The organism is Patiriisocius sp., from assembly GCF_051252435.1.
Lineage (GTDB): Bacteria > Bacteroidota > Bacteroidia > Flavobacteriales > Flavobacteriaceae > Patiriisocius.
The window spans coordinates 173,015-288,357 of sequence record NZ_JBPOFW010000004.1; the positions used below are offsets into that span (position 1 = coordinate 173,015).

Annotated in this window: 121 protein-coding genes and 1 tRNA gene (2 of these 122 running past the window's edge); 52 read left to right on the top strand and 70 right to left on the bottom strand. The window is 36.8% G+C overall.

Translation table 11 applies throughout. The features are described 5' to 3' along the window. A protein-coding gene (locus tag ACSHW7_RS10370) for a valine--tRNA ligase (protein ID WP_435679283.1) crosses the window boundary here: on the bottom strand, positions 1-2,264 show its 5' portion. Its footprint begins 370 nt before the window's first position; the window shows 2,264 of its 2,634 coding nt (coding positions 1-2,264); its start codon is at positions 2,262-2,264; the stop codon falls past the left edge of the window. A gap of 126 nt (positions 2,265-2,390) precedes the next feature. On the opposite strand from ACSHW7_RS10370, the gene ACSHW7_RS10375 reads away from it, so the two are divergent. Next, complete coding sequence (locus ACSHW7_RS10375) at positions 2,391-2,783, top strand: DUF1573 domain-containing protein (protein ID WP_435679284.1); 393 nt, start codon at positions 2,391-2,393, stop codon at positions 2,781-2,783. Positions 2,784-2,873: 90 nt separating this feature from the next. On the opposite strand, the gene ACSHW7_RS10380 is transcribed toward ACSHW7_RS10375, so the two are convergent. The 3 genes from ACSHW7_RS10380 to ACSHW7_RS10390 all read right to left on the bottom strand — a co-directional run bounded on the left by ACSHW7_RS10380 (position 2,874) and on the right by ACSHW7_RS10390 (position 4,828). Then, positions 2,874-3,104 carry a hypothetical protein gene (locus ACSHW7_RS10380; protein WP_435679285.1) on the bottom strand — a complete coding sequence of 77 codons (231 nt, stop codon included), beginning with the start codon at positions 3,102-3,104 and terminating at the stop codon, positions 2,874-2,876. Between the two features lie 44 nt (positions 3,105-3,148). Next, positions 3,149-3,409 (bottom strand): hypothetical protein, encoded by a 261-nt coding sequence (locus ACSHW7_RS10385; protein ID WP_435679286.1) that lies wholly within the window; start codon positions 3,407-3,409, stop codon positions 3,149-3,151. A 165-nt stretch (positions 3,410-3,574) separates the two neighbouring features. Continuing rightward, a complete protein-coding gene (locus ACSHW7_RS10390) occupies positions 3,575-4,828 on the bottom strand; it encodes an aspartyl protease family protein (protein ID WP_435679287.1) in 1,254 nt (417 codons plus the stop codon). A gap of 198 nt (positions 4,829-5,026) precedes the next feature. Between ACSHW7_RS10390 and ACSHW7_RS10395 the strand changes: the two genes are divergently transcribed. The 5 genes from ACSHW7_RS10395 to ACSHW7_RS10415 all read left to right on the top strand — a co-directional run bounded on the left by ACSHW7_RS10395 (position 5,027) and on the right by ACSHW7_RS10415 (position 11,453). Then, positions 5,027-6,217, top strand: a complete 1,191-nt coding sequence (locus tag ACSHW7_RS10395; protein WP_435679288.1) for a pyridoxal phosphate-dependent aminotransferase — start codon at positions 5,027-5,029, stop codon at positions 6,215-6,217. Beyond that, positions 6,217-7,227, top strand: coding sequence for a UDP-N-acetylmuramate dehydrogenase (murB, locus tag ACSHW7_RS10400; protein WP_435679289.1), 1,011 nt, complete (start codon positions 6,217-6,219; stop codon positions 7,225-7,227). The genes ACSHW7_RS10395 and murB overlap by 1 nt, the downstream gene beginning before the upstream one ends. Before the next feature lie 209 nt (positions 7,228-7,436). Beyond that, positions 7,437-7,946, top strand: a complete 510-nt coding sequence (locus ACSHW7_RS10405; protein ID WP_435679290.1) for an RNA polymerase sigma factor — start codon at positions 7,437-7,439, stop codon at positions 7,944-7,946. A gap of 53 nt (positions 7,947-7,999) precedes the next feature. Next, positions 8,000-8,905, top strand: a complete 906-nt coding sequence (locus ACSHW7_RS10410) for a FecR family protein (RefSeq protein ID WP_435679291.1) — start codon at positions 8,000-8,002, stop codon at positions 8,903-8,905. Next, positions 8,874-11,453, top strand: coding sequence for a TonB-dependent receptor plug domain-containing protein (locus ACSHW7_RS10415; RefSeq protein WP_435679292.1), 2,580 nt, complete (start codon positions 8,874-8,876; stop codon positions 11,451-11,453). Before ACSHW7_RS10410 ends, ACSHW7_RS10415 begins: the two co-directional genes overlap by 32 nt. 35 nt (positions 11,454-11,488) lie before the next feature. On the opposite strand, the gene argS is transcribed toward ACSHW7_RS10415, so the two are convergent. After that, positions 11,489-13,261, bottom strand: a complete 1,773-nt coding sequence (gene argS, locus ACSHW7_RS10420; protein ID WP_435679293.1) for an arginine--tRNA ligase — start codon at positions 13,259-13,261, stop codon at positions 11,489-11,491. Between the two features lie 83 nt (positions 13,262-13,344). On the opposite strand from argS, the gene ACSHW7_RS10425 reads away from it, so the two are divergent. Next, positions 13,345-13,950 carry a DUF2652 domain-containing protein gene (locus ACSHW7_RS10425; RefSeq protein ID WP_435679294.1) on the top strand — a complete coding sequence of 202 codons (606 nt, stop codon included), beginning with the start codon at positions 13,345-13,347 and terminating at the stop codon, positions 13,948-13,950. A gap of 12 nt (positions 13,951-13,962) precedes the next feature. Then, positions 13,963-14,394 carry a hypothetical protein gene (locus ACSHW7_RS10430; protein ID WP_435679295.1) on the top strand — a complete coding sequence of 144 codons (432 nt, stop codon included), beginning with the start codon at positions 13,963-13,965 and terminating at the stop codon, positions 14,392-14,394. Positions 14,395-14,409: 15 nt separating this feature from the next. Here ACSHW7_RS10430 and ACSHW7_RS10435 read toward each other — a convergent pair whose 3' ends face one another. After that, positions 14,410-14,616 carry a hypothetical protein gene (locus tag ACSHW7_RS10435; protein ID WP_435679296.1) on the bottom strand — a complete coding sequence of 69 codons (207 nt, stop codon included), beginning with the start codon at positions 14,614-14,616 and terminating at the stop codon, positions 14,410-14,412. 138 nt (positions 14,617-14,754) lie between these two features. Between ACSHW7_RS10435 and ACSHW7_RS10440 the strand changes: the two genes are divergently transcribed. Continuing rightward, the gene (locus ACSHW7_RS10440; protein WP_435679297.1) at positions 14,755-16,179 is read left to right on the top strand and encodes an SDR family oxidoreductase; all 1,425 of its coding nucleotides are present in this window, start codon (positions 14,755-14,757) and stop codon (positions 16,177-16,179) included. A gap of 19 nt (positions 16,180-16,198) precedes the next feature. Here ACSHW7_RS10440 and ctlX read toward each other — a convergent pair whose 3' ends face one another. Next, complete coding sequence (ctlX, locus tag ACSHW7_RS10445; protein ID WP_435679298.1) at positions 16,199-17,140, bottom strand: citrulline utilization hydrolase CtlX; 942 nt, start codon at positions 17,138-17,140, stop codon at positions 16,199-16,201. 171 nt (positions 17,141-17,311) lie between these two features. On the opposite strand from ctlX, the gene ACSHW7_RS10450 reads away from it, so the two are divergent. The 5 genes from ACSHW7_RS10450 (at position 17,312) to ACSHW7_RS10470 (ending at position 20,928) form a co-directional block, all read left to right on the top strand. Then, positions 17,312-17,785: a DinB family protein gene (locus ACSHW7_RS10450; RefSeq protein ID WP_435679299.1), complete on the top strand. Its 474-nt coding sequence runs from the start codon at positions 17,312-17,314 to the stop codon at positions 17,783-17,785. A gap of 94 nt (positions 17,786-17,879) precedes the next feature. Continuing rightward, positions 17,880-18,323 carry a thioredoxin family protein gene (locus ACSHW7_RS10455; RefSeq protein ID WP_435679300.1) on the top strand — a complete coding sequence of 148 codons (444 nt, stop codon included), beginning with the start codon at positions 17,880-17,882 and terminating at the stop codon, positions 18,321-18,323. Between the two features lie 104 nt (positions 18,324-18,427). Next, on the top strand, positions 18,428-19,405 hold the full coding sequence (locus ACSHW7_RS10460; protein ID WP_435679301.1) for an FAD:protein FMN transferase: 978 nt from the start codon (positions 18,428-18,430) through the stop codon (positions 19,403-19,405). Between the two features lies 1 nt (position 19,406). Next, complete coding sequence (locus ACSHW7_RS10465; protein WP_435679302.1) at positions 19,407-19,628, top strand: DUF4266 domain-containing protein; 222 nt, start codon at positions 19,407-19,409, stop codon at positions 19,626-19,628. A gap of 91 nt (positions 19,629-19,719) precedes the next feature. Beyond that, entirely contained in the window at positions 19,720-20,928 is a 1,209-nt protein-coding gene (locus ACSHW7_RS10470; protein ID WP_435679524.1) for a DUF3570 domain-containing protein, read from the top strand. Positions 20,929-20,953: 25 nt separating this feature from the next. Here ACSHW7_RS10470 and ACSHW7_RS10475 read toward each other — a convergent pair whose 3' ends face one another. The 37 genes from ACSHW7_RS10475 to rpsL form a co-directional block, all read right to left on the bottom strand. Next, positions 20,954-21,868, bottom strand: coding sequence for a dimethylarginine dimethylaminohydrolase family protein (locus ACSHW7_RS10475; protein ID WP_435679303.1), 915 nt, complete (start codon positions 21,866-21,868; stop codon positions 20,954-20,956). A gap of 64 nt (positions 21,869-21,932) precedes the next feature. After that, positions 21,933-23,219, bottom strand: a complete 1,287-nt coding sequence (locus ACSHW7_RS10480) for a citrate synthase (RefSeq protein WP_435679304.1) — start codon at positions 23,217-23,219, stop codon at positions 21,933-21,935. Positions 23,220-23,419: 200 nt separating this feature from the next. Then, positions 23,420-24,706, bottom strand: coding sequence for a phosphopyruvate hydratase (gene eno / locus ACSHW7_RS10485; protein WP_435679305.1), 1,287 nt, complete (start codon positions 24,704-24,706; stop codon positions 23,420-23,422). A gap of 164 nt (positions 24,707-24,870) precedes the next feature. Beyond that, complete coding sequence (gene carA, locus ACSHW7_RS10490) at positions 24,871-25,992, bottom strand: glutamine-hydrolyzing carbamoyl-phosphate synthase small subunit (RefSeq protein WP_435679306.1); 1,122 nt, start codon at positions 25,990-25,992, stop codon at positions 24,871-24,873. 199 nt (positions 25,993-26,191) lie between these two features. Next, positions 26,192-27,163 carry a T9SS type A sorting domain-containing protein gene (locus ACSHW7_RS10495; protein ID WP_435679307.1) on the bottom strand — a complete coding sequence of 324 codons (972 nt, stop codon included), beginning with the start codon at positions 27,161-27,163 and terminating at the stop codon, positions 26,192-26,194. Between the two features lie 138 nt (positions 27,164-27,301). Further along, positions 27,302-27,775, bottom strand: a complete 474-nt coding sequence (gene rplQ, locus ACSHW7_RS10500) for a 50S ribosomal protein L17 (protein ID WP_435679308.1) — start codon at positions 27,773-27,775, stop codon at positions 27,302-27,304. A 144-nt stretch (positions 27,776-27,919) separates the two neighbouring features. Then, entirely contained in the window at positions 27,920-28,912 is a 993-nt protein-coding gene (locus ACSHW7_RS10505; protein ID WP_435679309.1) for a DNA-directed RNA polymerase subunit alpha, read from the bottom strand. A 94-nt stretch (positions 28,913-29,006) separates the two neighbouring features. Next, positions 29,007-29,612: a 30S ribosomal protein S4 gene (gene rpsD, locus ACSHW7_RS10510; RefSeq protein WP_435679310.1), complete on the bottom strand. Its 606-nt coding sequence runs from the start codon at positions 29,610-29,612 to the stop codon at positions 29,007-29,009. 194 nt (positions 29,613-29,806) lie between these two features. After that, entirely contained in the window at positions 29,807-30,211 is a 405-nt protein-coding gene (gene rpsK / locus ACSHW7_RS10515; RefSeq protein ID WP_435679311.1) for a 30S ribosomal protein S11, read from the bottom strand. An 8-nt stretch (positions 30,212-30,219) separates the two neighbouring features. Continuing rightward, positions 30,220-30,594 (bottom strand): 30S ribosomal protein S13, encoded by a 375-nt coding sequence (rpsM, locus tag ACSHW7_RS10520; protein WP_151893556.1) that lies wholly within the window; start codon positions 30,592-30,594, stop codon positions 30,220-30,222. Between the two features lie 2 nt (positions 30,595-30,596). Then, entirely contained in the window at positions 30,597-30,713 is a 117-nt protein-coding gene (ykgO, locus tag ACSHW7_RS10525) for a type B 50S ribosomal protein L36 (RefSeq protein ID WP_114676954.1), read from the bottom strand. Position 30,714: 1 nt separating this feature from the next. Then, the gene (infA, locus tag ACSHW7_RS10530) at positions 30,715-30,930 is read right to left on the bottom strand and encodes a translation initiation factor IF-1 (protein ID WP_151893555.1); all 216 of its coding nucleotides are present in this window, start codon (positions 30,928-30,930) and stop codon (positions 30,715-30,717) included. Between the two features lie 81 nt (positions 30,931-31,011). Then, positions 31,012-32,346: a preprotein translocase subunit SecY gene (gene secY / locus ACSHW7_RS10535; RefSeq protein WP_435679312.1), complete on the bottom strand. Its 1,335-nt coding sequence runs from the start codon at positions 32,344-32,346 to the stop codon at positions 31,012-31,014. A gap of 13 nt (positions 32,347-32,359) precedes the next feature. After that, entirely contained in the window at positions 32,360-32,812 is a 453-nt protein-coding gene (rplO, locus tag ACSHW7_RS10540) for a 50S ribosomal protein L15 (RefSeq protein WP_435679313.1), read from the bottom strand. A gap of 12 nt (positions 32,813-32,824) precedes the next feature. Next, positions 32,825-33,004: a 50S ribosomal protein L30 gene (gene rpmD / locus ACSHW7_RS10545; protein ID WP_435679314.1), complete on the bottom strand. Its 180-nt coding sequence runs from the start codon at positions 33,002-33,004 to the stop codon at positions 32,825-32,827. A 13-nt stretch (positions 33,005-33,017) separates the two neighbouring features. After that, positions 33,018-33,542, bottom strand: a complete 525-nt coding sequence (gene rpsE, locus ACSHW7_RS10550) for a 30S ribosomal protein S5 (RefSeq protein ID WP_151893551.1) — start codon at positions 33,540-33,542, stop codon at positions 33,018-33,020. Positions 33,543-33,547: 5 nt separating this feature from the next. Then, on the bottom strand, positions 33,548-33,904 hold the full coding sequence (gene rplR / locus ACSHW7_RS10555; RefSeq protein ID WP_151893550.1) for a 50S ribosomal protein L18: 357 nt from the start codon (positions 33,902-33,904) through the stop codon (positions 33,548-33,550). 11 nt (positions 33,905-33,915) lie between these two features. Next, positions 33,916-34,458, bottom strand: a complete 543-nt coding sequence (gene rplF / locus ACSHW7_RS10560) for a 50S ribosomal protein L6 (protein WP_435679315.1) — start codon at positions 34,456-34,458, stop codon at positions 33,916-33,918. A gap of 18 nt (positions 34,459-34,476) precedes the next feature. Next, positions 34,477-34,878 carry a 30S ribosomal protein S8 gene (gene rpsH, locus ACSHW7_RS10565; RefSeq protein WP_435679316.1) on the bottom strand — a complete coding sequence of 134 codons (402 nt, stop codon included), beginning with the start codon at positions 34,876-34,878 and terminating at the stop codon, positions 34,477-34,479. A 117-nt stretch (positions 34,879-34,995) separates the two neighbouring features. After that, the gene (gene rpsN, locus ACSHW7_RS10570; RefSeq protein ID WP_435679317.1) at positions 34,996-35,265 is read right to left on the bottom strand and encodes a 30S ribosomal protein S14; all 270 of its coding nucleotides are present in this window, start codon (positions 35,263-35,265) and stop codon (positions 34,996-34,998) included. A gap of 3 nt (positions 35,266-35,268) precedes the next feature. Beyond that, positions 35,269-35,820 (bottom strand): 50S ribosomal protein L5, encoded by a 552-nt coding sequence (gene rplE / locus ACSHW7_RS10575; protein WP_435679318.1) that lies wholly within the window; start codon positions 35,818-35,820, stop codon positions 35,269-35,271. Between the two features lie 2 nt (positions 35,821-35,822). Further along, positions 35,823-36,137: a 50S ribosomal protein L24 gene (rplX, locus tag ACSHW7_RS10580; RefSeq protein ID WP_435679319.1), complete on the bottom strand. Its 315-nt coding sequence runs from the start codon at positions 36,135-36,137 to the stop codon at positions 35,823-35,825. A gap of 14 nt (positions 36,138-36,151) precedes the next feature. Further along, entirely contained in the window at positions 36,152-36,520 is a 369-nt protein-coding gene (gene rplN / locus ACSHW7_RS10585) for a 50S ribosomal protein L14 (protein WP_151893544.1), read from the bottom strand. A gap of 3 nt (positions 36,521-36,523) precedes the next feature. Next, positions 36,524-36,787, bottom strand: coding sequence for a 30S ribosomal protein S17 (gene rpsQ, locus ACSHW7_RS10590; RefSeq protein ID WP_151675189.1), 264 nt, complete (start codon positions 36,785-36,787; stop codon positions 36,524-36,526). A gap of 15 nt (positions 36,788-36,802) precedes the next feature. Continuing rightward, a complete protein-coding gene (gene rpmC, locus ACSHW7_RS10595) occupies positions 36,803-36,994 on the bottom strand; it encodes a 50S ribosomal protein L29 (protein ID WP_435679320.1) in 192 nt (63 codons plus the stop codon). 12 nt (positions 36,995-37,006) lie between these two features. Beyond that, positions 37,007-37,426 (bottom strand): 50S ribosomal protein L16, encoded by a 420-nt coding sequence (gene rplP, locus ACSHW7_RS10600; RefSeq protein WP_435679321.1) that lies wholly within the window; start codon positions 37,424-37,426, stop codon positions 37,007-37,009. 20 nt (positions 37,427-37,446) lie between these two features. Then, complete coding sequence (gene rpsC, locus ACSHW7_RS10605) at positions 37,447-38,172, bottom strand: 30S ribosomal protein S3 (RefSeq protein ID WP_435679322.1); 726 nt, start codon at positions 38,170-38,172, stop codon at positions 37,447-37,449. A 4-nt stretch (positions 38,173-38,176) separates the two neighbouring features. After that, complete coding sequence (gene rplV, locus ACSHW7_RS10610; RefSeq protein ID WP_435679323.1) at positions 38,177-38,584, bottom strand: 50S ribosomal protein L22; 408 nt, start codon at positions 38,582-38,584, stop codon at positions 38,177-38,179. Between the two features lie 6 nt (positions 38,585-38,590). Further along, positions 38,591-38,869 (bottom strand): 30S ribosomal protein S19, encoded by a 279-nt coding sequence (gene rpsS / locus ACSHW7_RS10615; protein WP_435679324.1) that lies wholly within the window; start codon positions 38,867-38,869, stop codon positions 38,591-38,593. Between the two features lie 3 nt (positions 38,870-38,872). After that, positions 38,873-39,697: a 50S ribosomal protein L2 gene (rplB, locus tag ACSHW7_RS10620; protein WP_435679325.1), complete on the bottom strand. Its 825-nt coding sequence runs from the start codon at positions 39,695-39,697 to the stop codon at positions 38,873-38,875. A 20-nt stretch (positions 39,698-39,717) separates the two neighbouring features. Continuing rightward, complete coding sequence (gene rplW, locus ACSHW7_RS10625; protein WP_435679326.1) at positions 39,718-40,014, bottom strand: 50S ribosomal protein L23; 297 nt, start codon at positions 40,012-40,014, stop codon at positions 39,718-39,720. Between the two features lie 7 nt (positions 40,015-40,021). Next, positions 40,022-40,651: a 50S ribosomal protein L4 gene (gene rplD, locus ACSHW7_RS10630; protein ID WP_435679327.1), complete on the bottom strand. Its 630-nt coding sequence runs from the start codon at positions 40,649-40,651 to the stop codon at positions 40,022-40,024. Further along, positions 40,651-41,262: a 50S ribosomal protein L3 gene (gene rplC, locus ACSHW7_RS10635; protein ID WP_435679328.1), complete on the bottom strand. Its 612-nt coding sequence runs from the start codon at positions 41,260-41,262 to the stop codon at positions 40,651-40,653. The genes rplD and rplC overlap by 1 nt, the downstream gene beginning before the upstream one ends. A 279-nt stretch (positions 41,263-41,541) precedes the next feature. Next, the gene (gene rpsJ / locus ACSHW7_RS10640) at positions 41,542-41,847 is read right to left on the bottom strand and encodes a 30S ribosomal protein S10 (protein WP_010181931.1); all 306 of its coding nucleotides are present in this window, start codon (positions 41,845-41,847) and stop codon (positions 41,542-41,544) included. Positions 41,848-41,857: 10 nt separating this feature from the next. Continuing rightward, positions 41,858-43,987, bottom strand: coding sequence for an elongation factor G (fusA, locus tag ACSHW7_RS10645; RefSeq protein WP_435679329.1), 2,130 nt, complete (start codon positions 43,985-43,987; stop codon positions 41,858-41,860). A 3-nt stretch (positions 43,988-43,990) separates the two neighbouring features. Beyond that, entirely contained in the window at positions 43,991-44,467 is a 477-nt protein-coding gene (gene rpsG, locus ACSHW7_RS10650) for a 30S ribosomal protein S7 (RefSeq protein ID WP_435679330.1), read from the bottom strand. Between the two features lie 25 nt (positions 44,468-44,492). Continuing rightward, positions 44,493-44,867 carry a 30S ribosomal protein S12 gene (gene rpsL / locus ACSHW7_RS10655; RefSeq protein ID WP_151675177.1) on the bottom strand — a complete coding sequence of 125 codons (375 nt, stop codon included), beginning with the start codon at positions 44,865-44,867 and terminating at the stop codon, positions 44,493-44,495. Positions 44,868-45,125: 258 nt separating this feature from the next. Here rpsL and ACSHW7_RS10660 point away from each other — a divergent pair, with 258 nt between their 5' ends. From ACSHW7_RS10660 to rlmB, 5 genes are all read left to right on the top strand, one after another. Further along, positions 45,126-46,739, top strand: a complete 1,614-nt coding sequence (locus ACSHW7_RS10660) for a POTRA domain-containing protein (RefSeq protein ID WP_435679331.1) — start codon at positions 45,126-45,128, stop codon at positions 46,737-46,739. A 95-nt stretch (positions 46,740-46,834) separates the two neighbouring features. Next, the gene (locus ACSHW7_RS10665) at positions 46,835-50,128 is read left to right on the top strand and encodes a SusC/RagA family TonB-linked outer membrane protein (RefSeq protein WP_435679332.1); all 3,294 of its coding nucleotides are present in this window, start codon (positions 46,835-46,837) and stop codon (positions 50,126-50,128) included. A gap of 74 nt (positions 50,129-50,202) precedes the next feature. After that, positions 50,203-51,828 (top strand): SusD/RagB family nutrient-binding outer membrane lipoprotein, encoded by a 1,626-nt coding sequence (locus tag ACSHW7_RS10670; RefSeq protein ID WP_435679333.1) that lies wholly within the window; start codon positions 50,203-50,205, stop codon positions 51,826-51,828. A 19-nt stretch (positions 51,829-51,847) separates the two neighbouring features. Continuing rightward, positions 51,848-52,438: a hypothetical protein gene (locus ACSHW7_RS10675; protein WP_435679334.1), complete on the top strand. Its 591-nt coding sequence runs from the start codon at positions 51,848-51,850 to the stop codon at positions 52,436-52,438. Between the two features lie 64 nt (positions 52,439-52,502). Continuing rightward, positions 52,503-53,240 (top strand): 23S rRNA (guanosine(2251)-2'-O)-methyltransferase RlmB, encoded by a 738-nt coding sequence (rlmB, locus tag ACSHW7_RS10680; RefSeq protein WP_435679335.1) that lies wholly within the window; start codon positions 52,503-52,505, stop codon positions 53,238-53,240. A gap of 1 nt (position 53,241) precedes the next feature. On the opposite strand, the gene ACSHW7_RS10685 is transcribed toward rlmB, so the two are convergent. After that, the gene (locus ACSHW7_RS10685; RefSeq protein WP_435679336.1) at positions 53,242-54,036 is read right to left on the bottom strand and encodes a rhomboid family intramembrane serine protease; all 795 of its coding nucleotides are present in this window, start codon (positions 54,034-54,036) and stop codon (positions 53,242-53,244) included. Positions 54,037-54,125: 89 nt separating this feature from the next. On the opposite strand from ACSHW7_RS10685, the gene ACSHW7_RS10690 reads away from it, so the two are divergent. Then, entirely contained in the window at positions 54,126-55,418 is a 1,293-nt protein-coding gene (locus ACSHW7_RS10690) for a replication-associated recombination protein A (RefSeq protein ID WP_435679337.1), read from the top strand. Here ACSHW7_RS10690 and ACSHW7_RS10695 read toward each other — a convergent pair. The 6 genes from ACSHW7_RS10695 to radC form a co-directional block, all read right to left on the bottom strand. After that, positions 55,415-56,176 (bottom strand): hypothetical protein, encoded by a 762-nt coding sequence (locus ACSHW7_RS10695; RefSeq protein ID WP_435679338.1) that lies wholly within the window; start codon positions 56,174-56,176, stop codon positions 55,415-55,417. The genes ACSHW7_RS10690 and ACSHW7_RS10695 overlap by 4 nt on opposite strands. Continuing rightward, positions 56,173-57,585: a DUF5723 family protein gene (locus ACSHW7_RS10700; RefSeq protein WP_435679339.1), complete on the bottom strand. Its 1,413-nt coding sequence runs from the start codon at positions 57,583-57,585 to the stop codon at positions 56,173-56,175. The genes ACSHW7_RS10695 and ACSHW7_RS10700 overlap by 4 nt, the downstream gene beginning before the upstream one ends. A 10-nt stretch (positions 57,586-57,595) precedes the next feature. Further along, on the bottom strand, positions 57,596-58,144 hold the full coding sequence (locus ACSHW7_RS10705; RefSeq protein ID WP_435679340.1) for a hypothetical protein: 549 nt from the start codon (positions 58,142-58,144) through the stop codon (positions 57,596-57,598). Positions 58,145-58,194: 50 nt separating this feature from the next. After that, positions 58,195-58,881, bottom strand: a complete 687-nt coding sequence (locus ACSHW7_RS10710; protein WP_435679341.1) for a YjjG family noncanonical pyrimidine nucleotidase — start codon at positions 58,879-58,881, stop codon at positions 58,195-58,197. Continuing rightward, positions 58,871-60,166 (bottom strand): polysaccharide deacetylase family protein, encoded by a 1,296-nt coding sequence (locus ACSHW7_RS10715; RefSeq protein WP_435679342.1) that lies wholly within the window; start codon positions 60,164-60,166, stop codon positions 58,871-58,873. Before ACSHW7_RS10715 ends, ACSHW7_RS10710 begins: the two co-directional genes overlap by 11 nt. A 116-nt stretch (positions 60,167-60,282) precedes the next feature. Further along, entirely contained in the window at positions 60,283-60,981 is a 699-nt protein-coding gene (radC, locus tag ACSHW7_RS10720) for a RadC family protein (protein WP_435679343.1), read from the bottom strand. Positions 60,982-61,153: 172 nt separating this feature from the next. On the opposite strand from radC, the gene ACSHW7_RS10725 reads away from it, so the two are divergent. Both ACSHW7_RS10725 and ACSHW7_RS10730 read left to right on the top strand, forming a co-directional pair. Then, entirely contained in the window at positions 61,154-61,597 is a 444-nt protein-coding gene (locus tag ACSHW7_RS10725) for a DUF1569 domain-containing protein (RefSeq protein WP_435679344.1), read from the top strand. Positions 61,598-61,939: 342 nt separating this feature from the next. Continuing rightward, the gene (locus ACSHW7_RS10730) at positions 61,940-62,533 is read left to right on the top strand and encodes an FMN-binding negative transcriptional regulator (RefSeq protein ID WP_435679345.1); all 594 of its coding nucleotides are present in this window, start codon (positions 61,940-61,942) and stop codon (positions 62,531-62,533) included. A gap of 3 nt (positions 62,534-62,536) precedes the next feature. Here ACSHW7_RS10730 and ACSHW7_RS10735 read toward each other — a convergent pair whose 3' ends face one another. The 5 genes from ACSHW7_RS10735 to ACSHW7_RS10755 all read right to left on the bottom strand — a co-directional run bounded on the left by ACSHW7_RS10735 (position 62,537) and on the right by ACSHW7_RS10755 (position 67,563). Further along, positions 62,537-63,892, bottom strand: a complete 1,356-nt coding sequence (locus ACSHW7_RS10735; protein ID WP_435679346.1) for a UDP-N-acetylmuramate--L-alanine ligase — start codon at positions 63,890-63,892, stop codon at positions 62,537-62,539. A 102-nt stretch (positions 63,893-63,994) separates the two neighbouring features. Next, entirely contained in the window at positions 63,995-64,948 is a 954-nt protein-coding gene (locus tag ACSHW7_RS10740; protein ID WP_435679347.1) for a tetratricopeptide repeat protein, read from the bottom strand. Between the two features lie 69 nt (positions 64,949-65,017). Continuing rightward, positions 65,018-65,542 carry a DUF4136 domain-containing protein gene (locus ACSHW7_RS10745; protein WP_435679348.1) on the bottom strand — a complete coding sequence of 175 codons (525 nt, stop codon included), beginning with the start codon at positions 65,540-65,542 and terminating at the stop codon, positions 65,018-65,020. Between the two features lie 79 nt (positions 65,543-65,621). After that, positions 65,622-66,641: a GTPase ObgE gene (gene obgE / locus ACSHW7_RS10750; protein ID WP_435679349.1), complete on the bottom strand. Its 1,020-nt coding sequence runs from the start codon at positions 66,639-66,641 to the stop codon at positions 65,622-65,624. Positions 66,642-66,798: 157 nt separating this feature from the next. Next, positions 66,799-67,563 (bottom strand): adenylate kinase, encoded by a 765-nt coding sequence (locus ACSHW7_RS10755; RefSeq protein WP_435679350.1) that lies wholly within the window; start codon positions 67,561-67,563, stop codon positions 66,799-66,801. Between the two features lie 189 nt (positions 67,564-67,752). Here ACSHW7_RS10755 and ACSHW7_RS10760 point away from each other — a divergent pair, with 189 nt between their 5' ends. The 10 genes from ACSHW7_RS10760 (at position 67,753) to ACSHW7_RS10805 (ending at position 75,683) form a co-directional block, all read left to right on the top strand. Then, positions 67,753-68,910, top strand: coding sequence for a 5-(carboxyamino)imidazole ribonucleotide synthase (locus tag ACSHW7_RS10760; protein ID WP_435679351.1), 1,158 nt, complete (start codon positions 67,753-67,755; stop codon positions 68,908-68,910). 50 nt (positions 68,911-68,960) lie between these two features. Then, a complete protein-coding gene (purE, locus tag ACSHW7_RS10765) occupies positions 68,961-69,449 on the top strand; it encodes a 5-(carboxyamino)imidazole ribonucleotide mutase (RefSeq protein ID WP_435679352.1) in 489 nt (162 codons plus the stop codon). A 6-nt stretch (positions 69,450-69,455) separates the two neighbouring features. Further along, on the top strand, positions 69,456-71,474 hold the full coding sequence (locus ACSHW7_RS10770) for a M3 family metallopeptidase (protein WP_435679353.1): 2,019 nt from the start codon (positions 69,456-69,458) through the stop codon (positions 71,472-71,474). Positions 71,475-71,578: 104 nt separating this feature from the next. Next, positions 71,579-71,929, top strand: a complete 351-nt coding sequence (locus ACSHW7_RS10775; RefSeq protein ID WP_435679354.1) for an SseB family protein — start codon at positions 71,579-71,581, stop codon at positions 71,927-71,929. A 12-nt stretch (positions 71,930-71,941) separates the two neighbouring features. Further along, positions 71,942-72,385 carry a hypothetical protein gene (locus ACSHW7_RS10780; RefSeq protein ID WP_435679355.1) on the top strand — a complete coding sequence of 148 codons (444 nt, stop codon included), beginning with the start codon at positions 71,942-71,944 and terminating at the stop codon, positions 72,383-72,385. A gap of 96 nt (positions 72,386-72,481) precedes the next feature. Continuing rightward, entirely contained in the window at positions 72,482-72,985 is a 504-nt protein-coding gene (locus ACSHW7_RS10785; protein ID WP_435679356.1) for a GbsR/MarR family transcriptional regulator, read from the top strand. 96 nt (positions 72,986-73,081) lie between these two features. Next, entirely contained in the window at positions 73,082-73,411 is a 330-nt protein-coding gene (locus ACSHW7_RS10790; protein ID WP_435679357.1) for a hypothetical protein, read from the top strand. Next, entirely contained in the window at positions 73,401-74,324 is a 924-nt protein-coding gene (locus tag ACSHW7_RS10795) for a TIGR01777 family oxidoreductase (RefSeq protein ID WP_435679358.1), read from the top strand. Before ACSHW7_RS10790 ends, ACSHW7_RS10795 begins: the two co-directional genes overlap by 11 nt. A gap of 5 nt (positions 74,325-74,329) precedes the next feature. Continuing rightward, complete coding sequence (locus tag ACSHW7_RS10800) at positions 74,330-75,217, top strand: methyltransferase domain-containing protein (RefSeq protein WP_435679359.1); 888 nt, start codon at positions 74,330-74,332, stop codon at positions 75,215-75,217. 1 nt (position 75,218) lies between these two features. Next, entirely contained in the window at positions 75,219-75,683 is a 465-nt protein-coding gene (locus ACSHW7_RS10805; RefSeq protein ID WP_435679360.1) for an SRPBCC family protein, read from the top strand. Positions 75,684-75,716: 33 nt separating this feature from the next. Here the strand turns inward: ACSHW7_RS10805 and ACSHW7_RS10810 are convergent, their stop codons facing one another. Then, positions 75,717-77,162, bottom strand: coding sequence for a M20/M25/M40 family metallo-hydrolase (locus ACSHW7_RS10810; protein WP_435679361.1), 1,446 nt, complete (start codon positions 77,160-77,162; stop codon positions 75,717-75,719). A 144-nt stretch (positions 77,163-77,306) separates the two neighbouring features. On the opposite strand from ACSHW7_RS10810, the gene ACSHW7_RS10815 reads away from it, so the two are divergent. Continuing rightward, positions 77,307-77,861: a sigma-70 family RNA polymerase sigma factor gene (locus ACSHW7_RS10815; protein WP_435679362.1), complete on the top strand. Its 555-nt coding sequence runs from the start codon at positions 77,307-77,309 to the stop codon at positions 77,859-77,861. 230 nt (positions 77,862-78,091) lie between these two features. Here ACSHW7_RS10815 and ACSHW7_RS10820 read toward each other — a convergent pair whose 3' ends face one another. Next, positions 78,092-78,916 carry a hypothetical protein gene (locus tag ACSHW7_RS10820; RefSeq protein WP_435679363.1) on the bottom strand — a complete coding sequence of 275 codons (825 nt, stop codon included), beginning with the start codon at positions 78,914-78,916 and terminating at the stop codon, positions 78,092-78,094. Positions 78,917-79,126: 210 nt separating this feature from the next. Between ACSHW7_RS10820 and gcvP the strand changes: the two genes are divergently transcribed. The 8 genes from gcvP (at position 79,127) to ACSHW7_RS10860 (ending at position 88,812) form a co-directional block, all read left to right on the top strand. Then, entirely contained in the window at positions 79,127-81,976 is a 2,850-nt protein-coding gene (gene gcvP / locus ACSHW7_RS10825) for an aminomethyl-transferring glycine dehydrogenase (RefSeq protein WP_435679364.1), read from the top strand. Between the two features lie 229 nt (positions 81,977-82,205). After that, the gene (locus ACSHW7_RS10830; RefSeq protein ID WP_435679365.1) at positions 82,206-83,264 is read left to right on the top strand and encodes a 3-oxoacyl-ACP synthase III family protein; all 1,059 of its coding nucleotides are present in this window, start codon (positions 82,206-82,208) and stop codon (positions 83,262-83,264) included. Between the two features lie 9 nt (positions 83,265-83,273). Next, positions 83,274-84,245: a LamG-like jellyroll fold domain-containing protein gene (locus ACSHW7_RS10835; RefSeq protein WP_435679366.1), complete on the top strand. Its 972-nt coding sequence runs from the start codon at positions 83,274-83,276 to the stop codon at positions 84,243-84,245. 11 nt (positions 84,246-84,256) lie between these two features. Then, positions 84,257-85,150: an FkbM family methyltransferase gene (locus ACSHW7_RS10840; protein WP_435679367.1), complete on the top strand. Its 894-nt coding sequence runs from the start codon at positions 84,257-84,259 to the stop codon at positions 85,148-85,150. Beyond that, entirely contained in the window at positions 85,147-85,995 is an 849-nt protein-coding gene (locus tag ACSHW7_RS10845) for a glycosyltransferase (RefSeq protein ID WP_435679368.1), read from the top strand. The genes ACSHW7_RS10840 and ACSHW7_RS10845 overlap by 4 nt, the downstream gene beginning before the upstream one ends. Before the next feature lie 62 nt (positions 85,996-86,057). Beyond that, positions 86,058-87,233: an alkaline phosphatase gene (locus ACSHW7_RS10850; protein WP_435679369.1), complete on the top strand. Its 1,176-nt coding sequence runs from the start codon at positions 86,058-86,060 to the stop codon at positions 87,231-87,233. Positions 87,234-87,304: 71 nt separating this feature from the next. Continuing rightward, a complete protein-coding gene (locus ACSHW7_RS10855; protein ID WP_435679370.1) occupies positions 87,305-88,045 on the top strand; it encodes an MlaE family ABC transporter permease in 741 nt (246 codons plus the stop codon). Further along, positions 88,042-88,812 carry an ABC transporter ATP-binding protein gene (locus ACSHW7_RS10860; RefSeq protein ID WP_435679371.1) on the top strand — a complete coding sequence of 257 codons (771 nt, stop codon included), beginning with the start codon at positions 88,042-88,044 and terminating at the stop codon, positions 88,810-88,812. The genes ACSHW7_RS10855 and ACSHW7_RS10860 overlap by 4 nt, the downstream gene beginning before the upstream one ends. 95 nt (positions 88,813-88,907) lie before the next feature. Here the strand turns inward: ACSHW7_RS10860 and ACSHW7_RS10865 are convergent. The 3 genes from ACSHW7_RS10865 to gldJ all read right to left on the bottom strand — a co-directional run bounded on the left by ACSHW7_RS10865 (position 88,908) and on the right by gldJ (position 92,188). Beyond that, positions 88,908-88,982: transfer RNA gene (locus tag ACSHW7_RS10865), tRNA-Val, on the bottom strand. A gap of 165 nt (positions 88,983-89,147) precedes the next feature. Then, entirely contained in the window at positions 89,148-90,437 is a 1,290-nt protein-coding gene (locus ACSHW7_RS10870) for a UDP-N-acetylmuramoyl-tripeptide--D-alanyl-D-alanine ligase (RefSeq protein WP_435679372.1), read from the bottom strand. Positions 90,438-90,508: 71 nt separating this feature from the next. Beyond that, on the bottom strand, positions 90,509-92,188 hold the full coding sequence (gldJ, locus tag ACSHW7_RS10875) for a gliding motility lipoprotein GldJ (protein WP_435679373.1): 1,680 nt from the start codon (positions 92,186-92,188) through the stop codon (positions 90,509-90,511). Between the two features lie 215 nt (positions 92,189-92,403). On the opposite strand from gldJ, the gene porU reads away from it, so the two are divergent. From porU to ACSHW7_RS10920, 9 genes are all read left to right on the top strand, one after another. Continuing rightward, entirely contained in the window at positions 92,404-96,318 is a 3,915-nt protein-coding gene (porU, locus tag ACSHW7_RS10880) for a type IX secretion system sortase PorU (RefSeq protein WP_435679374.1), read from the top strand. A 34-nt stretch (positions 96,319-96,352) separates the two neighbouring features. Further along, complete coding sequence (gene porV / locus ACSHW7_RS10885) at positions 96,353-97,513, top strand: type IX secretion system outer membrane channel protein PorV (RefSeq protein ID WP_435679375.1); 1,161 nt, start codon at positions 96,353-96,355, stop codon at positions 97,511-97,513. 4 nt (positions 97,514-97,517) lie between these two features. Continuing rightward, on the top strand, positions 97,518-98,003 hold the full coding sequence (gene cdd, locus ACSHW7_RS10890; RefSeq protein ID WP_435679376.1) for a cytidine deaminase: 486 nt from the start codon (positions 97,518-97,520) through the stop codon (positions 98,001-98,003). Positions 98,004-98,151: 148 nt separating this feature from the next. Next, positions 98,152-99,150, top strand: a complete 999-nt coding sequence (pdhA, locus tag ACSHW7_RS10895; RefSeq protein WP_435679377.1) for a pyruvate dehydrogenase (acetyl-transferring) E1 component subunit alpha — start codon at positions 98,152-98,154, stop codon at positions 99,148-99,150. Between the two features lie 3 nt (positions 99,151-99,153). Continuing rightward, positions 99,154-100,857 (top strand): pyruvate dehydrogenase complex dihydrolipoamide acetyltransferase, encoded by a 1,704-nt coding sequence (locus tag ACSHW7_RS10900; RefSeq protein WP_435679378.1) that lies wholly within the window; start codon positions 99,154-99,156, stop codon positions 100,855-100,857. 144 nt (positions 100,858-101,001) lie between these two features. Then, entirely contained in the window at positions 101,002-101,685 is a 684-nt protein-coding gene (locus tag ACSHW7_RS10905) for an SDR family NAD(P)-dependent oxidoreductase (RefSeq protein WP_435679379.1), read from the top strand. 6 nt (positions 101,686-101,691) lie between these two features. Further along, the gene (locus tag ACSHW7_RS10910; protein WP_435679380.1) at positions 101,692-102,294 is read left to right on the top strand and encodes a SprT-like domain-containing protein; all 603 of its coding nucleotides are present in this window, start codon (positions 101,692-101,694) and stop codon (positions 102,292-102,294) included. A gap of 58 nt (positions 102,295-102,352) precedes the next feature. Next, positions 102,353-103,444, top strand: a complete 1,092-nt coding sequence (locus tag ACSHW7_RS10915; protein WP_435679381.1) for a mannose-1-phosphate guanylyltransferase — start codon at positions 102,353-102,355, stop codon at positions 103,442-103,444. Between the two features lie 2 nt (positions 103,445-103,446). After that, the gene (locus ACSHW7_RS10920; RefSeq protein WP_435679382.1) at positions 103,447-104,880 is read left to right on the top strand and encodes a DUF389 domain-containing protein; all 1,434 of its coding nucleotides are present in this window, start codon (positions 103,447-103,449) and stop codon (positions 104,878-104,880) included. Here the strand turns inward: ACSHW7_RS10920 and ACSHW7_RS10925 are convergent. The 8 genes from ACSHW7_RS10925 to ACSHW7_RS10960 all read right to left on the bottom strand — a co-directional run bounded on the left by ACSHW7_RS10925 (position 104,877) and on the right by ACSHW7_RS10960 (position 114,158). After that, positions 104,877-106,094: a bifunctional folylpolyglutamate synthase/dihydrofolate synthase gene (locus tag ACSHW7_RS10925; RefSeq protein WP_435679525.1), complete on the bottom strand. Its 1,218-nt coding sequence runs from the start codon at positions 106,092-106,094 to the stop codon at positions 104,877-104,879. The two genes, ACSHW7_RS10920 and ACSHW7_RS10925, sit on opposite strands and share 4 nt — an antisense overlap. 4 nt (positions 106,095-106,098) lie before the next feature. After that, the gene (locus ACSHW7_RS10930) at positions 106,099-108,621 is read right to left on the bottom strand and encodes a VPS10 domain-containing protein (RefSeq protein ID WP_435679383.1); all 2,523 of its coding nucleotides are present in this window, start codon (positions 108,619-108,621) and stop codon (positions 106,099-106,101) included. 64 nt (positions 108,622-108,685) lie between these two features. Continuing rightward, positions 108,686-109,378, bottom strand: coding sequence for a hypothetical protein (locus tag ACSHW7_RS10935; RefSeq protein WP_435679384.1), 693 nt, complete (start codon positions 109,376-109,378; stop codon positions 108,686-108,688). Positions 109,379-109,439: 61 nt separating this feature from the next. Beyond that, complete coding sequence (locus ACSHW7_RS10940) at positions 109,440-110,273, bottom strand: energy transducer TonB family protein (protein WP_435679385.1); 834 nt, start codon at positions 110,271-110,273, stop codon at positions 109,440-109,442. A 108-nt stretch (positions 110,274-110,381) separates the two neighbouring features. Then, on the bottom strand, positions 110,382-110,774 hold the full coding sequence (locus tag ACSHW7_RS10945) for an ExbD/TolR family protein (RefSeq protein ID WP_435679386.1): 393 nt from the start codon (positions 110,772-110,774) through the stop codon (positions 110,382-110,384). A gap of 1 nt (position 110,775) precedes the next feature. Next, a complete protein-coding gene (locus ACSHW7_RS10950; protein ID WP_435679387.1) occupies positions 110,776-111,474 on the bottom strand; it encodes a MotA/TolQ/ExbB proton channel family protein in 699 nt (232 codons plus the stop codon). A 46-nt stretch (positions 111,475-111,520) separates the two neighbouring features. Beyond that, the gene (gene nhaD / locus ACSHW7_RS10955; RefSeq protein ID WP_435679388.1) at positions 111,521-112,903 is read right to left on the bottom strand and encodes a sodium:proton antiporter NhaD; all 1,383 of its coding nucleotides are present in this window, start codon (positions 112,901-112,903) and stop codon (positions 111,521-111,523) included. A 28-nt stretch (positions 112,904-112,931) separates the two neighbouring features. Continuing rightward, on the bottom strand, positions 112,932-114,158 hold the full coding sequence (locus ACSHW7_RS10960) for a Glu/Leu/Phe/Val dehydrogenase dimerization domain-containing protein (RefSeq protein WP_435679389.1): 1,227 nt from the start codon (positions 114,156-114,158) through the stop codon (positions 112,932-112,934). A 376-nt stretch (positions 114,159-114,534) separates the two neighbouring features. Between ACSHW7_RS10960 and ACSHW7_RS10965 the strand changes: the two genes are divergently transcribed. Beyond that, on the top strand, positions 114,535-114,783 hold the full coding sequence (locus ACSHW7_RS10965) for a hypothetical protein (protein WP_435679390.1): 249 nt from the start codon (positions 114,535-114,537) through the stop codon (positions 114,781-114,783). A 124-nt stretch (positions 114,784-114,907) separates the two neighbouring features. Next, positions 114,908-115,234 carry a hypothetical protein gene (locus tag ACSHW7_RS10970; RefSeq protein ID WP_435679391.1) on the top strand — a complete coding sequence of 109 codons (327 nt, stop codon included), beginning with the start codon at positions 114,908-114,910 and terminating at the stop codon, positions 115,232-115,234. Between the two features lie 15 nt (positions 115,235-115,249). On the opposite strand, the gene ACSHW7_RS10975 is transcribed toward ACSHW7_RS10970, so the two are convergent. Continuing rightward, positions 115,250-115,343, bottom strand: partial view of a DUF2452 domain-containing protein gene (locus tag ACSHW7_RS10975; RefSeq protein ID WP_435679392.1) — the final stretch only. Its footprint extends 341 nt past the window's final position; only the last 94 of its 435 coding nucleotides appear in the window; its start codon lies off the right edge, out of view; the stop codon is at positions 115,250-115,252.

The following is a 115,343-nucleotide window of genomic DNA, read 5'->3' on the forward strand; positions in this document are numbered from 1 at the left end:
GCGTCTTTAAAAGCGATATTTTTCTCTTTCCGAACGGTACGAATTCTTGAAACTACCTCAGCGGCAAATTCAAAATTTTTGATTAGGTTTTCATTTATTGGTTCAGCTTTAGGCCAGGTGTTGATACACAAGGCTTCTTTTGGAGTTCGGTTTTTTATGTTGTGCCAAATTTCCTCAGTCAAGAAAGGCATAAATGGGTGTACAATTCTCAAATTATCTTCAAACAATGCCATTACTTCGTTGTAAGTTTTCGCATCAATTGGAGCTTGGTATGCTGGTTTAATAATTTCTAACAACCAACCACAAAACTCATCCATAATCAACTTATACGTTGTCATCAACGCATCACTAATACGGTATTTGCTGTAATGATCATCCATTTCAACAAGTGCTTTTTGCAACTTGCTCTTGTACCATTCAATTCCAATTCTAGAAGACTCCGGCTGCGGTATCGTCGCGTCAACTTCCCACATTTGTGTCAATGAAAAAGCACTCTGTAATTTTTTACTGAAACCTTTTCCTTGATTACAAAGAGCTTCGTCAAACATTAAATCGTTTCCAGCGGGTGCACTCAATAGCAACCCAACGCGAACCCCATCTGCACTGTAATCTTTAATAAGTTGTAGTGCGTCTGGAGAATTACCTAACGACTTACTCATTTTACGACGTTGCTTGTCGCGAACGAGTCCTGTTAAATACACATTTTTAAATGGTCGTTTCCCTGTATATTCATATCCAGCAATAATCATTCTAGCTACCCAGAAAAACAAAATATCGGGTCCTGTAACCAAATCGTTTGTTGGATAATAATAGTTGAACTCTTTGTTGTCTGGATTGTTCAACCCACCAAATACACTCATTGGCCATAGCCATGATGAAAACCAAGTATCAAGCGCATCTGCATCCTGACGTAAATCTTCGGTTGTCAAGGCGTTGTTTTTTGCTTTTGTTTTCGCCAGTTTTAAAGCTTCATGTATGGTTTCAGCTACCACGAAGTCCTCTTTTCCGTCGCCATAAAAGAACGCTGGAATTTGCTGCCCCCACCATAATTGTCGTGAAATATTCCAATCACGAATATTTGTCATCCAATGACGATAGGTGTTTTCAAACTTTTTAGGGTGCAATACAACATCGCCATCTTCCAAAACCGCTTTTATAGCTGGTTTTACAAGTTCTTCCATTTTTAAGAACCATTGATCGCTCAATCTAGGTTCGATAACCGCTTTTGTGCGCTCACTCGTCCCCACTTTATTCATGTGCTGCTCCGTTTTAATCAAAGCGCCATTTTGTTCTAATTCTTTTGCTACCTCCTTGCGTGCCACGAACCTATCTTTGCCTTCGTAGTGCAAGCCAAAGCTATTCAAACTCGCGTCATCATTAAAGATATCGATAACCTCTAGTTTGTGCTTGTCGCCTAGCATTTTATCATTTTCATCGTGGGCTGGAGTCACTTTTAAACAACCAGTTCCAAACTCAAGATCAACATATTCATCTTCAATGATAGGAATCACACGATTACAAATTGGAACAATTGCATTTTTACCTTTTAGATGAGTAAAACGTTCATCCGCAGGGTTGATACATATAGCGGTATCTCCAAATATGGTCTCGGGTCTTGTGGTTGCTATAGTTAAGACATCATCACTTCCTTCAATTTTATAATTAATAAAATAGAGATTTCCTTGCTGTTCTATGTGATTTACCTCTTCATCACTCAAAGTTGTCTTTGCTTCTGGATCCCAATTTACCATGCGGTAACCGCGGTAAATTAGTCCTTTATTATATAGGTCTACAAAACTTTTGATTACCTGTTGCGACATATCTGGATCGAGCGTGAATTTTGTTCGCTCCCAATCACAAGATGCCCCAAGTTTTTTTAATTGTTCAAGGATAACGCCACCGTATTCTTCGGTCCACTCCCAAGCATGTTTTAAAAACTCTTCACGAGTTAAATCTGCTTTGTCAATTCCCTGCTCTTTTAACTTCGCAACAACTTTTGCCTCGGTAGCAATGGATGCGTGGTCAGTACCTGGAACCCAGCACGCGTTAAAACCCTTTAAACGTGCTCGACGAATCAAAACATCTTGTATTGTATTGTTCAACATGTGACCCATGTGAAGTACTCCTGTTACATTTGGTGGTGGAATAACAATTGTATAAGGCTCTCTTTCGTCAACTTCACTATGAAAATAGTTATGCTTCATCCAGTAAGCATACCATTTATCCTCAATCTCTTCTGCATTATATGTTGTTCCTAAAGCCATTTTGGTATCATTTTTGAAATAAGATTGCAAAAGTAGGGATAAGTAAACGACTTTTAAAGTGAATAACTTATTTTGCAAAATATTGTAAAGTTACCTACATTAGCAATCAATTAAAAGATAAAAATTATGAAAAAATTAGTCTTAATAGCTGTAATAGCATTAGTAAGTTTTGCCGCAAATGCGCAAGCAAAAATCACTTTTAAAAGTGACACCGTAGATTACGGAGAAATCGCGAAAGGAAGTGATGGAGTTCGTGTTTTTGAATTTACAAATACAGGTGATGCACCTTTAATTGTAAGTGATGTAAAATCTAGCTGCGGCTGTACAGTACCTAAAAAGCCAGAAGGTCCAGTTGCTGCTGGTGCTTCAGGAAAAATTGAGGTTAAATACGACACAAACAGAGTAGGTCCTATTAGAAAGACCGTAACGGTTTACTCAAATGCTGACGAACCTATCAAAGCTCTTAAAATTAAAGGAGAGGTATTGAAGGACGCTAGCGTACTTGAAAAGACAAAATAAATCTTTAGGCATTCGCCGAAATTACAATATCAAAAAATCCCGAGTTATTTTTATATGTCTCGGGATTTTTATTTTGCCAAATTTTATAGTCTAATCCATCAACTTTAAATAACCACCATTCTCAAATTTGATGAATTCGATGCCTTTCTCTGGAGTGTACACAATTTGTTCCACGCCATGTGCATCATCGACTATACATGCATTAAATACATATACATTTTCAAATAAAAAACCGTTATATTCATAATCTGTAGTAAAAATCTCACTATCAAAATTTAAACAAACAAGCTTCAAATCTACCCCTCCGTTTTGTTTTGTCATATTTACTCTCAATAGCGAGTTTTCAAGAGACCCTATTGATGTTGCTACTGAAAGATTGATTGATTCAAAATTAGCTTATAATTTATAAATTCTGTAATATAACTGGGGCATTGATTATCTATACCATTTTCTTGAAAACCCTCAACTCTAGGATTAATTGTCGCTGTTACATTCGTACCACTCTCGTTTGTATATTGAGCCGTGATTGTATTATCCACTTGAATAAAATTTCGCCCTTCTTCTGTAAGCATATATGTCGCTAAATCATCATCATTGCACCCACAACTAAAGACGGTAATAATCAATGACAACACTATTTTTTTTTAATATCCAAAATATTGAAATAATTGATTAATCATTATTTTTTAAAATTTTTAAGAGACAAATCTATATCTATACAACATGGCTCCCTAACCAAAAATGTTAAATAAAAACAATACCTATCAAAAGTAGCACTATCCTTTAAAAACCTAGATAGATTTGGTTAATGTAAATTTTACCTCATTAAATAGACCATCTCTTTCAAATTCAATAGTAATCTTACGTCCTACTTTACTACTAAAAAGTGCTGTTAATTCATAAATTTTATATTTGTAGGCAAACTTGTCGTTTACTTTAACAATAGCATCTCCTTTTTGAAGTCCAGCTACTTGTGCGGGAGAACCCTCTCTCAAATCTGCCACTACAACTTTTGGTGCGGTAAACAACGAATAAATAGGGTCAATCATAACATTAACACTCCCTTTATTTCCACCGCTATTTGAATTTTGAATATTCATACTTTCACTACGAATATCCTGTAGTTCTTTAATCTGAACAGTCCCATCATATTCTAAGGTTAAACCACTCAAATTATAATTAAACGGTCGCTTAAATTGCGAATTTCTTTTGAGTTGCATTCGGTTATTTTGATAATCCATCACAACCGTAAAACGCTTTAAAATCTCACCTCCAATACTTCCCGCCCTATTTTTATACATACGCAACGAATCTTTTTTTGACACCTGCGGAAATGCAACAGTAACATCTATTAAATCAAAATCCCCAAGCGATAAACCATCAACCCGAGAGCGCTTTCCATAAATACTCCCGCTGATGCTCATCCCTAAAAAATCGTCAAAATAGTTCATCGGAAATGTCTCTATGTAATCATCTTCACCAAACAACCAAAGCGCATCGCTAGAACCTGAATCTATCAACAAAATAGATTCTTTTTCCAACGTAGCATTTAAAACATTCGCCTTTATATGAGGTTTACTCTTGAAAAATTCCAACTCAAATTCATCACATCTTCTACAATTTTTAAAGTTGAAATTTTCAGGATTATAAACTGTAATCCTTTTTGAATTGTAATTGGTTTTAACAACAAAGTTTTGATAAAAATCAGACCCAATGATACCGTGAATGGGAATACCCATTCGTTTTGAAAAATCAACCATTTCATTCAAAACAACATACACCGTATGCCTTTCGTCAATGGCATTACCAATTTTTATAATATTCCCACTGCTTTTAATAGCATCTATTTCAGTTTCATTTCCTAAACCCTTTATTTTAATTGGGACTACTCCTTTCAACGAAATCGAATCTGCCGCGGTAATACCAAAAAGAATGGTATTATTTACCCCCGTATCTAACAAGAAAGATAACTCCACGCCATTTAATGCTACAGGGACAACCACTAAATTATTGATCAATTGAAATTTAATTTTATCTTTCTTCAAGTTGTTATTTAGAGCAAATCCTTTTTGAGAAAAACAAAGAAAACCCTGAACTATAAAAATATAGCAGAGCAGAAATTTTAAATATTTGTAAAAGACGTGTTTCACATTTTCAAGGTAGAAAAAAAATGATAAAAACGATTTCCGAAGCACCCATTATTATTCAATAATTTTGCAACTTTGTTACAAACAAAATAAGACATGCCATCTATCTCAACAAAGGGTGCTAACATGCCCGAATCGCCCATTAGAAAACTTGTTTCCTTTGCCGAAAAAGCATACAAGGCCAACAAAAAAGTGTACCATTTAAACATTGGGCAACCCGATATTAAATCGCCACAAATTGCTATGGACGCAGTGGCATCGCACCATTTAGAGATTTTGGCATATACACGCTCCGAAGGTTCAGAACCTTACAGAGAAAAAATCGCAGCCTATTACCAGCGCAATAACATCATGGTAAATGCAGATGAGTTAATCGTAACCACCGGAGGAAGCGAAGCATTACTTTTCGCAATGGGAAGCATTGCAGATGTGGGCGACGAAATCATTATCCCAGAACCATTTTATGCAAATTATAACGGTTTTGCAACGGCGAGCGGGGTAACGATTGTTCCCGTAATTTCAAAAATTGAAGACAACTTTGCCTTGCCACCAATTTCAGAATTTGAAAAACTGATAACCCCTAGAACCAAGGCAATTTTGATTTGTAATCCAGGAAATCCCACCGGTTATCTCTACTCACAAGAAGAGATTGAAACACTTGCGAAAATTGTAAAAAAACACGACTTATTTTTGGTTGCAGACGAAGTGTACAGAGAATTTGCGTATGATAACTTGAAACACTTTTCAATTTTAGAAGCAAAGGGTATTGATGAAAACGCAATTATTATTGACTCCGTTTCCAAGCGTTATAGCATGTGCGGGGCGCGTATTGGGTGCTTGGTTTCAAAAAACAAAGAGGTGATGAAAACTGCATTAAAGTTTGCGCAGGCACGATTGAGTCCTCCCACTTTTGCACAGATTGCAAGTGAGGCAGCATTAGAAACGCCGCAAAGTTATTTTGACGACGTAATCACAGAATACAAAGGTAGACGCGACATACTTATTGAAAAACTAGAAGAAATTCCTGGCGTACAAGTGGGACATCCTAAAGGGGCTTTTTACTGTATTGCACAATTGCCAATAAAAAACAGTGATGCTTTTGCACAATGGTTACTTGAAGAATTTGACTTGGATGGAGAAACAATTATGGTAGCACCCGCAGCCGGATTTTATTCAAGTCCGGGAGTGGGATTAAACCAAATTAGAATCGCCTACGTGCTCAACAAAGAAAGCCTTATTAGATCTGTTGAAATTTTAAAGGCAGCACTTAAAGAATACAAAGATTAATGACTATTGAGCAAAATGTTTCTTTAAAAAATTACAACACTTTTGGTATTGAAAGTACTGCGGAATATTTTGTTTCGGTAACGTCTGTTGCGGAATTAAAAGAAGTGCTTCCTACGAATGAAAAGGAGCTTTTTATTCTTGGTGGTGGCAGCAATATGTTGTTGACAAAAGATATAAAAGGGCTCGTACTTCACCTCAACCTTAAAGGAATTGAAGTTCAAAAACAAAACAATGACCACGTTGAAATCACTTGTATGGCAGGTGAAAACTGGCACGAATTTGTTTTATATTGTATCGATAAAAATTATGGCGGATTAGAAAATCTGTCGCTCATTCCCGGTAACGTTGGCACTTCTCCCATTCAAAATATTGGAGCTTATGGCGTTGAATTAAAAGACACTTTTGTGCGTTGCAACGCAGTTGAAATTGCAACGGGAAAAGAACACACGTTTACAAATGCAGCGTGTGATTTTGGGTACCGAACTTCTATTTTTAAAACTTCGGAAAAGGGAAAGTTTATCATTACTAGCGTTACCTTTTCACTTACTACTAAAAATCACGACCATTCAGTTTCGTATGGAGCAATCAAAGACGAATTGGCAAAACAGCACATTTCAGCTGCTACCATAAAAGATATTAGCAATGCCGTAATAGCTATTCGAAAATCAAAATTGCCAGATCCAGCGGAGCTAGGAAATAGCGGAAGTTTTTTTAAAAATCCCGTCGTAGATGCCGAAACGTTTAGAAATTTTAAAATCAAATTTCCAGAAGCTCCTTATTATGAAGTGACAAATACCACATTTAAAATTCCAGCAGGTTGGCTCATTGAGCAAGCCGGATTTAAGGGAAAAAGATTTGGAGATGCAGGAGTTCATAAAAATCAAGCACTTGTTTTAGTGAACTACGGAAATGCAACAGGCAAAGAAATCTGGGATGTAGCGATGAAAATTCAAAAAAAGGTTCGAAAAGATTTTGGCATTTTCATTGAACCCGAGGTCAATATTTTTTGATTCAAACGTATTTGGATTTTCCACTAAAACGGAGTGATTTCTTAAAATTTGCGCAAGAAAAAACCCGTCCTCAAATTGAAAACGGGCTCCTCTTCATAGCACTCTTTTTGGAAGTTAACAATAACCTTCCACATATATAACAATCCAAATACCATTTTACCACCTTGCTAATTTGTTTATTTTTTGCCTAGTTTTACATCGCTATAAATATGGAAAAGAAAAACTCAATTTGTGACGAAAAGACCTATGAGGCGGTGTACAAGGAACATTCGCAATCATTGCGCAATTTCATGTTTTTTAAAACCAAGGACACAGCGTCCTCTTACGATTTGGTGCAAGAAGCATTTATTAAACTGTGGGACAACTGCGGAAAAGTGACTCCAGAAAAAGCCAAGTCGTTTCTTTTTACAGTAGCCAACAATCTGTTTTTAAACACAGTTGCGCACAAAAAAGTACGCTATACCTACGCAAATAGTGTTACCGAATCTTCGGACAAGCAAACACCCGAATTTTTATTAGAGGAAAAACAATTTGGTAAAAAATTACAAAACGCTTTAGATAATTTAACCGAAATTCAACGAACGGCATTTTTAATGAGCCGTGTTGAAGGAAAAAAATACCGAGAGATTGCCGAAATTTTGGACATTTCTCCAAAAGCCGCGGGAAAAAGAGTGCTTGATGCACTAGAAAATTTAAGGAACACAATTGAAAATATTTAACGCTTGAGGTGGTAATTTAAATCCTCAATTGTTATACCCATAGAGATAACAAAATGGAAAACAGCGACATACTCGAAAAATGGTTGAACGGTGACCTATCACCTAAAGAATTGGAAGCTTTTAATGCTAATCCAGACTTTGCCATATACCGCAAAATTGACCGCGAAGTACAAAAAATTGAGCTACCTTCTCACGACGTAGCCACAGGATTCAATGATTTACTGAAACGAAAAGGGACAGCCAAAAAAGAAGTAAAAGTTTTTAGACTTTCGAATATGCTGAAAATTGCTGCGATTTTAACGTTGTTAATAATGTCATATATATTTGTTTCAAATATTCCTTCCACCGTCACCGCGCCAATGGCAAAGACCGAACAGGTTTTTCTTCCAGATAATTCTAGAATTACATTAAATAATGATGCTTCCATTAGTTATAAAAAATACGGTTGGGCTTTTGACCGAAATGTAACTCTCGAAGGAGAAGCATTTTTTGAAGTCGCTAAAGGAAAGAAGTTTACAGTGACCACGCCACAAGGAATCGTTACTGTTTTAGGGACTAAATTTAATGTAAGCACAAAAAACAATACATTATCAGTAAGTTGTTTTGAAGGAAAAGTGAGTGCTACATCACGCGGAAAAACCGTAATCGTTAAAAAAGGAGATACATTTATTTTTAGTGATGAATCAATATCCAAGTATATTCTTTACACAGCACACCCCACGTGGGTTTTTAACGAAAGTAGCTTTACAGATGTTGATTTTATCAATGTTATCATGGCAATTGAAAACCAATATGGGATTACTATAAAAACCGAAAATATTAATGTAGATTTACGCTATACGGGTACTTTCACGCATACCAATCTTGAAGATGCACTCCGCACCGTGACGGTCCCTTTAAATCTTTCGTATCGAAAAGACTCAAAGAATGGCGTTACAATATATGACAGCAGAAAATAAGCTAGGCCGAAATTTATTTCACCTACTATTTTTGCTGTGTTTCATTGTACAGAGTAGCGCACAAACATATAACAAAATTGAATTTACCGAAGCGCTTTCAATTTTAGAAAATACGTTTAGCGTAAAATTTTCTTTCAACAGCGCACTTGCAAAACGATTGCAGGTTGAGCCTCCGTCCCTCAATCAAACGTTAGAAGTTACTTTAAACAAGTATTCCAGTGATTATCAAGTCACATTTCAGAATATAGACGAACGCTATATTGCCGTTACGTTTCCTGTTATGAATGTTTCTATATGTGCCACAATCATTGACACAAAGACAGGAACACCCGTTAAAAATACCACTATTTTTTCCACCACCTCACAATTTGAAGCTGATGAAGGCGGTACATTTTCAATTGCTGAAATAGAACAAACCGAAACCCTTCAAATATATAATGACGATATTTTTCTACTATCGATTTCAGTTTTAGAAATTTTAGAAAAGAATAAAGATTGTCCACCTATCTTCGTCTCAACAGATATAAATTATCTTTCCACCGTTACGCTACAAAGCTACCTTGTAAGGGGTATTTCGAAAAATACTGAAGGAAGCATTAAAATTAAAAACAGAGATTTTGAAATTCTTCCAAGTCTTGTAGAGCCTGATGTGCTTCAAATCGCACAAGCATTGCCTGGTGTTGAAAGCTATGACGAAACAGCTTCAAACATCAATGTACGCGGTGGAGCCACCGATGAGTTACTTATTTTATGGAATGATATACGCATGTATCAAACGGGGCACTTTTTTGGTCTCATTTCAGCATTTAATCCTAATTTGATTGACAATGTAATTATATATAAAAATGGTACGCATCCTCGCTATAATGAAGGTGTTTCTGGATTGTTGAACATGCAGTCTTTGAGCGATATTACAGAAGAAGTTGACGGAGGCGTGGGTGTAAATTTAAGTAGTGTAAACCTGTTTGCGAGAATGCCACTGTCTGAAAGCTTTGCGATTGATGTTTCGGGGCGGACTTCCATAAATAGCGGTGTGGGCAATCCTATCTACAAATCTTTTTTTCAGCGTACTTTTCAGAATACCGAAGTAACAAATTTGAGCACAAACACCTCTTTCGGAATTAGAAACACTAATCAAAATTTTAATTTCTACGATATTAGTATTGGTGCTATTTGGGATATTTCAAAAAAAGATAAATTGCGCTACAATTTTATGACCATCAATAACAAACTCGCTTTTACCGAACGTTTAATTGCCGTAGACAGCTCAACCGCTACTTTTAATGAATTACGACAACGGACGCTCGTAGGTGGTTTTGACTATGATAGAACTTGGAATTCAAAATTAAAAACACGAGTACTTTATAGCGCAAGTACTTATGTATTTGATGGAGAGAATAGAGAAAATGAATTCTTGACAGAGGCAACACAAAGAACTGAAGTAAGAGAAAGGCAAGCAAGATTTGACGCCACTTATAAAATAAATAGCACTCTAAATTTGCAAGGAGGATACCAATATACCGATACCGAAATAAGAAACAATCAAGTAACTGCAGGAAGTTCAATTCCAATTTCAAATGCGGTTAATAGCATTACGAATGCCTATTACCTCAACGGAATTTTAAATCTATTCAATAAAAAAACTGTTGTAACGCTTGGAGGACGTTTAACAAATTTCAGCAATCTTGAAAACCAAATTGAGCCAAGAATTAACATCAATCATCAACTGCAAAAACAGTGGAATATCTTTTTGGCTGCGGAAGAAAAAAGCCAGCACATTCTGCAATTTATCGCGAGAGAAAATCAATTGCTCGGCATTGAAAGCAAGCAATGGGCTATCGCAAATGGTGAGGATGTGCCGTTGCTAAAAAGCCAACAGATTTCGATGGGAACAGATTATACGATTAACGGATATACGTTGAGTGCAGAAGGTTTCTATAAAACAGTGGATGGTATCAACACTAAAAATTTAGGATTTAGAAATCAATTGCAAGACGCGAATGCTGTAGGGAGTTACAATGCTAAGGGAGTTGAAATTTCAGTAGCAAAGAGCACCGAGCGTTTTACTAGTTCGTTGAGCTATAGCTACCTTGACAATATGTATGAATTTAATGAGCTGAGTCCGAGAAATTTCCGAAGTAATTTTGACGTCACGCACACCGCCAGTTTTGCCGCGACTTATAAATGGCAAAACTTTAAATTGGCCGCGGGGGCTAATTATCATTCGGGACTTCCATTTACCACTCCCCTAAGTACGAATGCCATCATTGAAGTGGACGGTGAACCCCAAATTGAATACAACGCACCAAATAACGCAACGCTCGATCCTTATTTTAGAGCAAATGTTTCGGCGCTATATGATTTTAAAATAGATGAAACCTTTAGGGGAAAAGTGAATTTAGCACTGTTGAATATTTTTGACACCAAAAATGCCTTAGACTCTTATTTCGAAATTGCAACCGATGCCAACGGAAACAACATCATCAATAGAGTGGATCAATTTTCATTGGGCTTTACTCCTAATATTTCTTTTCAGTTGTTTTTTTGAAACCTTATTCAGATTCCATAAAATTTAAAACAGGATTACATTCTATTTGGAACGGTAATTCCCAATAAAGAAAAAGCAGTTTTTATAACATCGCCCACAGCCGAGCAAAGTGCAATTCTAAATTCTTTTTCAACCTCAGAAGTAGCTGCAAAAATGGGCACGTTTTGATAAAACGAATTAAACTCTTTTACCAAATCGTATGTGTAATTTGCAATTAACGCCGGACTATAATTTGATGCTGCTTGCTGAATGGTCTCAGGAAACAATTGAAGTGTTTTCAAAACATCTTTCTCTTTTGGCTCTAAAGCAATATTGCTGAAATCTGAAATTTTTTCAACTTCCGCTTTGCGTAAAATGGATTGAATTCTGGCATACGTATATTGAATAAAAGGCCCTGTGTTTCCTTGAAAATCTACACTCTCTTCTGGGTTAAAGAGAATTCGTTTTTTAGGATCTACTTTTAAGATGTAGTATTTTAAAGCTCCCAACCCTATGGTATTATAAAGCTCGGTTTTTTCTTCTTGACTGAAATCGTCTATCTTACCTAACTCTTCACTTATTTGGCCAGCAGTTTTTGCCATTGATGCAATCAAATCGTCTGCATCGACCACAGTACCTTCTCGACTTTTCATTTTTCCGCTAGGTAAATCTACCATACCATAACTCAAATGAAACAGATTTTCTGCCCACTTAAATCCTAACTTTTTAAGGATCAAAAACAGCACCTGAAAATGATAATCCTGTTCATTTCCCACGGTATAAATCATTCCGTTGATGTCTGGAAAATCCTTAACCCGCTGTATTGCCGTTCCTATATCTTGTGTCATATAAACAGCCGTCCCATCACTACGCAATACAATTTTTTCGTCAAGGCCTTCCTCTGTCAAATCACACCACACAGAACCATCTTCTTTCTGTTTAAAAACACCGCTCGCGAGTCCTTCTTTGATAAATTCTTTTCCTAGTAAATAAGTGTCACTTTCATAATAATTTTTATCAAAATCAACACCAATTGCCTCATAGGTTGCATCAAATCCATCATACACCCAGCCGTTCATTGTCTTCCACAAATTCACAACTTCTGCATCTCCAGCTTCCCACTGTTGAAGCATTTGCTGTGCTTCAATTAATAATGGAGCTTTTGCTTTTGCTTCTTCTTCGGTTTTCCCTTCGGAAATTTGCTGTGCTATTTCTTTTTTGTATTCTTTATCAAACTTTACGTAATAATTACCCACTAATTTATCTCCTTTTAAACCTGAAGATTGTGGAGTTTCTCCATTTCCGAAGCTTTTCCAAGCCAGCATACTTTTACAGATATGAATGCCTCGGTCATTGATTATTTGGGTTTTGTATACTTTTTTTCCAGCTGCTTTTAAAATTTCGGCAACGGAATAACCTAAAAGTACGTTTCGCACATGACCCAAGTGCAAGGGTTTGTTGGTGTTGGGCGACGCATACTCCACCATCATTGCATCTGCGGTAGTGGGTAGTGTTCCAAAGGTTGAGAAGTCAGTTACATTTCCGAAGAAATCCAAATAATATCCATCGCTCAATACAACGTTCAAAAATCCCTTTACCACATTAAATTTTGAAACCTCAGTTACATTGTCAACAAGGTATTGCCCAATAGTCTCCCCTATTTGCACAGGATTTCCCTTTACTGTTCGCAACATAGGAAAAATAACCACGGTAATATCTCCTTCAAAATCCTTGCGGGTTGCTTGAAATTCAACCGTTTCCAACGCTGCACCGTAACTTGCTTTAACAGCATCCTTAACTTTGGCAGATAGGGTTTCTTGTAATGACATAGTGTAAAAATTTGCGTGCAAAGATAGCCATTTTAACGCTTATTAAATTGTGGTGTTGTATCTTTAAGTTTCAAATTTAAAACATGGAATCAAGCCCAACTTTACTATGCATACCAGATATAAGTGGTTTTACCGAATATATGCGGAATGCAAATTTTGAAATCAGCTCACAAGTAATTCCTGCGCTGCTCAATGAGATTATCTACAGTAATGAATTAAATCTCAAAGTATCAGAGATTGAGGGCGATGCTGTTTTGTTTTTTCGTCGAGGAGAGCTCCCTAATCTGTCTGACCTCATCAATCAGTGTAAACTTTTTTATACGCAGTTTTATGAGCGAATGAATACACTATTTGAAAAATATAAACACGAAAATCTAGATGCAAATTTTCCGGAAATCTTAGGTCTTAAAATAGTCCTTCACTACGGAAAAGAAATAGGCATGGTACCTATTGGTACCCATATAAAATTGATGGGCGAAGATGTTATTACCGCACATAGACTCTTAAAAAACGATGTTCCCACAGATGAGTATTTGTTGATATCTGATGATTTATTGAGCCATTACAAAAAACAAAAAATTGAAGAAGAATTTGATTGGGCACAATTAAAATCTGGAGAACAAGAAATTGAACATTTGGGCACCTTAAAATACCATTATATCAATCTAAAACCCCTTTCCAAAAATTAAATTTAACTCCTTATGCTTTTAAACGTTTCCTATAATAATAAACAAGTTTCAAATAAAATTGATACTGAAGTGGGCAAACCATTTACGCTACGAGAACGTTTTAAAATGAATGGAATAGGTTCTACAAAGCTTATTATTACTGAAACGAGCATTCAAATATCAAATCTATTAATGTTGGACAATAACCGTAATCAATGCAATATTGAAATGCGCCCCAACGGAATTATCGTGGGATTTAGGTCACTTCTAGAAAGCTATGCGCTGGTAATCCCCTATTACAAATTAGTCCTCTATAAAGGCAAAGCCGAAGAATATTCAATTTACAAAGACAATTATTTTATCAAAATTGAAGCGCGTCCCAAAGATAAAAGCATCCATAAATTTATACAGAAAGTGATGGATGCCAAGGCTAAAAATACACCTACACGTGTGGATGACATGTAAGTAATACAAATACCGTTACCGTCTATTCTTTAAAAAAGCACCAGCCACAAGCGCTACAACTCCCAGCCCAATCATACCAAGTGTTTGGTTGCTCAAACCTTCTTTCGCACTCACTTCTAATGGACCAATATCCAAAACCTCTTGAGGTACAAAAGCATTGTAAAGTCCAAGTACAATGAGAACAACTCCAACAATCATTAAAACTGTTTTTAAAACTTTCATAAGGGTGATTTTACGGTTAGCCTAAAGATACAGTTTACCCCTAAATAACAATGAGGTTTTTATTTCTGAAATTTTAATTTAAATAAAGTTTAACTTCTGTTACATATTCACTGCGTATCTTTAAACAAAACTACTACTTTGAAAATACTGCTCACCGGTGCCAATGGATATATAGGAATGCGATTGCTTCCGCTTTTGCTAGAACAAGGACATCAAATTATTTGTTCGGTTAGAGATGCCAACAGATTATCTGTCAATAAAGAAATGCGCTCAAAAATTGAAGTCGTTGAAATTGATTTTTTAAACGAGCCCGATTTAAACATACTACCCAAAAATATTGACGCTGCGTATTATCTAATCCACAGCATGAGCAGCTCGACGGATGATTTTGATGAAATGGAAGCATTGTCCGTTAAAAATTTCAACACCTACCTTAATAACACCAATTGCAAACAAGTAATATATTTAGGCGGAATTGTAAATGAAGGAAACCTTTCAAAACATTTGTGGAGCCGTAAAAATGTGGAAGACATTTTATACGAAGGAAATGCAAAATTAACCGTACTACGCGCCGCCATCATTGTAGGAAGCGGTAGCGCCTCTTTTGAAATAATTAGAGATCTCTGCGAAAAACTGCCGGTTATGGTAACGCCGCGTTGGGTAAAAACAAGATGCCAACCTATTGCCATAAGAGATGTCCTAACATATTTAACTGGCGTATTAGGAAATGAGGCTTGCTATGATGACTCCTTTGACATTGGAGGACCCGATATTCTTTCGTATAAAGAAATGATGTTGCAATATTCTAAATTTAGAGAGATTAATCTCTCTATTGTAACGCTGCCATTTCTATCCCCAAAACTTTCATCGTACTGGTTATATTTTGTAACCTCAACATCTTATAAATTAGCACTCAACTTAGTAGATAGCATGAAGATTGAAGTCATCACCAAAGACACTCGACTTCAAGAAATGCTCAATGTAAAACCTATTTCGTATGTCAAAGCGATTGAGTTGGCATTTAAAAAAATCAAACAAAACCAAGTGGTTTCAAGTTGGAAGGACTCCATGGTAAGTGGACGTTTCCACAGCGATTTAAAAAAATATGTGGAAGTCCCTGATGAAGGTTGTGTAAAAGACAAGCAAAAAATAAAGCTTGAAAACCCGGAAAAAGCTTTAGAAAATATCTGGTCCATTGGTGGCGAAAAAGGATGGTATTATGCAAACTGGCTTTGGAAAATACGCGGCTATATGGATAAACTATTTGGTGGCGTTGGCTTGAGAAGGGGTCGCACACACTTGAATCAACTTTATGAAGGAGATTCATTAGATTTTTGGCGTGTTATTCTGGCCGATAAAGAAGAAAAACGATTGTTGCTCTTTGCTGAAATGAAAGTCCCCGGAGAAGCTTGGCTAGAATTTGAAATTGACGAACACAATGTGTTGCATCAAACCGCCACATTCAGACCTCGCGGGTTGTGGGGAAGATTGTATTGGTATTCAATGCTACCTTTCCACTACTTTATATTTGGTGGAATGATATCGAGGATTGCAGGAAAATAAACTTTATTTCGGTAAAATTTTAAACTACTTTTAAAGCTTTTGGAAGAAAAACTTCAGCCATCATGCAACGAGCGCTTCCACCCCCACACGTTTCAATAGTAGTTAAATCACTACTCAAAATTTTGCAGTGTTTTTGAATCGCTTTTACTTGGTCACTCGTTAAGCTTGTTCTTGCAGCCTCGCTCATCACCATATACTTATGGTCTTTCCCTTTAACTTGCAACATATTCCCAGCAAAATGGTGCATTTGCTCTTCGGTGATGGCGATGATTTCTTTTTTGGTTTCTTTTAAATGTTTGATGACATTTTTCTTTTCGTGTTTGTCATCAATTGTGTCAAGACAGATAATGGCAAAATTTTCAGCAAGTGCCATCATTACGTTTGTATGATAAATGGGCAATCGTTGTCCTTTTACGGTTTGGTTTGCCGTAAATATAACCGGGTCGCATTCAAAATCTTCACAAAATTCAATCACCAATTCCTCATCCGCGCGCGGCGAAATAGCACAATATACTTTACTTGCTACTCTATCCAAAAGCAAACTACCTGTTCCCTCTAAAAAATAACCTTCATCTTCAGCAACCGTGTAATCCATAAATCCCTCCACTAAAAAACCTTCGTTTTCTAGGCGAGTTATCACTTCTTCTCGTCTTTCTCTACGGCGGTTTTCAGCAAACATAGGATACAATGCAACAATTCCGTCTTTATGAAAACTTACCCAGTTATTAGGAAAAATTGAATCTGGGGTGTCCATTTTTAAATCGTCATTTTCAACGATTACATTCACTCCCACACCGCGCAACTTTTCAACAAATGCGTCAAACTCTGCTTGTGCTTTAGCATTGATTTCACTATTGCGCATTTCAAGGTCTTCTTGAAAATAATTATTCACGGCAGTTTCTTCGTTCATTCTAAACGCCACCGGGCGAATCATCAAGATGGTATCAGTAATTTGTGACATAGCAAAACCGCAAGTTGCAGTGAAATTTAAGGAATTAATTTTCGGCAAAAATACTTCTTTTTTACATGTAGATTGCTACAAATTTTTCAATGTTGATATGTTTCATTTTCGGTTCATTTCTGAAATCAAACTAACCCAAAAATGCTATATTTATTCCACCAAATTTAAACTATGAAACTTTCTCTAGCGTTAGCGAAACATTTTCAAGATGTAAATACGGGTGGTAATTGGACTTCGGTCAACCTCAAAGAAGTCTTGACCGGCGTGACTTGGGAACAGGCAACGCAAAAAGTAGCAAACCTCAACACCATGTACACACTCGTTTTTCACCTTAATTATTACGTTGAGCTGCAATTGCGCGTACTACGCGGCGGGCCTATTACTGGCGATGATAAGCAAAGTTTTGAGCATCCGCCCATGACCTCTCAAAAGCAATGGGAAGAATTTTTAACTAATGTATTCGGAAATGTTAGCGCCATGGCTACTGCTGTTGCTTCATTAAAAGACAAGCAGTTGGAAGAAAATTTTGCCAATACAGAAAAATACGGAAGCTACTACCGAAACATTCAAGGCCTGATTGAACACCATCATTATCATTTAGGGCAGATTGTTTTACTGAAGAAAATGATTGCTTCTGTAAATTGAATTTTTATATGGTACACAAATTGATTAATAATAAAGGCATAAATACAATATGCAACAACTTTAATAGTTAACCCTAATAATACAAACACCTAAAATGAAAACACTCTTAACAATACTCGCTCTCATCGCTTTCACTTTCACATCTTCTGCCCAAGAATGGCTGACAGATATGGACCAAGCACAAGCCATCGCAAAAAAAACAGATAAAGCAATTGTCCTCGTTTTTCAAGGTAGCGATTGGTGTGCGCCGTGCATTAGGCTGGACAAAGAAATTTTCCAGTCTGAAAGCTTTAAACTTTACGCCAAAGACCACTTTGTAATGGTCAAGGCAGACTTTCCAAGAAAAAAAGTGAACAAACTGAACGATGAACAAACAGCTCACAATGAAGCTCTTGCCGAAGAATACAACAAACGTGGCATTTTCCCACTCGTGGTTGTAATGGATCAGTTTGGAAAAGTCTTGGGCGAGAACGGCTATCACAAAACCTCTCCCAACAAGTATATTTTAGAGTTGGAAGCTTTTGCAAGCGAGAAATAGATTTAATAATTTAAAATCTGTTCAATTATTTTTTTGGTAAGAGGTTTCGACTGCACTCACCCAGATAATTCAACAAAATTAATTCTAAAACAAGCATTCATTTTTTGAAACCACTAATTTACATTCTCACATTTCTTTGCTTGACAAATGTCAATGCACAACAAATTTTTAAAAAATCACTTTCTTTAATGGGGAGTGATTTTGATATTACAGTGGTCGCTAACGATAAAGCTCAAGGAGACGAGTTTATCGATTTGGCTATCGCCGAAATTTCTAGAATTGAAAGACGTATTTCTTCATGGGACCCTAATTCAGAAACTTCAAGCGTCAATAGAAACGCAGGGATTACACCCGTTAAAATTTCCGAAGAACTTTTTAATCTTATTGAAAGGAGTATCAAAATCAGCACCATTACTGACGGAGCATTTGATATTACATATGCCTCGATGGACCGCATTTGGAAATTTGACGGCAGCATGAAAACAATGCCTTCCGAAGAAGATATCATGGCCTCAGTTTCAAAAGTGGGATACAAAAATATTGTTTTGGATAAAGACAATAGCACTGCATTTCTCAAAAACTCTGGTATGAAAATGGGGTTTGGTGCCATAGGAAAAGGCTACGCTGCAGACAAAGCAAAGGAGTTATTGCAAAAAAAAGGTGTTATTGCCGGAATCATCAACGCATCGGGCGATATGAATACATGGGGAAATCAGCCTAACGGCAAGCCTTGGCTAGTGGCGATTACAAATCCTATGAATAAAAATAAAGCGTTTGCACTTTTGCCCATAAAAGGAGCCGTGGTTACTAGTGGTAACTATGAAAAATACATTACTTTTAACAATACGCGTTATTCGCACATCATTGACCCACGAACGGGATATCCCGCAAGCGGTATTGTTAGTGCCACAGTTTTTGCACCACAAGCCGAACTTGCTGATGCGCTGGCAACTTCAATTTTTGTGATGGGACCAGAAATTGGAATGGACCGAATCTCACAATTAAAAGGAATTGAGTGTATTATCATTAAAGATGACGGAACAATTATTAGTTCAAAAGGAATTACTCTAAAAACAAATTAAAATGAAATCACTAGGTAGATTAGTAGTACTTGTAGTTATTTTTGGCTTCAGTTTTACGTCTTGTGTTGTTGTAAAAGAATACGAGAAAGTGAATATCAACGATCCAGATATGGCGTTGAGTGACAAACCAGTTATGCGTGCAGAAAGTACTGCACATTCTTATAGGGAAGCAGCCGTAGGCGCCAATGGTGGAAAGACCGGTGGTGGTTGTGGTTGTAATTAAAAGTAATTGAAGTCATTTTCTAATAGTTAAATCTTACATATTGAAAACAAAAATCTCCCTCGCTATCATTGCAATAGTTTGTATTACTACAATGAGTGCTCAAGATAGTATTCCATCCTATAAAAAACGTGTCCTTGAAACTACAGAAATTGACTTTTTAGCGAGCTACTATGCACAAGATGGAGACAATGCCGCAGTAACAGGAGGACGCGGTACTGAAGAGTTAACAGATGCTGTAGGTGGTTTTATTGTGTCTATTCCTTTAAACGATGATGACGTGCTAGCGATTGATGCGAGCGTTTCGGCATATACCTCGGCTTCTTCCAGTAATGTGGATGCTTTTGATGGTGATTTTGCAGATCCGTTTGTTGCTTCCTCTGGAGCTTCCGGTAGTGATTTATGGGCCAACGGAACTTTTAGTTACGCACATAGCAGTGATGACCGTAATAGTATTTGGGGAACTAAAGTTTCGGTGTCGTCTGAATATGATTATTTCTCGTTTGGTTTCGGCGGAAATTATACACGCCTTTTCAATGAAAAAAACACCGAAGTATCCATTAATGCAAATGTGTATCTCGATAAATGGAAAAGAATCTATCCGGAAGAATTACGCTTTGACATAGAAAATGTAACCGAATTTGAAGACCTTGACCCATTACTTACAGACAAACGGAATTCATATTCGCTGGGATTAGGCTTTTCACAAATCCTTTCAAAAAATGCGCAGGCATCCCTATCTTTAGACCTCGTGCAACAGGACGGATTACTTTCTACTCCTTTTCAACGTATCTATTTTGCTGACCGACCCGATATCTTTGCTGAAAATTTTCAGCTTGCTGATGATATTGAGCGATTGCCCGATAGCCGTTTTAAAATTGCCGTTGGTGGACGACTCAATTATTTCATCAATGAAATCTTTGTTCTCCGTTCCTATTATCGTTATTATACAGACGACTGGGGCGTTGATTCGCATACCGCGAGTCTTGAAATACCAATAAAAATTGCTTCAAAATTCACGGTGTATCCTTCGTATCGTTTTTACAATCAAACAGCATCCGACTATTTTTACGAGTACAACACTGCATTATCGACTGACGAGTTTTACACAAGCGACTACGATTTGTCAAAATATATAGCGCACCAATATGGTGTGGGCGTAACGTACACCGATATTTTTACAAAATTGCATATCGCAAAATTTGGATTAAAGAGTATTGACTTAAAATTCAATCAATACCAAAGAGACAGCGGGCTTCATTATTTTATGGTTGCCAGCGGATTTAAATTCGTTATGGATTAAAAGCTTCGGAAATTTAAAACCTACTCTAATCTCGTATCAACGGCATCGTAGTACAACGCAGCAAACCTTCTTGTTTTGAGATTTCGGCATAAGGCACTTCTTCAACAGTGAAACCTTCTGAACGCAACCAGGTGTTCAATCGCGTAAAGTTCTTTTCTGAAATAATGACATCTTCTGAAATGGAGAATATATTACTATTCATGTGGTACATTTCGCGTTTGTCTATGTGAAAGCAATTGTCATTTCCGAAGAAATCTACGAGCCATTGATATTCACTTTCTACAGTAAAGCCTTCCTTGTGAATGATACACTTTCCCTTCCCGATAGGTTGGAAACAACAATCCAAATGTAGCGCATTGTCCTCAGCAATTGTATTCGATTTATTGAGTGAAAAAGACTTTACTTTTTTGTGAGGAAACAAAGATTGTAAATGCTTTACCGCCTGCATATTTGTACGCGCTGTGATGTAACTTGGGTAGTCATCGCCATAATACGTGCCAACAAAAATATAATCCCCGTATGGCATTACATCGCCACCTTCAATATGGGCGTGCTCTGGGAATTCAATGATTTTAGTGGGGTCTATTTTTGATATTACATGATGGAGTGCATCAATTTCGCGTGATCTATCTTCGAGTATGTTTGCTTTGATAAATTTGTCCTCGATAACGAATGCGATATCTCGAGAAAATATTTGATTATAATCTTCAATAACCGTGGGGCGGTGAACTTTGACACCGTATTCTTCAAAAACAGCAGCGACAGATTCCATCTCTTTGACCATATCCTCTTCTTTAGGATAGGTACCTGCTTTTATATGCTCGGCACTTTTTGGGTCGTACGCATCTTTAAGTAAAGGCACGGGACCGTTACTTTTGGCTGTGCCTAAAACTACTTCGCGCAGTCTAGAAAATTCGTCGTTTACATTCAATTTTATCATAGTGACAAATATAAAAAAAGCACCTCAATTAGAGATGCTTTTAAAATTTCCGCTTTGCGAAATATTATCTTTTATCGACTGGTTTAAAAGGGCGATGCGTTTCGCCAGTATAAACTTGTCTTGGACGTCCTATTGGCTCTTTGTTAAGGCGCATTTCTCTCCATTGTGCAATCCAACCCGGCAAACGACCTAGGGCAAACATTGGTGTAAACATCTCAACTGGAATGCCCAATGCGCGATAAATGATACCTGAGTAGAAATCTACGTTAGGGTATAATTTTCTATCTACAAAGTAGCTATCTTCAAGTGCTTCTTTTTCAAGACCTTTTGCAATATCTAACACTGGATCATCAATACCTAAACTTGTTAAGACATCATCTGCTGCAACTTTAATGATTTTTGCACGTGGATCAAAGTTTTTATACACTCTGTGACCAAAGCCCATCAATCTAAAAGGATCATCCTTATCTTTTGCTTTCTCCATAAACTTATGCGTATCGCCACCATCTTCTTTGATGGCCTCAAGCATTTCAATTACCGCTTGATTTGCACCACCGTGAAGTGGTCCCCAAAGTGCTGCAATACCTGCCGAAATACTAACAAAAAGTCCTGCATGCGATGAGCCAACAATACGTACCGTAGATGTCGAGCAGTTTTGTTCATGATCTGCGTGTAAAATCAATAGCTTGTCTAGTGCTTCAACAACTTTTTTGTCAACCGAATATTCTCTATTAGGACGATGGAACATCATTTTGTGGAAGTTCTCTACATATCCTAAATTATTATTGCCGTAATCTAAAGGAAGTCCAGCACGCTTTCTGTGTGCCCAAGCCGTTAAAACTGGGAATTTACCCATTATCTTAACGATAGCATTGTACATTTCCTCTTCACTATCAACATTAACAGAAGATGGATTAAAAGCCACAAGTGCTGAAGTCAACGAAGATAAAACGCCCATAGGATGTGCCGACTTTGGAAAACCATCTAAGATTTTCTTTACGTCCTCATCAACATGAGATTGTTCTTTAATGTCTGCGTGAAATTTATCCAGCTGTGTTTTTGTTGGCAATTCACCAAAAATTAACAAATAAGCCACCTCAAGAAAATCTGCTTTCTCAGCAAGTTCCTCAATTGAATATCCTCTATATCGAAGAATTCCTTCTTCACCATTTAAGAAAGTAATTGCACTCTCACAAGAGCCTGTATTTTTGTAGCCAGGATCAATGGTGGTAACTCCTCCAGTGACACTCCTTAGGCTTTTAATATCAATTGCCGTTTCATTTTCAGTACCCGTAATTAAAGGGAATTCATATTTCTTGCCATCAATTTCTAATGTAGCGGTCTTTGCCATATATCTTTAACTTTTGTTTTTAATTTTTGCGAAATGCTAAATTACAAAATATCAAAGACTTTATTTAACATTTCGGCTTCCTGTAAGGTTAAATAAACCTTAATTTTATTTTCTATAGTTTCTGAAATTTTAATTCAGTAAAAAACAAAAAGACCATCTACATTAGGATGGTCTTTGAAATTAAAAGGTTTTATAAAAAACTAAACCTTAAATGCTTTCATTCCTGGGAAATAAGCAACATGACCCAATTGTTCTTCTATACGCAATAACTGATTGTATTTTGCCATACGATCACTTCGAGAAGCGGAACCAGTTTTAATCTGTCCGCAATTTAATGCTACAGCAAGATCAGCAATTGTATTATCCTCAGTCTCCCCGCTCCTGTGCGACATCACCGAAGTATAACCTGCATTGTGTGCCATAGTAACCGCAGCAATAGTTTCGGTCAACGTACCTATTTGATTTACTTTAATCAATATTGAATTTGCGGTTCCTTCTTTAATACCTCTTGACAAACGTTCAACATTGGTAACAAACAAATCATCACCTACTAATTGAACTTTATCCCCAATTTTTTTTGTTAAATAATTCCAACCTTCCCAGTCGTTTTCGTCCATTCCATCTTCAATGGAAATAATAGGGTATTTGCTAGCGAGTTCGGCAAGATAATCTGCTTGTTCTTTGCTTGTTCTTATCTTTCCTGTATCGCCTTCAAATTTTGAATAATCGTATTTTCCGTTCACGTAGAATTCTGCCGCCGCACAGTCTAGCGCTATCATAATTTCGTCACCAAAATTATATCCAGCATTTTCAACTGCTTTTTTAATCGTGTCCAGTGCATCCTCCGTTCCATCGAGTGTTGGAGCAAAGCCTCCTTCATCACCAACGGCTGTGCTCAAATTTCTGTCGTGCAGTACTTTTTTAAGGTTATGAAAAATTTCAGAACCCATTTTCATAGCTTCGGTAAAGTTTTTTGCTTTTACCGGCATTACCATAAATTCCTGAAAGGCAATAGGCGCATCACTGTGCGAACCTCCATTGATGATATTCATCATAGGCAACGGCAATGTTAATGCACTCACCCCTCCCACGTAACGGTATAAAGGCAACCCCAATTCGTTTGCCGCAGCTTTTGCACATGCCAATGAAACTCCTAAAATAGCATTCGCACCTAATTTCGACTTGTTTTTTGTCCCATCAAGGTCAATCATTATTTGATCAATCTCCGCTTGTTCAAATACTGAAACACCAAGCAATGTGCCCGCAATCTTTCCATTTACATTTTCAATGGCCTTTAAAACGCCCTTTCCCATATAATCTTTTCCTCCATCTCTCAACTCCACAGCCTCATGCTCTCCAGTTGATGCACCAGATGGAACCGCAGCACGACCCATATATCCAAGCTCCGTTATTACATCTACTTCAATAGTAGGATTTCCTCTTGAATCAAAAATTTGTCTCGCTATAATGTCAATAATACTGCTCATGGTATGTGGTTATATTTTATAAATAATTAAATGTATCTCTTTATCTCCAAATATATAGAAACATCAAGCATCGAGTGCACCAATTTTGATTAAGTTCCTTCTACAAATCGTTAAAAATAGGACAATTGATTTTTTTAATTTCTCTTCGGAAATATAGTATCCATTTAACTTGCTACTGCTGCTGTCTTTTTAATATTCTCTAAAAACTGATCAAACAAATAGGACGCATCGTGTGGTCCAGGACTCGCTTCTGGATGATATTGTACTGAGAAAATGGGTTTAGATTTCATTCTAATTCCTGCAGCAGTATGATCATTGAGATGTACGTGTGTAATCTCAACATCGTCATGGGCTTCTGCTTCTTCTCTATTAATTGCAAAACCGTGGTTCTGTGAAGTGATTTCTCCTTTTCCTGTCAATAAATTTTTGACGGGGTGATTAATCCCTCTGTGACCGTGATGCATTTTATATGTAGAAATTCCATTTGCCAAGGCAAGTACTTGATGCCCTAAACAAATGCCAAACAATGCCATTCCAATTTCCACAATTTTCTTTGTAGTTTCAATAGCTTCTTTTAAAGGTTCTGGATCACCTGGACCGTTCGACAAAAAGTATCCGTCCGGATTGAAGCTTTTCAAATCTTCAAATGTTGCATTGTATGGAAATACTTTGATATAACAATCTCTTTCAGCAAGATTTCGTAAAATGTTTTTCTTAATCCCTAGGTCTAATGCTGATATTTTAAATGTCGCATTTTCATTTCCGAAGAAATAAGGTTCCTTTGTAGAAACTTTACTCGCTAATTCTAGACCGTTCATATCTGGAACTTCGGCAAGTTGTTTTTTTAATCCTTCGATGTTATCAACTTCTGTTGAAATCACCGCATTCATGGCACCGTTATCTCTAATGTAGCTTACGAGCGCACGTGTATCTACGTCACTGATGGCGAGTAAATTATTTTGGTCCAAGAAATTTTCCAGCGAATCATCTGCCGAGTCACGAGAATAATGATAGCTAAAATTTCGGCATATAAGCCCAGCAATTTTTATTCCTTCACTTTCAATTTCCTCATTGTTGACACCGTAGTTCCCAATGTGAGCATTTGTGGTCACCATCAATTGCCCAAAATAAGATGGGTCTGTAAAAATTTCTTGATAGCCCGTCATTCCGGTGTTAAAACATACCTCGCCAAAGGAAGAACCTTCTTTTCCTCCCACGGCTTTACCGTGAAAAATGGTTCCATCTGCAAGTAAAATAAGCGCTTTCTTTCTTGTTTGGTATTTCATCCTTAATATGTATTTGATAAATAGGAAGATGGTATGCCCACAATACAACCTTCATTTGTTTTACAATTTAAAAATAGGCATTTCATAGTCTTAAAAAGTGTTTAGCAAAAATAATTGAATTCAATTTGTTACAATAATTCAGTTTTTAGAACTTTTAAACATTCCATAAAAAAAGAGAGCAATTGCTCTCTTTTTAGATTTATCTTTTAATAATCCTTTTTGTTGCCTTTCCAAGTTCTGAATGGATAGTTACAAAATAGATGCCTGATGGTATTTCTGAAATATTAATACTTTTAATAGCATCATCTAATTCAAGAACCTTTTGCCCTAAATTATTAGTGATTACCACAAGTTCAACATTACTATTTGTTTTTATAATAAAAGAATCTTCAACAGGATTTGGATACATAGCAAAATCTACTGTATTTAAATCTGTTGTTGCCAATATTCCTGGTTCAAAACGATATACTGTACCATCTGGAATGACACCATCTAAAGATGCTCCATCGCCATCACCTCCAGCTTCAACTATTACAACATCGGGGTTAGAAGTATTCCCAGTTAAAAAATAAGCATTATCCAATAATTCAAACTCATCAATATCAAGCGATGTAAACAGTCCAACATTAGGCCCTGTTTCTCCTTCAAAAGATTCATTTGGATTATTGATAGCACTAGACCCGTATCTATATTCAATAATATTCGTTCCTTCGTACAGCCACATTTGCATATTCATGAAATCGTTTAATGTGCTATCTTCAAAAAAACCAAGATTATTCCACTCAATTTTTAATACTCTGCTTCCAATAATGCCTTCCAATTTATAGGATAAGGGAGAGGTTGAACCATTAGCATCAAACCTGCTCACAATATCTTGGCCAATAGGAACAAAAACCGGCAATACTCCAGTATCTAGTGGTGAAGATGAAAGAACTCCACCTGCACTCCATTCTACAATATAAATAGTATTAAATGTATGTGTACTTATTGTAAAGTCAAATCCTATGGGAATTGTAAATTCATCATCATCCCAAAGATTGCCATTATTCAAGGAAGTACTTCCTGATAGATTGACATAAGGCTGATTAGAAACGCTAAAGTCATACGTTGATTGAGAAAAAGTATTCAATGTTACCATTAGCAATAACATTAAATTGAGATTTTTATTCATGTTTTTTACTTTGTTTTAATTGTTAAAATTTCCGCGCAAATAACAGAACATTTCTAATATTTTTCAGCTAAATAATTCATAAAAAAAGGGATAAACATTGAATGCTTATCCCTTTATATTTTATAAACGATTGCTCATTTATTCTTCTTCTTTTGTTGCTTTAGTTGCTACTGCTGGAGCTGTTGTTTTTGAACCTCCACGACGGCTACGGCGTGTTGTTTTCGTTTTGGTTGCTTTTCCTGCATTATAGATAGTGTTGTAATCTACAAGTTCTATCATTGCCATATCTGCGTTATCTCCAAGACGATTTCCAAGTTTAATGATACGTGTGTATCCTCCTGGACGATCTCCAACTTTTACCGCTACTTCTCTAAAAAGTTCGGTCACAGCATCTTTTTGTCTCATTTTTGCCATTACCAAACGACGATTGTGCGTTGTGTCTTCTTTAGACTTAGTAATTAATGGCTCAACAAAACCTTTAAGTGCTTTTGCTTTTGCAACAGTTGTATTAATTCTTTTGTGTTCAATTAGGGAACATGCCATATTCGCCAACATTGACTTTCTGTGCGCTGTTTTTCTTCCTAAGTGATTTACTTTTTTTCCGTGTCTCATGACATTTTTGTTGTCATCATCTTGCTACCATATTCAGAAATTTCCGAAGAGCAAATTATGATGGGTTAAATTTAATTATTAGTAAAGTTGAAAACTTTGGTGCGCGAAAATAAACAAAAGCTTCTAATCGCGCACTAAATTTATCTAGTCTTTATCTAATTTATATTTTGAAAGATCCATCCCGAAGTTCAGTCCTTTTACATTAACAAGCTCTTCAAGCTCAGTCAATGATTTTTTACCGAAATTTCTGAATTTCATCAAATCATTCTTATTGTAAGATACAAGGTCTCCCAGTGTATCAACTTCTGCAGCTTTCAAACAATTTAGTGCACGAACACTTAAGTCCATATCAACTAATTTAGTTTTAAGCAACTGGCGCATGTGCAATGACTCTTCATCATACGTTTCAGTTTGTGCAATCTCATCAGCCTCTAGAGTGATACGCTCGTCAGAGAATAACATAAAGTGGTGAATCAATGTTTTCGCAGCTTCAGTCAATGCATCTTTTGGGTGGATTGATCCGTCTGTCTGGATTTCAAAAACTAATTTTTCGTAATCTGTTTTCTGCTCAACACGAAAGTTTTCAATACTGTACTTTACGTTTTTGATAGGTGTATAGATAGAGTCAGTAAAAATTGTACCCATTGGGGCATTTGCTTTCTTGTTCTCTTCTGCAGGAACATATCCTCTACCTTTTTCTATTGTGATCTCAAGATTGAGATTCACTTTAGCATCCATATTACAAATTACTAAATCTGGATTCAATACCTGAAAACCAGAAATATATTTTTGGAAATCTCCAGCGGTCAATACATTTCCACCATTGATTGCAATAGTAACAGTTTCGTTATCTATCTCATCAATTTGTCTTTTGAAACGTACTTGCTTAAGGTTTAATATTATTTCGGTTACATCCTCAACTACTCCTGCAATCGTTGAAAATTCATGATCAACACCTTCAATTCTAATTGAAGTAATTGCAAATCCTTCTAGTGAAGAAAGTAACACGCGTCTTAATGCGTTACCAATGGTCAATCCATAACCAGGCTCTAAGGGACGAAATTCAAATTTCCCCTCAAAATCTGTGGAATTGATCATTATAACTTTATCAGGCTTCTGAAAATTGAATACTGCCATATTTTTCTTCGTTTTAATTGTTATTTAGTTGCGCGATTTAAAAGTTTGAAGAACACTAAAAATCCTTTGGCTAAATACCAATATGATTAAATTATTATTTAGAATATAATTCGACGATAAACTGTACGTTTATGTTTTCTGGAATCTGGATCAATTGTGGGATAGAAACATACGTTCCTTCCTTTTTATCAGTATTCCAAGTAATCCACTCATATACATTGCGTGAATTAGACAATGAAGTTTCAATAGCATCAAGAGATTTTGACTTCTCTCTAACGGCTACAACATCACCTGGCTTTAATTGATAAGAAGGGATATTTACCTTTTCACCATTTACAGTAATGTGACGGTGAGAAACAAGTTGTCTCGCAGCTGGACGGCTAGAAGCGATACCCATACGGTATACCACATTGTCTAAACGTGATTCAGCAATTTGAAGCAATACCTCACCCGTAATTCCAGGAGCAGCAGTTGCTTTCTTAAACATGTTTCTAAATTGTTTTTCTAAAATACCGTAGGTATATTTAGCTTTTTGCTTTTCAGCTAACTGAATTGCGTATTCAGATTTCTTTCCACGACGACGGTTATTACCGTGTTGCCCTGGAGGGTAGTTTCTTTTTTCGAAGGATTTATCCTCTCCGTAAATCGCTTCTCCAAATTTACGAGCGATTTTAGTTTTTGGACCAGTATATCTTGCCATTTCTAAGTGTTTTTGAAGTGAAACTAAATTAAGGTCTTACGTTAATCCTCTAGTTCCGTTAATCTTCAGTTGATATTTATTATTTATTTGAATTACGCTTCCGCGGAAATATTAAAAATTTTAAACCGTACACTATGGAACAGTAAAAAATAGAAAAATGACCCATCTGAAAAAACGGGTCAAATATGTTATTGTTAAACGCGACGTCTCTTTGCAGGACGACAACCGTTATGTGGCATTGGAGTTACATCGATAATTTCAGAAACTTCAATTCCTGAATTATGAATGCTACGAATAGCAGACTCTCTACCGTTACCCGGTCCTTTAACATATACTTTACACTTGCGCATTCCAGCTTCGTGTGCTACTTTCGCACAGTCTTCTGCCGCTAATTGCGCAGCATACGGAGTATTTTTCTTTGATCCTCTAAAACCCATTTTACCGGCTGATGACCATGAGATTACATCTCCACTTTTATTAGTTAACGAAACGATAATGTTGTTGAAGGAAGCAGTAATATGCGCTTCACCCACAGACTCCACATTAACTTTACGTTTTTTTGTGCTTTTAGCTTTTGGATTTGCCTTTGCCTTTGCCATATCTCTAGTTATTTAGTTGCTTTCTTCTTGTTAGCAACAGTTTTACGTTTTCCTTTTCTCGTTCTTGAGTTATTCTTAGTGCGTTGCCCTCTTAAAGGAAGACCAGCTCTGTGACGAATACCTCTGTAACATCCAATGTCCATCAAACGCTTGATGTTCAATTGTACTTCACTACGTAATTCACCTTCAATTTTGAAAGATCCAACTGCATCACGAATAGCACCGATTTCATCATCGTTCCATTCGTTTACTTTTTTGTCTTCACTTACTCCAGCTTTTTCCAGTATATTTTTAGCTCGGCTACTGCCAATACCAAAAATGTACGTTAACGCGATTACACCCCTCTTTTGTTTAGGAATATCTACACCTGCGATTCTTGCCATAATTATCCTTGTCTTTGTTTGAACCTAGGGTTCTTTTTATTAATTACATATAATCTACCTTTTCTACGTACAATTACGCAGTCGGCACTTCTTTTCTTAACTGATGCTCTAACTTTCATTTTAGTATCTGTATGTTATGCGAGCCTTTGATAAATCGTAAGGGCTCATTTCTAATTTTACTTTATCTCCTGGTAATAATTTTATATAGTGCATTCTCATTTTTCCTGAGATATGCGCTGTAACTATGTGACCGTTTTCTAACTCAACACGAAACATAGCATTTGATAATGCTTCTACGATGCTTCCGTCTTGTTCTATTGCGGGTTGTTTTGCCATTCTGAAATTTTAATTTTTATTATTAATATGATATTGCAATTGGCAATATTCATACCAACATTTCAAATATAGTTTTATTAGTTACGCTACTGCCTTTCTATTTTTACCACTCTTCATCAAACCATCATAATGACGATTTAATAGGTAAGAGTTTATTTGTTGCATTGTATCTATAGCTACACCCACCATAATCAACAGTGATGTACCTCCAAAGAACAATGCCCATCCTTGTTGTACTCCTAAAAACTTAACAACAATTGCAGGAAATATAGCAATCAATGCCAAGAAGATAGAACCCGGTAATGTTATTTGAGACATAATTCTGTCTAAATATTCAGCAGTTTCACCTCCTGGTTTAATACCCGGAATAAATCCACCACTACGTTTCAGGTCATCTGCCATTTTGTTCGTTGGCACCGTAATTGCAGTATAAAAATATGTAAATACTATAATCAATAGTGCAAATGTTACATTATACCATAATCCAAATATGTCACTATAAATAGCAAGCATAGATTGACCAAAGCTAGTATCCTTTATAAATCCAATACCTGCCAATGCACTTGGCACAAACATTATTGCTTGAGCAAAGATAATAGGCATTACCCCAGAAGCATTTAACTTCAATGGAATAAATTGACGTGCACCAAATATATTCTTTTCATATTCGCCTGTTGCCGTTCTACGAGCATACTGTACCGGAATCTTTCGAACCGCCATTACGAGTAATACTGAAAGTAGTATGATAACAAACCATATTACAAGCTCTATAAGAACTAACATTATAGAAGATGAAACAAGTTCTTGTGCAAATGACAATGGTAAAGTTGCTATAATACCAACCATAATAAGGATAGAAATACCATTACCAATACCTTTATCAGTAATTTTCTCTCCTAACCACATTGCGAAAACACAACCAGTTACAAGAATAATAGTAGATGAAACAAAGAACATTGGCGTCTTACCTAGAATGAATGCTGCCGAAGGAACCCCTAAAGCTTCAAGTCCAAATAAGTAACTAGGCGCCTGTATCAAACATATACCAATAGTTAGCCATCTTGTTATTTGATTTATTTTCTTTCTACCACTTTCTCCTTCTTTCTGTAATTTTTGAAGGTAAGGAACTGCAATCTGCATCAATTGAACCACAATGGAAGCAGAAATATAAGGCATAATACCTAATGCAAAAACAGAAGCATTTGCAAATGCACCTCCCGTAAAAGCATTTAATAAACCACCAATTCCTCCAGCGTCAAAATTTCCTGAGAATTCAGCGAGTTTAGAGGCGTCAATACCTGGCAATACTACTTGAGCACCAAAACGGTACACTAGCAATAGTCCCAACGTAACCATAATACGATTACGCAATTCCTCTATTTTCCAAACGTTTTTTAAGGTTTCAATAAATTTCATCCTTACAAAGAGATTACAATGTTACTACTTCACCACCAGCAGCTTCAATTGCTTTCTGAGCAGTACCCGTAAATTTGTGTGCTGTTACTTTTAATTTCGACTTCAACTCTCCTCTTCCTAAAATCTTCACCATTTCGTTTTTTCTAGCAAGACCTAACCCTACTAAAGTATCAAAATCAACAGTATCTTTAATTTTTTTATCGTCTACTAACTCTTGAAGAGTATCAAGATTAACACCTTGATATTCCTTACGGTTAATATTTGTAAAACCAAACTTTGGCACACGACGTTGCAAAGGCATCTGCCCTCCTTCAAATCCTATTTTCTTAGAATATCCAGAACGAGACTTTGCCCCTTTGTGACCACGTGTAGCAGTACCACCTTTACCAGAACCTTGTCCACGACCTACGCGCTTTCCTTGTCTTTTAACTGAACCTTCTGCAGGTTTTAAGTTACTTAAATCCATTTTTTAGATATCTTATTTAGTTTCAACAGAAACTAAGTGTTGTACTTTATTTACCATACCAAGAATATTTGGCGTGTCATCGTGCTCTACAGTCTGTCCTATTTTATTAAGACCCAATGCCTGAAGCGTTCTCTTTTGGTTTTGAGTACGATTAATCGCACTCTTTACCTTTGTTACTTTTATCTTTGCCATCTTAGTGTGTCGTTTATCCTTTAAACAATTTTTCCATAGAAATACCACGCTGTTTTGCAACAGTCTGAGCACTTCTCATTTGTAATAAAGCATCAAAAGTTGCTTTAACTACGTTGTGTGGGTTTGAGGAACCTTGTGACTTTGAAAGTACATCATGTATGCCAACTGCTTCAAGTACTGCACGTACAGCCCCACCAGCAATTACCCCTGTACCAGGAGCAGCAGGCAAAAGATTAACTCTTGCTCCACCATATTTCCCTTTTTGTTCGTGTGGTAATGTTGATTTATTCAAAGGGATACGAACTAAGTTTTTCTTTGCATCTTCAATTGCCTTTGCAATTGCACTTGCAACATCCTTAGATTTTCCTAATCCCTGTCCTACAACTCCGTTTTCATCACCTACAACAACAATAGCAGAAAAACCAAATGCTCTACCACCTTTTGTTACCTTAGTTACACGTTGTACACCTACCAAACGATCTTTTAAATCAAGTCCACCTGGCTTTACTAATTCTACGTTTTTATAATCTTGATACATACTTCTTAGAATTTTAGGCCACCTTCGCGCGCACCTTCTGCTAATGATTTAACTCTACCGTGATACAAATAACCACCTCTGTCAAAAGACACAGCTTCAACACCTGCCTTTGTTGCTCTTTCAGCGATTGCTTTACCCACTAATTTTGCTGCTTCAACTTTATTCACTTTTGAAGCATCTATATCTTTGTCTCTTGAGGACGCTGCAGTAATAGTCTTACCACTTACATCGTCAATCAATTGAGCATAAATTTCTTTGTTACTTCTAAAAACAGCTAAACGCGGGCGTTGCTCTGTTCCTGAAACCGTTTTACGTATTCTGTAACGCAAACGTTGTCTTCTATCGTTTTTTGATAATGCCATAACGTTATATCTTATGCAGATTTACCTGCTTTTCTTCTTAATTGTTCACCCACAAACTTAACTCCTTTTCCTTTGTATGGTTCTGGTCTACGGAAACCTCTGATTTTCGCAGCCACTTGACCAACAAGTTGTTTATCAAAAGAAGTTAGTTTTACGATAGGATTCTTTCCTTTTTCTGAAACCGTTTCCACCTTAACCTCTGGAGCGATATCCAAAACGATATTGTGTGAAAAACCTAATGCAAGATCTAATTTTTGACCTTGATTACTGGCTCTATAACCTACACCAACTAATTCTAGCTGTTTTGTCCATCCTTTAGAAACACCTTCAATCATATTGAAGATTAAAGATCTGTACAAACCGTGCTTAGCTCTGTGGTCTTTATGATCTGTTGAACGTTCAACGATTGCGTTGCCATCCTCTACCTTTATTGTAACATCAGAGTACTCTTGAGTTAGCTCTCCTAATTTCCCTTTCACCGTTATCACGTTGTCTTTTACATCAACTGTAACGTCTGCTGGAATTGCTACCGGGTTTTTACCTATTCTTGACATTTCTTCTTGTCTTTTATATTAATATACGTAACATAATACTTCACCACCTACATTTTGGCTTTGTGCTTGCTTTCCTGTCATAACTCCTGCTGAAGTAGATACAATAGCAATACCCAAACCATTTAAAATACGTGGCATCTCCTGAGAGCTCGCATACTTACGTAAACCTGGTTTACTTATTCTTTGAATTTTTTTGATAACTGGGTCTTTAGTAAGCTTATCATACTTAAGAGCGATTTTAATAACACCCTGGTGTCCTTTATCGTCCTCAAATTTGTAACTCAAAATATAACCCTGGTCAAAAAGGATTTTTGTAATCTCTTTTTTTAGATTAGAAGCTGGAACTTCGACCACGCGATGTCCTGCTTTTACTGCATTTCTAACTCTCGTTAGGTAATCTGCGATTACGTCTGTATTCATTTTTTTGAAGTTGCGGTAATGGTTTTCTTTTTTGAACCTTTTACCCTATTAATTTTTATTTGCGACACATCAACCAAGATATGCCATGGCGTTGATACGCCATTTTTTATAATTTAATTACCAAGATGCCTTACGCACTCCTGGAATCAAACCTTGATTTGCCATTTCACGAAACATTACACGTGAAATACCAAATGTTCTCATATATCCTTTAGGCCTTCCTGTTAATTTACAACGGTTATGAAGTCTTACTGGAGAAGCGTTCTTAGGTAGCTTTTGAAGACCTTCCCAATCACCAGCTTCTTTTAAAGCTTTACGCTTTGCAGCATACTTCTTTACTGTTGCCTGTCTCTTAACCTCACGGGCTTTCATTGATTCTTTAGCCATCTCTTAGTTCTTTTTAAAAGGTAAACCTAATTCAGTTAATAATGATTTTGCTTCTTTATCTGTTTCCGCAGAAGTTACAAAGGTAATATTAAGACCTTCAATTTTCTTTACTTTATCGATATCGATTTCAGGAAAAATAATTTGTTCTGTAACACCCAATGAATAATTACCTCTACCGTCAAAACCAGTAGCTTTTATACCGTTGAAATCACGTACACGTGGTAGAGCAGATGTAACAAGTCTATCTAAAAACTCATACATACGTTCACCTCTAAGTGTAACACGCGCTCCAATTGGCATACCCTTACGAAGCTTGAACGTAGCGATATCTTTCTTAGAAATCGTCGCAACCGCTCTTTGCCCAGTAATATTAGTTAACTCGTCAACTGAATAGTCAATTAATTTTTTATCGGCTACGGCAGCACCTACACCACGAGACACAACGATGCGCTCTAGTTTAGGAACCTGCATTACATTTTTGTAACCAAATTCGTCTGTAAGCGCAGAAATAACTCTACTCTTATATTCTTCTTTAAGTCTTGGTAAATATGCCATAACTATATTGCTTGATTCGATTGTTTAGAAAATCGTACTTTTTTACCGTCATCCATTCTATAACCCACTCGTGTAGCTTTTCCAGTTTTTGAATCAACTAACGATAAGTTTGAAATATGGATAAGAGCTTCTTTTTCAGTAATTCCACCTTGAGGATTAGCCGCACTTGGCTTCTCATGCTTCTTTACCATATTCACTCCCTCTACGATTGCTTTGTTTTTATCCTGAACAACGCGTAGAACTTTACCTTCAGAACCTTTATGGTCCCCAGCGGTAACTACTACCGTATCTCCAGTTTTAATTTTAAGCTTTCCCATTTTATTATTTCGTATTAAAGCACCTCTGGTGCCAATGATACTATTTTCATGAATTGTTTATCACGAAGTTCTCTTGCTACAGGTCCAAATACACGTGTACCTCTCATTTCACCTTGTGGGTTCAATAATACACAAGCATTGTCATCAAAGCGGATATAAGAACCATCTGCTCTTCTAACCTCTTTTACTGTACGTACAACAACTGCCGTTGAAACAGTTCCTTTCTTTACTTGTCCATTAGGTGTAGCATCTTTAACAGAAACTACAATCTTATCACCAATAGAAGCATATCTTCTTTTAGTTCCACCTAATACACGAATAGTAAGTACTTCTTTAGCACCTGTGTTGTCTGCGACTTTAAGTCTTGATTCTTGTTGTAACATATCTTACTTCGCTCTTTCAATGATTTCTACTAATCTCCAACATTTAGTTTTACTCATAGGTCGTGTTTCCATGATCTTAACAGTATCGCCTTCGTTGCAGTTATTTGTCTCGTCGTGTGCAACATACTTTTTCGTTTTCAAAACGAACTTTCCGTACATCGGGTGTTTTACTTTCTTTACTTCAGCAACAACAATAGACTTATCCATTTTATTACTTGTAACTACACCTACACGTTCTTTTCTTAAATTTCTTTTTAATTCTTCCATCTTTCAGCTTGGTACTTATTGTACTTCTCTTTTAGTTAGTTCAGTCGAAATTCTAGCTACAGTTCTTCTGTGAGTTCTAAGTAGAATAGGATTTTCTAACGGTGAAATGACGTGAGCCATTTTAAAATCTGAATACACTTTCTTAGCTTCTGCAAGTTTATTTTGCAAATCTGCTGTAGATGCTTCGTTTATCTCTGATTGTTTCATCTTGAATAAATTTTAAGCTTGAAAATCTCTTGACATTACAAACTTGGTTTTTACCGGAAGTTTTTGAGCCGCAAGACGCAATGCTTCTTTTGCAGTTTCCAATGGGACACCAGAAATTTCTAGTATCATTCTTCCTGGCTTCACAACAGCTGCCCAATATTCTACAGCACCTTTACCTTTACCCATACGAACCTCAAGAGGCTTCTTTGTGATAGGCTTATCTGGAAAGATCATGATCCATAAAGAACCTTCTCTTTTCATAAAACGTGTTGCCGCAATACGAGCTGCCTCGATTTGACGGGCTGTCAAGAAATTTGAATCTAAAGATTTTATTCCAAAAGTTCCATAAGCAAGTTGATTACCACGCCCAGCATTACCCTTCATGCGGCCCTTCTGTTGTTTACGAAACTTCGTTCTTTTAGGTTGTAACATTTTTCTTTGTCTTTAAAAAATTACTTTCTACGACGTGGCTTTGCGCCTCCTCGTCCTTTGTTATCACTTTTCCCTTTTTTGTTACCCGTAGATAAACCAACTAAAGGAGAAAGTTCTCTTTTTCCATATACTTCACCTTTCATGATCCATACTTTAACACCCAATCTACCATAAGTAGTGTGTGCCTCAACTAAAGCATAATCAATATCGGCTCTGAATGTTGATAAAGGAATACGACCATCCTTGTAAGATTCTGAACGAGCCATCTCTGCCCCATTCAAACGTCCCGAAATCTGAATCTTGATTCCTTCAGCATTCATACGCATTGCTGCAGTAATAGCCATTTTGATAGCACGACGGTATGAGATTCTATTCTCAATCTGTCTAGCTACACTAGCTCCTACAAGATGCGCATCAAGCTCTGGTCTCTTGATTTCATGGATGTTAATCTGTACTTCTTTACCAGTAATTTTTTTAAGCTCTTCTTTTAACTTATCTACTTCCTGACCACCTTTTCCGATAATGATACCAGGTCTTGCAGTAGTAATAGTAACGGTTACAAGTTTAAGCGTACGCTCAATAATTACTCTAGACACGCTTGCTTTAGATAAACGAGCATGAACATATTTTCTAATCTTGTCGTCTTCGGCTAATTTATCGCCGTAGTCATTACCTCCGTACCAGTTAGATTCCCATCCTCTGATAATCCCAAGGCGATTCCCGATTGGATTTGTCTTTTGTCCCATTTATTTAGCTTTGTGTGTTATCGTTTGCTGCTAATACCAGTGTTACGTGGTTAGAGCGTTTTCTAATTCTGTGTGCACGACCTTGAGGTGCTGGACGTAATCTCTTAAGCATAGTTCCTCCGTCTACACGAATTTCCTTTACAAAAAGATCTGCCTCTTCAATAGAACCTTCTTCGTTCTTAGCTTGCCAATTTGCCATTGCTGACAATAACAATTTTTCTAAACGACGTGAAGACTCTTTTGAGCTAAACTTCAAAATATTAAGTGCTTTTTCTACTTTCTCACCACGAATTAAATCCGCCATTAAACGCATTTTTCTTGGTGATGTAGGGCAATTATTCAATTTAGCAAAGTACTGTGTCTTCTTTACCTCTTTGATTTGCTCTGCTCTTTCTCTTTTACGAACTCCCATGGTCTATTATTTTTTTCCTTTATTTTTTGCACCTGAGTGACCACGGAATGATCTTGTAGGTGAAAATTCTCCTAGTTTATGTCCTACCATATTTTCAGTTACATATACCGGAACAAATTGTTTTCCATTATGCACTGCAATAGTTTGTCCTACAAAATCTGGAGTAATCATAGAGGCTCTTGACCACGTTTTGATTACAGTCTTCTTGTTAGAAGCCACATTTTGATCTACTTTCTTCTCCAATTTGAAGTGAACGTACGGTCCCTTTTTTAATGATCTTGCCATAGCTTATTTCTTTCTACGTTCGATTATATACTTGTTACTTTGCTTAGTTTTAGAACGAGTTCTAAATCCTTTTGCTGGGATACCGTTTCTAGAACGAGGATGCCCACCTGAAGACTTACCTTCACCACCACCCATTGGGTGATCAACTGGATTCATAACTACCGGTCTAGTACGTGGTCTTCTACCCAACCATCTTGATCTACCTGCTTTACCAGATACAAGTAATTGGTGGTCACTGTTAGAAACAGCACCTATAGTAGCCATACAAGTAACCAAAATCAAACGTGTTTCACCTGAAGGCAATTTAACAGTTGCATATCTACCATCACGTGCCATCAACTGAGCAAAAGCACCAGCGCTGCGCGCCAAAACCGCTCCTTGACCAGGACGTAATTCGATACAAGAAATAATTGTACCTAGAGGGATATTTGCTAAAGTCATAGCGTTTCCAATTTCAGGAGCAGTTAGCTCACCAGAAACGATATTTTGACCTACTTGAAGACCATTTTGTGCAATTACATAACGCTTTTCACCATCTTGGTAATTTAGCAATGCAATAAACGCAGTACGGTTAGGATCATATTCAATTGTCGCTACAGTTGCAGGAACTCCCGCTTTGTCGCGTTTGAAATCGATAATTCGATATTTCTTTTTGTGACCACCACCTATATAGCGCATGGTCATCTTTCCTTGACTGTTTCTACCACCAGACCTCTTGTTCGGAGCAAGTAATGACTTCTCCGGCTTATCAGTTGTAATGGCGTCAAAACCATTTACAACTCTAAAACGCTGACCTGGGGTGATAGGTTTTAATTTTCTTACTGACATTTTTGTCTAATTATACAGGATTAATCCTGAATGTTATTGTAAAAATCTATTTCATCACCTTCCGCCACCTGTACAATTGCTTTTTTGTAAGCATTTGTTTTACCAGTTTGAATACCCGTCTTTGTATAACGTGTACTTCTATCCGGGCGGACATTTAATGTACGAACTTTAAGAACAGAAACTTCATAAGTGGCTTCAACCGCTTTTTTGATTTCTACCTTGTTCGCCTTTGTATTTACTATAAAGCCGTAACGGTTATTTAATTCCGCATCAGCTGTAGCTTTTTCCGTAATTATAGGTTTAATTAAGATACTCATCTTGTTTCTATTTACTTAAGTTTGACTCAATTCCTTCCAAAGAACCTTCAAATAGCACTACACTATTTGCATTTAAAATTTTATAAGTACTTAAAGATGAGTTGCTTACCACTTCAGTACCTTTCAAATTTCGCGAAGACAAATATACATTATTATTTGGCTCTCCCAACACAAACAAAGATTTTTTGTCATTAAGACCTAAAGTCTTTAAAACTGACGTAAAATTCTTAGTCTTCGGAGTGTCAAAATTTAAATCTTCGATCACTACGATTGCCTTATCATTTGCCTTCATTGTAAGGGCAGATTTACGAGCTAATCGCTTTAGGTTCTTATTCAATTTAAAAGAGTAGTTTCTTGGTCTTGGACCAAACATTCTACCACCACCTTTAAACACACCAGACTTAATACTACCCGCACGAGCAGTACCAGTTCCTTTTTGTTTCTTTATCTTTCTAGTAGATCCTGAAATCTCTGCACGCTCTTTTGCTTTATGCGTTCCTTGACGTTGATTTGCCAAGTATTGCTTTACATCAAGATATACAGCATGATTATTAGGCTCAATACCAAACACATCTTTAGAAAGTTCAACCTTTCTACCTGTGTCTTTTCCATTAATATCTAATACAGCTACCTTCATTATTTCTGAATAGTTACATAAGCGTTTTTATGTCCAGGAATACTTCCTTTAACAACAAGTAAGTTCTTTTCAGCAACTACTTTTAAAACTCTTAAATTTTCAACTTTCACCTTTACATTTCCCATTTGACCAGCCATCTTCATTCCTTTGAATACTCTCGCAGGATAAGACGCTGCACCAATAGAACCCGGTGCTCTTAATCTGTTATGTTGACCGTGTGTCGCTTGACCCACACCACCAAAACCATGACGCTTTACAACCCCTTGAAAACCTTTACCTTTTGAAGTTGCCGCAATATCGACAAACTCACCTTCAATAAAGTGCTCAACGGTGATTGTATCACCTAATTTGTACTCCTCATCAAAACCTTTGAATTCAACGACTTTGCGTTTCACAGAAACACCTGCTTTTTTTGCATGCCCTTCAGCAGCTTTTGTAGCAGTCTTTTTGTCATCGAAACCTAGTTGAACGGCATTATAACCATCAACTTCTTCGGTTCTGACTTGGGTAACAACACAAGGACCGCACTCAATAACGGTACAAGGTATATTCTTACCTTTCTCGTCAAAGATGCTGGTCATCCCTATCTTTCTTCCAATTAACCCAGACATATTTATTTATTTATTTAAAATTATGAATTTAGAAAATGAATACTCGCGATTCACTCTTCGCCATTCGTTATGTTTACTACTAATTTCCATTTCTTCGGAAATATGATTTGATTAAAATTTTCGCATAAGCTAAAAACTTTTCAAAATCAAACGGGGCCAAAATAAATTCGACCCCGAATGTTACTTTGTTTTCCGTTTTTCCCTCGCACGCAGCTCAGGACATGTTTACTTCGACTTCGCTCAGCAACCAATAAAGGTCAATTCGCAGAAGTAAAGCACTTAAACCTTAATCTCTACTTCTACCCCACTTGGCAACTCTAACTTCATTAGAGCGTCAATTGTTTTCGAAGAAGAACTGTAGATATCCAATAATCTCTTGTAAGAGCTTAATTGAAACTGCTCTCTACTCTTCTTGTTTACGTGTGGTGAACGTAAAACTGTAAAGATTTTTTTATGTGTTGGCAATGGAATAGGACCAGTTACAACTGCTCCGGTACTCTTTACCGTCTTTACGATTTTCTCAGCAGATTTGTCTACTAAATTATGATCGTAAGATTTTAATTTAATTCTTATTTTTTGACTCATTGCTGAAATATTAATCGTTAGTTCCTCTTGCTGCTTTAATTACTTCTTCTGAAATATTAGAAGGAGTTTCAGCATAGTGTGAAAATTCCATTGTTGATGTTGCTCTACCTGATGACAATGTTCTTAATGTAGTTACATAACCAAACATTTCAGAAAGTGGCACTGTAGCTTTTACAGTTTTAGCTCCTGCACGGTCACCCATGTCACTTACTTGTCCACGTCTTCTATTTAAGTCACCTACTATATCACCCATGTTTTCTTCAGGAGTAATCACCTCAAGTTTCATGATTGGTTCAAGGATTACAGCACCTGCTGATTTTGCAACAGACTTAAAGCCCATTTTTGCTGCAAGTTCAAATGACAATGCATCACTATCCACAGGGTGGAAAGAACCATCCGTCAAAGTTACTTTCAAGCTATCCACCTCAAAACCTGCTAAAGGTCCATTAATCATGGCTTGTTTAAATCCTTTTTCAACTGAAGGGACAAATTCCTTAGGAACGTTACCACCTTTAATTTTATTTTCAAAAACAAGTCCTTCAACTGTTTCATCATCTACCGGTCCTAGTTCAAAAACAATATCAGCAAATTTACCACGTCCACCAGATTGTTTTTTGTAAACCTCTCTGTGTTGTGCAGTACGCGTAACAGCTTCTTTGTATTCTACTTGAGGCGCACCTTGATTTACTTCAACCTTGAACTCACGTCTTAAACGGTCTACAATAATATCTAAGTGAAGCTCACCCATTCCAGAAATAATAGTCTGTCCTGAAGCTTCATCTGTACGTACAGTAAATGTAGGGTCTTCTTCAGCAAGCTTTCCTAAAGCCATACCAAGTTTATCTACATCTGCCTTAGTTTTAGGCTCAACCGCGATACCAATTACTGGATCAGGGAAGTCCATAGATTCCAATACAATTGGGTGCTTTTCGTCACTCATTGTATCTCCAGTCTTAATATCCTTAAAACCTACTGCCGCTCCAATATCACCTGCCTCGATAAAATCGATAGCATTTTGTTTGTTAGAGTGCATTTGATAGATACGTGAAATACGCTCTTTTTTACCTGAACGATTGTTCAAGATATAAGAACCTGCATCTAAACGACCAGAATAAGCACGGAAAAAAGCAAGACGCCCCACGAAAGGGTCTGTTGCAATCTTAAATGCTAAAGCAGCAAAAGGCTCCTTTACATCTGGCTTACGTAATTCTTTCTTTTCTGTTTCAGGGTTAACACCCACAATACCTTCCTTGTCCATTGGAGAAGGCAAGTAACGGCAAACAGCATCAAGAAGAAACTGAACTCCTTTATTCTTAAATGCAGAACCACAAATCATAGGAATAATAGACATATCCATTACAGCAGCACGAAGCGCAGCGTGCACTTCATCTTCAGTAATAGAGTCTTCATCCTCCATATATTTTTCAAGAAGATTTTCATCATAAGCAGCAACTTCTTCAATAAGTTTACCTCTTAATAACTTTGCTTCCGCTTTCAATTCCTCTGGAATTTCGATAACATCAAACGTAGCTCCCTGTGTTTCATCATGCCAAACAATAGCACGGTTTTTCACTAAATCTACAATTCCTTTAAAGTCAATTTCGTCACCAATGTTCAAAACAATAGGCACCGCATTCGACCCTAACATATCTTTCACTTGTTGGCAAACGTTCATAAAATTAGCACCTTGACGGTCCATTTTATTCACGAAACCAATACGTGGCACTTTATAGTTATCGGCAAGTCTCCAGTTAGTTTCAGATTGTGGCTCAACACCATCCACTGCACTAAACAAGAAAACTAATCCATCTAGTACACGTAATGAACGATTTACCTCTACAGTAAAATCTACGTGACCAGGAGTATCAATAATATTAAAGTGATAATCTTGTGCATCTTCAGTGGGCTGAGCATTTTCCTTTGGAAAAACCCAAGTACAAGTTGTTGCAGCCGAAGTAATTGTAATACCTCTTTCCTGCTCTTGCTCCATCCAGTCCATTGTAGCAGCACCATCATGCACTTCACCAATTTTGTGACTTACACCTGTATAATATAAAATACGCTCTGTTGTAGTGGTCTTACCCGCATCAATGTGCGCAGCAATACCAATATTTCTAGTTAATCTTAAGTCTCTTGCCATTTTTTAGAATCTGAAATGTGAGAATGCTTTATTTGCTTCGGCCATTTTGTGCGTATCAGTACGCTTCTTAACAGCTGCTCCTTCTTCTTTAGCCGCAGCTAATATTTCTGAAGCCAACTTCTGAGCCATAGATTTTTCGTTACGTTTTCTTGAGTAACCTATCAACCACTTCATAGCAGTAGATATTTTACGGTCAGCACGTATTTGCATAGGTATTTGGAACGTTGCTCCACCCACTCTACGACTACGTACTTCAACGTGAGGCATTACATTTGAAAGGGCGTCCTTCCAAATCTCTAAACCTGTTTTTTCTTCGTCAGTTTTCTTTTCTTCTACAATGTCAATTGCATCGTAAAACACTTTGAACGCCACCGATTTTTTACCGTCCCACATCATGTTATTAACAAAACGTGTCACCAACTGGTCATTAAACCTTGGATCCGGCAAAAGCGGTCTTTTTTTGGCTGCTCTTTTTCTCATGTCTTCGTTTTAAATTTGTTTAAAATTACTTCTTAGGGCGCTTAGCTCCGTACTTAGATCTACGTTGTGTTCTTCCATCAACACCAGCGGTGTCTAAGGCTCCACGAACAATGTGGTATCTAACTCCAGGCAAATCTTTCACCCTTCCACCTCTAACCAATACTATCGAGTGCTCTTGTAAATTGTGTCCTTCACCACCAATGTATGCGTTTACTTCTTTTCCATTTGTTAAACGAACACGCGCTACTTTACGCATTGCTGAGTTCGGTTTTTTAGGAGTAGTAGTATATACACGCGTACAAACACCGCGGCGTTGCGGGCACGAATCCAATGCAGCCGATTTTGACTTCTTGGTTATTTTGGTCCTTCCTTTTCGTACTAATTGTGAAATAGTTGGCATAAAAATCCTTGTTATACTTAATTTATAATAAAATTCCCTCTTATTAGGGCGTGCAAAAATATAACAATTTATTGAAACCTCAAATGTTAGTGAATTAAATTTCTACCTTTTTTATTAATTTCATTTTCAGATATTAAAACACGGGGAACATCGTTAGCTTTACAACACAAAATAAAAGCGTTTTTGAGATTACTTTTTTACATTTTTATATACCTTAATATATATACTGCATTCACCTGCTTTTTATCAGCTCAGGAATTGGAATTGAAAATCTCTTCGGAAATTTCAATCTCTGAAACCTTAAGAGATTCATTAAACTTTGAAAACAAGCACAAAAATTACAAATCCATTTCAGACGAAGCTAAGAGCGTCTATAGCAAGCTACAAAGATTTGGATATATTGAAAGCAGGCTTGACACCATCCAAAGAATAAACGATTCAGTTTTTAACGCGCAGTTTTTCTTCGGAAATAAATATGAGATGATTACCGTTTTTTATGACCCGGCACGTTTCAGAAAACAAGACATTAAATCAATCAGCAATTTCAGCAATGAGACTTATTTTACAATCCCTATTTCTGAAGTAGAAAAAGCGCTCTCAAATTTAAATGCAAACCAAGCCGAAAACGGAAATGCGTTTGCCAGATTGAAGTTAACAGATTTTAAAAATGACAACGGTGAACTTTCGGCAAGACTGAATTCGGAAAGCGGACAAAAAAGAACTATTGACAGCATTGCAATAAAAGGGTACGACAAGTTTCCGAAGTCATTTATAAAATATTATGCAGGCATAAAAAAAGGTAAACCTTTTGACCAGAAAAAATTAGTAGAACAAAATGATGCATTGAGTAGTTTGGGATTCGTGAATACGCTAAAAGCACCCGAAGCACTTTTTAGAAAAGACAGCACGGTCGTGTATTTCTATCTTGAAAAAAGAAAATTTAACAATTTTGACGGAATCTTGGGATTTGCGACAAACGAAGAAACGAACAATATTGAATTTAACGGCTATCTTAATTTAGAATTGAACAACAATCTAAATTACGGAGAACAACTTTTGTTTAATTACAAAGCCGACGGAAATGACCAAAGAAATTTCAGAATTAAAACTACATTCCCTTACATCGCTAAAACTCCGTTGGGCGTTTCGCTTGAATTAAAAATCTTTAGGAGAGATACAACTTTTTCGAACACTGCCCAATCTGCAAATATTAGCTACCAGCTCAATCCAAGGACAAATGTGACGGCGGGCTATTCCGGAAGGACCTCCAGCAATCTTCTTGGCGATATCTCAATGGGCATTGAAGACTACGAAGCCAAATATGTGACCGCAGGCCTAAATTACATGAAACCTCAACGAAGTTTATTATTCCCGTTAAAATCCAACCTCGCGATTTCACTTGCTCAGGGAAACAGAACCACAGATACAGCTAAAGAAAATCAAACCATTACAGAAAACGACATTTCGCATATTTTGAGTTTGAATGAAAACAATTCGGTATTTATAAGGAACACAACAAGTATTTTGTTTAGCGAAACTTATTTGACAAACGAATTATTTAGGTTTGGAGGAATACAAAGCATAAGAGGTTTTACAGAAAACAGTATTGATGCTACCCTATTTTCAGTCCTAAATACAGAATACCGTTATTTATTAAACACAACCTCATACATTCATTCAATTATTGACGTGGGATATTTTGAAAATGAGGTGATACAACAAAAAGAAAAACTTTATAGCTTTGGACTAGGTCTCGGAGTATCAACAAAAGCGGGAATACTCAACCTGAATATCGCAAATGGAAATCTTGACAATCAAGACTTTAAATTTGCAAATACAAAAATACATGTGAGTCTCACTTCGCGTTTCTGATAAAACGGGGGTTTATCGGTGACAGCACTTTTAAAAAAAACCAAAATTTAAGTTTAAAAAGTTGTGTAATTAACTTTTTATTGTGATTTTTGGCATTGGCTAATTCAAATAATTATAACATGAAAACAAAGTTTAGTGGAATTTTAACGCTATTGCTAGCGTTAGTGGTGCAACTCTCGTTCGCACAAGAAAAAACAATCTCCGGAACGGTAACTGATAATTCAGGCTTACCATTACCAGGGGTTAACATTATCGTAAAAGGTACGACCAATGGAACACAATCAGATTTTGATGGAAATTATTCCATCTCAGCACCTGTGGGTCAGACACTCGTATTTAGTTATGTAGGTTTCAATACGACACAGCGCGCAATTACTGCTGCCTCTAGTCGCGTCAACGTTACAATGGAAGAAGGGGAAACCTTGAACGAAGTAATCGTAACGGGGTATGGAGGTATTACTAAAGAAAGAAAATCTCTCGGTTATGCAGTTACGACTCTTGAGGCTGAATCTATTGAAAACAAACCAGAATCTGATGTTGTACGTTCATTGAACGGTAAGGTAGCTGGAGTTCAAATTGTTGGTAACAGTGGGGCTACTGGTTCAGGTACGAATTTTGTTATTCGTGGTAAAAGTTCGATTAACGGTTCAAACCAACCATTATTTATTGTTGATGGTGTTCCATTTGACGGAGGCACGAATGAGCAAACTGGTTTTGCAGGTGGTAACACTGTAACTAGTAGCCGTTTCTTAGATCTTGACCCAAATAACGTCGAGAGTGTTCAGATTCTTAAAGGTTTAAGTGCGTCTGTACTTTACGGTCAACAAGGTCGTAATGGTGTTGTTATTATAACTACCAAAAATGGAAGTTCAAAGGAATTAAATAAGAAATTTGAAGTGACGGTTTCTTCTTCTGTTTATCAAACTGAAATATCTAATTTGGCTGATTATCAAAATGACTATGGACAAGGTTCTGACAATGGAACTAATCCAGGTTTTGTTGGTAACTGGGGAGCTCGTTTTGACACAAATACTATGATTGCTCACCCTTACGCAAATTTAGGTGATATATTTCCTGAATTTGATGGTCTTGAAATTCCATATCAAGCTGCTCCAGATAATGTTAAAGATTTCTTTAGAACTGGTTTAGGACAAGGGATGTCGGTAAACGTTGCTGGGTCTCCAGGAAACGAAGGAAACACTCGATACAATATAAATTTTGGTTATACTAGCGAGGATGGTTATATTAGAAATAATGGACTTACTCGTTATAACATAGGTTTAGGTGGTTCTACAAAGCTTTCAAATAAATTTACATTTGACGGGACTGCGAATTTTAGTAATACAAGAGTAAATACTCCTCCCATTGCTGCAAATAATGCCGCAGGCGCTCTTTCAATCTTCACAAGGACATTATTCATTCCTAGAAACTTAGATTTATCAAATTTACCTTTCCAAAATCCGGCGACAGGAGCAAGTGTTTACTATAGAGATGACCAGGAAAACCCCTATTGGTTATTGAATAATGCTGGTGTAGAACAAGATACGAAGCGTTTCTTTGGTAAGTTATCGGCAGGTTATGCCATATCTGATAACATTAGTGTAAACTATAGATTTGGATTGGATACTTATACTGAATTTCAAGAATTCCGAGTTAATCGAGGAGCAGTTACTGCGCCTTATGATCTTGGCTATCTAAGAACTACCGAAGGAAATAACTTTATATATGACCACAACTTAAATTTTGGTTTTAATAACATTGAATTAACTGATAAATTCAGCTTTACAACTCAGTTAGGTTTCAATGCACGTAGAGATACTTATGAGCAGTTTGGTATAACAAGTACCGATCAGGTCGTTTTTGATTTTTTCAACCACAGAAACTTTAATTCACAGACATCAAATGATCCAGTTGCTGGAAATTTAGACCGTAGAAATGAATCTAACATTATAGGTGCATATGGTGAATTAGCTTTCGATTATGACGGTTATTTATTCTTAACGTTATCCGGGCGTAATGATTGGGCGTCAACTCTTGAGCAAGATAATAGATCTTTATTTTACCCTGGTGCCTCGATAGCCTTCGTTCCTACTTCTATAGACGGTGTAGGAAGCGCTTCTGGTCTTGGTTACTTGAAATTACGTGCCGGTTATGGTACCTCTGCAAGATTCCCAGGTCCATATAATACTCGTCCTATATTAACGGCATTAACGAATGTAATTCAACCTGGCGCGTTTGCAGATGGATCTACAATTACAACAAATTCTCAGCCTTCAACGCAAGCTAACCCTGATTTACAACCAGAACTTCAAAAGGAATTTGAACTTGGTTTAGAGTCGGAATTGTTTAACAAAAGGATAGGTCTAGATGCTACTGTTTATAAAAGAACAATTGAAGACCAAATTGTTTTTCGACCACTAGCTCAATCTTCTGGGTTTAGCTTTATTCAAGACAATATTGCGGAGACTCAAATTCAAGGTTTAGAAATTGGACTAAACTTTACATTATTAAGAAGTGAGAACTTTACATGGGATGTAAGAAATAATTTTACAGCCTTTGAAAATGAAGTTATTGACTTAGGAGGAATACCTTCTTTTGCATACGTTGGTTTTACAAACCTAGGTAACTTTGCTTCTGAAGGAGAGCCATTAGGAGTTATTAAGGGAGGTTATGCAGCTCGTTATGATCCCAATAACATTACCGAAGACAATCCGTTAGGAATTGGCGTAGAAGGAGTGTTATTGATTAATCCTGAAACTGGTAAAATTCTTGATTCAGAAGTCGAGTTACCTCTACCTACCGAAACTATTGCTGATCCAAATCCAGATTGGAATGTATCTACAATTAACACGCTCACATACAAACAACTTTCACTTTCTGCTCAACTAGAATATACTCATGGCGGTGAAATTTATTCACAAACTGCTTCACAATATTATAGACGTGGAGTAACTACAGTTAACGTTGATAATCGTGAAGGTACATACGTAATACCTGGTATTCTTGCTAATCCTACAACTGGAGAAGCGTTGTTAGACTCAAATGGGGATTTTATAGAAAACAACATTCAAATTGGCGCTAATGATGTTTATTTCACCAACCTAGTTGACCCTTCTGGTCAAGGAGTTTATGATGCATCACATATGCGTTTAAGAGAGGCTTCTTTAACTTATTCATTAAGTGAAAAAACCTTAGAAAAAACTCCATTTGGAAATGTTTCTTTTTCACTTTCAGGTCAAAACTTGTATGTAAAGGCATTTAATATTCCTGACGCCTTCAATATTGACCCAGAAGCTTTGAGTACTGGTACAGGTAATGGACAAGGTTTAGAGTTTCAAACTGGACCAACCAATAAGCGTTATTCATTTAGTGTTAAAGCAACATTTTAAAAAAAATTATACTCAACAGGTGGTAATTTAACCTGCCGCCTGTTATAGTAGTATAAATCAAAATATATAACATTATGAAAAAATTATTTAAAATATCATTCATTTCTGCCATGGTCTTGTTTTTTACAGGATGTGAAACTATAGAATTAGAATTACTAGAAGATCCTAACAATTTAAATGTTGAGTCTGCTGACCCTAACTTTGTTTTAAACGGGATTCAAAACAATTTCAGAAGTATCATGCAGGGTTTAAACGGACCAAGTATGGAAATAGTGCGCATGATACATATGCGTGAATCATATAACAATTCTGTAGATATCAATACTCTGAATACTGCTGCTGGAGAATATGCCACCTCATATAGAATGTTCGCTAATATAGATTTATTAGAGGATATTGTTTCTGTATCAGAAGACGATTTATCTAATCACTTAGCTATAGCTCAGATTCTTGAGGCCTATACATATATTACACTCGTTGACTATTTAGGCAGAGTTCCTTTTTCTGAAGCAAATATGCCAGCAGAATTCCCTACGCCGAATCTAGACGAAGGGGCAGATATTTATGCGGCTCAGTTAGAGTTATTAGATATTGCAATCAGTACTTTGCAGTCAAGCGGTGATGCTTTAGTTCCTACCGATTTGTTTTATTCAGATTTCTCATCTGATAACTGGATCGCAGTTGCAAACACCTTGAAACTTAAAGCTTATCTAAATACTGGTGATGCTGCAGGGATTACTAGTGTAGCGTCTCAAAATATCATTGATACAGTTGAAGAAGATTTCGATTATGACTATGGTACGATTGTTAATACTGACACAGACAGTAGACATCCATTTTTCCAAACAGATTATCTTCAAACCGCAAATACTTATATGAGTAATCAATTTTATGATTTTCTAAATGCAGGTGATGCGGAAGCTCCGTTTGTGGAGACAGGCATAGCAGACCCTCGTTTACGTTATTACATCTACAGACAAAGAGATGAAGAACCAAGTGGTTCAAACTTACCTTGTCTTGGACAAGCGCGTTATGATTATTGCTATGTAGGTAACAAATATTGGGGAAGAGATCACGCTGACGATGAAGGTCTTCCTAATGATGGTGCGAGAAAAAGTACATACGGACTTTATCCTGGTGGAGGAGCATTTGATAGAGAAACTTTTGAAAGAGCAAGAGATGTAAGTGAGTCTTTACAAGGAGCAGGCATATTACCTCTGTATTTATCAAGTTATACACATTTTGCATTAGCAGAAGCTAGTCTTACGTTGAATACTGGAGGTAGTGCAATCGATTTATTAGAATTAGGTATCCGACGCAGTATGACTAAGGTACTTAATTTTGGAAATGTATCTACAACGAATCCAGACAGTGGTACAAACTATGCGGCAACAACGGCAGACGTTAACGATTATGTTGCAAGAGTAAGAGCTGAATTTAATGCGGCTAATAATGAAGGGAAACTTGCTGTAGTTGCTAGAGAATGGTTTTTAGCAGCATGGGGAAGTGGTACTGAGCCTTACAATACATATAGAAGAACTGGATTACCTGACTTACAGTCTCCAATTGGACCAGCTGGTGCATTCCCTAGAGTATTTAGATATTCTGCCGATGCTTTACAAAATAATCCAAATATTCAGCAACAAGATGTTACAAACCAAGTATTTTGGGATAATAATCCTGCTGGTTTCATTGACTAATCATTAAATAAATATAATTATGAAAAATATAAATAGATTATTTTCACTTGCTTTTGCTATTGCGATTACGTCAATAACATTTTTGAGTTGTGAAGATGAAGACAAAGCCCGTATTCCTGAACTTGGTAACGGTGGTTTCGTAAAATTTGTAACTGCACCAGAATTAAATGCGGGTGCTGATCCTTCAACAGCTATTTTTATAGCTTCTGTAGAAGACCCCAATGAAAATGTTGCTACATATGATATTCGTGTAGCAGCAAATTTTACTGGAGCTACCGAGGATACAATAAGTTTTAGATCAACAACTACTTTTCCTTTTGATGTAGGTTTTACCGCAGCAGATATGGCTACATTATTCAGTGTACCAGTAAGTACTTTCGAAGAAGGTGATAGTTTCGAATTTTTCGGAACTGTTACTACAGTTGATGGATTAGTATATGATGGTACTGAGTCTGGAGCAACTACACCTACTGGAGTATTCCCAAATTCTGACGAAGATGGATATCCTGGAGAATGGAATGGAGGAATGACTGACGGACAAGTTTTAGGCGCACCAACTTTATTACAAGCCTTCAACTGGGAAGTAACTTTTGATGATCCAATAGAATAAATAATATTTATTTTTAATTTATAAACCATCCTGTTTATTCAGGATGGTTTTTTACTTTTATATAATGAAGAAAGAAGAACTTATATTTGGAATTTACCCTATTATCGAAGCGATTAGAGCTAATCAATTTATCGATAAAGTATATGTTCAAAAAGGACTTAATAATCCAAAAATAGATACTATAGTTTCTGACCTTGAGAAAACAGACACTACGATATCAATCGTTCCTTTTGAAAAAATGGATAAGCTATGTCGTAGCAATCACCAGGGCATTATAGCTATCACTTCTCCAGTATCATTTCATAGCATTGATAGCGTTGTTGAAAAAGCGCTTGCAAGTGAAAAAACACCTTTATTTATAGTGCTTGATCAAATTAGCGATGTACGCAACTTTGGGGCAATTTTAAGGACTGCTGAATGCACAGGAGTAGATGCTGTTATTATTCAGAAAAAAGGAGGAGCACCCGTAAGCGGTGATACTGTAAAAACATCTGCTGGTGCCATTTTTAACGTTCCCATTTGTAAAGTGGATCACATTAAAGATGCTATCTATTATCTTCAAGGTAGCGGCATAAAAACAGTCGCTGCTACCGAAAAGACTTACAACATTTTATACAATGTTGATTTCAAAGTTCCAACCGCAATTATAATGGGGTCAGAGGGTACTGGTGTATCCAAATCTGTTTTGAGTATTGTAGATGAAAAAGCAGCTCTACCGCTTTTAGGAAAAATTAATTCCCTCAATGTTTCGGTTGCATCAGGAGCGTTTCTTTATGAAGTAGTACGACAACGAAGTATGTAAATTATTCAGATTCTTCAGATTGATGCAGTCTATCAATAATAACATATCTAATCTTCACTTGAGTTTCTTCTAAACTACTAGTAGAACCTAAATATCTTCCGTATTCTAATGGTTCTTCAATCAATGGCTCAGGTTTCTTTTCTATGAAATTTCCGAAGTCATCAAACTGTCGCATAAATGGGTCATTTTCGGGATTATAATCGTCTCGCTCCCATTCAAATTTCTTTTTTTCTACAAATTGTCCTCTAAAAACAAAAGCAAAAATTAACCCAACAATAAAACCTGATAAATGCCCTTCCCAAGAGATAACGGGGTCTACTGGAAACACGTACCACAATAAACTACCATAAATAAACACCACAGCAAAAGACAGCGCTGTCAATTGATAGTTTTTAGAAATAATACCTTTGAAAAATAAAAAAGACGCTAAAAGATAAACGATACCACTTGCTCCAATATGATTTGCTGGCCTACCTATTATCCAAGTTAATAATCCAGTTAAAACGAGTCCTAGTATCAATACACGCCAACGAATAGAGCGATAAAAATAAAACAGCGCGCTCGTAAGCACGAGCATAGGAATTGAATTGTTAAAGAGGTGCTTTAGGCTTCCGTGGATAAATGGACTAAAAAGTATTCCACGCAAGCCCTCTAGACGGCCGGGTCTAACTCCCAGATAATTAAAATCTAATTGAAATCTAATTTCCATCCAAAAAACAACCCACATAATAAAAACCAGCATTAGTGGATATAGCACTACTTCTGGTGTAAAAAATAATTTGTTTTGTTTGGACATAAAATATGTACTTCAAAAAATTAACCCAATTGTAAATTAATGATAAATTGTCAGTCAAACGATAGGTTTATTATTGTAATTTTATAACTATGAGCACTCCCCTAGCAGAAAGAATTCGCCCCAAAACGTTAGAAGATTATCTAAGCCAACATCATCTCATTGGTGAAAATGGCGCATTGACTGCGCAATTAAAAAGTGGTATTTTACCCTCAATGATTTTTTGGGGGCCTCCCGGAACCGGTAAAACAACATTAGCAACTATTATTGCTACACAAAGCGACCGACCTTTTTATCAATTAAGTGCTGTTGATAGTGGAGTTGCCGCCGTAAGGGAAGTTATAGAGAAAGCAAAAAAAGCAGATACACTCTTTACAACAAAAAATCCCATTTTATTTATTGACGAGATTCATAGATTCAGTAAATCACAACAAGATTCTTTGTTGGGCGCTGTTGAAAAAGGCCTCGTTACCTTAATAGGCGCTACTACCGAAAATCCAAGTTTCGAAGTAATCCCTGCCCTATTGTCTAGAAGTCAGGTGTACGTCCTCAAACCGTTTACAAGGCAAGACCTTGAAGATTTACTCCAAAGAGCCTTAAATATTGATGAAAAGCTTTCAAAATATAATGTTGAACTTAAGGAAACCGAAGCACTTATAAGGATTTCAGGAGGCGATGCGCGAAAACTTTTAAATGCACTAGAACTAGTTATTATTTCTGAAATTTCCATAGAAAATGACACTAATCCTGTAATAATCACCAACGATTTGGTCTTAAAAAAGATTCAAAAAAATACGGTGTTATATGACAAAACTGGTGAACAACATTATGACATCGTTTCGGCATTTATTAAATCCATTCGTGGGAGTGACCCAAACGCGGCAGTTTATTGGCTTGCGCGAATGATTGAAGGCGGTGAAGATGTTAAATTTATAGCGAGAAGATTACTCATTTTAGCTTCCGAAGATATCGGGATGGCTAATCCAAACGCACTCTTATTGGCCAATAGCACATTTCAAGCGGTGACAAGTATTGGGTATCCCGAGTCACGGATTATCTTGGGTCAATGCACTATTTATCTTGCTACTTCTGCCAAGAGTAATGCTTCGTACATGGCCATCAACAATGCACAGCGACTTGTGAAACAAACGGGCGATTTATCGGTGCCACTTTCTATTAGAAACGCACCCACTAAGTTGATGAAAGAACTTGGATATGGCCAAAACTACGCGTATGCACATAATTATGAAGGCAATTTTGTAGCACACGAATTTATGCCAAAGGAAATAGAAAAGACAACGTTATACGTTCCAGGAAATAACCCGAAGGAAAATCAGTTAAAAAATCACTTAAAAAATATGTGGAAAGACAAGTATGCTTTTTAATTCTGAAATTTTAATTTCATTAAATTTTCGTCTTTATAAATTACCATATCGGAATTAGACTTGAATTCCACCGGATAATTTTTACCAGCAATAGAACAAACGTATGATTCATTTTCTTTAAAGATTTCGCCAATGACCAAGAGTCCGTTTTCTGCCAATTCAGACTCTTGAAACAACGTAAACCCTTCATTATTTTTCTTTAGCAAATAGGTTGAATCATTCAAAGAATATTGATTAAAAGTTCTTTGAGGTACTACCCCAACACCTTTTGAAATCGTTTCAGCTTGCATCTCGCCATTTTCATTTTCGGAAACACTTTCTGGATTTATAACCAATTCTTTTTGTTTGAAATTAAGTTTCTCAATACTTTCAAATGCTTTTCGTAGTGCATCTTGATAGGTCTTTCTATATTCTTTGTATTTACTTCTGCCGGGAGCTCCTTCAAACACAACATTGCCTTTACAATCTTTCAAAATTACTGTAATTGACGTGCGCGTAATATTACTTTCTTCAAGAATTTCTGCTTGCAAACCATCGCAATTATTTACATCAGGCAATTCACTTTGATAAAACGCATTAAATCCATTTTTATCAAATAAAAATTTCGTCATTGAATTTAATTGAAACTGGTCTTTTTCAGCCAAAAATTGAAATGTTTCTGGAACAACAACATAACTATAGTCACTCAATTGTGACTGTGCCTTCATCTGACTGGAAGCTAAAACAGAAACCACTAAAACTAACAATAACTTTTTCATTCTTGATCTACAATTACATTAAAACCTAACTGTAAAGATACACTTTTTGCTTTCGCAATATTTCCATAGTCTAGTAGATTATCTGCAGCAACATAAAAATTAATATTTCCCAAATTAAGCGAAACTCCCAATCCAATATTCTTCGCAGAATAACTATCAACAGTATACGTCGCCTTTGTGGAAAGCCAATTACCAAAGCGTTTTCTATAAAAAATGGTCCCTGCCATTTGCGGGCCTTTAGGCCTAAAAATGTTGTAATATTGTATACCAACCGCTTCGGTTGTAGTTCTTTTACCTCCCATATTGCGACAATCACAATCACCAGAGGAACTGATAGTCCGCCCAAAATTATACGTCAATCCCGCATTTATTTTCGCCGGACGAAACTGTGAATAGCTATTATTTAAAGTATCAATTGGTATTTCTCGCTCAACTTCATCTTCTAGATCACTATAATATGGGAACGTGGTTTGGCCATCAACAATCTCAGGAAAAATCAATTCAATACCATCCAGTGTGTAATTACCGCTAGCCCTATAATTCTCAGTATCTCTTCGATGAAAAATGGCACCTAAATCAAGAACAGAAGCTGTAGCTTCAATTTTATCTGTGACTGCGTATGTTACGCCAGCATCAATTCCCACCCCTAAATTTCCACCAAAAAACGCCCCGCCTAGCAAAGCATTTGTCCTTTCACCATTTGTCTCTGCGTCCCTCAATGAAGCATATCCAGAAGTTTCAACTTGTAAATCAAGATTACTAATCGTATGCTCATAAACGTTAGGTGTGCCCTCACCTTGCGTGGTAGTAAATGTGCCTCCGTTATTTGTGCTTCGGAAACTTAACATGCTTGAATACACCTTCAGCCGAAGACCCACCGTCAATTTTTTATTCAATTTCTTATTAATTCCGAAGTGATACACAGTCAATAAATCCCCTTGTAAATTAATATCCCCAAAATCAAATTCATACCCCAGATAATCCCTATTTCCCTCCCAAGCCAAAATGGCGAAATCCTTCGGAAAATAGGCAATGACATCTAACTCTTGATAAATTCCACCAGAAAAATAGGTGTCATTTTTTGAGCGCCAACCAAAATTAAACAACTCCAGTTGTTGACTTACGGTAAAAAAATCTTTGTTATCCAATTCAAAAATTTTCTCTCTAATCTTATCATTGATATCTCTACCATCTTCGCCAAAAATATCAAAAACCGAAACTCCAGAAGACCCAGCATTTATGTGTATTTGAGATAAAAACGGAATTCCATAATGATACTCCGCCTCCACACTTGTCCCTGGATTGAGTAACAATGATTGTGCAGGGTTTTCCCACTCATACAAAACCTGTTTGTTTTGTGCAACGCAAATAGTTAGTCCTGAGACTATGTAGAAAAAAAGAATTTTCATCGTAGTCTTGTTAATCAATTTGTAAAAAATAAGTAACCTTAGATTGTAAATTGAGGTTGCCGCTCAATGTTGCAGATGATGACGGAATTGTTACTGCAACCACTACTCTATTGGCCATTGTGAGTTGGGTAATTTCTTCTCCTTCAACAATGGTTTCAAAAATAGTAGTTTGTGGCTGCCCGGCTGTTCCTTGCGCTACGCTAGTTTCTGCGGAATATGTAATTTCGTTTGTTTCTGAAATGAACTCAAATTCCACTTGAAAATCTCTAGGAATTTCGTTCTCAAATTTGAAATAAAACTCGGCACGTTGCAGTGCGTCACTAAAATCCTGTCCATCTAAAAACTCTAAAGCCGTGGTATCTCTAACGGTAAGTATTTGAGTATTCGCTACCGAATCATAAAATTGGCTCGCAGCAACATCAAAATATATTAAGTTTAATTCAACAACAGGAGTAAGCTCAATATCTTTTGATTGTTCAAAATCTGTATCGCGAACACACGAAGTAAAAATTGCTAGAATTAAAGAAACAATAAGAATGGGAATTTTGTAAGTAGGCATACGTTGGGGGTATATGTAACAAACGCCTCATTCCCAATGTTTAGTATAACTTAAAGATACTTTTTGATTTCCAGTAAGGTATCAACAGCTTTATAAGTAGTGGGTATCACTTCATTTCGGTAATTATAAAAAATGGTATCCATGCCCACGCTTTCGGCACCTAAAATATCGGCTTCAAAAGTATCTCCTATCATTATAGAAGTTTCTGGTTTTGCGTTTGTTTTTTCCAATGCGGTATGAAAAACGATAGGATTAGGCTTCTTAACACCCACTTCCTCAGAGGATGTCACCGTTTTAAAATATGGTGCAAGCTTACTGCGCTCCATTTTAATGTTTTGAACCTCAGCAAAACCATTAGTAATTATGTGTAGTGAATATTTATTTTTCAAATATTCTAACAAATCAATAGCACCATCAAAAAGATGATTGTTTCCAGGCAACTCCTCAATATAACCATCTGAAAGCAAATCAATAATTTCCAGTTCGTATGCCAAATTAAGTTTTGAAAACGTATCCTGTAACCTTCCTCTTCGCAGTACTTCTTTCGTCACGCGTTCTTCTCTATATTCTTTCCAATATGCAAAATTGATTGGCTCATAGACTTTCATAAAATCGACTACCGGAATTTCAATTTTATGTGTGTTGAAAACTCGTTGAAATGCCAAGGCAGAATTTCGGTCGAAGTCCCATAATGTGTGGTCCAGGTCGAAAAAAACATCGGTAATCTTATTTTTCATAGCTTGGTATCGTTTCAGAAAGTAGCGTGCGCCACACTTTGTTATTGGGGTCGATGGAAAAATCGTGATTTGAAAAAATCATTGAAAATGTACCGTCAACACTACGTACAGTTTCGAGCAATGATTTGACGGTATCACTAATATCGTTTGGAGACATGCGACTAAACCCCCTGCTCGTACAAGAAACTGGGTAGATTATTAAAGGTGTTCTAATCTCGTAATCCAAATCATAAAATAAAAATGGCGTACACGTTCCCGCTCTAAACCCTACTACATTCTCATACACCATCGTGTAATCTTTTTCAATTTCAAGCTCAACGAGATTTCTGTAAATATCGGGTAAGTTGACAACGAAATGTAAATTGAGCGAACCTAATAAGTTTCGGTTAGTAATATGCTCTAATTTATTCTTTTCGGTTTTTAAAATTTCAGGATTTCTAAGTGCCTTTTCTGAAATCAACAAACCCACTTGATGATAATCTGCCACCAATTTTATAAGTGTTTTAAATCGGTTTCTATGCGTGTTTATGCTTTCCTCAAACGAACTCGCCTCTCCCAATAAAAAAAATATACAGAGTTTTAATCTATTATTTTTGGTGACATTTACTAGCCATTTAAATGTATCATAAGGGTCTCTTCGAAATCCAAAAATCACTCGTGTTCGATTTAAAATCGCATTAAACCTCAAGCCAACTAAGTCTTTAAAATAGGCAATCAAACTACGGTATGCACCTTTTTGCACATAGGCATAAGGCGCCTGAGCGTTTACTATAACACTTGTTTTTAATTTTTTCTTCGGAAATTTTAAATCATTAAAAGTTTCGTTTAAAATCATTTTAAATTTATGAGCCCAAACATCGATAACGGGAGTTTTTAAAAAGCCATTTTTAAAAGCTAAAGATTCGCTTGCGGGATATCTACCCAGTGCATCTTTAACGTGTGGCTGATATTCCTCGTAGCGCGAAAGCAGGTAAAAGGAAGCCGCAAATAGATCAAAAGGCATAGCGCTTTTATCATTTGTAAAAAAAAAGCCCGAGATTCCTTCCCACTTTTTAACAGAAACGTCCACACTTTCAATTCCCATTTGAGTGAGCAATCCATGGCTCTGAAAAAAAAGCTCATTACCCAATGCTTGCTTTCCGTAAGAAATTTTTGCACCTGTATGACTTATAAACGTTTCAATTTCGGTTGTGAATTTCACTTCAATGCCAAGAATACGCGTACAAATATGCTTGAAAGCATAAGTAACACGTGGGGTAACTTTTTGAGTGAAAATTAAAAGCATAGTGATTTTTTCGGTAACATTTCTGCAGGCTAAAAATACGATTTTAAATATTGCTCCCCAGTAAAATTAAACAGCAACCTGTGCAATTCACTAAAATTTCCGAATTGAAATAGCATTTAAAGGATACCCTCATCGGCAAAACTGAAATAGGATTTCTCTGTGACGATAACGTGGTCGAGTACTTTGATATCCAGACTCTCGCCCGCTTTTACAAGTTTTTGTGTCAACTGTTTGTCTGCATGACTGGGTTTGAGCGTGCCACTGGGGTGATTGTGGACCAAAATCAATCCCACAGCACCCAATTGAAGTGCGTTTTTAAAAGCCAATCGTACGTCAACCAAAGTCCCAGTAATACCGCCTTTGCTAAGCTGAACCTTTTGCAGCACCTTATTTGAATTGTCCATATAAACAATCCAAAACTCCTCGTGTGGCAGGTCGCCCAGCACGGGTTGCATCAATTCGAAGACAGATTTGCTGCTCGTCACTTTTTGTTTTTCGAGCGCCTCGCCAGCCCTTCTGCGCCTTCCCAACTCCATTGCGGCGACGATAGAAATTGCTTTTGCCTCCCCTATTCCCTTAAACTCCATGAGTTGTGCAACGGTACATTTACCTAAATCATTCAAATTATTTTCGGCCTTGGAGAGGATGCGCTGGCTCAAAGAGACCGCGCTCTCGTTACGACTGCCGCTACCAATCAATATGGCAATCAACTCTGCATCGCTCAGCGCAGCTTTGCCTTTATTAAGCAATTTTTCACGCGGGCGGTCGTCTTCGTTCCATTGTTTTATGGAAAATGGAGTGGAGTAAAGTGTCAAAAATTTACGTTTTGAATACTATAAAAACGGGGAGATTTAAAGATAAAAATTTTATTTAAAAAGGGCTGAAATATATTGGATTTCAGTAAAATAGTATAACAGACATTTTTTAGATATTGCTCTTTTCTGAAATTTTAGATACATTTAAACATCTTAACAAACAACCAATATCATGAAATCAATATTTACAGATGAAGGTTTTTCTGAAATTAAGAACAGGCTTGACAATCTAAAGGAAGACGCTCCACGCCAATGGGGAAAAATGACCTCAGCGCAAATGGTGCATCACTGTCAATTTCCGCTCAATATTATTCTTGAAAAAGAGAAAACCGATATGAAACCCAACTGGTTCGTCGCATTACTTTTTAAAAAATCTATGTACAACGACAAACCTTGGAGAAAAGGGTTGCCAACGGCTCCAGATTTTAAGGTAACTGAAGACAAAGATTTTGATAAAGAGAAAGCAAAACTGAGTTCGCTTGTTGAAGAATTAGGCTCCATTAGAGATAAAGAAGAATGGATGCCACACCCCGTTTTTGGAAACTTTACCAAAGAACAATGGGGTAAAATGCAGTATAAACATTTGGACCATCATTTGAGACAGTTTGGGGTTTGATGAAAAAGTACCCCTAGCCCCCAAAGGGGGAATGTTGAATTAGATATATTATTTCCCATTGACGGGGTGGTAGTTTTAAAAAAGTGTACCTTTTTCTGGACACCTTTTTTAAAACGTTGCGCTTCACGTATCGCAAACATTTGGACCATCATTTGAGACAGTTTGGGGTTTGAAAAATTATTGGAGATTGTTGAATTTTTTTTGAGGTGAAAATATCCAATTTTGAACTGCAAAAAATTGAATCATAAAATTTATCTTCGGACTTTAAAAATGAAATTTGGTATTCATTATTTTTTACTTCTCAAATCAAAAATCTCCAATCACTAATCGTTGATTATATACATGTACCCACCGCCACACCATCAAGAAACCGATATTCAAAAAATGATTGCTGTTATCAAGCAATTTCCTTTGGGTATGCTGGTTTCGGCAAAGTATGAGAAGCCTTTTGTCACTCACATTCCTATAATTTATAATGATACGACTGGAAAATTAGTGGCGCATATTGATAAGTTTAATCCCCAAATAGCAACGCTAAAAGATGGTGCAGAGGTAACAGTTGTATTCAAAGGTCCCGATTGTTATATTTCTCCTTCGATTTATACTACGACACAATTGTCCACTTGGAATTATATTATCGTGCATGTTACAGGTACAATAACCTTAATCAATGACCCCAATAAAGCAAAAGAGACCATGATTGCCATGACTAATTTTTTAGAGCAACCGGAGCAAGCATATAGGTTAGAAAAGGAAAACCCAAGAATGGAAGCTGCCGTAAAATACATACAGGCATTTGACATTGAAATAACAAACTGGGAAGGAAAATTTAAACTCTCACAAGATAAAAATGCTCAAGACCAAGAAAACGCAAAACAACAACTCATAAAAGAATCCCGCGATGGTGATGCGGGATTTATTCTTGATATGTATTAGTAATCATTTTATATACTCCTTCACCTCATCGAAGTCTAGCCCGCCGTAATTACCGCTACTCATTAACAATAAGGCAGTATTTTTAAAATCTTGTGTGAAAAGGTAGGTTTTAAAGTCGGCTGGGTTGGTGAATACTACCAAGTCATCTCTATCAAAGGCCTCGGTGATTTGTGAGTCTTTTACTTCGGCAAGATTTTTTAATAAAACGGCGTGCGGAGAATAGAAAACTACGGCTTTATCTGCTGCGTCGAGTGCGCCTTTGTATTCTTTTAAAAATTCTGGATTGAGGCTGCTGTAAGTATGCAATTCTAGGCAGGCTACTAATTTTTTATCTGGATACTGATTTTTTACCGCTTGGGTTGTCGCCCTTACTTTACTGGGAGAGTGTGCAAAATCCTTAAATGCAATTGCGGTTGCGCTCTCTGCGATTTTCTCCAAACGTTTGCTCGCACCTTTAAAAGTGGCAATGGCTTCGTAAAAGTCTTCTTGCTGAACCCCCATTAATTGGCAAATCCATCGCGCACCTTCGAGGTTATTGAGATTGTGTTTTCCAAAAATTTCAATAGGCATCGGGCCGTCTTCGGTTTCTAGTAATGTCTCTCCATCTTCAACAGTATATTCAGGTGTTTTGTACGGGTATTTCTTGATTTGGCTTTCGGTTTCTTCCACTACCCTTTTCACCTCAGCATCTTCTTCATTGTATATTATTGCTCCCCCGTTAGTGATTTCGGTTAAAAAAATCTCGAACTGTTCTACATAATTTTCATAGGTAGGAAATACATTGATGTGGTCCCACGCGATGCCGCTCAATAGTGCGATATTGGGTTTATATAAATGAAATTTAGGCCGTCTATCTATGGGCGACGATAAATACTCATCGCCTTCGAGTATCATAAAATCATTTTCCTCGGTCAAATGTACCATCGTGTCAAAACCCTCCAACTGCGCGCCCACCATATAATCAACCTCTTTATGATGATAATGCATTACATGCAAAATCATAGAAGTAATGGTCGTTTTTCCGTGTGAACCCCCAATGACAACGCGGGTTTTATTTTTAGACTGCTCGTATAAAAATTCAGGATAGCTGTAAATTGTCAATCCCAGTTCTTTTGCTTTTGCTAATTCTGGATTGTCTTTTTTGGCATGCATTCCTAAAATAACAGCATCAATATCTTCGGAAATTTTCTCCGGAAACCAACCAAATTCCTCCGGCAACAATCCCTTTGCTTCCAATCTGGCTTTTGACGGATTGAAAATTTCGTCATCACTTCCAGTAACTTGATATCCTTTATTATGTAATGCCAAAGCAAGATTGTGCATGGCGCTGCCACCAATGGCAATGAAATGTACTCGCATAGAAATGCCGTAAACACGGTAATTTTATTGATTAATTCGATGAAGTATAAAGATACAATCTTTGCTATCGAAATTGAAATTGAAGTTTGAAAATTTTAATTCTTACAGCGCTTGAATAAACTGCTTTTCCTCTAAAGCCTCTTTAAAATCTGGACGATTTTTTAAAGCTTTATCAATCCAAACAAGTGCCGTTTGCTTTTTGCCTTGATTTTTATAAATCTGGGCCATCCTGTAATATGCCCAGTCTTTGGGCACACCATCTTTAACACTATAGTTTTCAATATAGGCCAGTAGACAGTCAATACCCAATTCAGCATCCAAATTATATTGCGCTGCAATTTTCCCAATTTGATAATTTAAAGTGTTTCTTTTATGAATCTTCAACGACTTGTTTGCAGTCTCAATGGCCTCTTTTGGCTGATTGTTTTTCTCGTAATGGTTGGCAAGTTTCTCGTAGGTATGTGGCGAACCACCAATCTCAATCGCTTTTTTGTACAAACGCTCCGCATCTTTTGGTCGGTCGTTATATTCGGCAATGTAGCCGTTGGCCAAATACCCATCCACGGGAGAAATAGCTTTTAATTGATCTGCATATTTAATCGCCTTTTCCTCGCTTCCGCCAATGATACTTGGCAATTGAATATAAAATTCTACCAATGCCCAGCGTACTTCTACATGCTTTGGATCCAATTGTGCCGCCGTCTCAAAAGCCTCTTTAATATCCCCAATATACATCGCAGCTCTCAAGCGGTTTATTGAAAGCGCCTTCATTCCCATCGCGCCGCCATACTTAAATTGATAATTTGCATTGTTCTCATCTTCCTCAACTAACGCCTCGTAAAAATCAATCGCAGTGTCCCAATCCTTGGCATAACCCGCAACATCGCCCAAGTATTCCCGCGTTCTCTTATCGCCTGGATGCTCCTTTAAATAAGACTCAAATAAAGGTTTTGCTTTTCTGAAATTTTCAGCATTGTAGTATTGTACCGCTGTTTCAAACGAGGTTTGACCTAGAAGAGTTAATGGAAGAAATAAAAGTAAGAATGCGATTTTCATATTTGGTACATTTCCGAAGTAAAAATAAGGATTAAAATAACTTTAATAAGAAACTTTTTAGCGTTTAAATCACTTGCTCTTAGGTGGAAATTTTGAAAGAATTTTGCGCACCATTAGATTATAAAACCCCTCTTTTTGTTCGGGAGTTGCATTCTCCTTGAGCAATCCAGAAGCCGAACCTTCCCAAACCAAAGGTTGATTTGTGGTAGCCTCTCTAAACATAATTGTGAGTACGTGTTCCATTTTTTTAGCACCTACTGGAATACCAACACCGCCGCCAATGCCAATGCCTCCTCCACCTGAGCCAACACCAATACCTATGGTTGAACGTTGTTGCGCGGGCAGTTTATCCACAAAAAAATCTACAAAAAACCGATTGTAATCTGTGCGTTGCCATGTTTTAGCAGACAAAACACTATCGATAGATGTCTCTATCCTTTTCGTATCGAAGGGGTTTACCTTGCTATCTTTTTCGGTATAAAATTGAAATGTTTGTTGCGTGGAGAAATCGGTTTCTTTATCATAATCGACCACCACGGAAGCACCGCAGGAAATCAATAAAAAGCAACCGAAAATAAAGGATACTAGTTTCATATTATTTTTTTCTTCCGATGCGCAAAAACTGAACCACTCACTCCAATGTCTTATTCTTTAACATAACAATATCTGCTTTTTAAGACTCGTGAACAGAAGTTCCATTCAACATACTCCAGAGCTTGTCTTTCAATTCCATCAACCCCAATTGCGCCACAGAGCTAAAAAATAAATAAGGAATCCCCTTAAAATCTTTGTCCAGTTCTATTTTCATTTCGGCTTTGAGTTCTTCGTCCAGCATATCGCTTTTTGAGATTGCGACTAACTTATCTTTATCCAGCAATTCTGGATTGTAACGTTTTAATTCGTCTAGCAGAATGTCATATTGTTTTCTAATATCTGGCGCATCCGCAGGGATTAAAAATAATAGTGTTGAGTTACGCTCAATATGGCGCAAAAAGTAATGGCCCAATCCTTTTCCTTCGGCAGCTCCTTCAATAATCCCGGGAATATCTGCCATCACAAAAGTGCGGTGGTCTCTATACTCTACGATACCTAAATTGGGTTTCAACGTAGTAAATTCGTAGTTGGCAATTTTCGGCTTTGCCGCAGTAATTACTGACAATAGTGTAGATTTTCCAGCGTTGGGAAAACCAACCAATCCCACGTCTGCCAACACCTTCATTTCTAGTGTAAAGTTTCCTTCCTCACCTTCCATTCCGGGTTGTGCATATCTTGGCGTTTGGTTTGTCGAACTTTTAAAATGGTTATTCCCACGGCCACCTTTTCCCCCTTTCGCAATAACGAGTTCTTCGCCATGCTCCATGAGTTCTTTCATCTTTTCGCCCGTCTCTGAATTTATAACAAGCGTGCCTAAAGGTACTTGTATATAAATATCTTCACCATCCGCGCCGGTACTGGTTTGTTTGCTTCCGTGCTCACCGTGACCTGCTCTGTAGTGACGTTTGAACTTGAGGTGGTGCAACGTCCACATATTACTGTTGGCAACCAGAACTATATGACCTCCACGACCCCCATCACCTCCATCGGGACCACCTTTAGGGATATACTTTTCACGACGCAAGTGCGCGCTCCCCTGTCCACCTTTACCAGATTCGACATGGATTTTTACGTAGTCTACAAAATTGCCTTCAGTCATATTCATTTCCCACAGAAGTGGGAATATTATTTATTGTTTCTATTATTTAAATGTAGGTATCGACTGCCAGCCCGAAAAAAATTTCTATTCTGGCGAGCGCTCAACTAGACATCAAAAAACTAGCTCCACTCCCTCGGAGGGGCTGGGGGAGGCTTTTTTACAACCTATCAATCACAGCACTCAAACGCGCAGTAATTTCTTTTACACTACCTACACCATCAACGCCAAAGTATTTATCTTCTTTTTGATAGTATTCTTTTAAAACATCGGTTTTACGGTAGTATTCTGCAATGCGTTCTCTAATTACTTCTTCGTTGGCATCGTCTGCTCTCCCGCTCGATTTTCCTCTTTCAAGAAGTCTTTTTACGAGTACTTCATCATCAACTTCAAGAGCAACCATAGCATCAACTTCGGTTTCTTTTTCGGTTAAAAATTCGGTCAATACTTTTGCTTGTTCTTTGGTACGTGGATAACCGTCAAAAATAAATCCGTTAGGCTTTTCCTCAAGTCTTCTGGTAACCTCAGCTTTCAACATATCGTTTGTTACGCTGTCTGGTACGAGGTGGCCTTTTTCGGTATAGGTTTTTGCCAATTTACCAAGCTCGGTGCCATTTTTCATGTTGTAGCGAAACATATCACCCGTTGAAAGGTGTATCAAATTATACGTCTCTTTCAACACATCTGCCTGTGTTCCTTTCCCCGCTCCAGGAGGGCCGAATAATACAATATTTGTCATATCAATTTTTCCGTCTCTTCGAGCGGAATATCTTTTTAATTCAACTTCTTTTTTAGGTTCTTCGGAAATTCTAGTTACAGAATCCTTCAGTATATTTTTAAACTCTTTGTCTTTGTCATCCTTTGATGTACAAGAATGCTTCATTTTATTAAAATTTCCGAAGAAATTATGCGTCCAATTCCACATAACAACAAATGTTCCAATTAGTATAAAATAATTGTATTGTTTAAATACGGCGCAAAGATACCGCTTTTTAAAGAAATAAGAACTTGATTCAACCCATCAAAAACGTACTAATGACTCCCTAAATTTTCCATCCATTTCAAACTTCGATTTCGGTTTCATTTTCGATTTCAAACAATGTATCTTTGCGACATGGCAAATTATTTTTCTTCAAATTTCACTCTCGGAATTCTAGGCGGCGGGCAACTGGGCAAAATGATGCTCTACGAAACGCGAAAGTTTGACATCAAAACACACGTTCTCGACCCAAGCAACGAGGCACCTTGCAGAATTTCTTGCGACTCTTTTGAGCAAGGCGATTTGATGGATTATCAAACGGTTGTCAACTTCGGAAAAAAAGTGGACGTACTCACTTTTGAAATTGAAAGCGTTAATATTGAAGCGCTTGAAACCCTCGAAAAAGAAGGGATTAAGGTATTTCCTTCTTCTGAAACGTTACGGAACATTCAAAATAAAGGCGTGCAAAAGCAATTTTATGTAGACCATAAAATTCCCACTTCGCCATTTCAAAGATTTGCAGATAAATTTGAATTGACCGAAGCCATCGTTCGCAAAGATGTTTCCTTTCCTTTTGTTTGGAAAAGCTGCACGGGCGGTTACGACGGAAAAGGAGTTGCGGTAATTCGCACCGAAGAAGACGTCATCCCATTGCCCGAAGTGGAATGTATCGCGGAGGATTTAGTTCCTTTTAAAAATGAGTTGGCTGTCATTGTTGCCCGCAATCCTCAGGGAGAAGTAAAAACGTATCCGGTTGTCGAAATGGAATTTCATCCCGAAGCCAATCAAGTAGAATACGTTATCTGCCCCGCAAGAATTACAGAAGAAGTTGCAACAAAAGCAAGAGCTGTCGCCGCTAAAGTTTCCGAAGCATTTAAACATGTAGGCCTATTAGCGGTAGAACTTTTTCAAACCGAAAATGATGACATTATTGTAAACGAGGTGGCACCAAGACCACATAATAGCGGTCATTATAGTATTGAGGCAAGTTACACAAACCAATTTGAGCAACACATAAGAGCCATCCTAGATTTACCTTTGGGAAAAACCGATAGCAAAGCTGCTGGAATTATGGTGAATTTAACTGGAGCAGCAGGTCACACAGGCGATGTTTATTATGAAAATATCGAAAAAATAATGGCGATGGATGGCGTAACACCTCACATCTACGGCAAAAAACAAACGCGCCCTTTTCGAAAAATGGGTCACGTAACTATAGTAAATGAAAATATAGAGGAAGCGAGAAAAGTTGCAGAGGTTGTGAAGGATAGTATTAAAGTGATAAGTAGATAATTGAGTACTAATTAAAGAGATTTCCGCTTTCGCGGAAATGACAAAAGCTTATGAAAGTAGCAATCATTATGGGCAGCACCAGCGATATGCCAGTTATGCAAGACGCCATTGACATTTTAAGAGGATTTGATATCGAGATTGAAGTTGATATCGTTTCGGCACATAGAACGCCAGAAAAACTATTCGATTTTAGTAAAAACGCACATACGCGTGGTATTAAAGTAATCATTGCGGGTGCAGGCGGAGCAGCACATTTACCAGGCATGGTAGCCTCTTTGTCACCCCTTCCAGTAATCGGCGTTCCTGTAAAATCGAGCAACTCAATCGATGGATGGGACAGCGTTCTCTCCATTTTACAAATGCCCGGCGGCGTTCCTGTGGCAACTGTCGCGCTCAATGGTGCTAAAAACGCAGGAATACTTGCAGCTCAAATTATTAGTACGGCAGATAAATGCGTGCTCGATAAAGTAATTGCCTACAAAGAAGGATTAAAAATGAAAGTAGAAGAAGGCGCTAAAAAAGTAAGAGAGGACAATTAAGATTTTATGAAAAACCCATTATTAGAGAAATTCAACACTGCACCGTTTTCAAAAATTGAGAATGAACATTATCTACCTGCAATCAAAAAGTTGATTGCTTTGACAAATGCTGAAATTTCTGAAATTACAAATAATACAGACGAACCAACATTTACAAATACCGTTGAAGCATTAGAAAATACTGGCCTCCAACTTGACAGAGCCACCAGCATTTTTTTCAACTTGAATAGCGCCGAAACTAATGACGAAATTCAGAAAATCGCTCAGGAAGTATCTCCACTTTTAACCGAATTCTCAAACGACCTTTTGTTAAATGAAAAATTGTTCGCACGTGTAAAAACTGTTTTTGAAAGCCGAAATGAATTGGATTTAAATACGGAGCAAACAACACTACTCGAAAAGCAATACAAAGGATTTGCAAGAAACGGAGCCAACCTTTCCGAAGAGAAAAAAATACAACTTCGTAAAATTGACGCTGATCTTTCTAAACTCTCACTCACATTTGGAGAAAATGTACTCGCAGCTACAAACGCCTATCATTTGCACCTAACAAACGAAGAGGATTTGGCCGGATTACCTGATGGAGAAAAAGAGGCCGCAGCACAGGTTGCAAAGGAAAAAGAATTGGAAGGTTGGGTAATTACTTTAGATTATCCCAGCTATATTCCATTTATGAAATATGCCGAAAACCGTGAGCTTCGCAAAGAATTATCGTTGGCTTTTGGAGCACGTGCATTTACAAAAGGAGTTAACAACAATGAGGAAAATGTGCTGAAAATTGTCAACTTAAGACATCAAAGAGCACAGCTTTTAGGCTATAAAAGTCACGCGCATTTTGTACTCGAAGAACGCATGGCAAAAACACCACAAACGGTGTTAGACTTTTCAAACGAACTACTTCAAAAAGCAAAACCTGCGGCTAAAAAAGAGTTTGATGAGCTGGAAGCTTTCGCAAAAAAACAAGACGGTATTGACCAATTACAAAAATGGGACAGTGCTTTTTATGCCGAAAAGTTAAAACAACAAAAGTTCAGTTTGGACGACGAAAAACTGAAACCCTATTTTAAATTAGAAAACGTAATAAATGGCGTATTCACTGTAGCCGAAAAGCTATACGGACTCCAATTTGAAGTAGATGCTGCAATCGACAAATATCATCCAGATGTAAAAACATATCGTGTAACCGATACTGATGGAGCTTTGGTTTCAATATTTTACGCCGACTTTCACCCTCGCCCTGGAAAGCGTGGAGGTGCTTGGATGACGAGTTATAAACCGCAACAAAAATTCCATGGAATTAACGACAGACCACATGTTTCAATCGTTTGTAATTTTACAAAACCAACAGCTAGCAAACCTTCGCTTTTAACGTTTAATGAAGTTACCACATTGTTTCACGAGTTTGGCCATGCCTTACACGGGATGCTTGCAAATACAACGTATAAAGGGTTGAGCGGCACAAGTGTTCATTGGGATTTCGTAGAATTACCAAGTCAGATTTTAGAAAATTGGTGTTATGAAAAAGAAACGTTAGAGTTATTTGCAAAGCATTATCAAACTGGGGCAATCATTCCTATGGAGTTGGTTAAAAAAATCAAAGAAAGCGCTACGTTTCATGAAGGAATGCAAACGTTGCGTCAATTGAGTTTTGGATTATTGGATATGCAATGGCATAATGGCGACCCATCAAATATTAAAGATGTAAAGGCTTTTGAAGAAGAAGCTTTTAAAGAAACGTCACTCTATCCAGACACTCCCGAAACTTGTATGAGCACAGCATTTTCACACATATTTCAAGGTGGCTATTCAGCGGGATATTACAGTTACAAATGGGCCGAAGTACTTGATGCGGATGCCTTTGCTTATTTTAAAGAACAAGGGATTTTCAATAAAAAGGTTGCGGATAAATTTAAAAACTTTGTGCTTTCGCAAGGAGGAACGCAGGATCCCATGGAATTGTATATTAAATTTAGAGGAAAAAAGCCAAATCCAGAAGCGTTATTGGAACGAGCAGGATTAATTTAGAACTTTTATTAATGATAGTTGTCTAGCTGAGCGTCCGCAAGAATGAAAATTTCTTTCGAGCCGGCAGTCGAAACCATTATTGAAATAACAGGATTGAATTCAAAATGAAAAACACTAAAGAAATATTCAGGGAAAAAGTCATCATCCTATTATCAAAGGAGACGGATGTAAAATCGAATACGCTCGAAATTCAAGATTTTGTGGAGGCAGGAAGACTGTTTATTCCTGTATTTACTTCGAAAGAAAAGCTTTCGGCATCGACCCAAAATGCAGAACATCCTTTTCCGAAATACAAAGTGGATGGACTATTTTTAATCTCTATGTTAAATGGCACCGAAGTTTTAAGAGTAAATCCCAGTTTGGCAGATGAAGCTTCTTTTATCGTTTCAGATTTAAAAAAACATTTCAAAGAAGATATTGAAAAGTTAAATGCGGAAATGAATTCCAAAAAATAAATTTATGTAGTCATGAAAAAATCACTTCTCCTTTTAATGATTATTGCAGCGTTTTCATGTAATCAAAAAAATACTCAAAAGGATAATGAAATTAATATTTCCGAAGAAGTTACTACGCAAAAAACAACCGCTAACACTTTAGAAAATTCTGAAGTTCTTGAAAAACTGCAAGGAACTTGGACTAACAATCTGGATTATTTAAGCACGCTCACTTTTGAAGGAAATTCTGTCATAAACGCCTATCAAGATACGCTGAGCATTAGAAAAGTAGAGTTTGTTTTAGGGAATAGTTGTCTCAATGCACCTGCAGTTGCTGAAGAAGATAAAAAAGATTTGTACATCACCACTAAGGGAAAACCGAGCGAATGTTATCTTATTAAAGAATTGAACGATTCCATTCTAAAAATGACATTTGTGGATGGAAATATTGATTTGATTTTTAATAGGAAAAAGTAACTCTAAAATTTAGTTGTCAATATCTAAATATTTCCAAACAAGAAAATAAACTTTCAATAATTATTGAAAGTTTAAAATTTAATATATATTTGCTGTATGAATTACAAAGAAGCAAAAGATAAATTTATAAGTTCGTGGGGAGCACTTGGTGCTTTATGGGGAATCAATAAAGCAATGGCTCAAATACATGCGCTATTGTTTATCTCTCCAGAGCCATTATCCATGGAAGACATCATGGAAGATTTGGCTATCTCGAGAGGAAATGCAAGTACTAATTTACGCGGACTTATTGATTGGGGAATTATCCACAAAGTGAATATTGCGGGAGAGCGTAAGGAGTATTTTGGATGTGAAAAAGATGTCATCGAATTGTCCCGTATCATTGCAAAGGAACGCAGCAGGAGAGAATTACAACCCACGATTAAAATATTAAAAGAGGTATCTTCTATCGAGGATGATGGCTCAAAAAAAACACAAGAACTAATAAAGCAAACCAAAGCTATGTATGACATGGCTGATACGGCAGATACGATGTTAAATCGTATTGTAAAACAGGAACAAAATTGGATGACAAAAACGCTGGTTAAGTTTCTAAAGTAAGAAAGAATAAGGGTAATAAATAGTCTAGAGAGAAAGGGAATAAATTTCCCTTTTAATTGAATAAAATGTTTCAATATTTACTGAAAGTTTTAAAATATGAAAAATATAAATCAAATCATTTCTACTAATTGGTGGCTAATAGCCCTAACAATTCCTCTCTACTTTGTAATGATTGGAATACTTTTTCATCTCGTTTTAGGGATTTTTCAAGTTAGTGTTTTCTTATATATACTATTTGAAAAAATTAAATTCACACCAAATTTAAATACCCTATTGACGATTTATGTTATACTAACAATAATTACTATATCAGTGATGCTCTTTTATCAAAATGCTTTTTTTTATGCATGGATTAGCGCTTCTATCCTGCCATTCTATTTTACCGGAATTCTATATCAATTAAAAAAACAATACGATGAAAACTAAAACAAACAGCATCATTATCGCAGGAGGAACGGGATATTTAGGACAGGTACTTATTGACTATTTTAAAAATAAAACCGAACACATCTATATTCTTTCAAGAAACATAAAAGAAGACTACGAGAACGTAACTCATCTTCTCTGGGACGCAAAAAATTTAGGCGATTGGATAAATGTTTTTGAAAATGCAAATGTACTTATAAACTTAACAGGCAAATCTGTTGATTGTCGCTACAACGCAAAAAACAAAAACCTGATTTTATCATCAAGGGTAGACTCAACAAACGTGTTGGGCAAAGCGATTGAACAATGTGAAAACCCACCGAGAATCTGGCTCAATTCATCAACCGCGACCATCTATAGGCATTCGTTAGAAAAACAAATGGATGAAGTTAGCGGCGAACTTGGTGATGGATTTTCAGTGAACGTTGCCAAAGCTTGGGAACAGATTTTCTTTGGTTTTAAATTAAGGAAAACAAGACAAGTTGCAATGCGTACTTCAATCGTTTTTGGAAATTGTGGTGGCGCTTTTGAACCAATTAAAACATTGGTGAAAATTGGAATGGGTGGAAAACAAGGACCCGGTAATCAAAAGGTAAGTTTTATTCATGAGGTGGATTTCGCTAGAAGTATTGAATTTATAATCGCTAATGAAATTATTGAAGGTGTCATTAATATCGTTTCCCCTACCCCGACAACTAACAAAGAGCTAATGCAAACCCTAAGAAAACAACTTAACGTCCCATTTGGAATCCCAATGCCAAAAATGTTATTAGAAATAGGTGCTGTTATTATTAAAACCGAAACGGAACTTATATTGAAAAGCCGGAATGTCATTCCAACAAAACTACATAACTATGGTTTCAAATTTAAGTTCCCAACGCTTTCTCAAACGATATCTAACCTTGTAAATTAAGTAGTATGGAATCAATGACTATCACCAACAATTACAAAGAAGAAACAAAAACAAATGCTTCCCGTCAAGACATTATTAGTTTTTATGATGAAGCTACCGAAGATTACAGTTTTTGGAGCAAAGACCTTAACATGCATTTTGGCTATTTCAAATTAGGAAAAACAAACCCATTTAAGAGAGATGCTATGTTAAACGAGCTGAACAATCAACTTTACAACAGACTTGAACTTAATAAAGCTCAAAACATAGTTGCAGATTTAGGTTGTGGCATGGGCGGTACCATACGCCATTTTTTGATAAAAAACCCGCAACTCAATATGATGGGAGTAACACTTTCCACTTTTCAAGTAACCGAAGGCAACAAACTATTGAAAGATAAAAAAGGCGTTATTTTACAAGAAAATTATTGTGACACATCCATTGCTACAAATTCTATGGACGGTGCGGTTGCAGTGGAAAGTTTTTGCCATTCGGGTCATAGCATTGAAGCACTTGAGGAAGCTTTTAGGATTTTAAAACCCGGAGCTAAATTTATTTTATCTGACGCATTTCTGAAAAAAGACCCAGAAAATCTTTGTTTTGGCAGTGCTTATAGCTATAAGAATCTATGTAAAGGCTGGAGTTTAGATGGACTTGGAATAATTGATATAGTTGAACAAATTTTAAAAAAAATTGGTTTTGAAGATGTGAAAGTTGAAGATATCTCTTTTAGAAGCGCACCTTCTGTCTTGCATGTTCCCTTTGCGATAACTGGATTTTTGATCAAGAATATATTTCAGAATAAAAAAATCAAACCGCAAAGTTGGAATAATTTAAAAGCATCCTTCTATGCATTGCTATCGGGCTTGCACATGCGGGATTTTAGATATTATATAATTACAGCTACCAAATAAAATGACAACAATCAAACTCGTTACAGAAATAAATGCTCCAATAAACCTAGTTTTTGACCTGTCACGTGATATTGATTTCCATATGGAATCTGCATCTCATACTAAGGAAAAAGCAATTCGTGGAGTGACCCACGGACTCATTGGCCACGATGAAACAGTCACTTGGCGCGGTAAACATTTTGGGATATTTCTTCAACATACAAGTAAAATAATCACGTTTGAACGACCCCATAAATTCACCGATGTGATGATTAAAGGACATTTTAAATACTTTTGTCACGAACATTTTTTTGAGGAAAGGGAAGGGATTACAATAATGACCGATGTTTTGAAATACAAAACACCTTTCGGTCTATTCGGAAATTTATTTGATTCTTTCCTTCTAAAATCACACCTTACTAAATTCCTAAAACAACGCAACCGTTCGCTTAAAATTTCAGCAGAAAAAAACGCCCTTTGCAAATAACAAAGAGCGCTTCTTTAAAAATCTTTAAAATATTTATTTAACAATCACCTTTTTTGAAACTGCTCCTCTACCATCAATCACGAAGGTTGCGATGTATAGACCAGATGCATAGTTAGTTGTATTGATAGTGCCTTGAGCGGCATTAATTTCTTGAGTGGAAACAAGTTTACCACTTATGTCGTACACATTAATTGCGGAAAAGACTTGGGTGGTCGCAGCAATATTATAGCTTATGGCTCCGTTACCGCTAAAAACATTTACAGCATTAATGGTAGCTTCATCAAGCCCTAAAGCTCCGTCACTTTTTGAAGCTTCAATCAAAAACTCTGCACATAATTTTGCAAACTTAGTTGCATGCGTAGCAGTTCCTGTTATACTATAAATATCATTTGGCGTGTGTATATTTGGATTATGAGCTCCAAAGTTTGCTTCAAATGGAAATGATGCCATATATCCTTCTGCAGTCCAACTAGCATGATCTGAACAACCATAATTACAAAGTGAAGTTCCATAAGAAATTTCATGCTCACCAGTTGCATTGTAATGATCTAGAAGACTCATTAAATAATTGTTTAAAGTAGCATTTGTAAAGTCTGTAATGAAAGAAATATCATTGGCAGAACCATTAAAGTTGGTCATATCAAATTGAACTACCGCACCCACGTCAATATTATTTATTGAATATTCTTCAGCAATTTCAGAAGATCCTACAAGACCTATTTCTTCAGCAGCATACGCCATTATTTCAATGGTTCTTTTAGGATAAAAGCCAATTTCAAACAAACTTCTTGTTGCTTCAGTTATTGTCGCAATACCTGAGGCATCGTCATCAGCGCCTGGTGCGTTGGTTTGAGCTTGAGATGATGTTGAATCAAGATGTCCTCCTACGATTACAAATTCATCTGGAGTTTCGGTCCCTTCAATAGTCATAATCACAGACGGCATGTTCGTATTTACGTGATTAAACAAACGCACACTTACATCAGTACGATTAAATGAAGCCGCCATCGTTTCCCATTTTACTTTAAGATCGGCCGCTGCTTGGGCTCCACTCGCCGTACTGTGATGGCGCGTACCATAATCCTCCAGTTCCATAATATGATTTTCAATATTTGTTGTGTTTATAACACCAATTGCTTGGTTTACTATCGCATCCTCCGTAATAGTAAAATCAATCACGCTTCTCGTTGAAGCTTGATTATTATGCAAACTCTCTAAAACAGCAGTTTCACTTGCTTTATAAATATAACCTGGTCCGTGAACAAGCACTCTGTCATGTAATTCGTGAACGGCAAATTCTGTCATATAAACAGCTGCCTCATTACCCTTCGTAGCAAGGATTGTAACTTGAGTTGGAAAATCATTTCTTAATTCTTCGGCATCATGTAATGCCATTTTTGCATAAAATCTTTCCGTTTGTAATTGCTGTGCATTTAAAGAACAAACGCAAAGCAATAAAAGGAGAACTATCTTTTTCATAAGTAATATTTTTTATCAAAGTTACCCTTTTATTCGCACCCTTTTGAAATTTAAATTGTTAAATCAACTCCGTTTATCTCATATTAAACTAATAATGCGCTAAGTTGATTTAACTTTATTATTTTTGATATTTTCCAATAAAAAATGGGTAAACATAAAATTGATGCAACCAAATGGGTAGATCGCTACAGTGACTACCTGTACAACTATACCATTGTTCGCGTCAATGACCACGAAGTTGCTCAGGATTTAATTTCTGAAACATTCTTCGCAGGGTTAAAGAGTGCTGCTAATTTTAAGGGAGAAGCTAGCGAACGTACATGGCTCATCTCCATTTTAAAGCGAAAAATAATTGATCACTATCGCAAAAAGAACAGCAAAAAAGGCAAAGCTGAAATCCGCATGCAATACAATGACACAGACAGCGAAGGCGATTGGCTGGAAGAAAGAGTAATCGACCCTTTTGACAAAACCGCTGAGGATGACATGGAAAACACTGAGTTGGGAATGGCAATTCACGAATGTCTTGACGGCATCAATGAAAAACAAGCTGCGATTTTCAAATTAAAAACGATAGAAAATTTCGATACAGAGGCAATCTGTAATGAGTATAATATTACTCCGTCTAACCTGTGGGTAATTATTCACAGAGCACGAACTGCAATGGCAAAGTGCTTAGAAAAAAATTGGTTAAAATAAGTAAATAAGGTATGAGTATATTTTTAAAATGTGAAGAAGCAAATCACACCTGTGATAAAAATCAATACAAAGAAGCAACATTTATGCAGTTGGTAAAGCTTAACTTCCATTTAATTTATTGCAGGGCGTGTCAAAAATACACCGCTCGAAATACGAAGTTGACAAAGTTTTTAAATAAAAATACGATTAAAACAATGCCTCGTGAACAAAAGGCTATTTTGCACGAACGTTTAAGACAGCAAATGTCCAAATAACAATAGCAACATAAAATAAACAATCGGGATACTCTCCACAAAAAAGGAGGCAAAGTATCTCGATTGTTTGGTTTTAGCTCTCACTAGTGCAATACCAATTAAAAGCAGAACAAGTACCAAACTATACAAATGAGCTTCGGAAATTTCATCCTCAAAGCCCTCTAAAATCAATACAATAGTCAGTAAAAAAATACCAATCCCCTTCGTTTTTTTTATTCCAAATTGCTGCGGAAATGTGCGCAAATTGACCGAATCGTAAGCAACATCCCTAATATCAAATGGAAAAACCAAGACCACGACCATCAAAAATCGATGAATAAAACTCAACCAGCAATCGGTTGTAAATTCCATTCCAGTTGCAATCATTGGAAGAAAAACCGTTACTCCCGCCCAGACTAATGCAACTATAAAAATCTTTAGTCCTCCCAACATCCTTAAATTTGTTTTTGCAAAAACGGGAACCGCATATAGCAATGTAATCAATCCCAAAATCCCAGAAAAAACTAGCACTTCAGCAGTTAAATGAAAGGCTGTGTAACAAAAGAGAAGAAAGCAGAATACTGAAAATACTTGAATGGTTTTCAAATAGTTGGCAAGACTGCGATGGTGAAGTCCAGCAATTTCGGCATATTTAACAAAATTATATCCCGTAATAGTCCCTGAAAAGACAAAAAGAAGCACATACGGCGACACTGCAAAATCAAATTCAATAGCCGTTACTCCCACAAATGAAACCACGGCCAAAGCCACGTGAATACTGCTACTTATATAAAATTCAAAAAGCTTTTTTAAAAACCCCATGGCATAAAAATAGTCAAAGTGTTAGTAACCTTCATTTTTAGTTGAAAAGTTTCATTTCACTAGAGCACAAAGACCCTAAAATTAAAGAGGAAAGCATTATTTTTGTAATCACTTTTTCAGAAAGAGATTTGCCTTATTTTAAAAGCTAACATTTCCGAAGAAAACAAACATATTTATTCAATTAACAGTATCCGAAAAAAACGGAATTCTATGAATACAGATTCTTTCGCACTTAGACATATTGGCCCACGTGAGGCAGATGTAAAATCCATGCTCAAAACCGTTGGCGCAGATTCCATTGACCAGCTTATTTTTGAGACCATCCCCAAAGACATTCGACTAGAAAAATCTTTGAGTTTAGATACGGCGATGAGCGAACAAGAATATTTGGAGCACATCACGGAGCTTTCTACAAAAAATCAAGTGTTTAAATCATACATAGGGTTAGGATACAATCAAGGAATTTTACCTCCAGTTATTCAAAGAAATATTCTTGAAAACCCAGGTTGGTACACAGCATACACGCCTTATCAAGCAGAAATAGCACAAGGAAGACTAGAAGCGTTGTTAAATTTCCAAACAATGATTACCGATTTGACGGGAATGGAACTTGCCAATGCATCGTTGCTAGATGAAAGTACTGCTGCTGCTGAAGCCATGGCACTTTTGTTTGCTGTTAGAGAGCGTGACCAAAAGAAAAACAACGTAAACAAATTTTTTGTTTCAGAAGAAATCCTTCCACAAACATTATCACTTTTAGAAACGCGCTCAACACCAATTGGTATTGAGCTGGTTGTTGGAAATCATGAGGAGTTTGATTTTTCAGATGGTTTTTTTGGAATTATGCTTCAATATCCAGGACGTAGCGGAAAAGTGCACGACTTTACAGATTATGTTAAAAAGGCTAATGATTGCCAAATCAAAGTGGCGGTAGCTGCTGATATTCTGAGCCTTGTAAAACTAGAAGCTCCAGGAACTTTTGGTGCAGATGTAGTTGTAGGAACAACACAACGTTTTGGAATTCCGTTAGGTTATGGAGGTCCTCACGCGGCATACTTTGCAACAAAAGAGGCATACAAACGTAATATTCCTGGAAGAATTATTGGTGTCACAAAAGATACTAACGGTAACCGTGCATTGCGTATGGCACTGCAAACGAGAGAGCAGCATATTAAAAGAGATAAAGCGACAAGTAATATTTGTACAGCTCAAGTTTTATTGGCTGTAATGGCTGGAATGTACGGCGTATATCACGGACCAGAAGGTTTAAAATACATAGCAAACAAAGTGCACAATACAGCTGCGACACTTGCCGATGCTCTGGAAAGACTTGGATATTATCAAGCAAACGAAACCTATTTTGACACTATCGCAATCAAAACCGATATTTCAAAAATCAATTTTAGAGCAGAAGCTGAAGGAATAAACTTCTATTACAAAGACGAGGAAACGGTTTCAATTTCAATAAACGAAACAACAACGATTTACGACATCAATAAAATAATTGGTGTTTTCGCTGAAGCTGCAAGTAAAGACCGTTTTTATATTTCAGAATTAATTGAAGGAAACGCCATCCCAAAACGCGTAGCAAGAAAAACTGAATTCCTTCAAAACGAAGTTTTCAACACATACCACAGTGAAACTGAATTAATGCGTTATATCAAAAGATTAGAGCGTAAAGATTTGGCATTAAATCACTCGATGATATCATTAGGAAGTTGCACAATGAAACTGAATGCAGCTGCTGAAATGTTACCACTAAGTGACCCTATGTGGGGAAATATACATCCATTTGCTCCCGTTGAGCAAGCGGGAGGATACCAATTTATGCTCAAAAAACTTGAAGAGCAATTAACTGAAATTACAGGATTTGCTGGAACTTCTTTGCAACCCAATAGTGGTGCTCAAGGAGAATATGCAGGTTTAATGGTAATAAGAGCTTATCACGAATCTCGTGGAGACGCTAACCGAAATATTTGTTTGATACCATCATCTGCTCACGGAACAAATCCTGCCAGTGCAGTAATGGCAGGAATGAAAGTTGTTGTAACAAAAGCAAATGAAGATGGAAATATTGACGTAGATGATTTGAGAGCAAAAGCAGAAGAACACAAAGAAAATCTTGCGGCATTAATGGTAACATATCCATCAACGCACGGTGTATATGAAAGTGCCATTAAAGAAATTACAAGTCTCATCCATGAAAATGGCGGACAAGTATATATGGATGGCGCGAACATGAATGCGCAAGTTGCATTGACAAATCCTGGCGCTATTGGTGCAGATGTTTGTCACTTAAACTTGCACAAAACATTTGCAATCCCTCACGGAGGTGGTGGACCAGGCGTAGGACCTATTTGTGTGGCTGAGCAATTAGTGCCATTCTTACCCACAAACCCAATTATAGAAACAGGTGGTGAACTTGGAATTACAGCAATATCTGCAGCTCCTTGGGGAAGCGCTTTAGCTTGTTTAATTAGCTATGCATATATATGCATGCTTGGAGAGGAAGGATTAAGAAAATCTACTCAATTTGCAATATTGAATGCCAACTATATTAAAGAAAGATTAGACGGTCATTATAGCGTTTTATATGCTGGAGAACAAGGAAGAGCAGCGCACGAAATGATTATCGATTGCCGTCCTTTCAAAGAAAAAGGCGTTGAGGTGGTTGACATCGCAAAGCGTTTAATGGACTATGGCTTTCACGCCCCTACGGTTTCGTTTCCAGTAGCAGGAACCATGATGATTGAACCTACTGAGAGTGAGAGCAAACAAGAACTCGACAGATTTTGTGACGCGATGATTTCTATTAGAAATGAAATCAAAGCAACAAACAAAGACGATGAAAATAACGTATTGAAAAATGCGCCACATACCCAGGCGATGTTGACCAGTGATACCTGGGAATTTCCATATACGAGACAACAGGCAGCGTTTCCTTTAGAATATGTGAACGATAATAAATTTTGGCCATCAGTGCGTCGTGTTGATGATGCTTACGGAGACCGAAATTTAATTTGTACCTGTGCTCCTATTGAGGAATATATGGATGCATAATTAATTTATAAACTATATTTTAATTACTTCGGAAATTTTAAACAAAACACAAATGTTCTATACCGAAGCAATGTTATAAGATTATCAAATCCTTATTTTATATAATTTAAAATGAGGATTTTGTAATTTTAATAGATAAAAATACCAATAACCCAATCTAGACCTTTTAAGCAGATTTTACAGTAATAGTTGCTTACTTTTAAGTAGATTTGGAAAAATTTTAAGTACTATGGGTGTTACCATCACAGGCATAGGAAGTCATATTCCCCAAGGTGTTGCTTCCAACTCAAATTTTGAAAACAGTAAATTCTTTAACGAGGATGGGTCAAAATTTGGGCAAGAGAATACCGTTATCATTGAAAAATTTAAAGCAATAACAGGCATTGCTGAACGACGTTACGTAAACAAAAAATTTTCAACATCAGACATTGCAGCCATTGCAGCTAAAGAAGCGATTGAAAATGCAGGAATTGACGCAGAAACCATCGATTATATCATCGTTGCCCACAATTATGGTGACGTAAAACACAACACTTCCCAGAGTGATACTGTTCCAAGTATTGCCTCTAGAGTAAAACATATTTTAAAAATCAAAAACCCAGCATGTGTTGGGTACGACATGCTCTTTGGCTGCCCAGGTTGGATAGAGTCTATGATTCAAGCAAACGCATTTATCAAGGCCGGTATCGCAAAAAGATGCCTCGTTATTGGTGCCGAAACGCTCTCCAGAGTCATTGACCCACATGACAGAGATTCTATGATTTATAGTGATGGCGCCGGTGCTGCGATTGTTGAATATGTGGATGGCGATGGTGGAATCCTAACCCACAACAGCGCTACCTATGCTTATGAGGAGGCAAATTTTATTTACTTTGGAGAAAGCAACAATCAAGAAGTAAGCGATGCTCGTAAGTATATTAAAATGTATGGTCGTCGCATTTACAATTTCGCATTGACCAATGTGCCAGAGGCAATGAAAAAATGTCTTGACGCGAGTGGATATGATATTAAAGACCTCAAAAAGGTATTGATACATCAAGCAAATGAAAAAATGGATGAGGCAATCCTAATTAGATTTTATGAACTTTATGGTATGAAAATGCCAAAGGGAATTATGCCAATGACCATAAATAAACTTGGAAATTCAAGCGTTGCGACCGTCCCTACTTTATTCGATTTAATCACAAAAGGAAAACTTGAAGGCCACAGCATCAACAAAGGCGACATTATCATGTTTGCAAGTGTGGGCGCAGGAATGAACATTAATGCAATGGTTTATAAATCTTAATAGAAAAATATGAAAAATATATACATAATAATTTTGATGTTAATCACATTAAATGGAATCAGTCAAATTGACGAAAATCTACTACTACATTACAAATTTAATGGTAATGCTTTAGATCAAACTGCAAATGGCCATGACGGAATAGAAAATGGTGTTTCCTATGTAGAGGACAGAAATGGTAATGCTAATAAAGCGGTTTATTTTGATGGAATTAATGATTTTATCGATTTTCCAAATACCTCAACATTGAAACCTCAACTACCTGTTTCATTTTCATTTTGGGTTAAATATGATAGCTTTGACCACGAAGACAGAGCTTTGTTCAACACTTCTTTTGAAAATGACCGTAGTTCAGGAATTTATTTTAACACACAAATATCTTCAGGAAAGTATGCTGTAAATTATGGTGATGGATCTCCATTTTACAATCCAACCGCAAGAAGAAGTTTTGTGTCAGAAACCGCAATAGAGAATACTGAGTGGCATCATGTAGTAGCCGTAGTAAGCGGCCCCTTGAACATGAAAATATATGTAGATTGTATAGATTTAGGAGGAACTTATTCTGGACAAGGAGATCAACTATTTTATTCATTAACTGCGGGTAGTTTAGGTAGAAATGATAGAGATTTAAATGCCGACCCCCTTTATTTTAAGGGTGCCATTGATGATTTCAGATATTATAATAAAGCTATTGACTTAAATGATGCAATGATATTATGTGACCCTTTATTATCGACAGAAAATTCAGAAACCTCTACAATATTAACTTTATATCCAAATCCTGCCCAAAATGAATTACAAATAATTTCTGACTCAAAAGACTTTGAGTCTATAAACATATATGATAGCTTAGGAAATTTAGTTTTAAAAACAACATTCTCAAATAAAATATCTGTAGAGTCATTTAAAAATGGATTTTATTTTGTTATTTTCAATGGTACTAGAAAGAACGAAATCAAAAAACTTATCATTAAGAAATAATTTAAGTGTTGTTGAAATATGTATTCTATAGAATTATATATCAAAAAAAAATTAACTATTTTTTAAGATATCTCATTTATAAATTTTTTAAAAAAAATAAAAAATTACAAATCCCAATTTCTGGTATCTTTTCAATTAAAACTAATAATGGAAATATAAAAATTAAGACAAACCAGACAAGCTATATCGCGAAATTACTCTATTATAACGGTTATAAAGAATTTGAATACTCGGTGATTTTCGAAGAAATTATTAAATCATGTACTGTTTTTTTAGACATTGGAGCTAATTTTGGCTACTACTCTCTTTTAGCTCATGCTTCTAATTCAAAAATTAAAACATTAGCATTTGAGCCAGCAACAGGTCCAAAACATTATCTAAATGAAAATATAAATCTAAACAATGCAGATACAATTATTCCAATTGAAAAAGCACTATCAAATTCAAATGGAATAATTGACTTTTTTGAAGTATGCAATTCAAAATATCCATGGATTAGACATAATTTATCTGGAGAACACAATGCAGGGAGTAAAAAAAATTCAAGAAATTTCATAAAAAAAACTGTTAATGCCGTAACATTAAATCAATTTGCAATTGATGAAAATTTAAGTCAGCTAGACATAATTAAAATTGATACTGAAGGTACAGAAATAGATATACTCAAAGGTGGAATTACAACATTAAAAAAATTTAAGCCTATTGTAATTTGCGAAACTCTTTTCAATAATACTGAAGATGATTTAGAAAGTATATTTAAATCATTAGGCTATGATTTTTACAACCACTCACCAGAAGGTTTATTCAAAGTTTTAACTATTTCAAGAAAAGTTGATAACGGTATTCGAAACTGTTTTTTTGTACATCCATCTAAAAAACACTTAATCGAATCTTTTATTTTTTGAAATTCGTCATCATCATACCCGTCTATAACGAGGAAGCATTTTTAGGACAAATGTTACAATCACTTGTTATACAGACAAAAATTCCAGATTTGGTTGTAATAGTAAACGATAATTCGACCGACGGAACTCAAGATATCATTGACAAATTCACGTCAAAATATCCATTTATTAAAGGCATTATGAATGCTTCGGAAGCTAAACATCTTCCCGGAAGCAAAGTGGTCAATGCGTTTTACAAAGGGTTTGATTCACTAACGGAAGATTTCTATTTCATCGGAAAATTTGATGCCGATATCGTATTACCAAAAAACTATTTCGAAAAGACATTGCAGCTCTTTTCCGAAGATAATAAAATAGGCATTGCCGGTGGAAATCTTTTTATCCATCAAAATGAAGAATGGGTTTTTGAATCTATTTCAGAAAAAAAGAAAGTCCGAGGACCCATAAAGTTATATCGTCGCGCGTGTTTTGAACAGATTGGCGGACTCAAAAAGTCCATAGGTTGGGACACCGTTGACGGTTTGCTTGCCGCCTATCACGGCTGGAAGATAAAAACCGACACATCGTTACACGTAAAACACCTGAAACCCACTGGCGCATCTTACACCAAAGAGGCACCCCAAAAACAGGGGGAGGCATTTTATCGCATGCGATACGGCAAGACCCTCACAAGGATTGCTTCATTGAAATTAGCATTGAATAAAGGTGATTTTGGTTCCTATTTTGACTGTATGAGGGGTTTCAAAAATGCTAAAAAAATGAAGATCCCTTTTATAGTGACGAAAGAAGAAGGTAATTTTATCAGGGAGTTGCGCTGGGAGGGCATCAAAGCTAAAATTCTATAACATCAAGTTAACAATCCCTACTTTTATTAGTCGTAATTTTGTGGGATTAAAAATTACAAGCTATGCACATACATCGTTTTCTTATTGTTCTTTTAAGCCTATTTATTTTTTCTGGCTGCGGAAATTTAGAATTGGCAAGCATCGACAGTCCATTAAACACAAGTACTGGTTCAAAAATTTCAAATTTCCGAAGTGATACGAATGATGCTATAATTTCTTCCGGAACAGAAATTTCCGACGATGAAGAACCTTTAAATATCATTTTATTGATTGGAGACGGGATGGGTTTGAGTCAAGTTTCTGCGAGTCATTATTACGGGACGGGTGCTTCAAATTTTGACCGTTTCAATACCATTGGACTCATTAAAACTTCTGCTTCAAGCGACCTTGTTACAGATTCGGCCGCGAGTGCCACCGCTTATTCCACTGGAGTCCAAACATACAATGGAGCCATCGGGGTAAATAAAGATACCATTACCGCAAAAACCATTGTAGAATATGCTATGGAAAAAGGAATGAGTACGGGTTTGATCGCAACCTCTTCCATTATGCATGCTACGCCTGCAAGTTTTTATGCGCATACAGCCTCAAGACAATCATACGAAGAAATTGCTACATTTATGCCCAACTCTGGCATTGACTTTTTTGCTGGCGGAGGTCAACTTTTTTGTTCAGAAAGAAAAGACGGACGTAATATTTATGAAGAATTAAGAGCAAAAAATTACGAAGTAACCACAGACACGCTACCTGATGTTATTTCAAATAAAAAACAAGCAATTATTCTTGCTCCAGATGGTATGCCACGTATGCTAGACGGTCGCGGAGATTTTTTAGCCCGAGCAACAAATCTTGCTTTAAAAAAATTATCAACGAATAAAAAAGGCTTCTTTTTGATGATTGAAGGCTCACAAATTGATTGGGGAGGTCACAGTAATGAAGCACCTTATTTGATTTCAGAACTTATTGATTTTGAAAAGACAATTGGAGTGGCTCTGGATTTTGCCAAGCTTGACAAAAACACATTAGTTATTGTTACCGCAGATCATGAAACTGGTGGTTTTACACTTGCTGCAAAAAAGGGAGATTATAATACAATTGAGCCAAGCTTTTCAACCTATAATCACTCTGCGACAATGGTGCCCGTATTTTCTCAAGGCCCGGGCGAAAAAGATTTTGCGGGTATTTATCAAAATACCGTATTATTTAAAAAAATGATGAAAGCGTTAAAGCTCAATTAGTCTTGTTAACGTACTGCTAATTGCGAGAAGCAGTCATATTAATTTATTACTTTTAGCCCGAGCAATTACTTATGGGATATTTAGAAGATATTGGATCATACTTTTTAATGCTAAAACGCACCTTTGGTAGTTTTACCAAAGCTGGCGTTTTACGCGAATTGATTTTTAAAGAAATAGATGATTTAATTATTGGGTCTTTAGGAATCGTAGGATTTATTGGTTTTTTTGTGGGTGGTGTAATTACACTTCAAACGGCACTTAATTTAACCAATCCATTAATACCAAAAACACTCATTGGGTTTGCAACGAGGCAATCCATTATTCTTGAGTTTGCACCTACATTTATTTCAATTATCATGGCTGGAAAAGTAGGTTCTTTTATTACTTCCAGCATTGGTTCTATGCGAGTAACAGAACAAATTGATGCATTAGAAGTTATGGGAATCAACTCCCTCAATTATTTAGTATTTCCTAAAATCATTGCGATGCTCACCTACCCTTTTCTTATTGCTATTGCTATGTTTTTAGGAATTTTTGGAGGACTACTTGCAGGTGTTTATGGGGGTTTTGTTTCCATGGACGAATTTGTACAGGGAATACAACAAGATTTCATACCATTCCACTTGGCCTACGCTTTTATTAAAACTTTTGTGTTTGCATTTATACTTGCAACAGTTCCTTCTTGGCATGGATACTACATGAAAGGTGGCGCACTCGAAGTAGGTAAAGCGAGCACAAAAAGCTTTGTGTGGACCAGTGTACTTATTATTCTAGCAAATTATATCATCACTCAATTATTGTTAAGCGCATGATTAAGGTAGACAACATAAAAAAGAGGTTTGGTGATGAAGAAATTTTGAAAGGGATTACCACCACTTTTGAAAAAGGAAAGACAAATCTCATTATTGGTCAAAGTGGTAGTGGAAAATCTGTAATGCTCAAATGCCTTATAGGTCTTTTTAAGCCAGAACAAGGCCGTATTTACTATGATGACAATGCCATTCAAGATATGGATGAAGAGCAGCAACGCGTGCTTAGAGAAGAAATAGGGATGCTTTTTCAAGGTGGTGCTCTTTTTGATTCTATGACTATTGAAGAAAATGTGATGTTCCCATTGCGAATGTTTACAAAACAAAAAAAATCTGAAATGCTCGAACGCGTGAATGAAGTTTTGAGCAGGGTAGAATTAGACGGTGTAAATAAAAAATATCCCGCCGAAATTTCTGGGGGAATGCAAAAACGTGTGTCCATCGCACGCGCCATTGTAAATAAACCAAAATATCTTTTTTGTGACGAACCAAATTCTGGTTTAGACCCAAAAACAGCTACTGTAATTGATAACCTTATTCAAAAAATAACGCACGAGAATGACATTACAACAATCGTTGTAACGCATGATATGAACTCAGTAATGGAAATTGGTGAACGCATCAACTTCCTTAAAAATGGAGTTTTAGTTTGGAAAGGTACTCAAGAGGACATTTTTAAAACAGATAACAAAGATGTTACAGATTTTGTGTATTCATCAGATCTATTCAAGCAGATAAGAGATGTGCAGAATAAGTCTAACGATGTGTAAATACTTATTTTATTAAAAATAGTTCGTCAAAAACCGCAAATAGAATAAAATAAAAAAACCCGATACAAAAATATGTATCGGGTTTTTTGGTGCTGTGGGCGCAGAGGGATTCGAACCCCCGACCCCTTGGGTGTAAACCAAGTGCTCTGAACCAACTGAGCTATGCGCCCTAACTTTGTTAGCGGTTGCAAATATAAACTTGTTTTTAGATATGGCAAACAAATATTTATAAAAAATTTAAATTTTACGCATCTACTAAATTCATTAGTCAAAGTTATATTCTCATTGAATTTTCTTTCAGCTTTGACGAATAAAATTCGCAACATGCAACTCACTTATAATAAATCTAATATACGCTCTAGCGCCATTCCTCTTGAGCCTTTTATCAAAATTGAAGCCTCTTTTATAGATTGAGATTTCATATTCTCTGATAATTTCTGAAATGAGCTAAACTGTATTATTTTTTGAGATTCAGTTTCAATAGTGCTGAAATTTTCTCCAACCAAAACAATTGAGTCAATTGATAGTCCGGCTGCTAAATTTGCTATGTATTGATGTTCTTTTTTTGCTTCGGCACCAAGTTCAAACATATCTCCTAAGATTGCCACCTTTCTCTTTTCCGAAGTAGTTAAAGCAAAGGTTTTTAATGCAGCTTCCATACTTGAGGGGTTGGCATTGTAAGCATCTAAGACAATACTCTTTCCATTCTTTTCAATAATCTGAGATCTATTATTTGCAGGTACATAGTGCTCGATTGCCTCCTTAATTTTTGATACTGGAATATTGAAATATTTACCCATGGTTGCGGCTGCGCAAATATTTGAAAAATTGTATTGTCCCACTAAATTAGAAGTGATGACCGAACCTTCTACCTCTATTTTCACAAAAGGATTTGCTTCAATGAATTTAATATTATAGTAATTTTTGTCCTCCTGACTAAATCCGAATTTATCAATATAATTATTTAAAAGTTTGATTTGTAATTTGTCGTCAGCGTTCAAGAATATGTACTGTTTGTTCTTTTTTAAATAGTCATACATTTCGCTTTTACCCTTTATCACCCCCTCAACGCTTCCAAAACCTTCTAGATGTGCTTTCCCAAAGTTTGTTATGTATCCAAAATTCGGCTTTGCTATTTCACATAGTCTTTCAATTTCTTTGAGATGGTTCGCTCCCATTTCAACAATACCTAGTTCGGTTTCTTTTGTCATTGAGAGCAATGTTAACGGCACTCCTATATGGTTGTTTAAATTACCTACGGTTGCAGTGGTTTTATATTTCTGCTTAAGAACAGCGTTGATCAATTCTTTTGTAGTGGTTTTACCATTACTACCTGTAAGTGCAATAATTGGAATTTTAAGATAGTTGCGATGGAAGGTTGCTAATTTTTGTAATTGCAATAAAGAATCTTCACAAAGAATAGTCTCTTCCGTGTTCTTGTGCACACTAGCATCATCAATTACAACCTTATAGGCACCTTCATCTAGCGCTTGCCGGACAAATGTATTCCCATCAAAATTATCTCCCTTTAGTGCTACAAAGAGACATCCTTTTGTAATCTTTCTTGTATCAGTGCAAATACCGCTACTCTTTAAGAAATGGTCGTGAAGTGTTTCGATTTTCATAAATTTAAAGATATAAAAAAACCCTCTTTAACATTGCTGCAAAAGAGGGTATATATTTTGGATTGGCGTTGTTAATTACGCGCTGTTTTTGCTTGTTTTGCTTTTGAACCGACACGTGACATTGCACATCTAAAACCGATGTAATCTGTAGCCATATCCTGAGGAAAATAACGACGCTGTGCTGGATCTAACCAATAATCTCTATCTCTCCACGAACCTCCTTTGTAAACACGCACTTCATTGTTAACAAGCGTTGTTCTAGATCTAGATTTATCGTAACTTCTATCTAATTCTGTAGAAGCAGAATCTGCAGTCACCTTTTGAATTGGTGAGTTATACATTCGTTTTCCCTCAGATAAAGGTTCATCTTCATCCTCACCAAATGACTGGTAATAACGAGTTGATCTTTTATCACCATCTCTGTAATCACGGTTATCACTAGTTGAAAATTGAGTTCTCAAATACGTTTCATTTTCATCAACAGGTACTTGTAAAATTTCTCCTGGCAAGTCTCTAGCTACTATTTTTCCGTTACTCAATGTGTCATATACTATCGAGTCTGCAGTAACAACTTTTACTCTACCGTCTTTATCGATGGCATTCTTAGTATAAACATTACCACGATAGTAGTTAAAATCATTAAATTCATCATCAACTATCGGTCTGTAAACATCTGCAACCCATTCAGCCACATTACCAGCCATATCGTATAAACCAAAATCATTTGGTTCGTATGATTTAATTTCTGCAGTAATATCGGCACCGTCATCACTCCAACCAGCAATTCCACCATAATCACCATCACCTTGCTTAAAGTTCGCTAATTGATCACCTCTTGATTTTCTCTTTCCAGAACGTGTATATTGACCGTCCCATGGATATTTTTTCCTTCCTCTATATGCATTGTAGTTTCGTAAACTTACAAGACCAAGCGCAGCATATTCCCATTCAGCTTCTGTAGGTAAGCGATAATCCGGCATTAATAAACCATCTTTTCTTTGGATAAATAAATTTGTGCTATCCTTACTTCTTTTAGCGATTGATTCTGATCTTTTTCCACCTCTCGTAATGGAGTCATTTCCTCCATAGGTTTGAGTAGGTGCATTTAAATATGTCTCAGTGCTAAAAGTTTCACCTGCCTTTGCTTCATAACGAGCATTACGCGCGGTAATACCTTCTTCTTCAAGAATCAATTCGTTTACACGGTCTGTTCTCCAATTACTGAATTCAACAGCTTGAATCCAACTAACACCAACAACTGGATACTCAGCATATGCTGGGTGACGAAGGTAGTTATTTGTCATAACTTCGTTATAACCTAAACGGTTTCTCCAAACAAGTGTATCTGGCAAAACACCATCATATATTGTTCGATATTCCTCTTGGCTTGGAGGGAAAACTTGTTTTGTCCAATCTACATATTGTAAATACATGAAGTTTGTAACTTCAGTCTCATCCATATAGAATGACTGCACATGCTGTTGATTAGGGGCATTGTTCCAATCGTGCATCGGATCATCCTGCACTCTACCCATTGTAAATGTTCCACCTTCAACAAAAATAAGACCGGGGCCGGTTTCCTGTTCTTGGTATTTACTATTTTTTTGGGGGCCACCTTCTTTGGAATTTAATTTCCAACCGGTAGCACGAGAACTATCTTTATAGTCTCTAGTCTTATTACAACTTACTAACACTGTGGTGGTAAGCAATAAAGTAAGTAGCCTGAAGGCTAAATTTTTAGTTAAAATCATACTTTTAATTATGAAAGAATTGGGTTCGCAATATAATGATTAACGCATAAAATGCAATATTATTTTACAAAATAATATGTGTTAGTTTTTCCGCCTAAAAGCAACTAACTTCTATGAAACGATTTCTTCGAACTATTATTATATTAAAATACATATTACGAAAAACTTTAAATGTAGCTTATACTAAGTGTATATTTGGAACGTTAAAATAAGGCATGAAAAAGATATTTATTCTACTGGTTATTATATCGAGCGCTTTCATAAGTAAAGCACAACAAACCAAAACTATTACTATACAATGGGAAGACAACTCAAACCTTCCCCAAAAAAGTATATCTAAAAATACGGCATTTGAAAAAAATGCGATAAAGACCACAGAAAAAAATGCTAAATCAAGCACTGACAAGTCTGTAGTTGAAAATGCAAAAAATCGGCTTAAACTAAACATTGACAAAGACAACAATCAATATTTTGATAATTGGATTGACTCAGGCTTTGCTAACCCAAATTCTCTACGAATTACTAATATCTCATACAAATCCTTAACCTCGAAAGAACTTGAAGCTATAACGGTTTCAAAAATCCCAAGCAGTATCAGCCCAAACATAGCTAGCTCAAAAGCTCGTGAAAAAATCTACACTAGCTTAACATTAACTCCTATAGTTAAGGTTAATGGACAAATTCAAAAGATAACTTCCTTTAAGGTTCAATATGATTATGACCAAAACAGACAGTTTGGAAATCGAATACCAATCACAAATTCCGTTTTAGCAACTGGAAATTGGTATAAATTTAAAATCAACGAAACAGGAATTCACAGTATCGACAAAAACTTTTTAGATGATATTGGGTTCAATACCGACGGTGTTGACCCAAGAACCATTAAAATATTTAGCCATGGAGGGCAGTCTCTGCCCCTGCTAAATTCATTGAACAATGATTTATTTGATTTACCAGAAACAAGTATTCAGGTTATCGGAGAAGCAGACGGCTCTTTTGACAGCGGTGATCGTATTTTGTTCTATGCAACAAGCACTTTGGGCTGGGTAGAAGAAAATGATTCGAATATTAATCCATATAGTGATGAATCTTTTTACTACATCACATCTGGTGGTAATAACGGCTTACGCGTACAACCAATGAATGAACCAACAGGTTCTGGGATACAAATTACCACTTTCAACGATTATAAATTTATTGAGAATGACGAAGAAAGTCCCGCAAAAGTAGGACGTAGTTGGTTTGGTAATCGGTTTGACATAGAAAATGACCAAACATTTGAACTCACCTTTCCAAATATAGTTCCGGGTAGCACAATGGAAATGGAATATCGAGTTGCATCAGCTTCTGAGAATATTACATCCATGGCAATTTCTGTAAATGGCGCTCCTTTAAATCCCGTTACATTTTCTGCTATTAATGAGCCCACTCTACTCAGTGTAGCACCATCAATTAATGCAGATCCTGTTCAAATTCCGGCTAGCGGAGATATCGTTACGATAAATATGCTTTACAATAACGGCAATAATCCATCAAGCAAAGGGTATTTAGATTTTATTCGTATCAATGCATTGCGACAACTTATTGGGACGGACGGACAACTTCAGTTTAGAAACAATGCGGTAGCAACACAATCTGGTGTGGGAGAATATATCATTGGTAATGCTTCGCAATTTTCGCAAGTTTGGGATGTTACAAATCCTAGAAATATTACATCAAAACAAAATGAGTCAAACGCCGGAAATTTCAGCTTTAAAACTACTTTGGGAGAAATTAGAGAATACGTTGCTGTAAACCCTTCAGATTATTTGCAGCCTGTTGAGATTGGTTCAAGTATGGTAGCAAACCAAAATCTTAAAGGCACAATCTTTAAGGATGCCTCCGGAAATTTTAAAGACCTTGACTATCTAATTATTACCGCCCCTTTCTTGATACAACCAGCCCTTAGGCTAGCAGACCACCATAGAAATATAAGGGGTACTAACGTAAAGGTTGTGACAACCGATAAAATCTATGAAGAATTTTCAAGCGGCAAACAAGATATTGGTGCCATCCGAAACTTTATAAGGTATGTATATGAAAATGCCTCTTCCCCTGATAAAAGAGTAAAATATATCAACTTTTTTGGAGACACCTCTGTAGATTATAAAGACAGAATACCCGGAAACAACAATATAGTACCTACGTTCCACACACGTGAAAGTATCAGTACATTCGCCTCTTATATGAGTGACGATTTTTTTGGAATGATGGACCAAAATGAAGGTGGGATGGCAAGCTCTGAAAGACTGGATATTGCCCTTGGTAGAATGTTGGCCGATGAAGTAGGACTTGCTAATTCACTGGTTGACAAAATTATTGCTTATGAAGCAAAAGCCTCCTATGGAAATTGGAGAAATAATATTTTAATGGTATCTGACGATGCAGATAACACTACAGACAGAAGCCTCCAATTCACCTTAAATGACCTCGCCGATACTATTACCGAAGCAAAACCCTTTGTGAATGTAAAAAAAATTCACATGGATGCCTTTGAGCAACAAACATCTGCCGGAGGCAATAGATATCCACAAGTTAATGACATCGTTAAAAATGATATTGAAGTGGGTGCATTGATTGTAAATTATTTTGGACATGGTGGTGAAGACGGACTTGCTAAAGAATTTATATTTACAAAAGAAACAGCACAAACCTTGCGCAATGAAAACAGATGGCCGCTCATTGTAACAGTAACGTGTGAGTTTACAAAATTTGATTTACCCACTAGAATTACAGCAGGAGAGTTGACATATTGGAACAAAAACGGCGGTGCTATTTCTTTAATCACAACAACAAGATCGATTACTATTACCACTGGAGAATTACTTAACATCTTTCTTGCTGATGAAATTTTTGGATTTGGACAAGACATTCCAGATTTACCCGCTGAAGGTCTTCGGAAATCTAAAAATGAAGTTAATAGTCCTAATCGACGTGTCGTTTTTTATGTAGGAGACCCTGCCATGCCTTTAGCATTTCCGAAGAAAGATATACGTCTCACAACTATAAATGGAGTCCCAATCACTCAAAGCAATACGGTTTTACAAGGATTGAGCTATGCAAAACTTGGAGGACAAGTAGTAACACCTTCAGGCGCGTTGGACGCTACATACAATGGAGTTGTTGAAGTAAAATTATTTGACAAAAGACAAGAAAGACAGACGCTTGGTAATGATGGAACTCAAAATTCGGACGGAAGCTTAGTCATTTTAAATTTCACTACGCTAGGCGAAATATTATTCAATGGCCAAGCCACCGTTAGAAATGGACTTTTTGAAGTTGATTTTATTGTTCCACAAGATGTTCAAATCCCAGTAGGAAATGGAAAAGTAAGTTTTTATGCTCAAAAGGAAAATATTCTTTTAGATAATAATGGATATAACCTTGACGTGCAAGTAGGCGGATTAAACCCCAACGCAGGAACGGATACTACAGGCCCAATTATTCAATTATTTATGAATGATGAAAGTTTTGTTTCTGGAGGAATTACAAATGACTCGCCAAACCTTATCGCAAAATTACAAGATGGCAACGGTATTAACACCGCAAGTGGTATTGGTCACGATATTATAGCCATCCTTGATGGCGATGAAGCAAATCCTTTTAAACTTAATGACTATTATCAAGCCGATGTTGACGACTATACAAATGGGACTACCGCCTACAAACTGAGAGATCTAGAAGATGGGCTCCATACAATTACATTAAAAGCTTGGGATACGTATAACAATTCATCTACAGCAGAACTACAGTTTATAGTTGCCGGTGATGGCGATTTGACATTGGATCGCGTCCTCAATTACCCCAATCCGTTTGTGAATTATACGGAGTTCTGGTTCAATCACAATAGATCTGAAGACCCATTCCTCGATGTGCAAGTACAAATCTTCACGGTTACGGGCAAAGTTGTTAAAACTATTTCTGGAAGTTACCCTACCAATGGCGGCAATCTTATAAGGGAAATCACATGGGACGGAAGAGATGATTTCGGAGACCGAATAGGAAAAGGTGTGTACGTATATAAGATTACGGTTAAATCTCCGTTAACTAATCAGCAAACTGAAAAAATTGAAAAATTAGTAATACTATAAATTTAAAATTATATTTGCCAAAATTTTACACCTCATGAAGAAGATATTATTACCATTACTTATCATTTTAATCACAGCCAAAGGTTTTGCGCAGGAAGACCCTAACTCAAATATAGACCAACGTGTAATTACTACTGGTGTTCCCTTTATCCTTATTGCAGCTGATGCCCGCTCTGCAGGTATGGCAGACATGGGAGTTTGGACTTCATCTGATGCTTTTGCTCAACAATGGAACCCAGCAAAATATGCTTTCTCGCTTTCAAAGCAAGGTGTAGGTGTAACATATACTCCTTATTTAAGTAACCTTGTAAATGATATTTTCCTCGGAAATATTACATATTTCAACAGATTAAACGAAAGAAGTGCCGTAGGAGCATCATTTAGATATTTTAGCAATGGTGAAATTGAACTACGTGAAACAGCAGATCAAGAACCACTTTTAGTGAAGCCAAATGAACTTTTATTTGACGTTTCTTATTCATTAAGATTAAGTGAGCGTTTTGCAATGTCGGTTGCCGGAAGATACATTCGTAGTGACCTGAAACTGCAAACAGCAAACGAAGATGCGAGTGCAGCAAGCACATTTGGTGTTGATATCGCCGGTTATTATCAGAGTGAAGAAATAGCGTATGATAGTTTTGATGGACGTTGGAGATTAGGTTTTAACTTTTCAAACATTGGCCCTAAATTAAAGTATGACGAAACTGGACAGGAAAATAACATTCCAACAAACATGGCACTTGGTGGTGGATTTGATTTCATCCTTGACGAGTACAATAAAGTTTCTGCGGGTCTTGAAGTAAACAAACTTTTAGTACCAACTCCAAGTGATTCAAACGGTGACGGAACAATCAATAGCCAAGATGATTTTGCAAATGACAGTTTTGTTAGCGGTATTTTCTCTTCTTTTGGGGATGCACCAGATGGTTTTAGCGAAGAGTTAAAGGAATTTACTTGGGCTTTAGGAGCTGAATATTCTTATCAAGATGTTTTTGCCTTTAGAGCGGGTTACTTTAACGAAAGTGACGACAAAGGTTCAAGAAAATTTGCTTCCCTTGGAGCAGGTTTTAAATACACTTCAATAGGTATTGATTTATCTTATTTATTCTCAACATCACAAGTTATAAGTCCTTTAGAAGGAACGCTTCGTTTCGGACTTACATTTAACTTTGGTGACGAATACGACGAATACTAGACCATTGAAAAAACATATTATTGAAACTGTTCTAGAAGTATACGATTCTGTTTCAGAATTACCACAGAACATTCAAAATTTAATGAATAAGGCGCAAAAAGCAAGAGACAATGCTTATGCGCCTTATTCTTCTTTTATGGTTGGCGCAGCGTTACAATTGGCCAATGGCAAAATTGTACAAGGTAATAACCAAGAAAATGCAGCATATCCTTCTGGACTTTGCGCAGAGCGCGTCGCCGTCTTTTATGCAGGCGCAACGTATCCCGGCGTTGCAATAAATACTGTTGCAATCACTGTAAAATCTTTGAACCATAAAGTGGAAACCCCTACTCCACCTTGCGGCGCTTGCCGACAATCACTTGCTGAATATGAAGTGAACCAAAAATCACCCATGAACGTCTATTTTATGGGAGAAAAAGGAAAAGTTGTAAAGGCAAATTCGATTAAAGATTTGTTACCTCTTGTATTTGACAGTTCATTTTTAAAATAAATCAGCCATTTTTTATTACTACAAATCAAAAGAAGCGAAAACGTTTTCGCTTTTATTTAGTAAAATAGAGGTTTTATAGTCGATACAAATATGTTATTTTTGTTATCGTTATGGCACTTTATGCCATGAAGACTAATTAGAGCTTTCGATGAAAAAAATCACCAAAAAAACCTACCTTGATTGGTACGAGAATATGTTATTCTGGCGCAAGTTTGAGGATAAACTAGCACAAGTATATATCAATCAAAAAGTTAGAGGATTTCTACACTTATATAATGGTCAAGAAGCAGTACTCGCAGGAGCGCTGCATGCAATGGATTTGACAAAGGACAAAATGATTACCGCATACCGTAATCACGTTCAACCTATTGGAATGGGAGTAGACCCTAAAAAAGTGATGGCTGAACTTTATGGAAAAGCAACGGGAACCTCTCAAGGATTGGGTGGCTCTATGCATATTTTTTCAAAAGAGCATCGTTTTTACGGTGGTCATGGTATCGTTGGAGGACAAATTCCACTAGGAGCTGGATTAGCTTTTGCTGATAAATACAAAGGCGACAATGCAGTAACATTGTGTTATATGGGTGATGGCGCCGTGCGTCAAGGATCATTGCACGAAACGTTCAACATGGCAATGCTGTGGAAACTTCCTGTAGTATTTTGTTGTGAAAATAATGGATATGCCATGGGAACTTCAGTAGCCAGAACATCAAATCATACAGATATCTGGAAACTCGGTTTGGGATACGAAATGCCCTGTAAGCCGGTTGATGGTATGAAACCAGAAGTTGTCGCCAAGGAAATGGACGAAGCTATGGAACGTGCAAGACGTGGTGACGGCCCTACATTTTTAGAAATTAGAACCTACCGTTACAGAGGTCACTCAATGAGTGATGCGCAACATTATAGAACTAAAGAAGAAGTTGCAAAAAAACAAGAAGAAGACCCAATAAGCTATGTTTTACATAACATTTACGAGAAAAAATGGGCAACAGAAGACGAAATAAAAGCCATCGATAAACGTGTTAAGGACAAGGTAAAAGAATGTGAAAAGTTTGCAGACGAATCCCGCTATCCTGAGAAAAGAGTGATGTACGATGTTGTGTACGATCAAGAAGATTATCCATTTTTACCCCACAAATTATAAGCTATGGCTACAGTAATCAACATGCCGCGATTGAGCGACACTATGGAAGAAGGTACCGTTGCCACATGGCTAAAAAAAGTGGGCGATGCCGTTGAAGAAGGCGATATTCTTGCCGAAATAGAAACCGATAAAGCCACAATGGAGTTCGAGTCTTTTCATGAAGGAACTCTTTTACATATTGGCATTGAGGAAGGAGAGACTGCAAAAGTAGATACTCTTTTAGCAATCATTGGTGATGAAGGGGAAGATATTTCAGAGTATATCAATGGCGGCGGAAATGAGGCAAAATCAAAAGATGATTCCGAAGAAAAGACTGATGACAAAGCCGAAAAAGAAGATGACCAAGATGATGAAGAAAACGAAAGTGATAATGATAGTGACGTTTCCGAAGAAGAAAAAGAAGAATCTTCCAACGAAAGCGCTACAGAATTACCCGAAGGTGTAACCGTAATCACCATGCCCAGATTGAGTGATACCATGGAAGAAGGTACTGTTGCTACTTGGCTAAAAAAAGAAGGAGACACTGTTCAAGAAGGTGATATTCTTGCTGAAATAGAAACCGATAAAGCCACTATGGAATTTGAATCATTCCATTCAGGAACACTTTTAAAAATAGGAATTCAAGAAGGTGAAACCGCAAAAGTAGATGCGCTTTTAGCCATCGTAGGCCCTAAAGGAACTGATGTTTCAGGAGTAACCGGAGAAAAGAGTGACCCTAAAAAAGAAGCTCCAAAGAAACAAGAAAAGAAAGAAGATAAAAAATCTGAGGAAAAATCAGCACCAAAGAAAGAGGAGAAAAAAGAAACAGGAGAAAAGAAAACTTCTAGTTCAAATACATCTTCTTCAAGCTCAAATTCAGACAAAAGAATATTTGCGTCTCCCCTAGCCAAGAAAATGGCAGAGGATAAAGGCATCAACTTAGCACAAGTAAACGGTAGTGGAGAAAATGGACGTATCGTAAAAACCGATATTGAAAATTATCAACCAAGCGCAGGTGGAGCAGCAGCCTACACGCCTGTGGGCACTGAAAGTTTTGAGGAAATCAAAAATTCTCAAATGCGTAAGACCATTGCAAAACGTTTGGGAGAATCTAAGTTTACAGCACCTCACTATTATTTGACAGTTGAACTTGACATGGACAACGCTATTGCTTCTAGGACAGCAATCAATAGCGACCCAGATGTGAAAATCAGTTTCAACGATATGGTGGTAAAAGCCTGTGCAATGGCACTTCGCAAGCATCCGCAAGTAAATAGTCAATGGACTGGAGATGCTACGCGTATTGCAAAACATATTCACATAGGAGTTGCAGTTGCAGTTGATGAAGGATTACTAGTTCCCGTACTGAAATTTGCTGATCAAATGACATTCTCACAAATTGGAGCAAATGTCAAAGAATTGGCCGGAAAAGCGAGAAACAAAAAAATAACACCTCAGGAAATGGACGGTAGTACCTTTACGGTTTCAAACTTAGGGATGTTCGGAATCAAAGAATTTACTTCTATTATTAACGCACCTAACTCAGCTATTTTAAGCGTTGGAGCCATTATTCAAAAGCCTGTTGTTAAAAATGGTGCAATCGCAGTTGGAAACACAATGACGGTTACTTTAGCTTGCGACCATAGAACAGTTGATGGAGCAACAGGAGCTAAATTTTTACAAACGCTTCGCAACTATATAGAAAATCCAGTAACGATGTTTGTTTAAATAAAATACTATAATTCATCAAAATTCTCTCTGGCTTAAAATCTTGAGAGAATTTTTTATTTAATATAATTTCCATATAGAAATTTCGAATTTTTCAAGCCTACTCACCTCGCACCTCTCAACACATTTCCTTACCTTTATATCATGGCAAAAAATATTATAATTACAGGCACAAGTCGCGGAATTGGATACCAAATGGTGGCTTTATTAGAAGATTCTGGACATAAAGTACTAGCGCTTTCTAGAGACGCTGCTCCCATTTCAGGATTGGACATTTCAAACTGCACGTGCTTTTCTTGCGACATCACTGAACTTAAGGATATCAAAAAAGTTTCGGCATTTGTGAAAGAGCATTGGGGGCATGTAGATATATTAATTAATAATTCTGGATGTTTGGTAAATAAGCCTTTCAGCAAGCTGAAATATGAAGACTTTAAAGATTGTTATGATGTAAACGTTTTTGGTGCTGTTTCTTTAACACAAGCAATGTTACCGTTTATGAAAAAAGATGGACATGTAGTCAACATAAGCAGTATGGGAGGCGTGAGAGGAAGTGCCAAATTCGCTGGACTCGCAGCATACAGCAGCAGTAAAGGATCTATTATTACGCTAACCGAAGTACTAGCAGAGGAATACAAAGAAACCGGTCCATCGTTCAACGTTTTGGCATTAGGCTCAGTACAAACTGAAATGCTCGAAGAAGCATTCCCTGGTTACCAAGCTCCGTTGAGTGCTAAAGAAATGGCAAAATATATAATAGATTTTAGCCTTACTGGAAATAAATTCTATAATGGAAAAGTATTAGAAGTTTCAAGTAGTACGCCTTAACATTCTATGACCGAAGTCCTTTCAAAATACATCCCACAAGCTGCTGTTGAAGCTTCATTTGAACTTATCAAAGTAAACAATGTCCATTTAAAAATAGTCAATGAGCGTATTACTCGGCACGGTGATTACCGTAAAATGCCTAATGGCCAACATCAAATAACAGTCAACGCGAGCTTAAATGCATATCGCTTTTTTATTACATTAATACATGAAATCGCCCACTTAGTGGCTTTTCAAAAATTTGGGAGAAATATCAAACCGCACGGAAAAGAATGGAAATTTACATTTCAGCAATTAATGTTACCCTTTATTCGGCCTGAAGTTTTCCCATCAAAATTATTACCGCTTTTGGCACTCCATTTTAAAAACCCAAAAGCAAGCAGCGATACAGATGCGCGCTTATCAATCGCCTTAAAACAGTTTGACCCTGCAAACGATAAAAATTATATCTTTGAGATACCCGCTGGCGGTTTATTTAGACTGTACAATGGCAAGATTTTCAAACGTGGCAACAAACGGATAAAAAGATACGAATGCCTCGAAATAGCAACCGGAAAAATTTATTTATTCAATCCCAATGCCGAGGTCGAGTTTTTGAAAACTGAGTAAAGAGCTACCAAAATCAACTGCAATAAACGGCTTATACTCTCTGAAATTAAAGATAACTATGAGTAAAAATTTAAATAAAAATTACTACGCAGTAATCATGGCGGGTGGCATTGGCTCACGGTTTTGGCCAGTGAGCACAACCTCATTTCCAAAGCAGTTTCACGATATGCTAGGTACGGGAAAATCGTTATTGCAACAAACCTTTTTAAGACTCAACAAATTAATTCCTGCTGAAAATATTTTAGTTTTAACCAACGAACGCTATCTCGAATTAACGCTGTCGCAACTACCAGAAATTTCAGAAAAACAAGTGGTTCTTGAACCTGCAATGCGCAATACGGCGCCGTGTATTTTACTTTCGGCTCTAAAGATTAAAAAACAAAATCCAGATGCGGTGATGCTCGTTGCGCCTAGTGACCACTGGATTGAGGATGAAGATGCTTTTGCAAAAGACGTCCAAACATGTTTTAATGCAGCGCAGGACAACAATATTTTAATGACTTTAGGCATCAACCCCACATTCCCGAATACCGGATATGGCTATATTGAAGCTGAAAAGAATAGTACTTCGGAAATTTTAAAGCTGAAACAATTTAGAGAAAAGCCAGACTACGAAACAGCAAAACAATTTTTGAGCGCGGGTAATTTTCTATGGAATGCGGGTATCTTTATTTGGAGTGTCGCAGCAATTTCCGAAGCCTTTGAAAAAAATGAACCCGTGATGCACGCGTTATTTTCTGAAGGGATTCCAGTTTATAATACCGAGAAAGAAAAAGCATTTATCTCAAAAAACTATACGCTTGCCGAAAATATTTCAATCGATTATGCAATTATGGAAAAGGCCAATAATGTATTCACAAAAAAAGCTACATTTGATTGGAATGATCTAGGCACTTGGGGCGCGTTGCACGAAAAGATGACCACTAATGAAAGTGAAAATGCAGTAGTGCGAGCCATTCCATTGTTGAATGATGCGAATGGGAATATGATATATTCGGAAACCGAAAAGTTAGTTGTTGTTGATGGCATCAACGATTATATCATCGTAGATAAAAAGGAAACATTATTACTATTTCCGAAGAAAAAAGAGCAAGACATAAAAAAACTACTCGCCGAAGTTGAACAAAAACACGGCAAGAAATACACCTAAAAATGAGCAAAGAGGATATCAATATTACCCCTAATTCTTCACCGGACGAATTTGAACACACAAAATTGACGGCGTGGGAAGGCATTAAAAAGTTCTTTATTGAATTGTTTGATATCCATAGCGATACGGATAGAGATGCAACTATCGATGCTGTAAAAAAAGATATTTCTTTTAAGGGACACACCTCTTGGATTTTGATCTTTAGTATTTTCGTTGCCTCCATAGGGCTCAATGTGAGTAGTACTGCTGTGGTTATTGGTGCCATGTTAATTTCGCCACTTATGGGGCCTATTGTTGGTATAGGACTTTCCGTTGCCATTAATGACGTAGAAACGATGAAGCGCTCGTTTATCAATTTGGGTGTGATGGTAATTTTGAGTGTAATGACCGCAACATTTTATTTCTGGGTATCCCCATTAACCGAGGAAACTCCAGAATTGGTCGCTAGAACGTATCCAACAATTCTTGACGTACTAGTTGCCATATTTGGAGGGCTGGGACTTATTGTGGCAAAAACAAAAAGTGGAACGATAGCCAGTGTTATTTTTGGTGTCGCTATTGCTACAGCTTTAATGCCACCATTGTGTACGGTGGGTTATGGTCTTGCCATTGGCAACATGGCGTATGCTGGAGGTGCCATGTATTTGTTTTGTATCAATGCAGTTTTTATTGCATTAGCAACTTTTATCGTAGCAAAAATTTTACGTTTTCCATTAGTACGTTATGCAAATTCTCAACGTAGAAGACGCATTGCGCAAGTTGCTTCATTAGTGGCACTTGTAGTAGTAATCCCTAGCGTTATTTTATTTTACAATTTATTACAAGGCCAAATTTACACGAACAAAACCAAGGAGTTCATAAAGGATACCATAAAATATGAAGGTGCAGAAGTAGTGAAATTTGATCAGGATTTTAAAACAAAGAACATCCAAATTTATCTAATTGGGCGTCCGGTCCCACAATCCACAATTGATGATTGGCGAACTAAATTGAAAAACTCTGAAAAAATAGGCGAATCTAATTTGCTTATTTACCAAGGCGCAGATAATAGCGGGGAACTTGCCGAAAAAATTAGTGGCAATCTCAAAGCCGATATCTTAAGCGAATTATACGCTAACAACGAGCAACGCCTCCGCGATAAAGATGACCGAATTACATTTTTGGAAAATGAAGTCGCTCGCCTTAGCGTTAACGAAAAAGGGATTGCTTTTCAAGATATAAGTAAAGAATTAAAGGTAACTTTTGATGGACTCACAGCGTTTGGCTATTCAAAAAGAATCAATACAACTTTTGAAAAAACCGATACCATAAGTGTATTCAATGTTTCATGGGATAGAACAGTTAATCAAAGAAAGCGTGCTGAGAACAGCAGAAAAATTGGTGATCTTTTAAAACTAAAGTTGAAATTAGACACATTAGTAGTATCTGAATATTAAACAACTTCAGCGACCACAAATGTACTACCTCCCACATAAATCACATCTTTTGTTGCGGCGCTTTTGAGTGCTGCTTTTAAGGCTTTTTGTACTGAAATATATTCATTTCCTTCTAATCCGAAATTTGCTGCGCCCTTCCACAAGGTAGTTGTATCAAGACCTCTCGGAACATCTGGCTTACAGAAATAATACGCTGCATTTTTTGGAAACAATGGTAAAACCCCATCCAAATCTTTATCATTCACCATCCCTAAAACGATGTGAAGTTTGTCAAATTTTTCGGCAGCCAATTGCTTCATTGTTATTGATAATCCTTCTTTGTTATGTGCAGTATCGCAAATAACTTTTGGTTTTGTTTGAAGCACTTGCCATCTCCCCATCAAACCGGTATTCTTGATGACATTTTGAAGTCCTTTTGCAAGATGTTGTATGCCTATGGGATAGTTTTTTTCTTGCAGAATTTGTACCGCTGTTTGTACCGTACGAATGTTACTTTTTTGATAGTCTCCTTTTAAATCTGAAGGCATTAAAGCACCTTTAGTTTCAAAGGCTTTATAAAGAGTTGTGTTTCGCTCGTTAGCTATTTCTTCAAAAATCGGAAGGGTTTCGTTGTTGTACTCGCCTATAATTACTGGAACATCTTCTTTAATAATTCCTGCTTTTTCTTTTGCAATTTGAGGTAACGTTGAACCCAAAAACTGTGTATGATCAAAACCTATATTTGTGATAATTGACAAAACTGGTGTAATAATATTTGTGCTATCCAGTCTACCTCCCATTCCTACTTCAATAATTGCAATGTCTACTTTTTCTTTAGCGAAATATTCAAAAGCAAGTCCCACCGTCATTTCAAAAAAGCTGAGTTGGTTATTTTCAAAGAATGATTTGTGGTTTTTTACGAATGTTGTCACATTTCGTTTTGGAATAAGTTCACCATTGATTTTGATACGTTCTCTAAAATCTTTTAAATGTGGCGAAGTGTACAACCCCACTTTAAAGCTAGCCTCTTGTAAAATTGACGCCAGCATGTGGCTCGTACTACCCTTTCCATTGGTGCCTGCGACATGGATGGATTTAAATTTGGTTTGGGGATTATTGAGATAATTGGCGAGTAAAATGGTGTTTGACAAATCGGCTTTGTAAGCCGTTTTGCCCACTCGCTGATACATGGGGAGCTGCTGGAATAACCAGTTGATAGCTTCTTTATAAACGATAGCTTTATTTTTTAATTATTTTTTTTGTCAATGTACCTCCATTAATTTCAACACTCAAAAAATACACTCCGGCAGGAAATTGAGATACATTACATCGTGCTTGGTTTTTATTTCTGAAATTTAAAATTTCCGAAGTAATCAACCTTCCCAATGCATCATAAAGTTCAATTTTATTTGTAGCATCGGCATTTCCTCTTAATTGAATATCAATAAAATCATTGGCTGGATTGGGAGACACAATAAGGGTATTTTCTGGCTCATTTTCGCTGAAAGCTAAAATATCACTCGTTAAATTTATCTTGTATATCGACCTTCCGTAGGTCCCAATGTAGAGATATTGACTCGCCTCGTGGATGTGCATATCGGTCACGGGAACTGATGGTAAATTTGCGGCAAGTGGAATCCAAGTCTGACCATTATCTCCCGATGCGAGGACCCCGATATCTGTCCCAACGTATAAAATTTCATTGATATCTTTTACAATATCATTGACAGGAATATCTGGAATCCCTGCGGAAATGTCACTCCAATCACCACCGAAATTTGAACTTTGATATACGTGTCCCTCATTTTCACCAAAACGATATCCAGAGAAAGTGACATATACTCCACCTATATTTTCTCTATCGGCAAGTACTTTTGTTACCCACCGATTGGGAAGCGAACTAGAAATATTATCCCAATTAGTGCCACTATCTTGCGTTACCCAAACATTGCCATCATCAGTCCCCACATAGATAATATCGCTATCCAACGGTGAAACACTTATGCTGATTATTGTTCCAAAAGTAAGATTCCCAGAAGAAGCACCATTTGTCAAATCTGGGCTTATGGCAGTCCAGTTTGCTGCGGCGTTTGTAGTTCTGTACAATTTATTGGTTCCGTAATAAAGGGTTTGAGCGTTTGAGGGATCAAAGGTTATTGGAGTGTCCCAATTGTTCCTATCTGAGGCCGGAATACCATTTAAAGCACTACTAAAAGTTGTTCCGTTATTAGTGGATTTACCTAAGTTACCATTTTGAGACAATGCATAAATTACATTGGTATTCGTTGGGTCCACCAAAGGTTGAAAACCATCACCGCCAAAAATAGTTGACCAATTTGTAGCGCTTCCGGTTGTTGTCCTTACCGTGCTATTATCTTGTGCGCCCCCATAAATTTTGTCATCATTTTGCGCGTCAACGTACATTCTGTAAAATTGAGTGATAGGCAATGTTTCAATTTTTGTGGTGCTTACACCTTCATTTGAGCTAGTGTAAAGACCACCATCATTCCCCAGCAATACCCTGCTAGCACCTTGTGCTGTAAAAGCAAGAGCGTGTTGATCCACATGCGCGCCGGGAAATGCATCGCTCCACGTTTGACCTCCATCAGTAGATTTTTGAACTTCAAAGTCTACATTATAAATAATATTTTCGTCCTCTGGGTCTATTACAATACCTCTAAACCACCAATGAAATCCAACATCTGTCAATGAACTTGAGTTCACCGTTTGCCAACTATCACCCCCATTTTGAGTTCTGTAAACTCCTTGTATTCCTCCATTTCGGTTAGCATAACGAGCATATAATATATTTGGGTTAGATTGAGAAATATCAATACTAATACGTCCTTTTTGTGCAGCTGCTGTGGGAAGTCCGTTTGTCATTTCAATCCAATTTGTGCCCCCGTCAACAGATTTCCAAAGTCCAGAATCTGCTCCTCCGTAAATTCTATTTTCGGTTGTTCTTTCGCGTTGCCAACTAGCAGCGTAGATAATGTTTCCGTTAGTTGGGTGCATTGCCATATCAATAATACCTGCTTTGTTACTCACGAATAAGACTTGGTTCCACGTTGTGCCGCCATCGGTAGTTCTGTAAACTCCCCTATTTATGTCATTTTTAAAAAGCGGTCCCATTGCGCCTACTAAAATGGTATTCTCATCAGTGGGATTTATAAGTATTTTTCCAATACTTCCAACATCTGGCAACCCCTTTGATTCCCAAGTGACCCCCCCATTTTCACTTTTATAAATTCCATCACCATCATAAGCGAGCGAGCCACCTCCAGCATTTACTTCTCCGGTTCCTACCCACAAGATATTTGAATCCACTTTTGAAATTTCAATATCACCAATGGAGAGCATGTCTTGGTCATCAAAAATAGGGTTGAACGTTACGCCAGCATCGGTTGTTTTAAAAATTCCACCCGATGCAGCACCTACATAATAAGTATCGCTATCATCAATTGGAATTTCAATATCTGTGATGCGACCACCCGTAGTTATTGGTCCAACAAACTCCCAGACCTCACTCAACGAACTTCGTTTAGCAAGTTCATTTCTTTTCCAAATAGAAGCTTCTTTGATTGCATTTGGCTTCAGCTCACCACTTGGATATGCGCGTTGCATAAACATAAAATCGTGTGGGGTTTTCGTTGTTTTTTCTTCGGAAATAGTAGTTAAAGAAGTATTCTGAATATTTGTAGAAGAATCTCCGCATCCATAAAAAAACAACGCGATTGAAGCAAAGGCAAGGTAAGGTTTCATATCAAAAGTTTAAAAACTAAAGATACTCAAATTAGCGTTTTGATTATACCGAGAGCGGTTGTAATTATACCAACGATTTTTGGGTATTTTCTATTTTAGAAAAATGAATTAGAAATCTAACAAACAAGAATGACGCAATAATTTCAACCAAATTAACCGTGATTAGAATATAAATTGAGGGAAATATGGTCTCGTACAAAATAGTCCCTGCACAGTAAAAGATATATCCAATCCCGACCATAAACAGATAGAAACTTTTATCAATTTCGTAGAGGCTTGAGATATAAAGGCACGACATTACAAACAGACAAAAAGATATTGTTCCAATACTGAAAAGAAAATAATTACCAAAAGTCTGGGTACCTAAAAGAAATATGGAAACTACAATAAATATAAAGGTCGTTCCGCCAATTACAACGGTGGCTAAATCAATATTCTTAGCTTGAATTTTTGCTTTTCGTATGATTGGCATAATCAATAATGAAGCAAATGTAAAAAACAAACCATACATGAGTATAATGTAAGAAGCATTGTGAATCATCCCGTCAGAAAGAATAACTTCACCAACAGCTAAACTCCCTAAGGCTAAGAATAATAATGTATTAAACTTTTGAAGTTTGTAGGAATACAAGACAAAGAGCAGCGAAAAAAATAAAAGTTTTAAATATAACGATACATCTTTATTTAGAAAAACCAATATTACCGTTGATGATAGTCCGATGAACAAGGTTAATGATGTAAGTAACTTCTCGCGCAATCTATAAGAATTTACTTACAAATGTATCATTTTTCTTGACATTGAAAAGTGTAGAAGTCATTTATTCAGAAAGACTAAAACGATATATTATTTTACCTATTTGTTTAGCAGGAGCTTTGTCGTCAGGATTAAATTTTGTCGCGAGAGCAGCGCGTTTTGCAGGTTCTAACAAACAACGCGAATTGTTTGTTGTCCCACGGACTCCCGGTGTTGCGCTGGTTACTTTTCCATTACGGTCCACTTCAATACTCACTACAACGGTACCTGCCTCGTTACAATCTTGAACAAATTTTTCTTTATTCAGTGCTTTTCTTCCTCCTAGCAAATAATTACCATCACCATCTAGACCCTTACCGGTTCCGTAGTAGTTTTTTGCATTTGGATCTCCGTTGGGATTTCCTTTGTCGCCGAGTTTATTATCGTTGCCTTCACCGCCTTTTGCTGTGCCATCGCTCTTTGGTCCATTAAGAATACTTGACAGTGCATCTGTTGTACTTTTATCTGGTGTGGGCTCTGGGTCTGGAACCGGTGGTTTAGGTGTTTCTTTTTTAGTTTGTTCTTTTACTGGAGTCTCTTTTTTAACCTCTTTTTTCTTTTCTTTTTTAATTACTGGGGCATCCTCGGTATCTTGTGTAACAACATCCTCTTTAACCTCTGGTTCTGGTTCAGAAACGGGTGGTGGTGTTGTTACTTTTGGAGCGCTTTTAATTGCTTCGGTTGGCTGTATGTTTCCGCTTCCCGTTTCCGTAGTACCAAAATTAACTGCAATCCCCTCTTCTGGAGGTGGGTCTAAATACGTCATCCCAAAAAAGAACAATAGTAGAATTAACAGTGAATATAAAATCACTGTGACAGTCATGCTTTTCTTTTTATGCTCAGTATCTAAAAAGGACATTGGACGATTTAGGGTTAAGGGAAATTAGTATTATAAAAAAGTATTCAGGAAAAAGATTTTATATTTTTTGAAACTTTTTCAACTTCAATTTTGAGTTACATTTAAGTCTCAATTGGGCCTTACAGCTAGGACTACCTTAAAACTGTTTTTATTTGCAATATCCATTACAAAAACGGCATCTTCAATAGGAACCCCTTCTTCGGCTCTTAAGATTAGCGTGGGTTCTTCAACTCCTGCGAAGGCTGCAATTAAAGTTTTCTCAATTTCGTATTCGCTAACGCGCTCTTTGTTTACATAATAAGCACCATCCTTTGTAATGCTAACGCTTGCTTTTTGAACATTGGTACTTTTACCTTTTGCTTTTGGCAAAATTAAATCTAATGCATCGGGCGTAATTGCAGGTGAAGTCAATAAGAAAAACACCAATAACAAGAAGACAATATCTGTCATTGAGCTCATTGAAAACTCAGGGCTTACTTTATTTCTTCCGCGTAGATTCATATTATGCGGGTTCGTTTAAAAGGTCTAAAAAGTCAACCGCTGTAGCTTCCATTTGGTGTACAACTTTATCGGTTTTTACTACCAAGTGATTGTAACCCATATATGCAATAATACCCACTATCAATCCCGCAACGGTTGTGGTCATCGCGGTATAAATACCTTCGGCTAGGAGTCCCATTTCGGCTTGACCGCTACTGGTTGCCAATTGGTGGAAAGCTAAAACCATACCGATTACGGTTCCTAAAAAACCAATCATTGGAGCAGCTCCCGCAATGGTAGCAAGAACACTCACGTTTTTTTCAAGTTTGTATACTTCTAGTCGACCAGCATTTTCAATAGCTGTGTTTATGTCCTCTAAAGGGCTTCCTATTCTCGAAATCCCTTTTTCGGTCAATCTCGAAACTGGTGTATTATGTCCTGCACACAATACTTTGGCACCCTGCAAATTTCCGCTGGAAACATTATCCTTTATTTGGTTCATAAAATTGGCATCGTATTTTGAAGCCGCTTTTATCGCAAAAAGACGTTCAAAATAGACGTACAATGCAACAAAAAGTAAGATGGCAAGTGTACCAATTATAATCATTCCTCCCGTCCCACCGTTGACGATGAGCTCCATAATGGAGAGCGTTTTTTCAGTAACTTCGGGTTCCAATTGTGCTGCATCTGCGGCACCATCCTGTATCAAGGAGTTGAGCATAAATAGATAGGTTTAAAAAGTTAACGGTGATTGCGAAATTAAATTGTTATACGTGATGGAATATCACTCGCTCTATAAGTAAAAATACTCCAGCTCCAGCAATAAAACCTATGAATGCCAACCAAGTTATTTTCTTTAGATACCAAATAAAATCGATACGCTCCATTCCCATAGCGGCAACACCTGCTGCACTACCAATAATTAACATACTTCCACCTGTTCCAGCACAGTAAGCAATGAAATGCCATAGTACCGAATCGGTTGGTGAATCATACATACCCATTGACGCAGCTACGAGTGGTACGTTGTCAATAATTGCAGATAGTACTCCCAATAACATTACCACAACATCTTGGTTAGGGATGGCGCTCTGTAAAATTTCGGCTAAATAACGTAATGTACCAACCGGGTCACCGTTTTCGGCTACACCGTAAACGAGACTTTCTAATCCGGCTACTGCCATTAAAATTCCGAGGAAAAACAGAATCGATGAAATCTCAATACGCGATAAAGCCTTGTGAGCCGAATATTGCTGACGACGCTCTTTAGTAAAATCTTCTTCTGGGTGAATATATTCTGAAACGAGCCATACTACACCAAGTGCGAGCATCATCCCAATATACGGTGGTAAATGCGTAATGGTTTTAAAAATAGGCACCGAAACAATCATACCCAAACCTAAAAACAACATTGTTTTGCTACTTAAAAGTCTTTCAGCAACTTCATCTTCGGTGGTGTCTACTTCTATTTCACCTTTGAATGCTGGAAGATATTGTGCAATGAAAAAAGGAATTACAAAACACACAATTGATGGGATTACAACAAACTCAATCAAGCCCGCTGCTGTTACATTGTCAGCGATCCAGAGCATCGTTGTTGTTACATCTCCAATGGGCGACCATGCACCTCCAGCATTAGCGGCTATAACCACGAGCGCAGCATACCAAAGACGTTCTTCTTTATTTACAATAAGCTTTCTTAATAACGTGATTAATACGATTGTTGCGGTTAAATTATCAATAATTGCAGATAATACAAAAGCTAATATTCCAATAATCCAAAGTAACTTACGCTTACTTTTTGTACGAACCGCTCCTTTTAATATCTCGAATCCACGGTGTAGATCAATGATTTCTACAATGGTCATCGCACCTATTAAAAATATTAATATTTCCGCAGTCTTTCCTAAATGGTGTAACAGCGTGTTTTCAAAACCGTGTTCGGCTTCCTCACCTCCGCTTAAAAAATTGTATGAGTTTTCATAGGTGTCAATAACATCAAACCATCCATTATGAAAACCTATAGCGAGAACCGCCCAAATTAAAGCTGCCATTATAAGAGCTGGCACCGTTTTGTCGAGTTTTAGTGGATGTTCTAGCGTTATCGATAAATAACCAATAACAAATATTAATATAATAATTGCTTCCATAGAGTGAGGTTTATTTTAAAGTTTGTAGTTATACCAATTGCTTTAGTGCAATCTCAAATGCGGTTTTACTAATATTTGTTTTTGTACTGTTGTTGTCAAATGTATTCCGAATTGCATTTTTAATGGTCATGGATGTATCGTTGAAAATAGCCTCGTCTGTCATTTGCACTTTACGTTCCATAAAATATGCAAAAACACGCGCCATACCACAATTACTAATGAAATCTGGAATTAAAGAAACACGCTCATCTGTATATTCCATAATACTTCCGAAGAAAATTTCCTTATCCGCAAATGGCACATTGGCACCACAACTAATCACTTCAAGTCCTGTGTCAATCATGCTACTAATTTGCTCTTTGGTTATCAAACGCGATGCTGCACATGGAGCAAAAACTTCACATTCCAACGTCCAGATTTGCTCGTTTATTTCTTCAAAAGATAGCATGTTATCTGCCACCAATGTATTTCCGTCTTTCTTTAAGAATAATTTTTGGATTTCATCAAAACTGAATCCATCCTTGTTTATAATTCCACCTGCTCGATCAATAATGCCAACGACCTTGGCTCCCATTTGGGACAAATAATACGCAGCTGCAGCTCCCACATTTCCAAAACCTTGTACGATGGCACGTTTTCCTTTAACATCGCCGCCGTAAATATCATAATAATGACGCACAGCTTCGGCAACGCCGTAGCCTGTAATCATATCGGCCACCGTGTATTTTCTCGAAACATCTGGTGAATATGTTGTGTTTTCTAAAACCTTTATCACCCCTTGGCGTAGTTGCCCAATACGATTGATTTTATCTGCTTCTGTTGGGGTAAAGTGGCCGTTAAAAACTCCCTCTTGCGGGTGCCAAACACCACTTTGCTCTGTAATAGGAATTACTTCGTGGATTTCGTCAACGTTTAAGTCTCCACCCGTACCATAATATGATTTTAATAATGGAGAAACCGCTTTGTACCAACGTTCAAGAACGCCCTTTTTACGTGGATCGCTTGGATCAAAATTAATACCAGATTTGGCTCCGCCTATCGAAGGACCAGATACGGTAAACTTAACCTCCATTGTCTTTGCGAGTGACAATACTTCGTTCTCATTCAATCCCACGCGCATTCTTGTTCCTCCGCCAGCAGCACCACCTCTTAATGAGTTTATGACCGTCCAGCCTTCTGCTTCGGTTTCTGGGTCGTTCCAATGGAATACTATTTCAGGTTCTTTATTTTCGTACTTTTTGAGTAGTTCTTTCATGTTTTGCACCGCATTGGCGGCAAATGTTTAAAATTAATGTGCCTTCTAAATTTCTTATTACTTCGGAAATGTGATTGGCGTAGTTATAATTGATTCATTTTAAACATTTTTTTTGATTGGTAAAATTTCAGAAACAAATATAAAAAATTGAAAAGGTGTTTACCTTTCTTTTAAGAAAAATCTAAGATAGTTTCCAACATGTTTTTAAAATTTTAGATACAAACTAAGCAATAAATTTTGACTCAAAGAACACCTTATAAAGACATCAATAGATTATTATATTTTTATTCGACTTAAAAATTTTACGCATAAAATTCTTATCTTTAAAGTATCCCCCGAATTTTATTTGAAGTAAACCACCAAAAAAAGTAAGGGTATGATACATTTTTTCTTCCATAAAGAAAATACACATGATGAAAATGAGGCGCCCGATACTTGGGATGCATTTTTCAAAAAATCGAATAATTCCTCAAATCGAATTTCAAAATCTTGGCTCATTACGGTTGTTGCAACCTCTCTTATTTTTGTAGTTACTGAAACAATATTGGTCAAAAAAACATTTCAATCACATCACAACGTAACTGAGATTATTTCTATCAATAACAATAGCTTATATCATGACTAAAAAAGGTGTTTTTATCATATTGATTATTGGATTGTTACTTATCAATTTTATCCTTATCGGGCTATTAATTTAAAAACCGGAAGTCTCAAATACTCTTGAAACACAAGCACATCATAGCCCTAAAATGGTCATTATAGAAAGACTTGGATTTGATGACGGACAATTAAAACAGTATTTGGAATTAATCGATGCACATGGAGTTGTCACAAAGGAAAAAGACGCAAAAATTGCTCAAATTAAAGCTGAACTCTACCAATTACTAGCTGGAAATTTGATGTACAAAAAAGCCGATTCGTTAACTTCGGAAATAGGTAAAATTCAAAAAGAAATTGAGTTGCTGCACTTTAATCACTTTAAAGACATTAAATCACTTTGTAATGAGAAACAGCTTATTGAATTTGAGAAACTCGCTAAAGACCTTGCTACTGTTTTTGGCAAAACTACTGAGTAACTCCATTTTTTAAAATTACTCTTCCTCTTCTGCAATTTCTTTATCAATACGCTCCCACATCTTACCGCTATTGAGCCTAAAGGTTCCCACAAAATCCCAATTACATTCT

Coding starts and splice junctions, on each gene's coding strand:
- ACSHW7_RS10860 (WP_435679371.1), top strand. CDS start 88,042: ATGATTAAGGTAGACAACATAAAAAAGAGGTTTGGTGATGAAGAAATT.
- ACSHW7_RS10740 (WP_435679347.1), bottom strand. CDS start 64,948: ATGAAAATCGCATTCTTACTTTTATTTCTTCCATTAACTCTTCTAGGT.
- rpsD (WP_435679310.1), bottom strand. CDS start 29,612: ATGGCAAGATATACTGGTCCAAAAACTAAAATCGCTCGTAAATTTGGA.
- rplX (WP_435679319.1), bottom strand. CDS start 36,137: ATGGGAAAGCTTAAAATTAAAACTGGAGATACGGTAGTAGTTACCGCT.
- ACSHW7_RS10425 (WP_435679294.1), top strand. CDS start 13,345: ATGGAATCAAGCCCAACTTTACTATGCATACCAGATATAAGTGGTTTT.
- ACSHW7_RS10920 (WP_435679382.1), top strand. CDS start 103,447: ATGAGCAAAGAGGATATCAATATTACCCCTAATTCTTCACCGGACGAA.
- ACSHW7_RS10790 (WP_435679357.1), top strand. CDS start 73,082: ATGAAAAATATAAATCAAATCATTTCTACTAATTGGTGGCTAATAGCC.
- rplQ (WP_435679308.1), bottom strand. CDS start 27,775: ATGAGACACGGAAAAAAAGTAAATCACTTAGGAAGAAAAACAGCGCAC.
- rplD (WP_435679327.1), bottom strand. CDS start 40,651: ATGAAGGTAGCTGTATTAGATATTAATGGAAAAGACACAGGTAGAAAG.
- ACSHW7_RS10455 (WP_435679300.1), top strand. CDS start 17,880: ATGAAAACACTCTTAACAATACTCGCTCTCATCGCTTTCACTTTCACA.
- rplC (WP_435679328.1), bottom strand. CDS start 41,262: ATGTCTGGGTTAATTGGAAGAAAGATAGGGATGACCAGCATCTTTGAC.
- rplF (WP_435679315.1), bottom strand. CDS start 34,458: ATGTCAAGAATAGGTAAAAACCCGGTAGCAATTCCAGCAGACGTTACA.
- infA (WP_151893555.1), bottom strand. CDS start 30,930: ATGGCAAAACAACCCGCAATAGAACAAGACGGAAGCATCGTAGAAGCA.
- ACSHW7_RS10945 (WP_435679386.1), bottom strand. CDS start 110,774: ATGAATCTACGCGGAAGAAATAAAGTAAGCCCTGAGTTTTCAATGAGC.
- rplE (WP_435679318.1), bottom strand. CDS start 35,820: ATGGCATATTTACCAAGACTTAAAGAAGAATATAAGAGTAGAGTTATT.
- ACSHW7_RS10970 (WP_435679391.1), top strand. CDS start 114,908: ATGGTCATTATAGAAAGACTTGGATTTGATGACGGACAATTAAAACAG.
- ACSHW7_RS10710 (WP_435679341.1), bottom strand. CDS start 58,881: ATGAAAAATAAGATTACCGATGTTTTTTTCGACCTGGACCACACATTA.
- rpsJ (WP_010181931.1), bottom strand. CDS start 41,847: ATGAGTCAAAAAATAAGAATTAAATTAAAATCTTACGATCATAATTTA.
- porV (WP_435679375.1), top strand. CDS start 96,353: ATGAAGAAGATATTATTACCATTACTTATCATTTTAATCACAGCCAAA.
- ACSHW7_RS10855 (WP_435679370.1), top strand. CDS start 87,305: ATGGGATATTTAGAAGATATTGGATCATACTTTTTAATGCTAAAACGC.
- rplO (WP_435679313.1), bottom strand. CDS start 32,812: ATGGATTTAAGTAACTTAAAACCTGCAGAAGGTTCAGTTAAAAGACAA.
- ACSHW7_RS10775 (WP_435679354.1), top strand. CDS start 71,579: ATGAAAAACACTAAAGAAATATTCAGGGAAAAAGTCATCATCCTATTA.
- ACSHW7_RS10760 (WP_435679351.1), top strand. CDS start 67,753: ATGGCAAATTATTTTTCTTCAAATTTCACTCTCGGAATTCTAGGCGGC.
- rplR (WP_151893550.1), bottom strand. CDS start 33,904: ATGGCATTATCAAAAAACGATAGAAGACAACGTTTGCGTTACAGAATA.
- ACSHW7_RS10470 (WP_435679524.1), top strand. CDS start 19,720: ATGAGTGCTCAAGATAGTATTCCATCCTATAAAAAACGTGTCCTTGAA.
- pdhA (WP_435679377.1), top strand. CDS start 98,152: ATGAAAAAAATCACCAAAAAAACCTACCTTGATTGGTACGAGAATATG.
- fusA (WP_435679329.1), bottom strand. CDS start 43,987: ATGGCAAGAGACTTAAGATTAACTAGAAATATTGGTATTGCTGCGCAC.
- ACSHW7_RS10755 (WP_435679350.1), bottom strand. CDS start 67,563: ATGTGGAATTGGACGCATAATTTCTTCGGAAATTTTAATAAAATGAAG.
- ACSHW7_RS10965 (WP_435679390.1), top strand. CDS start 114,535: ATGATACATTTTTTCTTCCATAAAGAAAATACACATGATGAAAATGAG.
- ACSHW7_RS10795 (WP_435679358.1), top strand. CDS start 73,401: ATGAAAACTAAAACAAACAGCATCATTATCGCAGGAGGAACGGGATAT.
- ACSHW7_RS10785 (WP_435679356.1), top strand. CDS start 72,482: ATGAATTACAAAGAAGCAAAAGATAAATTTATAAGTTCGTGGGGAGCA.
- ACSHW7_RS10415 (WP_435679292.1), top strand. CDS start 8,874: ATGGCGTTACAATATATGACAGCAGAAAATAAGCTAGGCCGAAATTTA.
- rpsL (WP_151675177.1), bottom strand. CDS start 44,867: ATGCCAACTATTTCACAATTAGTACGAAAAGGAAGGACCAAAATAACC.
- ACSHW7_RS10410 (WP_435679291.1), top strand. CDS start 8,000: ATGGAAAACAGCGACATACTCGAAAAATGGTTGAACGGTGACCTATCA.
- ACSHW7_RS10910 (WP_435679380.1), top strand. CDS start 101,692: ATGACCGAAGTCCTTTCAAAATACATCCCACAAGCTGCTGTTGAAGCT.
- ACSHW7_RS10380 (WP_435679285.1), bottom strand. CDS start 3,104: ATGACAAAACAAAACGGAGGGGTAGATTTGAAGCTTGTTTGTTTAAAT.
- ACSHW7_RS10675 (WP_435679334.1), top strand. CDS start 51,848: ATGAAAAATATAAATAGATTATTTTCACTTGCTTTTGCTATTGCGATT.
- ctlX (WP_435679298.1), bottom strand. CDS start 17,140: ATGTCACAAATTACTGATACCATCTTGATGATTCGCCCGGTGGCGTTT.
- ACSHW7_RS10405 (WP_435679290.1), top strand. CDS start 7,437: ATGGAAAAGAAAAACTCAATTTGTGACGAAAAGACCTATGAGGCGGTG.
- rpsQ (WP_151675189.1), bottom strand. CDS start 36,787: ATGGAAGAATTAAAAAGAAATTTAAGAAAAGAACGTGTAGGTGTAGTT.
- ACSHW7_RS10725 (WP_435679344.1), top strand. CDS start 61,154: ATGAAATCAATATTTACAGATGAAGGTTTTTCTGAAATTAAGAACAGG.
- ACSHW7_RS10705 (WP_435679340.1), bottom strand. CDS start 58,144: ATGCCTACTTACAAAATTCCCATTCTTATTGTTTCTTTAATTCTAGCA.
- rpsN (WP_435679317.1), bottom strand. CDS start 35,265: ATGGCTAAAGAATCAATGAAAGCCCGTGAGGTTAAGAGACAGGCAACA.
- ACSHW7_RS10505 (WP_435679309.1), bottom strand. CDS start 28,912: ATGGCAGTATTCAATTTTCAGAAGCCTGATAAAGTTATAATGATCAAT.
- ACSHW7_RS10480 (WP_435679304.1), bottom strand. CDS start 23,219: ATGGCAAAGACCGCTACATTAGAAATTGATGGCAAGAAATATGAATTC.
- ACSHW7_RS10395 (WP_435679288.1), top strand. CDS start 5,027: ATGCCATCTATCTCAACAAAGGGTGCTAACATGCCCGAATCGCCCATT.
- ACSHW7_RS10830 (WP_435679365.1), top strand. CDS start 82,206: ATGGGTGTTACCATCACAGGCATAGGAAGTCATATTCCCCAAGGTGTT.
- ACSHW7_RS10800 (WP_435679359.1), top strand. CDS start 74,330: ATGGAATCAATGACTATCACCAACAATTACAAAGAAGAAACAAAAACA.
- ACSHW7_RS10730 (WP_435679345.1), top strand. CDS start 61,940: ATGTACCCACCGCCACACCATCAAGAAACCGATATTCAAAAAATGATT.
- secY (WP_435679312.1), bottom strand. CDS start 32,346: ATGAAATTTATTGAAACCTTAAAAAACGTTTGGAAAATAGAGGAATTG.
- ACSHW7_RS10430 (WP_435679295.1), top strand. CDS start 13,963: ATGCTTTTAAACGTTTCCTATAATAATAAACAAGTTTCAAATAAAATT.
- ACSHW7_RS10820 (WP_435679363.1), bottom strand. CDS start 78,916: ATGGGGTTTTTAAAAAAGCTTTTTGAATTTTATATAAGTAGCAGTATT.
- rpsM (WP_151893556.1), bottom strand. CDS start 30,594: ATGGCAAGAATCGCAGGTGTAGATATTCCTAAACAAAAGAGGGGTGTA.
- rpsE (WP_151893551.1), bottom strand. CDS start 33,542: ATGTATCAAGATTATAAAAACGTAGAATTAGTAAAGCCAGGTGGACTT.
- carA (WP_435679306.1), bottom strand. CDS start 25,992: ATGAAATACCAAACAAGAAAGAAAGCGCTTATTTTACTTGCAGATGGA.
- argS (WP_435679293.1), bottom strand. CDS start 13,261: ATGTCATTACAAGAAACCCTATCTGCCAAAGTTAAGGATGCTGTTAAA.
- ACSHW7_RS10465 (WP_435679302.1), top strand. CDS start 19,407: ATGAAATCACTAGGTAGATTAGTAGTACTTGTAGTTATTTTTGGCTTC.
- eno (WP_435679305.1), bottom strand. CDS start 24,706: ATGAGCAGTATTATTGACATTATAGCGAGACAAATTTTTGATTCAAGA.
- ACSHW7_RS10690 (WP_435679337.1), top strand. CDS start 54,126: ATGAGCACTCCCCTAGCAGAAAGAATTCGCCCCAAAACGTTAGAAGAT.
- obgE (WP_435679349.1), bottom strand. CDS start 66,641: ATGACTGAAGGCAATTTTGTAGACTACGTAAAAATCCATGTCGAATCT.
- ACSHW7_RS10805 (WP_435679360.1), top strand. CDS start 75,219: ATGACAACAATCAAACTCGTTACAGAAATAAATGCTCCAATAAACCTA.
- ACSHW7_RS10930 (WP_435679383.1), bottom strand. CDS start 108,621: ATGAAACCTTACCTTGCCTTTGCTTCAATCGCGTTGTTTTTTTATGGA.
- ACSHW7_RS10770 (WP_435679353.1), top strand. CDS start 69,456: ATGAAAAACCCATTATTAGAGAAATTCAACACTGCACCGTTTTCAAAA.
- ACSHW7_RS10745 (WP_435679348.1), bottom strand. CDS start 65,542: ATGAAACTAGTATCCTTTATTTTCGGTTGCTTTTTATTGATTTCCTGC.
- ACSHW7_RS10850 (WP_435679369.1), top strand. CDS start 86,058: ATGCACATACATCGTTTTCTTATTGTTCTTTTAAGCCTATTTATTTTT.
- rpmD (WP_435679314.1), bottom strand. CDS start 33,004: ATGGCAAAGATAAAAGTAACAAAGGTAAAGAGTGCGATTAATCGTACT.
- rpsK (WP_435679311.1), bottom strand. CDS start 30,211: ATGGCAAAGGCAAAGGCAAATCCAAAAGCTAAAAGCACAAAAAAACGT.
- ACSHW7_RS10835 (WP_435679366.1), top strand. CDS start 83,274: ATGAAAAATATATACATAATAATTTTGATGTTAATCACATTAAATGGA.
- rpsC (WP_435679322.1), bottom strand. CDS start 38,172: ATGGGACAAAAGACAAATCCAATCGGGAATCGCCTTGGGATTATCAGA.
- rplW (WP_435679326.1), bottom strand. CDS start 40,014: ATGAGTATCTTAATTAAACCTATAATTACGGAAAAAGCTACAGCTGAT.
- ACSHW7_RS10870 (WP_435679372.1), bottom strand. CDS start 90,437: ATGAAAATCGAAACACTTCACGACCATTTCTTAAAGAGTAGCGGTATT.
- ACSHW7_RS10495 (WP_435679307.1), bottom strand. CDS start 27,163: ATGAATAAAAATCTCAATTTAATGTTATTGCTAATGGTAACATTGAAT.
- ACSHW7_RS10735 (WP_435679346.1), bottom strand. CDS start 63,892: ATGCGAGTACATTTCATTGCCATTGGTGGCAGCGCCATGCACAATCTT.
- ACSHW7_RS10670 (WP_435679333.1), top strand. CDS start 50,203: ATGAAAAAATTATTTAAAATATCATTCATTTCTGCCATGGTCTTGTTT.
- ykgO (WP_114676954.1), bottom strand. CDS start 30,713: ATGAAAGTTAGAGCATCAGTTAAGAAAAGAAGTGCCGACTGCGTAATT.
- ACSHW7_RS10900 (WP_435679378.1), top strand. CDS start 99,154: ATGGCTACAGTAATCAACATGCCGCGATTGAGCGACACTATGGAAGAA.
- rpsG (WP_435679330.1), bottom strand. CDS start 44,467: ATGAGAAAAAGAGCAGCCAAAAAAAGACCGCTTTTGCCGGATCCAAGG.
- ACSHW7_RS10960 (WP_435679389.1), bottom strand. CDS start 114,158: ATGAAAGAACTACTCAAAAAGTACGAAAATAAAGAACCTGAAATAGTA.
- nhaD (WP_435679388.1), bottom strand. CDS start 112,903: ATGGAAGCAATTATTATATTAATATTTGTTATTGGTTATTTATCGATA.
- murB (WP_435679289.1), top strand. CDS start 6,217: ATGACTATTGAGCAAAATGTTTCTTTAAAAAATTACAACACTTTTGGT.
- ACSHW7_RS10940 (WP_435679385.1), bottom strand. CDS start 110,273: ATGTCCTTTTTAGATACTGAGCATAAAAAGAAAAGCATGACTGTCACA.
- gcvP (WP_435679364.1), top strand. CDS start 79,127: ATGAATACAGATTCTTTCGCACTTAGACATATTGGCCCACGTGAGGCA.
- rplV (WP_435679323.1), bottom strand. CDS start 38,584: ATGGGAGTTCGTAAAAGAGAAAGAGCAGAGCAAATCAAAGAGGTAAAG.
- ACSHW7_RS10780 (WP_435679355.1), top strand. CDS start 71,942: ATGAAAAAATCACTTCTCCTTTTAATGATTATTGCAGCGTTTTCATGT.
- ACSHW7_RS10450 (WP_435679299.1), top strand. CDS start 17,312: ATGAAACTTTCTCTAGCGTTAGCGAAACATTTTCAAGATGTAAATACG.
- gldJ (WP_435679373.1), bottom strand. CDS start 92,188: ATGATTTTAACTAAAAATTTAGCCTTCAGGCTACTTACTTTATTGCTT.
- rpmC (WP_435679320.1), bottom strand. CDS start 36,994: ATGAAACAATCAGAGATAAACGAAGCATCTACAGCAGATTTGCAAAAT.
- ACSHW7_RS10915 (WP_435679381.1), top strand. CDS start 102,353: ATGAGTAAAAATTTAAATAAAAATTACTACGCAGTAATCATGGCGGGT.
- ACSHW7_RS10715 (WP_435679342.1), bottom strand. CDS start 60,166: ATGCTTTTAATTTTCACTCAAAAAGTTACCCCACGTGTTACTTATGCT.
- ACSHW7_RS10475 (WP_435679303.1), bottom strand. CDS start 21,868: ATGATAAAATTGAATGTAAACGACGAATTTTCTAGACTGCGCGAAGTA.
- ACSHW7_RS10375 (WP_435679284.1), top strand. CDS start 2,391: ATGAAAAAATTAGTCTTAATAGCTGTAATAGCATTAGTAAGTTTTGCC.
- rplN (WP_151893544.1), bottom strand. CDS start 36,520: ATGTTACAACAAGAATCAAGACTTAAAGTCGCAGACAACACAGGTGCT.
- rlmB (WP_435679335.1), top strand. CDS start 52,503: ATGAAGAAAGAAGAACTTATATTTGGAATTTACCCTATTATCGAAGCG.
- rplP (WP_435679321.1), bottom strand. CDS start 37,426: ATGTTACAACCTAAAAGAACGAAGTTTCGTAAACAACAGAAGGGCCGC.
- ACSHW7_RS10905 (WP_435679379.1), top strand. CDS start 101,002: ATGGCAAAAAATATTATAATTACAGGCACAAGTCGCGGAATTGGATAC.
- ACSHW7_RS10695 (WP_435679338.1), bottom strand. CDS start 56,176: ATGAAAAAGTTATTGTTAGTTTTAGTGGTTTCTGTTTTAGCTTCCAGT.
- rpsH (WP_435679316.1), bottom strand. CDS start 34,878: ATGAATACAGACGTAATCGCAGATTACCTAACGAGAGTTAGAAATGCA.
- porU (WP_435679374.1), top strand. CDS start 92,404: ATGAAAAAGATATTTATTCTACTGGTTATTATATCGAGCGCTTTCATA.
- ACSHW7_RS10685 (WP_435679336.1), bottom strand. CDS start 54,036: ATGTCCAAACAAAACAAATTATTTTTTACACCAGAAGTAGTGCTATAT.
- ACSHW7_RS10435 (WP_435679296.1), bottom strand. CDS start 14,616: ATGAAAGTTTTAAAAACAGTTTTAATGATTGTTGGAGTTGTTCTCATT.
- rplB (WP_435679325.1), bottom strand. CDS start 39,697: ATGTCAGTAAGAAAATTAAAACCTATCACCCCAGGTCAGCGTTTTAGA.
- ACSHW7_RS10810 (WP_435679361.1), bottom strand. CDS start 77,162: ATGAAAAAGATAGTTCTCCTTTTATTGCTTTGCGTTTGTTCTTTAAAT.
- ACSHW7_RS10700 (WP_435679339.1), bottom strand. CDS start 57,585: ATGAAAATTCTTTTTTTCTACATAGTCTCAGGACTAACTATTTGCGTT.
- rpsS (WP_435679324.1), bottom strand. CDS start 38,869: ATGGCAAGATCATTAAAAAAGGGACCGTACGTTCACTTCAAATTGGAG.
- ACSHW7_RS10950 (WP_435679387.1), bottom strand. CDS start 111,474: ATGCTCAACTCCTTGATACAGGATGGTGCCGCAGATGCAGCACAATTG.
- ACSHW7_RS10815 (WP_435679362.1), top strand. CDS start 77,307: ATGGGTAAACATAAAATTGATGCAACCAAATGGGTAGATCGCTACAGT.
- purE (WP_435679352.1), top strand. CDS start 68,961: ATGAAAGTAGCAATCATTATGGGCAGCACCAGCGATATGCCAGTTATG.